97 protein-coding genes, 1 tRNA gene and 2 riboswitches (1 of these 100 running past the window's edge) are annotated in these 115343 nt (G+C 66.0%); of the genes, 35 read left to right on the forward strand and 63 right to left on the reverse strand.

Features of this window, described 5'->3' with window-relative positions; genetic code table 11:
• On the forward strand, positions 1–606 hold a 606-nt coding region (locus tag QPK31_RS10710), incomplete at its 5' end, for an IS1595 family transposase (RefSeq protein WP_290422930.1).
• A 49-nt stretch (positions 607–655) separates the two neighbouring features.
• Here the strand turns inward: QPK31_RS10710 and QPK31_RS10715 are convergent.
• A complete protein-coding gene (locus tag QPK31_RS10715) occupies positions 656–1081 on the reverse strand; it encodes a hypothetical protein (protein WP_290422931.1) in 426 nt (141 codons plus the stop codon).
• A gap of 192 nt (positions 1082–1273) precedes the next feature.
• On the opposite strand from QPK31_RS10715, the gene ompR reads away from it, so the two are divergent.
• The 5 genes from ompR (at position 1274) to QPK31_RS10740 (ending at position 5313) form a co-directional block, all read left to right on the forward strand.
• Positions 1274–2041, forward strand: a complete 768-nt coding sequence (gene ompR, locus QPK31_RS10720) for a two-component system response regulator OmpR (RefSeq protein ID WP_290422932.1) — start codon at positions 1274–1276, stop codon at positions 2039–2041.
• Positions 2042–2076: 35 nt separating this feature from the next.
• A complete protein-coding gene (locus QPK31_RS10725; protein ID WP_290423225.1) occupies positions 2077–3411 on the forward strand; it encodes a sensor histidine kinase in 1335 nt (444 codons plus the stop codon).
• 21 nt (positions 3412–3432) lie between these two features.
• On the forward strand, positions 3433–4395 hold the full coding sequence (locus QPK31_RS10730) for a threo-3-hydroxy-L-aspartate ammonia-lyase (RefSeq protein ID WP_290422933.1): 963 nt from the start codon (positions 3433–3435) through the stop codon (positions 4393–4395).
• On the forward strand, positions 4395–4769 hold the full coding sequence (locus QPK31_RS10735; RefSeq protein ID WP_290422934.1) for a RidA family protein: 375 nt from the start codon (positions 4395–4397) through the stop codon (positions 4767–4769). Before QPK31_RS10730 ends, QPK31_RS10735 begins: the two co-directional genes overlap by 1 nt.
• Before the next feature lie 121 nt (positions 4770–4890).
• Positions 4891–5313, forward strand: coding sequence for a DUF4124 domain-containing protein (locus QPK31_RS10740; RefSeq protein WP_290422935.1), 423 nt, complete (start codon positions 4891–4893; stop codon positions 5311–5313).
• 18 nt (positions 5314–5331) lie between these two features.
• Here QPK31_RS10740 and QPK31_RS10745 read toward each other — a convergent pair whose 3' ends face one another.
• The 4 genes from QPK31_RS10745 to QPK31_RS10760 all read right to left on the reverse strand — a co-directional run bounded on the left by QPK31_RS10745 (position 5332) and on the right by QPK31_RS10760 (position 11213).
• Entirely contained in the window at positions 5332–8232 is a 2901-nt protein-coding gene (locus QPK31_RS10745) for a bifunctional diguanylate cyclase/phosphodiesterase (protein WP_290422936.1), read from the reverse strand.
• Positions 8233–8399: 167 nt separating this feature from the next.
• On the reverse strand, positions 8400–9170 hold the full coding sequence (locus tag QPK31_RS10750) for a hypothetical protein (RefSeq protein ID WP_290422937.1): 771 nt from the start codon (positions 9168–9170) through the stop codon (positions 8400–8402).
• A gap of 180 nt (positions 9171–9350) precedes the next feature.
• Entirely contained in the window at positions 9351–10250 is a 900-nt protein-coding gene (locus QPK31_RS10755) for a PhzF family phenazine biosynthesis protein (protein WP_290422938.1), read from the reverse strand.
• 57 nt (positions 10251–10307) lie between these two features.
• Positions 10308–11213, reverse strand: a complete 906-nt coding sequence (locus QPK31_RS10760) for a pirin family protein (RefSeq protein ID WP_290423226.1) — start codon at positions 11211–11213, stop codon at positions 10308–10310.
• 161 nt (positions 11214–11374) lie between these two features.
• Positions 11375–11560, forward strand: a riboswitch (yybP-ykoY riboswitch).
• A 28-nt stretch (positions 11561–11588) separates the two neighbouring features.
• Between QPK31_RS10760 and mntP the strand changes: the two genes are divergently transcribed.
• Positions 11589–12155 carry a manganese efflux pump MntP gene (gene mntP / locus QPK31_RS10765; protein ID WP_290422939.1) on the forward strand — a complete coding sequence of 189 codons (567 nt, stop codon included), beginning with the start codon at positions 11589–11591 and terminating at the stop codon, positions 12153–12155.
• A gap of 58 nt (positions 12156–12213) precedes the next feature.
• Here mntP and QPK31_RS10770 read toward each other — a convergent pair whose 3' ends face one another.
• Positions 12214–12678 (reverse strand): VOC family protein, encoded by a 465-nt coding sequence (locus tag QPK31_RS10770; RefSeq protein WP_290422940.1) that lies wholly within the window; start codon positions 12676–12678, stop codon positions 12214–12216.
• 136 nt (positions 12679–12814) lie between these two features.
• The gene (locus QPK31_RS10775) at positions 12815–13711 is read right to left on the reverse strand and encodes a LysR family transcriptional regulator (RefSeq protein WP_290422941.1); all 897 of its coding nucleotides are present in this window, start codon (positions 13709–13711) and stop codon (positions 12815–12817) included.
• A gap of 105 nt (positions 13712–13816) precedes the next feature.
• Between QPK31_RS10775 and QPK31_RS10780 the strand changes: the two genes are divergently transcribed.
• Together QPK31_RS10780 and dkgB are read left to right on the forward strand one after the other, a co-directional pair.
• Positions 13817–15022, forward strand: a complete 1206-nt coding sequence (locus QPK31_RS10780; RefSeq protein ID WP_290422942.1) for an MFS transporter — start codon at positions 13817–13819, stop codon at positions 15020–15022.
• A gap of 22 nt (positions 15023–15044) precedes the next feature.
• Entirely contained in the window at positions 15045–15845 is an 801-nt protein-coding gene (gene dkgB, locus QPK31_RS10785) for a 2,5-didehydrogluconate reductase DkgB (RefSeq protein WP_290422943.1), read from the forward strand.
• Positions 15846–15881: 36 nt separating this feature from the next.
• On the opposite strand, the gene QPK31_RS10790 is transcribed toward dkgB, so the two are convergent.
• A complete protein-coding gene (locus QPK31_RS10790) occupies positions 15882–16580 on the reverse strand; it encodes a glutathione S-transferase (protein ID WP_290422944.1) in 699 nt (232 codons plus the stop codon).
• A gap of 260 nt (positions 16581–16840) precedes the next feature.
• On the opposite strand from QPK31_RS10790, the gene QPK31_RS10795 reads away from it, so the two are divergent.
• Both QPK31_RS10795 and QPK31_RS10800 read left to right on the forward strand, forming a co-directional pair.
• Entirely contained in the window at positions 16841–17800 is a 960-nt protein-coding gene (locus tag QPK31_RS10795; RefSeq protein ID WP_290422945.1) for a DUF535 family protein, read from the forward strand.
• A 206-nt stretch (positions 17801–18006) separates the two neighbouring features.
• A riboswitch (TPP riboswitch) is annotated at positions 18007–18105 on the forward strand.
• Between the two features lie 80 nt (positions 18106–18185).
• Positions 18186–20309, forward strand: coding sequence for a TonB-dependent siderophore receptor (locus QPK31_RS10800; RefSeq protein ID WP_290422946.1), 2124 nt, complete (start codon positions 18186–18188; stop codon positions 20307–20309).
• On the opposite strand, the gene QPK31_RS10805 is transcribed toward QPK31_RS10800, so the two are convergent.
• Together QPK31_RS10805 and pnuC are read right to left on the reverse strand one after the other, a co-directional pair.
• Positions 20306–20815 carry an ATP-binding protein gene (locus QPK31_RS10805; RefSeq protein WP_290422947.1) on the reverse strand — a complete coding sequence of 170 codons (510 nt, stop codon included), beginning with the start codon at positions 20813–20815 and terminating at the stop codon, positions 20306–20308. The two genes, QPK31_RS10800 and QPK31_RS10805, sit on opposite strands and share 4 nt — an antisense overlap.
• On the reverse strand, positions 20812–21417 hold the full coding sequence (gene pnuC / locus QPK31_RS10810; RefSeq protein WP_290422948.1) for a nicotinamide riboside transporter PnuC: 606 nt from the start codon (positions 21415–21417) through the stop codon (positions 20812–20814). Before pnuC ends, QPK31_RS10805 begins: the two co-directional genes overlap by 4 nt.
• A gap of 233 nt (positions 21418–21650) precedes the next feature.
• Between pnuC and QPK31_RS10815 the strand changes: the two genes are divergently transcribed.
• From QPK31_RS10815 to QPK31_RS10840, 6 genes are read left to right on the forward strand one after another with little or no spacing between them, the layout of a single operon-like run.
• Positions 21651–22898, forward strand: coding sequence for an efflux RND transporter periplasmic adaptor subunit (locus tag QPK31_RS10815; protein WP_290422949.1), 1248 nt, complete (start codon positions 21651–21653; stop codon positions 22896–22898).
• A gap of 19 nt (positions 22899–22917) precedes the next feature.
• Positions 22918–23580: an ABC transporter ATP-binding protein gene (locus QPK31_RS10820; protein ID WP_290422950.1), complete on the forward strand. Its 663-nt coding sequence runs from the start codon at positions 22918–22920 to the stop codon at positions 23578–23580.
• A 9-nt stretch (positions 23581–23589) separates the two neighbouring features.
• Complete coding sequence (locus tag QPK31_RS10825; RefSeq protein WP_290422951.1) at positions 23590–24837, forward strand: ABC transporter permease; 1248 nt, start codon at positions 23590–23592, stop codon at positions 24835–24837.
• Positions 24837–26036: an ABC transporter permease gene (locus QPK31_RS10830; RefSeq protein WP_290422952.1), complete on the forward strand. Its 1200-nt coding sequence runs from the start codon at positions 24837–24839 to the stop codon at positions 26034–26036. Before QPK31_RS10825 ends, QPK31_RS10830 begins: the two co-directional genes overlap by 1 nt.
• Before the next feature lie 31 nt (positions 26037–26067).
• Complete coding sequence (locus tag QPK31_RS10835) at positions 26068–27459, forward strand: sigma-54 dependent transcriptional regulator (RefSeq protein WP_290422953.1); 1392 nt, start codon at positions 26068–26070, stop codon at positions 27457–27459.
• On the forward strand, positions 27456–28850 hold the full coding sequence (locus tag QPK31_RS10840) for a PAS domain-containing sensor histidine kinase (RefSeq protein ID WP_290422954.1): 1395 nt from the start codon (positions 27456–27458) through the stop codon (positions 28848–28850). The genes QPK31_RS10835 and QPK31_RS10840 overlap by 4 nt, the downstream gene beginning before the upstream one ends.
• 181 nt (positions 28851–29031) lie before the next feature.
• On the opposite strand, the gene QPK31_RS10845 is transcribed toward QPK31_RS10840, so the two are convergent.
• Positions 29032–31167 carry a S46 family peptidase gene (locus tag QPK31_RS10845; RefSeq protein WP_290422955.1) on the reverse strand — a complete coding sequence of 712 codons (2136 nt, stop codon included), beginning with the start codon at positions 31165–31167 and terminating at the stop codon, positions 29032–29034.
• Positions 31168–31345: 178 nt separating this feature from the next.
• On the opposite strand from QPK31_RS10845, the gene QPK31_RS10850 reads away from it, so the two are divergent.
• A complete protein-coding gene (locus QPK31_RS10850; protein WP_290422956.1) occupies positions 31346–32380 on the forward strand; it encodes a bile acid:sodium symporter family protein in 1035 nt (344 codons plus the stop codon).
• Positions 32381–32420: 40 nt separating this feature from the next.
• On the opposite strand, the gene QPK31_RS10855 is transcribed toward QPK31_RS10850, so the two are convergent.
• The gene (locus QPK31_RS10855; RefSeq protein ID WP_290422957.1) at positions 32421–32729 is read right to left on the reverse strand and encodes a hypothetical protein; all 309 of its coding nucleotides are present in this window, start codon (positions 32727–32729) and stop codon (positions 32421–32423) included.
• Between the two features lie 207 nt (positions 32730–32936).
• Here QPK31_RS10855 and QPK31_RS10860 point away from each other — a divergent pair, with 207 nt between their 5' ends.
• Complete coding sequence (locus QPK31_RS10860; RefSeq protein WP_290422958.1) at positions 32937–33518, forward strand: hypothetical protein; 582 nt, start codon at positions 32937–32939, stop codon at positions 33516–33518.
• 18 nt (positions 33519–33536) lie between these two features.
• Here QPK31_RS10860 and QPK31_RS10865 read toward each other — a convergent pair whose 3' ends face one another.
• The 3 genes from QPK31_RS10865 to QPK31_RS10875 form a co-directional block, all read right to left on the reverse strand.
• Positions 33537–34067 carry a dihydrofolate reductase family protein gene (locus tag QPK31_RS10865; RefSeq protein WP_290422959.1) on the reverse strand — a complete coding sequence of 177 codons (531 nt, stop codon included), beginning with the start codon at positions 34065–34067 and terminating at the stop codon, positions 33537–33539.
• Between the two features lie 109 nt (positions 34068–34176).
• Positions 34177–37758, reverse strand: coding sequence for a M1 family aminopeptidase (locus QPK31_RS10870; RefSeq protein ID WP_290422960.1), 3582 nt, complete (start codon positions 37756–37758; stop codon positions 34177–34179).
• A 9-nt stretch (positions 37759–37767) separates the two neighbouring features.
• Positions 37768–38703 (reverse strand): ABC transporter ATP-binding protein, encoded by a 936-nt coding sequence (locus QPK31_RS10875; protein ID WP_290422961.1) that lies wholly within the window; start codon positions 38701–38703, stop codon positions 37768–37770.
• Between the two features lie 265 nt (positions 38704–38968).
• On the opposite strand from QPK31_RS10875, the gene QPK31_RS10880 reads away from it, so the two are divergent.
• The gene (locus QPK31_RS10880) at positions 38969–39835 is read left to right on the forward strand and encodes an SPFH domain-containing protein (protein ID WP_290422962.1); all 867 of its coding nucleotides are present in this window, start codon (positions 38969–38971) and stop codon (positions 39833–39835) included.
• Positions 39836–39861: 26 nt separating this feature from the next.
• Positions 39862–40047 carry a hypothetical protein gene (locus QPK31_RS10885; protein WP_290422963.1) on the forward strand — a complete coding sequence of 62 codons (186 nt, stop codon included), beginning with the start codon at positions 39862–39864 and terminating at the stop codon, positions 40045–40047.
• 89 nt (positions 40048–40136) lie between these two features.
• Here QPK31_RS10885 and QPK31_RS10890 read toward each other — a convergent pair whose 3' ends face one another.
• Both QPK31_RS10890 and QPK31_RS10895 read right to left on the reverse strand, forming a co-directional pair.
• Positions 40137–40979, reverse strand: a complete 843-nt coding sequence (locus tag QPK31_RS10890; protein WP_290422964.1) for an autotransporter domain-containing protein — start codon at positions 40977–40979, stop codon at positions 40137–40139.
• 120 nt (positions 40980–41099) lie between these two features.
• The gene (locus tag QPK31_RS10895) at positions 41100–44138 is read right to left on the reverse strand and encodes a sensor histidine kinase (protein WP_290422965.1); all 3039 of its coding nucleotides are present in this window, start codon (positions 44136–44138) and stop codon (positions 41100–41102) included.
• A 203-nt stretch (positions 44139–44341) separates the two neighbouring features.
• Here QPK31_RS10895 and QPK31_RS10900 point away from each other — a divergent pair, with 203 nt between their 5' ends.
• Positions 44342–45304, forward strand: coding sequence for an SDR family oxidoreductase (locus QPK31_RS10900; protein WP_290422966.1), 963 nt, complete (start codon positions 44342–44344; stop codon positions 45302–45304).
• Between the two features lie 363 nt (positions 45305–45667).
• On the opposite strand, the gene QPK31_RS10905 is transcribed toward QPK31_RS10900, so the two are convergent.
• The 8 genes from QPK31_RS10905 to QPK31_RS10940 all read right to left on the reverse strand — a co-directional run bounded on the left by QPK31_RS10905 (position 45668) and on the right by QPK31_RS10940 (position 60927).
• A complete protein-coding gene (locus tag QPK31_RS10905; RefSeq protein ID WP_290422967.1) occupies positions 45668–47068 on the reverse strand; it encodes an efflux transporter outer membrane subunit in 1401 nt (466 codons plus the stop codon).
• 8 nt (positions 47069–47076) lie between these two features.
• Entirely contained in the window at positions 47077–50382 is a 3306-nt protein-coding gene (locus QPK31_RS10910) for an efflux RND transporter permease subunit (protein WP_290422968.1), read from the reverse strand.
• Positions 50379–53477, reverse strand: a complete 3099-nt coding sequence (locus QPK31_RS10915) for an efflux RND transporter permease subunit (protein WP_290422969.1) — start codon at positions 53475–53477, stop codon at positions 50379–50381. Before QPK31_RS10915 ends, QPK31_RS10910 begins: the two co-directional genes overlap by 4 nt.
• An 88-nt stretch (positions 53478–53565) precedes the next feature.
• Positions 53566–54939, reverse strand: a complete 1374-nt coding sequence (locus QPK31_RS10920) for an efflux RND transporter periplasmic adaptor subunit (RefSeq protein WP_290422970.1) — start codon at positions 54937–54939, stop codon at positions 53566–53568.
• Positions 54940–55207: 268 nt separating this feature from the next.
• Positions 55208–57064, reverse strand: coding sequence for a signal peptide peptidase SppA (gene sppA / locus QPK31_RS10925; RefSeq protein WP_290422971.1), 1857 nt, complete (start codon positions 57062–57064; stop codon positions 55208–55210).
• 53 nt (positions 57065–57117) lie between these two features.
• Positions 57118–58587, reverse strand: coding sequence for a sodium:solute symporter (locus QPK31_RS10930; RefSeq protein ID WP_290422972.1), 1470 nt, complete (start codon positions 58585–58587; stop codon positions 57118–57120).
• A 248-nt stretch (positions 58588–58835) separates the two neighbouring features.
• Positions 58836–59270, reverse strand: coding sequence for a hypothetical protein (locus QPK31_RS10935; RefSeq protein ID WP_290422973.1), 435 nt, complete (start codon positions 59268–59270; stop codon positions 58836–58838).
• 115 nt (positions 59271–59385) lie between these two features.
• Positions 59386–60927 carry an NYN domain-containing protein gene (locus QPK31_RS10940; RefSeq protein WP_290422974.1) on the reverse strand — a complete coding sequence of 514 codons (1542 nt, stop codon included), beginning with the start codon at positions 60925–60927 and terminating at the stop codon, positions 59386–59388.
• A gap of 299 nt (positions 60928–61226) precedes the next feature.
• On the opposite strand from QPK31_RS10940, the gene QPK31_RS10945 reads away from it, so the two are divergent.
• Complete coding sequence (locus QPK31_RS10945) at positions 61227–62879, forward strand: phosphoethanolamine transferase (RefSeq protein WP_290422975.1); 1653 nt, start codon at positions 61227–61229, stop codon at positions 62877–62879.
• Here the strand turns inward: QPK31_RS10945 and QPK31_RS10950 are convergent.
• The gene (locus QPK31_RS10950; protein WP_290422976.1) at positions 62876–63295 is read right to left on the reverse strand and encodes a DUF1810 domain-containing protein; all 420 of its coding nucleotides are present in this window, start codon (positions 63293–63295) and stop codon (positions 62876–62878) included. The genes QPK31_RS10945 and QPK31_RS10950 overlap by 4 nt on opposite strands.
• A gap of 61 nt (positions 63296–63356) precedes the next feature.
• Here QPK31_RS10950 and QPK31_RS10955 point away from each other — a divergent pair, with 61 nt between their 5' ends.
• The 5 genes from QPK31_RS10955 (at position 63357) to QPK31_RS10975 (ending at position 68348) form a co-directional block, all read left to right on the forward strand.
• The gene (locus tag QPK31_RS10955) at positions 63357–63578 is read left to right on the forward strand and encodes a DUF3820 family protein (protein WP_290422977.1); all 222 of its coding nucleotides are present in this window, start codon (positions 63357–63359) and stop codon (positions 63576–63578) included.
• Positions 63579–63676: 98 nt separating this feature from the next.
• Positions 63677–64075 (forward strand): response regulator transcription factor, encoded by a 399-nt coding sequence (locus QPK31_RS10960; RefSeq protein ID WP_290422978.1) that lies wholly within the window; start codon positions 63677–63679, stop codon positions 64073–64075.
• A 57-nt stretch (positions 64076–64132) separates the two neighbouring features.
• Positions 64133–65200, forward strand: a complete 1068-nt coding sequence (locus QPK31_RS26220) for a HEAT repeat domain-containing protein (protein ID WP_290422979.1) — start codon at positions 64133–64135, stop codon at positions 65198–65200.
• Positions 65197–66678, forward strand: coding sequence for a glycosyltransferase family 2 protein (locus QPK31_RS10970; RefSeq protein WP_290422980.1), 1482 nt, complete (start codon positions 65197–65199; stop codon positions 66676–66678). Before QPK31_RS26220 ends, QPK31_RS10970 begins: the two co-directional genes overlap by 4 nt.
• The gene (locus tag QPK31_RS10975) at positions 66675–68348 is read left to right on the forward strand and encodes a hypothetical protein (RefSeq protein ID WP_290422981.1); all 1674 of its coding nucleotides are present in this window, start codon (positions 66675–66677) and stop codon (positions 68346–68348) included. The genes QPK31_RS10970 and QPK31_RS10975 overlap by 4 nt, the downstream gene beginning before the upstream one ends.
• 30 nt (positions 68349–68378) lie before the next feature.
• Here QPK31_RS10975 and QPK31_RS10980 read toward each other — a convergent pair whose 3' ends face one another.
• A complete protein-coding gene (locus tag QPK31_RS10980; RefSeq protein WP_290422982.1) occupies positions 68379–68987 on the reverse strand; it encodes a TetR/AcrR family transcriptional regulator in 609 nt (202 codons plus the stop codon).
• A 73-nt stretch (positions 68988–69060) separates the two neighbouring features.
• Here QPK31_RS10980 and bdcA point away from each other — a divergent pair, with 73 nt between their 5' ends.
• Positions 69061–69774 (forward strand): SDR family oxidoreductase, encoded by a 714-nt coding sequence (gene bdcA, locus QPK31_RS10985; protein WP_290422983.1) that lies wholly within the window; start codon positions 69061–69063, stop codon positions 69772–69774.
• Positions 69775–69813: 39 nt separating this feature from the next.
• Here bdcA and QPK31_RS10990 read toward each other — a convergent pair whose 3' ends face one another.
• On the reverse strand, positions 69814–72123 hold the full coding sequence (locus QPK31_RS10990; protein ID WP_290422984.1) for an ATP-binding protein: 2310 nt from the start codon (positions 72121–72123) through the stop codon (positions 69814–69816).
• Between the two features lie 150 nt (positions 72124–72273).
• Here QPK31_RS10990 and ribA point away from each other — a divergent pair, with 150 nt between their 5' ends.
• The 3 genes from ribA (at position 72274) to QPK31_RS11005 (ending at position 75448) form a co-directional block, all read left to right on the forward strand.
• Positions 72274–72936, forward strand: coding sequence for a GTP cyclohydrolase II (gene ribA / locus QPK31_RS10995; RefSeq protein ID WP_290422985.1), 663 nt, complete (start codon positions 72274–72276; stop codon positions 72934–72936).
• A 113-nt stretch (positions 72937–73049) separates the two neighbouring features.
• The gene (locus QPK31_RS11000) at positions 73050–74480 is read left to right on the forward strand and encodes a serine protease (protein ID WP_290422986.1); all 1431 of its coding nucleotides are present in this window, start codon (positions 73050–73052) and stop codon (positions 74478–74480) included.
• The gene (locus QPK31_RS11005) at positions 74477–75448 is read left to right on the forward strand and encodes an FHA domain-containing protein (RefSeq protein WP_290422987.1); all 972 of its coding nucleotides are present in this window, start codon (positions 74477–74479) and stop codon (positions 75446–75448) included. The genes QPK31_RS11000 and QPK31_RS11005 overlap by 4 nt, the downstream gene beginning before the upstream one ends.
• 94 nt (positions 75449–75542) lie before the next feature.
• On the opposite strand, the gene QPK31_RS11010 is transcribed toward QPK31_RS11005, so the two are convergent.
• From QPK31_RS11010 to QPK31_RS11145, 28 genes are all read right to left on the reverse strand, one after another.
• Entirely contained in the window at positions 75543–76181 is a 639-nt protein-coding gene (locus QPK31_RS11010; protein WP_290422988.1) for a phasin family protein, read from the reverse strand.
• A 247-nt stretch (positions 76182–76428) separates the two neighbouring features.
• A complete protein-coding gene (locus tag QPK31_RS11015) occupies positions 76429–76983 on the reverse strand; it encodes an NADPH-dependent FMN reductase (RefSeq protein WP_290422989.1) in 555 nt (184 codons plus the stop codon).
• Positions 76984–77064: 81 nt separating this feature from the next.
• A complete protein-coding gene (locus QPK31_RS11020; protein WP_290422990.1) occupies positions 77065–77373 on the reverse strand; it encodes a hypothetical protein in 309 nt (102 codons plus the stop codon).
• 17 nt (positions 77374–77390) lie between these two features.
• Positions 77391–78641 carry an MFS transporter gene (locus tag QPK31_RS11025; protein WP_290422991.1) on the reverse strand — a complete coding sequence of 417 codons (1251 nt, stop codon included), beginning with the start codon at positions 78639–78641 and terminating at the stop codon, positions 77391–77393.
• 288 nt (positions 78642–78929) lie between these two features.
• The gene (gene sugE / locus QPK31_RS11030; protein ID WP_290422992.1) at positions 78930–79247 is read right to left on the reverse strand and encodes a quaternary ammonium compound efflux SMR transporter SugE; all 318 of its coding nucleotides are present in this window, start codon (positions 79245–79247) and stop codon (positions 78930–78932) included.
• Positions 79248–79350: 103 nt separating this feature from the next.
• Complete coding sequence (gene ispF / locus QPK31_RS11035; protein WP_229438575.1) at positions 79351–79863, reverse strand: 2-C-methyl-D-erythritol 2,4-cyclodiphosphate synthase; 513 nt, start codon at positions 79861–79863, stop codon at positions 79351–79353.
• 7 nt (positions 79864–79870) lie between these two features.
• Positions 79871–80575, reverse strand: a complete 705-nt coding sequence (ispD, locus tag QPK31_RS11040) for a 2-C-methyl-D-erythritol 4-phosphate cytidylyltransferase (protein ID WP_290422993.1) — start codon at positions 80573–80575, stop codon at positions 79871–79873.
• A complete protein-coding gene (locus QPK31_RS11045; RefSeq protein WP_290422994.1) occupies positions 80572–81264 on the reverse strand; it encodes a hypothetical protein in 693 nt (230 codons plus the stop codon). Before QPK31_RS11045 ends, ispD begins: the two co-directional genes overlap by 4 nt.
• 1 nt (position 81265) lies before the next feature.
• Complete coding sequence (locus tag QPK31_RS11050) at positions 81266–81820, reverse strand: NUDIX domain-containing protein (protein ID WP_290422995.1); 555 nt, start codon at positions 81818–81820, stop codon at positions 81266–81268.
• Between the two features lie 30 nt (positions 81821–81850).
• On the reverse strand, positions 81851–82186 hold the full coding sequence (locus QPK31_RS11055) for a DUF2818 family protein (RefSeq protein ID WP_290422996.1): 336 nt from the start codon (positions 82184–82186) through the stop codon (positions 81851–81853).
• Positions 82187–83689 (reverse strand): NADH-quinone oxidoreductase subunit NuoN, encoded by a 1503-nt coding sequence (nuoN, locus tag QPK31_RS11060; RefSeq protein ID WP_290422997.1) that lies wholly within the window; start codon positions 83687–83689, stop codon positions 82187–82189.
• 15 nt (positions 83690–83704) lie between these two features.
• Positions 83705–85204, reverse strand: coding sequence for an NADH-quinone oxidoreductase subunit M (locus tag QPK31_RS11065; RefSeq protein ID WP_290422998.1), 1500 nt, complete (start codon positions 85202–85204; stop codon positions 83705–83707).
• 22 nt (positions 85205–85226) lie between these two features.
• Positions 85227–87329, reverse strand: a complete 2103-nt coding sequence (gene nuoL, locus QPK31_RS11070; protein ID WP_290422999.1) for an NADH-quinone oxidoreductase subunit L — start codon at positions 87327–87329, stop codon at positions 85227–85229.
• 40 nt (positions 87330–87369) lie between these two features.
• Positions 87370–87678: an NADH-quinone oxidoreductase subunit NuoK gene (nuoK, locus tag QPK31_RS11075; RefSeq protein ID WP_056333562.1), complete on the reverse strand. Its 309-nt coding sequence runs from the start codon at positions 87676–87678 to the stop codon at positions 87370–87372.
• Positions 87675–88361: an NADH-quinone oxidoreductase subunit J gene (locus tag QPK31_RS11080; RefSeq protein WP_290423000.1), complete on the reverse strand. Its 687-nt coding sequence runs from the start codon at positions 88359–88361 to the stop codon at positions 87675–87677. Before QPK31_RS11080 ends, nuoK begins: the two co-directional genes overlap by 4 nt.
• Positions 88362–88384: 23 nt before the next feature.
• The gene (nuoI, locus tag QPK31_RS11085) at positions 88385–88873 is read right to left on the reverse strand and encodes an NADH-quinone oxidoreductase subunit NuoI (protein ID WP_290423001.1); all 489 of its coding nucleotides are present in this window, start codon (positions 88871–88873) and stop codon (positions 88385–88387) included.
• A gap of 14 nt (positions 88874–88887) precedes the next feature.
• Entirely contained in the window at positions 88888–89970 is a 1083-nt protein-coding gene (gene nuoH, locus QPK31_RS11090; RefSeq protein ID WP_290423002.1) for an NADH-quinone oxidoreductase subunit NuoH, read from the reverse strand.
• The gene (gene nuoG / locus QPK31_RS11095; RefSeq protein ID WP_290423003.1) at positions 89970–92306 is read right to left on the reverse strand and encodes an NADH-quinone oxidoreductase subunit NuoG; all 2337 of its coding nucleotides are present in this window, start codon (positions 92304–92306) and stop codon (positions 89970–89972) included. Before nuoG ends, nuoH begins: the two co-directional genes overlap by 1 nt.
• Positions 92307–92327: 21 nt before the next feature.
• Positions 92328–93623, reverse strand: a complete 1296-nt coding sequence (gene nuoF / locus QPK31_RS11100) for an NADH-quinone oxidoreductase subunit NuoF (RefSeq protein ID WP_290423004.1) — start codon at positions 93621–93623, stop codon at positions 92328–92330.
• Entirely contained in the window at positions 93620–94108 is a 489-nt protein-coding gene (nuoE, locus tag QPK31_RS11105) for an NADH-quinone oxidoreductase subunit NuoE (RefSeq protein WP_290423005.1), read from the reverse strand. The genes nuoF and nuoE overlap by 4 nt, the downstream gene beginning before the upstream one ends.
• Before the next feature lie 23 nt (positions 94109–94131).
• Positions 94132–95385 (reverse strand): NADH-quinone oxidoreductase subunit D, encoded by a 1254-nt coding sequence (locus QPK31_RS11110; RefSeq protein WP_290423006.1) that lies wholly within the window; start codon positions 95383–95385, stop codon positions 94132–94134.
• Entirely contained in the window at positions 95385–95978 is a 594-nt protein-coding gene (locus QPK31_RS11115; RefSeq protein WP_290423007.1) for an NADH-quinone oxidoreductase subunit C, read from the reverse strand. The genes QPK31_RS11110 and QPK31_RS11115 overlap by 1 nt, the downstream gene beginning before the upstream one ends.
• A 16-nt stretch (positions 95979–95994) precedes the next feature.
• Positions 95995–96474: an NADH-quinone oxidoreductase subunit B family protein gene (locus tag QPK31_RS11120; protein WP_056333529.1), complete on the reverse strand. Its 480-nt coding sequence runs from the start codon at positions 96472–96474 to the stop codon at positions 95995–95997.
• A gap of 3 nt (positions 96475–96477) precedes the next feature.
• A complete protein-coding gene (locus QPK31_RS11125; RefSeq protein ID WP_229438591.1) occupies positions 96478–96837 on the reverse strand; it encodes an NADH-quinone oxidoreductase subunit A in 360 nt (119 codons plus the stop codon).
• Positions 96838–97011: 174 nt separating this feature from the next.
• Positions 97012–97096, reverse strand: a tRNA-Leu gene (locus tag QPK31_RS11130).
• Positions 97097–97393: 297 nt separating this feature from the next.
• Complete coding sequence (gene secG / locus QPK31_RS11135) at positions 97394–97855, reverse strand: preprotein translocase subunit SecG (protein ID WP_290423008.1); 462 nt, start codon at positions 97853–97855, stop codon at positions 97394–97396.
• Positions 97856–97911: 56 nt separating this feature from the next.
• Positions 97912–98661 (reverse strand): triose-phosphate isomerase, encoded by a 750-nt coding sequence (tpiA, locus tag QPK31_RS11140; protein WP_290423009.1) that lies wholly within the window; start codon positions 98659–98661, stop codon positions 97912–97914.
• 298 nt (positions 98662–98959) lie between these two features.
• Positions 98960–99949 (reverse strand): NAD(P)H-quinone oxidoreductase, encoded by a 990-nt coding sequence (locus QPK31_RS11145; protein ID WP_290423010.1) that lies wholly within the window; start codon positions 99947–99949, stop codon positions 98960–98962.
• Positions 99950–100216: 267 nt separating this feature from the next.
• Between QPK31_RS11145 and QPK31_RS11150 the strand changes: the two genes are divergently transcribed.
• A complete protein-coding gene (locus QPK31_RS11150; protein WP_290423011.1) occupies positions 100217–101572 on the forward strand; it encodes an SGNH/GDSL hydrolase family protein in 1356 nt (451 codons plus the stop codon).
• A 25-nt stretch (positions 101573–101597) separates the two neighbouring features.
• Here the strand turns inward: QPK31_RS11150 and QPK31_RS11155 are convergent, their stop codons facing one another.
• The 3 genes from QPK31_RS11155 to QPK31_RS11165 all read right to left on the reverse strand — a co-directional run bounded on the left by QPK31_RS11155 (position 101598) and on the right by QPK31_RS11165 (position 105373).
• Complete coding sequence (locus QPK31_RS11155) at positions 101598–102152, reverse strand: YcxB family protein (RefSeq protein WP_290423012.1); 555 nt, start codon at positions 102150–102152, stop codon at positions 101598–101600.
• Between the two features lie 1756 nt (positions 102153–103908).
• Positions 103909–104517, reverse strand: coding sequence for a tetratricopeptide repeat protein (locus QPK31_RS11160; RefSeq protein ID WP_290423013.1), 609 nt, complete (start codon positions 104515–104517; stop codon positions 103909–103911).
• An 88-nt stretch (positions 104518–104605) separates the two neighbouring features.
• Complete coding sequence (locus QPK31_RS11165; RefSeq protein WP_290423014.1) at positions 104606–105373, reverse strand: GIN domain-containing protein; 768 nt, start codon at positions 105371–105373, stop codon at positions 104606–104608.
• A gap of 344 nt (positions 105374–105717) precedes the next feature.
• Between QPK31_RS11165 and QPK31_RS11170 the strand changes: the two genes are divergently transcribed.
• Both QPK31_RS11170 and QPK31_RS11175 read left to right on the forward strand, forming a co-directional pair.
• Positions 105718–107115: a pitrilysin family protein gene (locus tag QPK31_RS11170; RefSeq protein WP_290423015.1), complete on the forward strand. Its 1398-nt coding sequence runs from the start codon at positions 105718–105720 to the stop codon at positions 107113–107115.
• An 11-nt stretch (positions 107116–107126) separates the two neighbouring features.
• Complete coding sequence (locus tag QPK31_RS11175; protein WP_290423016.1) at positions 107127–108545, forward strand: pitrilysin family protein; 1419 nt, start codon at positions 107127–107129, stop codon at positions 108543–108545.
• Positions 108546–108694: 149 nt separating this feature from the next.
• Here QPK31_RS11175 and QPK31_RS11180 read toward each other — a convergent pair whose 3' ends face one another.
• From QPK31_RS11180 to QPK31_RS11195, 4 genes are all read right to left on the reverse strand, one after another.
• Positions 108695–110215, reverse strand: coding sequence for a BCCT family transporter (locus tag QPK31_RS11180; RefSeq protein WP_290423017.1), 1521 nt, complete (start codon positions 110213–110215; stop codon positions 108695–108697).
• 127 nt (positions 110216–110342) lie between these two features.
• Positions 110343–111305 (reverse strand): hypothetical protein, encoded by a 963-nt coding sequence (locus tag QPK31_RS11185; RefSeq protein WP_290423018.1) that lies wholly within the window; start codon positions 111303–111305, stop codon positions 110343–110345.
• Between the two features lie 1389 nt (positions 111306–112694).
• Entirely contained in the window at positions 112695–114584 is a 1890-nt protein-coding gene (locus tag QPK31_RS11190) for a response regulator (RefSeq protein WP_290423019.1), read from the reverse strand.
• Positions 114581–115343, reverse strand: the 3' portion of a protein-coding gene (locus QPK31_RS11195; RefSeq protein WP_290423020.1) for a sensor histidine kinase. Its footprint extends 584 nt past the window's final position; the window shows 763 of its 1347 coding nt (coding positions 585–1347); its start codon lies beyond the right edge, outside the window — the gene reads right to left on this strand; it ends in the stop codon at positions 114581–114583. Before QPK31_RS11195 ends, QPK31_RS11190 begins: the two co-directional genes overlap by 4 nt.

Here is a 115343-nt window from a genome sequence, read left to right on the forward strand (position 1 = left end):
GCTTTCCGCTGGCGCCATCGCTTCCTGGATCGGGTGAAAGAGGACCGGCCAGGATGCCTGAACGGTATCGTTGAGGCCGACGAAATGTTCATCCTGGAATCGCAGAAAGGGTCGCGCACGCTCGACCGGCCGGCGCGCAAGCGGGGCGGCGTCGCCAGCAGGCGCGGCATCTCACGCGAGCTCGACTGCATCCTCGTCGCGCGTGACCGCAACAAGCAGACCGTCGATGCCGTCACCGGCCGCGGCCCCTTCAGCAAAGTCCAGCTGGAGCGCCCTCTGCTGCCGTTTTTGGACAAAGACGTGCTGCTCGTGACAGACGCGAACGCGGCTTATCGGGCTTTCGCCCGCGCCCACGGTATCGCGCTCAAGGCCGTGAATGTCAGCGCCGGCGAGCGTGTCCGCCCGCACCCCAACGGCGCCATCCACGTGCAGAACGTAAACGCCTATCACCAGCGTTTGCGCGAGTGGCTGGCGCCCTTCCATGGAGTCGCGTCGCGCTGGCTGCCGAACTACCTGGGCTGGCGCCGGATGCTCGATGGCGGAAAAGTGACTTCTGCCGATCAATTGTTTCGCCTTGCAATCGGGCTCATCCATAGCGAACGGTGACAGCGCCAAACAAAAAGCCGGGCAAGCCCGGCTTTGTTCATGTTGCGCCTCAGCGGCGGCGCGCGTTCGGATAGATATCCGCCCCGGCTTCGTTGATCTGGCGCCGCAGGTCGCGCCGCTCGTCGGGCGTGAGGCGCCCTTCGCGCCGGCTGTCGCGGCCATTCTGTTCCTGCATTTGCTGGCGGCGCTGCTGGTCTTCCATCGCGCGCTGCTGTTCGCGCATCTGGTCGCGCTGCTGATCGTACATGCGTTGCTCGCGCGGCTGGTCGATCTGCGGCGCCGGGAAGCGGTCGCCACGCGCCGAGGGCGGTGGCGGCAGTTGGGCGTCGTCGCGACGGCCATGGCTCTGTGCATGCGCGGCGCCGAGGCCGACGCAGGCGAGCATACAGACGGCGAGACCACGGCGCGCCAAACGGGCGAACCGCTGGCCCTGGGCCAGGGCTGCTGCATTGGTTTTATTGAGCGCGTTTGTCATGGTGTTCCTCTTCCGCGATGCCGGATAAACGGATAAGCTGTATTCGATGGGTCCAGTGTATGTGGAATGCTCTTTGGGTATAAGACCATTTGGGTAAAGTTTGTAACACAATGTAATGCCCCGTACATAACACCCAAATTCAAAGCGCAGAGAAGTTACCATAGCGATACGAATCTGACAAATTGACAGCATATGAATACATCTTCCAACTCGAATCCCGCCACCCCAGTCAGCACCGGCGGCCATAGCGCGAAGATCATGGTGGTCGACGACGACGTGCGCCTGCGCGACCTGCTGCGCCGCTACCTCACCGAACAGGGCTTCCAGGTCGTCACCGCCGAAAGCGCACCGGCCATGAACAAGCTCTGGCTGCGCGAACGCTACGACCTGCTGGTGCTCGACCTGATGCTGCCGGGCGAAGACGGCCTGTCGATCTGCCGCCGCCTGCGCGGCGCCGGCGACCAGACCCCGATCATCATGCTGACCGCCAAGGGCGAAGACGTCGACCGCATCGTCGGCCTGGAAATGGGCGCCGACGACTACCTGCCCAAGCCCTTCAACCCGCGCGAACTGGTGGCCCGCATCGGCGCCGTCCTGCGCCGCAAGGGCCCGGACGAAATCCCGGGCGCGCCGTCGGAAACCCCGCAGACCTTCGAATTCGGCCAGTTCGTGCTCGATCTCGGCACCCGTACGCTGAAGAAGAACGGCGAAACCGTGCCCCTGACCACCGGCGAATTCTCGGTGCTGAAAGTGTTTGCGCGCCATGCGCGCCAGCCGCTCTCGCGCGAGAAGCTGATGGAGTTGGCGCGCGGGCGCGAATACGAAGTCTTCGACCGCTCGCTCGACGTGCAGATCTCGCGCCTGCGCAAGCTGATCGAACCCGATCCATCGAGCCCGCTGTACATCCAGACCGTCTGGGGCCTGGGCTACGTGTTCATCCCTGAAGGACAGCCGCGCTAGTGTTTGCATCGCCCTCCTCGCCGCGTCCCGGGCGCATGCCCTGGACGCGCAGCGGCCTGTTCTGGCGCACCTTCTTCCTGATGTCGCTGCTCACGGCGCTGTCGATGGGCTCGTGGATCGGCATGCTGAACGTGTTCCAGCGCGGGCCGCAGGTCCAGCAGACCGCCGAGCTGGTGGTCTCGGTGGTAACCATCACCAAGGCCGCCCTCACCCACTCGGCGCCGGAGCTGCGCCGCGAGCTGCTGATGGAACTGGTCTCGAACGAAGGCATCCGCATCTTCACGCTGGAAGACTCCGACCAGGTCGACCCGCCGCCGGCGAACGCCCTGATGCCCGACATCGCCGCCGCGGTGCGCGAAAAACTCGGCCAGCAGACCCGCTTTTCGAGCCGCGTGAACGGCATGGCCGGCTTCTGGATCAGCTTCAGCATCGAGGACGACCAGTACTGGCTGATGCTCGAACGCGAACGCCTGGCCGGCCTGACGCGCATCCAGTGGCTGGGCTGGGCCAGCGTGGTGGGCCTGCTCTCGCTGCTCGGCGCGGCGCTCATTTCCAGCCTGATCAACTTGCCGCTGGCGCGCCTGACCGCCGCCACCCGCGCCTTTGCCAAAGGCGAGAAGCCGGCCCCGCTGCCGGAAAAGGGGCCGCAGGAGATCATCGAAGCGAACCGCAGCTTCAACCAGATGGTCGAAGACCTGGCGCAGGTGGAAAAGGACCGCGCCGTGATCCTGGCCGGCATCTCGCACGATTTGCGCACGCCGCTGGCGCGCATGCAGCTCGAAGTCGAGATGGCGCACCTGTCGCAGGAAGCGCGCGAAGGCATGCAGTCGGACATCGCCCAGATGGACGCCATCATCGGCCAGTTCCTCGACTACGCCAAGCCGACCGAAGCCGCGACCTTCGTGGCGGTGGACTTGTCCGGCCTGCTGGCCGACAGCGCCATGCACGCGGCGCGCATGCCCGACGTACGTATCGCCACCGACATCGATGAAGGCATCGTCGTGCTCGGCAACGAGACCGACTTGCGCCGCGTGATTAACAACGTGGTCGAGAACGCGCGCCGCTATGCGCGCACCCCGGATACCGAGCACACCGACATCGATTTCGCCTGCCACGTGCGCACCACGCCGCAGGGCCGGCGCGCCGTGGTGGAGATCGGCGACCGTGGCCCCGGCGTGCCCGAGGACCAGATCAACCAGCTGCTCAAACCCTTCACGCGCCTCGATACGGCGCGCGGCCAGGCGAATGGCGCCGGGCTCGGCCTGGCCATCGTCGAGCGTGTGGTGAGCCGCCACAATGCCGAACTCACGGTGCGCAATCGCGAAGGCGGCGGCCTGCTGGTGCAGCTGGCCCTGCCGCTGGCTTCCTGACGCTTTTTTCTTTTTAATGCCATGACCACATCCCTGCAGTACAGCGACGTCGAACAGGCCGCCGCACGCATCGAAGGTGCCGCCCACCGCACGCCGGTGCTCACCTCGACCACTTTTGATGCGCGCGCGAACGCGAACGTGTTCTTCAAGTGCGAGAATGTTCAGCGCATGGGCGCCTTCAAGTTCCGCGGCGCCTACAATGCCATCGCGCGTTTTACGGACGCGCAGCGCGCGGCCGGCGTGCTGACCTTCTCGTCCGGTAACCACGCCCAGGCCATCGCCCTGTCGGCGCGCCTGGCCGGCATCCGCGCCACCATCATCATGCCGAAGGATGCGCCGGCCCTGAAGGTCCAGGCGACGAAGGAGTACGGCGGCGAAGTGATCTTCTACGACCGCTATACCGAGAACCGCGAAGAAATCGGCCGCCGCCTGGCCGAGGAGCGCGGCATGACCCTGATCCCGCCCTACGACCACCCGGACGTGATCTGCGGCCAGGGCACGGCGGCGAAGGAACTGTTCGAAAACGCCGGCCCGCTCGACGTGCTGCTGGTGCCGCTCGGCGGCGGCGGCCTGCTGGCCGGCAGCGCGCTGGCCGCATCCGGCCTGGCGCCGGATTGCAAGGTGATCGGCGTCGAGCCGGAAGCCGGCAACGATGGCCAGCAATCGCTGCGCAAGGGAGAGATCGTGCACATCGGCGTGCCCGACACGATTGCCGACGGCGCCATGGTCACCCACATCGGCACGCACAACTTCGAGGTCATCCGCCGCCGCGTCGACGACATCGTCACCGTCAGCGATGCCCAGCTGGTGGAAACCATGAAGTTCTTTGCCGAGCGCATGAAGATGGTGGTCGAGCCGACCGGTTGCCTGGGCGCGGCCGCGGCGCTGCACGGCGTCACTCAGGTGGCCGGCAAACGTGTTGGCGTGTTGATCAGCGGCGGCAACGTCGACCTGTCGCGCTTCGCCCAGCTGGTGGGCGCCTGATGGAATTCATCCAGTCGGCCGAGCTGCCGCCGCCGGCCGGGCATTATTCGCAGGCCGTCGCGGCCGGCGGGCTGGTGTTCTTGTCGGGCATCCTGCCGGCGCGCGCGGACGTCGATCCTGCCGTCGCCGGCTTCGAGGCCCAGTGCGCCTCGGTATTCGATCAGTGCGAGAAGGTGCTGCGCGCGGCCGGCTGCGGCTTTGGCGGCGTGGTCCAGTGCACGGCCTACCTCGTGGGAGTCGAGCACTGGCCGGCCTTTAACGCCTGCTACACCGGCGTGTTCGGCGACCACCGGCCGGCGCGCGCCGTGGTGCCGGTGCCGGCCCTGCACCATGGCTTCCTGGTCGAAGTGCAGCTGGTGGCGCAACGGCCCTGATGCCGTATGGCTGGCTTAACTCAGGCGTGGTTTTTTGACAATTAACTACCCAGGGTGAGTCACCTAACAGAAACAGGCGGCCTCGGCCGGGAGAATGGCTCCATCGAACAAGGAGCCAACCATGAAACACCTGGCCACTCTCAGCCTGACCCTGGCGGCCCTGGCCGCCGCCCCCGCCGCCCTGGCGGGATCCGAGATCCTCAAATGCGTCGACGGCGCCGGTAACGTGACCCTCACCGACCAGCCATGCGAAAGCGGCGCGCGCGCCACGCGCATGACCGCTGCAAGCCCCAGCTCCAGCCCCAGCCCGGCCGCCCAGGACGCCGACCCGGCCATCGTGGACGCCACGCCGGCCGCCGACGCGCATCCGATGGCTGTCCAGCGCTTCGCCGCCTCGCCGCGCATGCAGCAACAGCACGACTGGCGCCCGCGTATGCCGCCGCGCGACCGGCCGCTGGCGCGCGACGTCGCCACCCTGAAGGCGGCGCGTGCCCAGTTGCTGCTGAGCGACGCGGACCGCACCCGGCTGGTGACGAGCCGCTGACCTGGCTCTGTCCTGCGCTCAGCCCATGCGCATGAAACCGCGCAGGTCCAGCGCCCCGCCGGCGCCCAGCGTCGGCAGCATCTCCAGCAACTCCGCATCCTCGATGAAGCTGGCCGAGGACGGCGCGCCCAGCATGCGCTCCGGCGCCAGCGAGCGCGACACGGCCCAGCCCTGCACGTAGTCGACGCCGATCTCGGCCAGGGTCTGCACGGTGGCCGCATCCTCGGCCCATTCGGCAATCGTCTTCATGCCGAGGTTCACCGCCAGGTTGACGATGGCCTCGACGATCGCCACATTCGCCGGGTGGGCGTTGATGTTGACGATGAAGTTGCCGTCGATCTTCAGCACGTCGGCCGGCAGTTCCTTCAGGTAGGAGAACGAGGTATAGCCGGCGCCGAAGTCGTCCAGCGCCACCTTCACGCCGAAGTTGCGCACCTGGTCGATGAAGCGGCGCGTGTTGTCGAGGTCGTGCAGGGCCACGCTCTCGGTGATTTCCATGCACAGGCGGCTGGCCACGTGCACGTGGCGCGCCAGGATGTCCAGCGTGTCCTGCACGAAGCGCTCGTCGTTCAGCGAGGCGCCCGACAGGTTCATGCAGACGAAGCGCGTATGCGGCAGCTTTTGCACATTGTCGGCAATCCAGGCCAGCGTACTCGACAGCACCCAGCGGTCGATCACGCCCGCGCGCCCGCACTTCTCGGCCGCGCCGATCAGCGGGCCGGCCGGCATCACATTGCCGTCGGGTCCGCGCATGCGCAGCAGCACCTCGAAGTTCAGCGACTCGTGCGGCGTTTTCAGCGACATGATCGGCTGCATCTCCAGGAACAGGCCGTCGGTCGCGTTCGGCCCCTGCAGTTTCGCCACCAGGTTCAGCTCGGCCTCGCGCTCGTGGAAGGCGCGCGCATTGCGTTCGTACACCACCAGGCCGTCGCTCGACTCCTTGGCTTCGCGGCAGGCGCGGTCGGCGGTCGAGATCGCGTCCTTCATCGGCATGCCCTGCGACACCTCGATCAGGCCGACCGAGCCGCGCACATGGAAGGCCTTGTCGCCCACCCGGTAGGGCGTGCTGCCGATGCGGTCGACGATGCCGCGGCAGATCAGCGAGGCCAGCGGGATCGCCGTGTCCGGCATCACGATCACGAATTCGTCGCCGCCGACGCGGCCGATCTGCTGGCCGCCGGCCAGCATCATCGCCATCCGTTCGCACACCTGCTTCAGCACCTCGTCGCCGGCCGCGTGGCCGAACAGATCGTTGATCAGCTTGAAGCGGTCGAGGTCGATGTAGGCCACCGACAAGGGCTTGCCCGAGGCCAGCGACACGGCGGCCTGTTCGAAGGTTTTCTCGATGCCGCGGCGGTTGAAGACCTTGGTCAGCGGATCGTTGTTGGCCATGAAGCGCAGTTGTTCGGTGGCCTTGGTCTTTTCGGTGATGTCTTCCAGCACACCCTCGATGCGGCCATGCGCCAGGGTCGCGCGCACCAGGAAGCGGCGCTCGCCGTCGCGGTTGGCGATGTCCATCTCGATGTTGGTCTGCAGGTGCACCTGTTCGCGCAGGTGGAACCAGGAATGGTCGTCGAAGAATTGCTGCCACAGGATGCGGCCGGGTCCCGACTTGGCCTCGGATGCGGGCAGCGCGCAATCGAGCATGCGGCACAGGGCCGGATTGGCCGACAGGAAGGCGCCGTACAGGTCGAGCGTGAACAGGCCGACCGGCATCGCCTCGTAGGCATGCTCCAGCTCGGCCTGGACCGCGATCCGCTTCTGGGTCTCGAGGCGCATCTGCTCGGCCACGGCCAGCGCGGCCAGCAGGCTCGACGCCAGCGCGGCGGTGACGCTATTGACCACGCCCAGCATTTCGCGCAGGCCGACGGCGGCGGAAATGACCTCGGCCAGGGTCGACATGAAGGTGACGGCGAACGAGGCCGCGAACCACATCGCTACCCGCGCCTGGGCATTGCGCATGACGCCGAACAGGCCCACCGTCATGAGGGCCAGGCCGGGCGCGACCAGCACCCACATCGCCGGCAAATAAATGCTGAATGGCAGCAGCAAGGCCATCGGCAGCAGGCACAGGCACAGGCCCTGCGCCACCCGCAACGGCACCGCCAGGCGGCTGCGCGCCAGCACTTCGCCGAACAGCTTGAAATACAGGGCCATGGTGGCGATGCCGTACAGCGCCGTGGTAACGGCGCGGCTCGGCGCCAGCCAGGCTTGCGGCAGTTCCTGGCCCAGCCACTGGATGTCCCAGCCGGCCGAAATCGCGCCGACGCGCAGGTTCAGGATCAGCCAGACCGCGAACTGCAGGTAAAGCAATTGACGGTTGATCAGGGCGGTGATCAGGATGAACAGGCTGAGCACGATCATGCCGCCGTCGAGCAGGCCGGACTTGCGGTGGAACTGCTGGATCGACAGGGTCATCTCGCCGGCCGGCCATTGCACGGCGCTGACGCGGGCCGGACCGGTGAAGCGGGCGCGGCAGACGACTTCGGCCGGCATGAACTGGGGCTTGAGCACGAAGCCGGCCTTGGCCGGGCTCAGGGCGCCGCTGGAAGCTTCATGCGAGGCGAAACCCAGGACTTGCTGGGTGGCGCCATCCCAGCAGCGGATGTCGATCGCGTGGCGCGACGGGAATTCGATGACTTGCGGGCCATTGCCCTGGATGTGGGGACGCAGGGCGAACCACAGCGGGGCTTCGGAAAGATGGGTGTCGTAGCGCTCGACCGCGTGGCGGTGGGCGAGCTCGTGCAGGGCAGCCTCGGGGGCCATGCCGGACGCCGGCCCCGTGCCGCGCTCGGCCAGCACGCGCAGCGGCAAGACCACGTCGTCGCGGGCGACATAATGGCTGTTCCAGGACGCCAGCGCCAGGATCGACACCAGCGCTACGCCGATCGGCACCAGGTAGACCGACAGCAGATGCATCACCGCCGTCAACAGCCGGTCGCAATGCGCGGAAAACGAAGGTCGTGCTGGCGTGGAGGGCTGGGGCATAGGCTGGTCGAATCAGGCGGACAAACGCCAGCCTGCTGCCAGCGCGCTTCACCCCCTTAGGATACAGCCTGGGCTAGATGCCGTCATGCAATATTTGGTCAGGCAGCGGCCAGCTGGCCCAGCGGCGCCGAAATCGGCATGTGCGGGGCGGCAGGTGTCGCCTGCGCGCCACGTTGCAGGGAGACCGGACTTGCCACGCCGACATCGATGTCCGGGTGGTGGGTGTGGCGGAAGAACTTCAGCAGCGGGTGCTTGGCCGCCGTCCAGCGCGCTTCGCCGCTGGCGATCTCGAAGGCCATCACGCGGTGCGGCATGTTGCCGGCATGGCGCAGCGGCACCATTTCCTTGTCGCCGAAGACATCGGTGAACATCAGCTGTTCGTAATGACGGTCGACCGGGGCGCGGCCGGCGATGACGGCGTACTCGATGCCGGTCTTCTCGAAGTACTCGAAGAAGGCTTTCACCAGCGCCACCTTGACCATGTGGCCGATGCGGCCCTCGCCCACGCCGAGGCGCTCGACTTCGCCCAGGTTGCGGCCTTGCAGCCACTCCGGCAGCACCACCGATTCCTCGATGTGCAGCGGGTGGTGGATATTCGTGCGGATGCGCGCGGTGCCGAGCGGCGTGCCGTCGAGCTTGTGCTCGGCCAGCAGGACGACGGTGTCTTCTTCGTAGTCGCAGGCTTCCGGCAGCGCCAGCGAGCGGGCGAACTCAGGCACGTGGCGGGCGTAGGCGGCGTGGCGGATGGCAACGGCTTTCTTCAGGCTGTCCTCGTTCTCGACCCGGCGAATCGTGAACGGCAGGCGCTCGGTCGACATTTCCGGGCGGGCAGGAGTTGCGGAGAACATTGCTGGGGTACGCATATCCATGACGGGACATTCCTTGGTGTGAAAGTTGGCTTTGGGCTTTGATGTTGACCATTATCAATCTTTCAAAACAAAGCTAAAGGCTGAGCAGAGGTGCTTTTTGCCTTCAATTCATCGTTCTTGGAACGTACGTGCTAATACCCAGATAACTTACCGCTCAGCAATACTCCTTCATCCCGGTTTTTACAGTGGACGTGCCATACCCGAGACGCGGATCGAGCCGCCCGGCGCGGCGTCGAAACTGGCACGCAGACGCGAGCGCATGCCCATGTCCTCGCCCTGCACCACGTCGATCTGCCCGCCATGCGGCCAATCGATATCGCGCAGGTAGCCGGCCAGGGCCGCGGTGCCGGCGCCGGTGGCCGGGTCTTCGTAGACGCCGCCGGCCGCAAACGGATTACGCGTGTGGAACAGCGTTTCGGATTCGGCCCAGGCCAGCACCACGGTGACGATGCCGAGTTCGCGCATGAAGGCGCGGCCGGCATACAGGTCGTAGCGCATCGCCGCCAGCAGGGCGCGGCTGCGCAGGGCCAGTACCAGGTGGCCGGCGCCGCCATGGGCCAGGGCTGGCGGGATGCGCGGGTCGAGGTCTTCCTGCGTGTAGCCGAACAGGGCCAGGGCGCGTGCGATTGTTGCCTGCGGCGCTGGTGCGCTGCGCGTGGGCGGTGATTGCAGGGCGGCCGAGACCAGGCCGCCCTCGCCGTCCTCGCGCCTGCCTTCGACCGTGATGCGGGCGTCGTTCAGCGCCAGCGCGAACACGCCATCGCCGTTGGCGGCCGCCAGCGCGGCGCCGAGGGCGATGGTGGCGTGGCCGCAGAACGGCACCTCGGCCTCGGGCGAGAAGTAGCGGACGCGGTAGCCGCCCTCCCCCGCCGCAGCGTCCAGTGGCGCGGCGAAAGCGGTTTCCGAATAGCCGATGGCGTGGGCGATGCGCTGCATCTCGGTGTCGGCGGGCAAGGCTGCGCCGATCCAGACGCCGGCCGGATTGCCGCCGTCCAGGCCGTCGGAAAACGCCGCGATGCGCTGGACGCCGGCCACGTCGATATGCCCCTGGTCCTGGGTCGCCGATTCAGAAAATTGCATGATTGACTTGAAAAGAGTGATGGGAGTGCTGCCTTCCTGGCAAGATCGCTGCCTGGGTCAGGGGTAATGTACCGGCTTGCCCAGCGTTTCCGGCAGCGGGATGAACTCGGTTTCGCCCGGCACCTGCGGGAAGGCGCCGTTGCGCCAGTCCTGGCGCGCCTGCTCGATGCGCTCGGCCGAGCTGGCGACGAAATTCCAGGACAGGTAGCGCGGACCGTCCATCGGCTCGCCGCCGAGCAGCATGGCGCGCGTCGCGCCCGGCCCCGCTGCGCGCAGGATGACCTCGGTCTTCGGTTTCAACACCACCAGCTGCCCGGCCTCGAAGACGCCGTCGCGGCCGAGGTCGAGGCTGCCCTCGACGATGTACAGGGCTTGCTCGTAGTACTCGGCCGGCATGGCGATGCGGGCGCCGGCCTGCAGGGTCAGGTCGACGTAGAACATGTCGGAATGGGTGGGCACCGGGGCCTTCCTGCCCCAGTAGCTGCCGGCCACCACGCGCGCACTGACGCCCGTGTCTTCGATGAAGGGCAGTTCATTGACGCCGACGTGGGCAAAGGCGGGGTCGCTTTCTTCCACCGCACGCGGCAGCGCCACCCAGCATTGCAGTCCGAACAGGTCGGAGCCTGCCTGGCGGCGTTCGGCGCCGGTGCGTTCGGAATGGACGATGCCGCGCCCGGCCGTCATCCAGTTGACTTCGCCCGGCTTGATCGGCTGCACGACGCCCAGGCTGTCGCGGTGCATGATCTCGCCGCTGAACAGGTAGGTGACGGTGGCCAGGCAGACGTGCGGGTGCGGACGCACGTCCAGGCCCTGGCCGGGCGTGAACACGTGCGGCCCCATCTGGTCGAGGAAGACGAAGGGGCCGACCATGCGGCGCTGGCGGCTGGGCAGTGCGCGGCGCACCTTGAAGCCGTCGCCGAGGTCGTGCGTGGGCGGGACGATGACGATGTCGATGTCGTGCATGCCGTGGTCGTGGTCTGGGGTGTCCAAGCTGCCTCCTGTGGATGGGTGAATGGCGCGCGCATGGATGCGCCGGTTGCCGCACAGTCTACGCGTTTCGCCATTCTCTTGCGTACATGCCCACCTTCCCGTTGTACTGCTGAGCTAACGCCTCGGTTATAATGCCGGCACCCATTGGGGAGTAGCCTGCTTTCGTCAAGAAAGTTCCCGTATCAACATACTCGGCCAGCATCGACAAGTGCCGTGGTACGGGCAGCCAAGCGCGCGTCATCGATACCACGACGCGCCCTGTCGGTTGGCAAGACCTTTGGCAAGCCTGCGTGCGGAGTTCGGGCCGCGCAGGCCTGCCTTTGCGTTCGCCCGACAGAAAGACCCCCCATGAATGTCGCCGCCACCGCCTCCCTCGCCCTGGCCATGTCCACCGATGCCTTTGCCGCCGCTGTCGGCAAGGGCGCCGCGCTGCAACGTCCGCAACTGCGCGAAGCCTTGCGCACCGGCCTGATCTTCGGCGTGATCGAAGGCCTCACGCCCCTGCTCGGCTGGGTCCTTGGCAACGCCGCCGCGCCGTATGTCCAGGCCTGGGACCACTGGATTGCCTTCGTGCTGCTGGCGGCACTCGGTTTGCGCATGATCCGCGAAGGCTTCAGCGCGCCCGAGCTCGACGAAGAGAAACCCGCGAGCCACGGCTTCTGGCGGCTGGCCATCACCGGCGTGGCGACCAGCATCGACGCCTTGATCGTCGGCGCCGGCCTAGCGTTTATCGACGCCAACATCGCCGTCACGGCAGCAGCGATCGGCTTCGCCACCTTTGTCATGGTGACGATTGGCGTGATGCTGGGCCGCGGCCTTGGCGCCCTGGTCGGCAAGCGCGCCGAAATCATGGGCGGCCTGGTGCTGATCGTGATCGGCAGCGTGATCCTGTACCAGCACACGGCAGGCGCCTGAGCGCAGCGGCAGCCTGATTCGGGGCTGCCGTTCAGGGCACGTCCAGGCCTTCAGGCACTCAGGCGCACATGCTCTTCATCGCCTCCTGGATTTCTTCTTCCGACACGTCGCGGATATGCTGGGACAGCGACCAGCGGTGGCCGAAGGGATCTTCGACCTGGCCGTAGCGGTCGCCCCAGAACTGGTCGGCCAGTTCCATCTTGACCGTGGCGCCGGCGGCCACGGCCTGCTCCCACAGCGCATCGACATTCGGCACCGACAGGTGGATGGTGACGGTCGTCCCCTTCAGGCTCAGCGGGCCAAAGGAGCCGTAGTCGGGAAACTCGTCGGCCAGGAACAGCGCCGAATCGCCGATGCGGATCATCGCATGGCCGACTTTGCCATCGGGCATGAGCGACCGCATGGCTTCGCGGGCGCCGAAGGCCTTTTTGTAGAACTCGATGGCCTCGTTGCAGTTGGCGCAGACCAGGTGCGGGGTGATGGTGTGCATGCCTTCTTCAACCGGTTTGACTTCAGCACTCATGTTGCGCTCCTTTCAGGATAAGCCGATGGTGTGTTTTTATACAGCTGTTCGAGCGTAGCGCCGGCTTGAAGTTCTTGCAACCGTTCCTTGTGCTGCGTTGCGCCAAACGAACGCGGCATCGCCGGCCGTGGACGCGTTAATTGTCCAGCACCGGCGCCAGCTCGCGCGCCAGGAAATCCACCAGCGCCGCCACCCGCGGCGCCAACGCCCCCTGCTTGTAGAACACGGCCCAGACCGGCTGGTCCCAGGCCAGTGCCAGCGCCGGCAGTACCGGCACCAGGCGCCCGGCGGCGATATCGGCGCGGGTCAGGAAGTCCGACAGCGAGGCGATGCCGGCGCCGGCCAGCGCCAGGTGGCGCACCGTTTCGCCGCTCGATGCGGTAACGGCGGGCTCGACCGTATAGCCCTCGGCGCCGTCCCGGGCCAGCGGCCAGGTGTTCAGCGAGGCCGGCTTCGAGAAGCCCAATAGGCGATGCTGGGCCAGCTCGGCCACGTTCGCGGGCGTGCCGTGGCGCGCCAGGTAGCCTGGTGCGGCAAGCACGCGGATGCGGCTGCTGCCGAGGCGGCGCGCGTTCAGGGTCGAGTCCGGCAACTGGCCGATGCGGATCGCCAGGTCGGCGCGTTCCTCGATCAGGTCGACCACGGTTTCGCCGCTGGTCAGTTCCAGCTGCACCAGTGGATAGGCGTCGAGAAAGGCCGGCACCAGCGGCGCCAGCAAATGGTCGAGCGCGGGCGTGGCCGCGTTCACGCGCACCAGGCCCGAAGGCTGGGAGCGGCGCGCGGCCGCCTCGGCTTCGGTGTTGTCGAGGTCGGCCAGGATGGCGCGGGCGCGCTCGAGCAGCCAGGCGCCCTCGTCGGTCAATTGCAGGCGGCGTGTGGTCCGGTGCAGCAGTGTCATGCCCAGGTGATTTTCCAGGCGCGCAATGGTGCGCGAGACACCCGACGGCGTCTGCCCGAGCCGCTCGGCGGCGCCGGAAAACGATCCCGCATCCATGACTGCGGAGAATGCAATCAATGCCTCTACGTCGATCATTCGTGACTCCCAGTCAAAAGTGTATTGTAGGGCAAAGGATTTTTCGCGGGCGACATTCCGTTCAGACTGCAGTCCATCCACAAACAATGGCTACAGGAGAACAATATGCCACTCGCTTTATGGGCGCTCACCCTCAGCGCCTTCGCCATCGGAACGACGGAGTTCGTGATCGTCGGCCTGATCCCCGACGTTGCCGCCAGCCTCGGCGTTTCGCTGCCCTCGGCCGGCCTGCTGGTCAGCCTGTACGCGCTCGGTGTCGCCGTCGGTGCGCCGGTGCTCACCGCGCTCACCGCCCGCGTGCCGCGCAAGCGCCTGCTGATCGGCCTGATGCTGCTGTTCACGGCCGGTAACCTGGTCGCCTCGGTGGCGCCCGGCTATGCGGCCCTGATGGCGGCGCGCGTGCTGACCGGCCTGGCGCACGGCGTCTTCTTCTCGATCGGCTCGACCATCGCCACCAGCCTGGTGCCGAAGGAGAAAGCGGCGCGCGCCATCGCCCTGATGTTCACGGGCCTCACCGTCGCCCTGGTCACCGGCGTGCCGCTCGGCACCTGGATCGGCCAGCAGTTCGGCTGGCAGTCGACCTTCCTGGCCGTCGCCCTGCTCGGCGTGATCGCCATGGTCGGCAGCATGCTGCTGGTGCCGTCTTCCATCGGCGCCGGCAAGCCGGCCGGCCTGGCGGCCCAGTTCGCGGTGCTGAAGAAACCGCGCCTGCTTTTGGTGTATGCCATCACCACGCTCGGCTACGGCGGCTCGTTCACGGCATTTACTTACCTGGCGCCGATCCTGCAGGACGTGGCCGGTTTCGCGGCCTCGAGCGTGGGCCTGGTGATGCTGGTCTACGGCGTGTCGGTCGCTGCCGGAAATATCTGGGGCGGACGCCTGGCCGACCGCAAGGGGCCGGTGCGCGCCTTGCAGATCGTGTTCGCGCTGCTGGCGGCGGTGCTCGCCATGCTGACCTTCACCGCGCCGCATCCGGTGCTGGTGGTGGCCACCGTGCTGGCCTGGGGCGCGGTCGCCTTCGGCAATGTGCCGGGCCTGCAGCTGTACGTGGTGCAGCGCGCCGAACGCGATGCGCCGCAGGCGCTGGACATGGCATCCGGCCTGAACATCGCCGCCTTCAACCTCGGCATCGCGCTCGGCGCCTGGGGCGGCGGGCTGATCGTCGAACACCTGGGCCTGCTGGCAACGCCGCCGATCGGCGCGGCGGTCGTGCTCGGCGCCCTGCTCCTGACCACGCTGGCCGGCCGCCTCGACCGGCGCGATGCCAGCACCGCGGCAGCCCGGCCGCAGCGTTCCGCCGAACTCGTTTAATTTACTGAAAAAGGACATCACCATGAACATGCCGACCATCGGCGCAGGCACCTTCCGCCTGCAAAACCAGCAAGCCATCGACAGCGTCGTCAACGCCCTCGACCTCGGCTACCGCCACATCGACACCGCCCAGATCTACGGCAACGAAGCCGAGGTCGGACTAGCCCTGGCGCACAGCGGCATCGCGCGCGGCGAGGTCTTCGTCACCACCAAGATCTGGACCGAGCACCTCTCGGGCGAAGCCCTGATCCCGAGCCTGGAAGAGAGCCTGCGCAAGCTGCGCCTGGACACGGTCGACCTGACCCTGGTCCACTGGCCTTCGCCCGGCGCCGCCGTCAGCGTGGCCGAATCGATGCGGGCGCTGATGACGGCGCGCGAACGCGGCCTGACACGCGCCATCGGCATCTCGAACTTCACGATCCCGCTGATGCGCGAAGCCATCGATGCGGTTGGGGCGCAGCACATCGCCACCAACCAGGTCGAGCTGCATCCCTACCTGCAGAACCGCGCGGTGGCGGCGTTTGCACGCGAACACGGCATCCACGTCACCGCCTACATGCCGCTCGCCTACGGCAAGGCGATCGACGACCCGGTGATCCGCGCGATTGCCGACCGCGTGCAGGCGACGCCGGCCCAGGTGACGCTGGCCTGGCTGCTGGGCAAAGGCTACGCCGTGATCCCGTCCTCGACCCGGCGCGCCAACCTCGAAAGCAACCTGGCCGCGCATCGGGTGCGCCTGGACGCGGATGACATCGCCGCCATCGATGCGCTGGAGCGCGGCGAGCGCCTGGTCAGCCCGGACTTCGCCCCGGCCTGGGACTAGGTGAGCCTGAGCCGGACTAAGCGAGACTAAGCGAGACTAGGCGTCCAGTTCCGGATAATGCCGGAAGATGCCTTCCTCATTGAACGGAATGCGCCGCTCGGACGACAGGTAGGCGGCGATGCGCGGCCGCTCGGCCACGCGGCGGCGCAAGGCTTCCAGCTGGGGATGCTCGGCCAGCACGCGCGCCGTCGCTTTCGGGAAGGCATAGCGCAAGCCTTCGAGCACCTGGAACAGCGACAGATCCGCATAGGTCACCTCCGGCCCCAGCAGGTAATCCTTGTCGCCCAGCACGCGCGCGAAATAGCCGAGGAACTTGGGGATGCGCGCCGAGGTGAATTCCTGCGAACGGCGCAGGGCCTCGGGTTTCTGGTCCTCGTAATACGCGTTCATGCCGGCCGGGTGGTGGGTATCGTGCACCTCGCTTACCACGTCGGCAATCGTCAGCTGCAGTTGCTGGGTCCAGAAGCGGCCGGCCTCATCCTGCGGCGCCAGGCCGTGACGTTCGCCGAGGAACATCAGGATGGTCGAGGTCTGGCCGATCAGCAGGTCACCGGCGCGCAGGAAGGGCGGCGCGAACGCGGGCGTCGGGCCTTCCTTCATTGCCGCCGTCAACACGTCGACGCCATGCGGCCCGCGCGCCACGTCGGCGTAGTCGACGCCTGCTTCCTCGAGTGCCAGCCGGACGAATTCGCCGCGGCCCTGCAGGCTCGGCCAGTAATACAAATCGTAAGCCATGGTGTTCTCCGTAGGTGAACCGGGAGTATCGAACAAAATCCGGCGGGAGCGCGCGCGGCTCATGTTATTCTTGTAAGAAACATGTCATTACGTTTGACAAGAATCAGAGCCGAAGGAGCAGAAATATGTTCGCGATTTCCAGTCAGAGCGCCGGAAAGATTGCCCCAGAGAATTTATTTCTCTTGAGCAATCTCACCGCCGGCATGGGGCAGCTGAGCCACCATAAGTTTGCCTGACACCGCCACCTACGGAACGCGACCATGATTTTCGCCCACCTCGCCAAGTACTGGACGGCCCACAACGGCCGGCTTTCCCTCCCCTCGCGCCTGAAGTCGGTGCTGCGCAGTGCGCGCGTGCTGCTGTACTGGGGCGACCATGCATCGCTGTGCCAGCTCGACGTCGTGCGCAACTACGTGGCGGCGCCTTCGAACGACGACCTGTTCCATCACCTGAGCCACCGCGACTACCTGGTCAAGGGCTTGTCGGCGCGCCAGCGGGTGCAGTGCGTGCTGTCGCACTACCGTTTCGAGGAAACCAGTTTCAACGCCGCCTACAAGCAGGCGGTGTATGCCGGCGGCGGGCTGGCGCTGTGGCAGATGGAGGCGGCCGGCAGCCAGTTCCTGATCCGCCTGGAAATGGCCTCGCGCATGAATGCCGAGGGCGACCTGACGATTGCCCTGGTCGCCGACGGCAAGGTGCTGCACCGGCTGTCGTTCTCCTGGGTCGACGGCGCGGTGGCCGGCCTGCCGCCGGGGCTGCTGCCCTTCGTCACCCGCAACCAGGGACGCTGGACCGATTCGGGCGTAGCCTTCGAGGCCTTCGAGAACGCCTTTCCCAACAACTCGCCGAGCTTCTTCTGCTTCGCCGCGATGCAGGGCGTGGCCCAGGCCGTGGGCATGGAGCAGGTGGCGGGCGTGAAGTGCACCGCGCATCCGGCCTACGACCCGCTCGATGCCAAGCACTTCGCGAATGCCTACGATGGTTTCTGGAAGATCCTGGGCGGAGTCGAGCTGCCGGGGGACACCTGGCTGATCTCGCTCCCCTTCTACCTCAAGCCGCTGGCCGACATGCCGTCCAAGCACCGCAAACGCGCGGCGCAACGGCGCGAGTACTGGCGCGCGATCGGGGACGCGGCGAAGTCGACCCTGCAGCGGCATTTGCTGCATGCGCGTGCGCACCATGAGCATGCGGCGCCGCTGCGCGAAACCGCCGAGGTGTGAACCTTTTGAACGGCCGATGGAATTTGCTGTTGTAGGGTGGGCACCTGTGCCCACGCGGTCGTACCCTTGAATACCCACCGTTTCACGCGCCGCGTCCGAACACGCGATGAGACAGCGTGGACACAGGTGTCCACCCTACGAAAACCCGCATATCGACGGGCGCCATTCCAGCATTGACAAAAGCGCCATCCTCCGTGCTACACTCGCGCCTTCGCTAGGGGTCCTGGAATTCGCGTTCCGGGTGAGAGATACCCTTCGTACCTGATCTGGATAATGCCAGCGAAGGAAAGCGCAACGCAGTTCCCATCCTCCTTGCCCTTCCCCCACGTTGGCTCCGGCTTTATCAAAAGCGGCGCCGGTGCGCCGCTCGAAACCCGAGCACACAATGAAACCAGTTTTGCAGTATTCCCTCCTCGCCTGCGCCGTGGCCCAGGCGTTCGCCGTTCCGGCCCATGCACAAACGACCGACGCCATCCCCTCGGTCGTCGTCAGCGGCAGCAAGTGGACCGTCAGCGACCGCGCCAGCATCGGCGGCTTCGCCGACATGGCTATCGTCGACACCCCGGTCTCGATCAGCGCCTTCAGCCGCGAGCAGATGCAGGATCTGTCGATCCGCAGCGCAACCGACGCCCTCGCCTACGACGCCTCGGTCGGCGACGCCTACAACGCCGTCGGCTATGCCGAGCAGTTCTCGGTGCGCGGCTTCATGCTGAACCCGAACTCGGGCTACCGCAAGGACGGCATCGTCATTTCCGCCGACACCCAGATCCCGCTGGAGAACAAGGAGCGCCTGGAACTGCTGAAAGGCGTGGCCGGCATGCAGGCCGGCCTGGCGGCGCCGGGCGGCATCCTGAACTTCGTCACCAAGCGCCCGACCAGCAGCGACCTGCGCTCGGTGACGGTCGAAGCGCGCGAGCGCGGCACGCTGTACGGCGCGGTCGACCTGGGCGGCCGCTTCGAGGACAAGCGCTTCGGCTACCGCGTGAACGCCGCCGCCGAGCGCCTGCGTTCCTATGTCGACGGCGCCGACGGCAAGCGCCAGTTCGTATCCGGCGCCTTCGACTGGCAGATCTCGCCGGACGCGCTGCTGCAGCTGGACGCCGACTTCCAGCACAAGGAGCAGGTCACCGCACCGGGTTACCAGCTGATCCGCGGCGTGGAACTGCCGCGCGGCGTGAATCCGAAGACCCTGCTGAACGCCCAGCCCTGGACCAAGCCGGTCGACACCGACAGCGCCAACGTCGGCCTGCGCTTCGACTACCGCCTGAACGCCGACTGGCGCGCCACGGTCACCGCCAACAAGCACTGGTTCAAGCGCGACGACTACACCGCCTTCCCTTACGGCTGCTCGAACGAAGGCGACGGCTACTACCCGGGCTACTGCTCGAATGGCGACTACGACGTGTACGACTACCAGAGCGTGGGCGAGCGCAGGACGCCGTTCGGCGTGCAGGCGCAAGTCCAGGGCCGCTTCGCCACCGGCGCCCTGCGCCACGTGCTCACCGCCGGCATCGGCTACGCCGAGCGCCACAACAGCTGGGGCGACTACGTCTACGACTACGCCGGCTACAGCAACATCTACCAGAACCTGGTCGTCGATCCCGCACCAGGCAACCCGAGCACCGGCCCGGTCAGCGAGCGCTTCACCGAGCGCGAACGTTCCCTCTTCGTGCAGGACATCCTGACGCTGACGCCGGACCTCACCCTGCACGCCGGCCTGCGCTACACCAGGATCGACAGCACGCAAACGCCGGAACTCGCACTCGGCCCGACCTCGAACAAGGACAGCTGGCTGCTGCCGAGCGCGTCGCTGGTCTACGGCATCACGCCGCGCTGGAACGTGTACGGCACCGTGGCCTACGGCCTGCAATCGGGCGGCGTGGCGGAGATGGAAACCACCAACCAGAACCAGGACCTGGGCCCGAACCGCTCGAAGCAGTTCGAACTCGGCACCAAGGGCAACTTCGGCGACGTGGCCTTGAGCGCCGCGCTGTTCCAGATCAGCACCGGCCTGGAATACGTGAACGCGGCGAACACTTTTGTCCGCAACGGCAAGCAGATGCACCGCGGCTTTGAACTCGCGGCCCAGCGCGGCAGCGGCGCCCTGACCTACGGCGCCACCCTGATGGCGCTGCGGGCAAAGCAGCAGGACACCGGCAACGCCCTCTACGACGGCAAACGCGTGACCAACGTGCCGGAGCTGAAGACCACGCTGTGGGCCGACTACGCGCTGCCGATGGTGCCCGGCCTGAAGCTCAGCGGCCAGTGGCAATACGCGGGCAAGAAGTCCTTCGATCCGCAGAACACGGTGTATGTGCCGGGCTACCACGTGTTCGGCCTGGGCGCGGCCTATGGCATGAAGATGGGCGCGACGAACGTCACGCTGCGTGCGCGCGTCGACAATTTGTTCGACAAGTTCTACTGGCGCGACGTCACCCAGCAACTGGGCGGCTACCTGCTGCCGGGCGTGCCGCGCACCTTCCGCGTGTCGGCGCAGTTCGACTTCTAAAGCGCGGCCAGCGCTTCCTCCACCCGCCGCAGTCGCTGCGGCAGGTCACCCTGCACCAGCAGGTAAGGGATGCCCCTTTCCTGCAACTCCGCCAGCACCATACGGTGCACCAGGTCGCGCACTTCCTCCGATTCGCGCTGCAGGCCGTCCGGCATCCAGGGTGTGTCGGTGGCCGTCACCAGCGTCAGCGCGTAGTCGTGGCTGCGCGCCAGTTCCGCCAGCCGGTCATCGACACGGCCCCAGTAGACGCGGCTGTACAAGGCCGTCATCAGCGGTGTGGTGTCGCAGAACAGGACATCGCGTGCCTGCAAGGCCGCCGCATCCTCGCGCGCACGCTGGGTGCGGGCAATGCCGAACTGGTCGTCCTCGAAAGGCACGCGGCCCATCGTGTCGACGAATTCGCGCAGGTATTCCGGCACCCACACAGTGCGGTAGCGCCGCGCCAGCGCCTCGCACAGGGTCGACTTGCCCGAGGACTCGGCGCCGAGAATCGCAATACGCTTCATCGGTCCGCCCCTGCCTTGACCTGCGCAATGTTGCTCCAGGCACGCAGCCCGCGCGCCGCCAGCAGCACGAAGACCGCGTACAGCACCGCCGTCACGTGCAGGTCCTTGAACAGGTAGAGGCCGACGTACAGCACGTCGACCACGATCCAGATGACCCAGTTCTCGACTTTTTTACGCGCCAGCAGCAGCTGGCCGACCAGGCTGCCGGCGGTAAGGAAAGCATCCATGCGCGGCACGTCGGTGTTCGTATACGTCTTCAGGAACCACGACAACGCCAGGAAGCCGAGCGCCCAGCCGGCCAGCGCCCAGGCCCAGCCGGCGCAGCGCAAACGGGTGACCACCAGGCGCGTCTCCCCTGTTCCGCGCAGCCACTGATACCAGCCCCACACCGAGGCGGCGATGAACACCAGCTGCAAGCCGCTGTCGCCGTACAGGCGGGCGTCGAAGAACACCACCGCATACGTGGCCGACGAGGTGATCGAGAACAGCCAGGCCCAGTGGTTCTGGCGCACGTTGAGGAGCACGGTCGTCACTGCCAGGGCAAACGAGATCAGTTCGAGGGGCGTGGTCGGGAAGCCGAAGATCGCAAGGGTATCGTTCATTGAGGCAGTCGGGCGAAGGCACAGCGGATACGGAGCATGTTCGAAGCGGCGCGAACGAAGGCCGCCAGGGTTCTGCAACAGCTAAGCAGGCGATTATGGGAGCTGATGGGGGAATGCGCAAGGCTGAGTGTCCGAATCCGGACACCGGTGTTCGCAGCCGGTCAGCCCGGGTCCTGGCAAGCGGCGCCGCACGGGGCAAGACCTGCTGGCACGGCCCTTGCAATAAGGAGGCCATGGACCAAGCCCTCGACCCCGTCTTCCTCCGCCGCCGCAAGCATATCCGCCTGGCCGCCGGCGCCCTGCTCTTCATCGCCCTGGTGGCCGCCTGCTGGGGCATCAACCGCCTGCTGCGTCCGAGCGTGGCCGCGTCCGACATCGTGGTCTCCACCGTGCGCAAGGGCGACGTCGCCAGCACCGTCAACGCGTCCGGCGTCGTGATCCCGGTGCACGAGGAAGTGGTGGCCAGCCCTGCCGCCAGCCGCGTGTTCAGGGTCCACGCCAAGCCGGGCCAGCAAGTAAAGGCCGGCGAGCTGCTGCTCGAACTCGACGACCGCGACGTGCGCCTCGCGCTCGACGCCTTGCAGGAGCAGCTGGCGCAGCAGGAAAACCGCATCAACCTGCTGAAGCTGGAGCTGGACCAGAAGCACAAGACGCTCGCCAGCAGCATCGAACTGCTGGAGCTCGACCTGCTGTCGGCGCGCGCGCGCCAGGAGCGCAACCAGAAGCTGCGCCAGAGCGGCCTGGTGTCGGGCGAAGACCTGCTGGCCTCGGAACTGAACGTCAAGCGCACCGAGATCCAGCTGCGCCAGCAGCGCGAGCAGATTGCCGACAGCCGCCGCGCCACCGCCGGCAGCATCGACGCCGCCAACCTGCAAAAGGCGATCCTGACCAAGCAGATCGCCCAGCAGGAGCGCCTGCTGGCCCAGACCCGCGTGAGCGCGCCGTTTGCCGGCATGCTGACCACGCTGGTGCAGGAAGAAGGCGCCAGCGTGGCCGCCGGCCAGCTGCTGGCGCGCGTGTCGGAGATGAACAACTACCGGGTCGAGGCGGCGCTGTCCGACTTCCATGCGCGCCTGCTGACACCAAGCCAGAAGGTGCGCGTGGAGCAGAACGGCGAGATCCTCGCCGGCCGCGTGCACACCATCCTGCCCGAGATCCAGAACGGCACCGTCAAGCTGCTGGTCGACCTGGAGCAGCCGCACAACCCGCTGCTGCGCAACAAGATGCGCGTCGACGTGAATATCGTCACCGAACAAAAGACCGGCGCCCTGGTGCTCGACGCCGGCGCCGCCTTCAACGGCAGCGGGCCGCAGCCGGCATTCGCGGTGCGCGACGGCGTGGCGCGCAAGACCACGCTGCAGCTGGGCGGCGGCGACGGCAAGCTGGTCGAGGTGCTGTCCGGCGCGCGGCCGGGCGAGCGCTTCATCGTTTCCGACACCAAGGCCTTTGCGAATCTCGACAGCATCCGCATCACCAACTGAATCCAAACGAGGGAAAAACATGATCCGACTGAACAAGGTCAGCAAGACCTACCGCACCGACAAGGTGGAAACCCTGGCCGTGAAGGACGTCGACCTGCACGTGAAGAAAGGCGAGTTCGTCGCCATGATGGGCCCCAGCGGCTGCGGCAAGAGCACCCTGCTGAACCTGATCGGCCTGCTCGACCGCCCCGGCGAGGGCAGCATCGAGGTCGAGGGCATTCCGATCACGCGCTACCGCGACAAGCAGGTGGCCAAGCTGCGCAACAGCACCTTCGGCTTCATTTTCCAGAGCTTCCACCTGATCCCCGACCTGCGCGTGATCGACAACGTCGAGCTGCCGCTGCTGTACCGCAGCATGGCGGCCGGGGAACGGCGCCGCCTGGCGCAAGAAGCGCTGGAAAAGGTGGGGCTGGGCGCACGCATAGACCACTTCCCGAACCAGCTCTCGGGCGGCCAGCAGCAGCGCGTGGCGATCGCGCGCGCGATCGTCGGCCGGCCGCAGGTACTGCTGGCCGACGAGCCGACCGGTAACCTCGACAGCAAGATGGGCGCCGAGGTGATGGACATCCTGCTGAAATTGAACAGCGAAGGCACCACGGTGGTCATGGTCACCCACGACGAACACGAGGCGCGCCGCACCAGCCGCATCGTGCGCGTGTTCGACGGCCAGCTGGTCGCCTGAGGAGAAGCCATGCTCCGCAACTACCTGCTCACCGCATGGAAAGTCTTCATGCGCCGCAAGCTCTTCACCGCGATCAACCTGCTGTGCATCGTGCTCACCCTGGTGGTACTGATGGTGGTCGCCTCGCTGCTGGAAACCGCCTTCCGCCCATCCGGCGTGGAGGGCAAGAGCGAGCGCTTCCTGCAGATCATGCTGATGCGCATGGACAGCCCCGACGGCAATAGCGTCAGCACCACGCCGCTCGGCTACAAGCTGATCGACAAATTCCTCAAGCCCATGCCCGGCGTCGAGCGCGTCGCCGCCGCCACCCTGCCCTCCCCGACCTCGGTCTACCAGGGCGAGCGCGTGAGCGAACTGCAGATGCGCCGCGTCGACGCCGACTACTGGAAGATCCTCGATTTCCCCGTGCTCGCCGGACGCCTGCCGACCGCCGCCGACGACGCCGCGGGCCGCATGGTCGCCGTCCTGAATGCCACGACCGCCAAGCGCCTGTTCCCGGGCCTGCCCGCGGCTGCGGTCGGCCAGCACATCGACGTCGGCGGCCAGAACTTCGAGGTCGTGGGCGTGGTCGCGGATGCGATGCACGTGAACGCGTTTGCCGACATCTGGGCGCCGATCAGCACCTTCGCTTCCTCGGACTACCGCAACCAGCTGACCGGCATGTTCGTCGCCCTGATCCTGGCCGAGAGCAGTGCCGACCTGCCACGCATCCGGCGCCAGGTGGAGAGCATCGCCAGGACCGTGGTGCACGACGATCCGAAGAAATGGGCGAAGACCCGCTTCTGGGCCGACAGCAAACTCGATTTGTTTGCGCGCTTGACGGTGGGCGGCAGCGAGACCTTCGATTCCGGCGCCGGCCTGCTGCTCACCCTGATCGTCGTGGCGATGCTGGTCTTCATGCTGCTGCCGGCCCTGAACCTGGTCAACCTGAACACGGGCCGCATCATGGAGCGGCGAGTCGAGATCGGCGTGCGCAAGGCCTTCGGCGCCACCAGTTCGCAGCTGGCGCTCCAGCTGGTGGTGGAAAACGTGCTGCTCTGCCTGGCCGGCGGGCTGATCGCGCTGGCCGTCACCGCCGGCGTGCTGGCCTGGCTCGAAACTATCCAGCTGGTCGACTACATGCAGTACAGCCTGAACCTGGCCGTGTTCGGCTGGGGCATGCTGATCGCCACCATCTTCGGCCTCGTCTCCGGCGTGCTGCCCGCCTGGAAGATGTCGCGCCTCGATCCCGTCCACGCCCTGAAGGGAGCCGTTTGATGTTCCGCCATTTGCTGAAACTGACCTGGAAGCGCAAGTCCAGGAACCTGATGCTGAGCCTCGAGATCCTGCTTGCCTTTGCCATCGTGTTCGGGGTCGCCGCCTTCGGCGCGCGCTATGCCCAGCTGTACCGGATGCCGCTCGGCTTCGATGCGGCCGATGTCTGGTCGGTGACGATCCAGGCCGGCGACAACGGCAAGCAGCATTTCGATGCCGGCGTCTACGACAACCTGCGCCGCGGCCTGCTCGAACTGCCGGAAGTCAGCGGCGTGGCCTTTGCCGCTTTCGAGCCGTATGCGATGTCCACCTATACTTCCGACATGCGGCGCGGCGGCAAGGACCCGCAAGTGCACACCGAACTGATCGAGGTCGACGACGGGCTGGCCGGCGTACTCGGCATCCGGCTGGCCGAGGGCCGCTGGTTCTCCGAGCTCGACAACGGCAGCGCCGCGCGCACGGTGGTCATCAACCGCCGCATGGCCGAAGCCATGTTCCCCGGCCAGCGCGCGGTGGGCCAGCAGTTCATCGATGGCGAAGGCGGCAAGCCTGGAGTGAGCTACAAGGTGGTCGGCGTGGTGGACGAATTCCGCGCCAAGGGCGAATTCGAGGCGCCAGTCAACTTCGCCTTCCTGCGCTTCGAGGCCGGCAAGAACGACGGCGACATCCGCACCATCGTGCTGCAGGTGAAGCCCGGCACCACGCGCGATTTCGAGAAGCGCCTGAACCGCCGCCTGAAACTGATCCGCAACGACTGGGCCTTCCAGATCACGCCGCTGTCCACGCTGCGCAAGAACATGCTGCACACCCGCGCCACGCCGCTGGTGCTGGTGTCGGTGATCGCCGCCTTCATGCTGGTGATGGTTGCCTTCGGCCTGTTCGGCGCGCTGTGGCAGAACACCACCGCGCGCATTCCCGAGATCGGCCTGCGCCGCGCCATCGGCGCCAGCGCCGCGGGCATCTACCGCCAGATCGTGCTCGAACAATTCATGCTCAGTTCGATTGCGATTGCGCTCGGCCTGGCCCTCCTGGTGCAGCTGCCGCTTACCGGCGTGCTGGGAGAAAGCCTGAACTGGACGGTCTTCGCGGCGGCGGCAGTGCTGTCGATGGGGGTCATCTATCTGCTATCCTTGCTGTGCGCCCTGTACCCGGGCTGGCGCGCCAGCCGCCTGAGCCCGACCGAAGCGCTGCACTACGAGTAACAAAAAAAAGCGACAAGAGAGACAATCCAAGATGGAAGCATCACACAAGCCGCGCGTCCTGGTCGTCGACGACGATGGCGCGGTCCAGGTCTCGCTGGCCCTGCTGCTGAAGCAATCCGGTTTCGACGCCGCCTGCTGCAGCGGGCCGGACGAAGCCCTGGCCCTGCTGGCACGCGAACCGTTCGACCTCGTTTTACAGGACATGAACTTCTCGCTGCAGACCAGCGGCGCCGAAGGCCTGGCCCTGCTCGACGCCATCCGCCAGCGCCATCCCCAGCTGCCGGTGCTGCTGATGACGGCCTGGGGTTCGATCGCGCTGGCCGTCAACGGCATCAAGGCCGGCGCCGCCAACTTCTTCACCAAGCCCTGGGACAACGCCCAGCTGGTGGAGCTGGTGCGCGCCACCCTGGAGCTGGCCGGTTCGCCTGCCGGCGGCCCGACGCGCGCGGCGCTCGACAGCGGCTTCGATTTTTCCGCCATCGTCGGCGAGCACCCGAAACTGCTGCGCGTGCTGGCCACGGTCGGCCAGGTGGCGCGCACGCGGGCGCCGGTGTTGATCCTCGGCGAAAGCGGCACCGGCAAGGAGCTGGTGGCCGACGCCATCCACCGCAACAGCGCGCGCGTAAGCGAACCTGTCGTCAAGATCAACATGGGCGCGATCACGCCGACCCTATTCGAAAGCGAGATGTTCGGCCACGTGCGCGGCGCATTCACCGATGCGCGCAGCGATCGCAAGGGCCACATCGCGGCGGCCGAAGGCGGCACCCTGTTCCTGGACGAGATCGGGGAACTGAACCGCGGCGACCAGGTGAAGCTGCTGCGCGTGCTGCAGGACGGGCGCTACCAGCCGGTCGGCGCCAGCCGCAGCGAACAGGCCGACGTGCGCGTGGTCTCGGCCACCAACCGCGAACTGGCCGAACTGGTGGCCGCCGGCGACTTCCGCGAAGACCTGTTCTACCGCCTGAACCTGATCACGATCCGCCTGCCGCCGCTGCGCGAACGGCGCAGCGACATCCCGCTGCTGGCGCGGCACATCGCGGCATCGGTGGCGGAGAGCTACGGCCTGGGCGAGGTGAGCCTGAGCGCCAGCGCGCTCGACTGGCTGGGCGCCCAGCCCTGGCCCGGCAACATCCGCCAGCTCAAGCAGACGCTGGAACGCACCCTGCTCCTGGCCGGCAAGGCCCAGTTGACGGGCGCCGACTTCGCGGCCGGCCAGCACGACGACGCGGGCAGCAGCCTGCGCCTCGGCGTGGACGGCATGACGCTGGAACAGGTGGAGCGCCACATGATCGAGCAGGCGCTCGACCAGCACGGCGGCAACATCACGCGCGTGGCCAGGGTCCTGGGCCTGTCGCGCACGGCGTTGTACCGGCGCCTGGAGCGCCACGGCCTGGCCGAACCCGGCCAGGGACACGAGGAATGACGCTGCGCCTGCGCCTGGGCGCCTACCTGCTGGCCTTGCACCTGCTGCTGTTCGGCGCCGCGGCCCTGCTGCTGATCGACCGCCCAGCCCTGTTCGTCCTGGCCGAGGCGCTGCTGCTGGGCAGCCTGGTGCTGGGCTTCGCCCTGGTGCGGCGCGCACTCGAACCCCTCGGCTACACGCGCCGCTTCCACGACCTGCTGCAGGACGGGCACTACGCGAACCGCCTGTCGGCCCCAGCCTCGCGCGAACTGGAAGAGCTGGTCGGGATGTTCAACACCATGCTGGCGGCCCTGCACCGCGAACGCCTGGCCGCCGGCGAGCAGCAGGGTTTCCTCGACCGCCTGCTGGAAGCGACGCCGGGCGCGGTGCTGGTCTTCGATTTCGACGGCGCGGTCAGCCTGGTGAATGCCAGCGCCCTGCGGCTACTCGGCATCGAGCTGCCGCAGGGCCGTGCGCTGGCGGCGTGGCTGTCGGGCGAAGCGCCGCTGGCGCGCGGCCTGGATGCACGGGCGCGCGAACGCAGCCTGGACCTGATCGCCCAGCTCGACGCCCTGCCCCTGGGCGACAGCCGCCTGCTCACCGACCTGGAGGGCCGCCGCTACCGTGCACAGCGCGGCCAGTTCTACGACCGCGGCTTTGCGCGCCACTTCCTGATGGTCGAGGAATTGACGGCGGAGCTGGAAGACTCGGAGCGCGCCACCTACGCCAAGCTGGTGCGGGTGCTGGCGCACGAGGTGAACAACACGGTGGCCGCCACGCGCTCGGTGCTCGATTCCCTGCTGTTCTACCGCAGCCAGCTGCTGGACGCGGATGCCGCCGATTTCGCCACCGCCATCGAGGCGGTCAAGCGGCGCAATGTGAGCCTGGGCGAGTTCATCGACCGCTTTACGCGCGTGGTCAAGATGCCGGCGCCCGAATTGCGCGAAGTCGCCGTCAAGGAGATGGTCGACGACATCCTGTGGCTGAACCGCGAAGCCTGCGCCAGCCGTGCCATCCGCCTGGGGTGGCGCCGTTGCGATACCGTGCCTGCGGTGGCGCTCGATGCCCATCTGATGGAAGGCGCGCTGCTGAATGTCGTGAAGAATGCGATCGAGGCGGTGGCGGCAAGGCAGGCGGCGGGGGTGCCGGGTGGGCATGTCGATCTGTCGCTGGAACGCGATGGCGATGACATTGTGCTGGCGGTGTGCGACTCGGCCGACCTGCTGGGCGAGGTGCCGCCGCGGCAGCTGTTCACGCCCTTCTTCAGCACCAAGCAGGGCGGCCAGGGGATCGGGCTGATGTTCGTGCGCGAGGTCTTGACGCGGCACGGGTTTGCCTACGCGCTGGCCTCGACAGGCACCGGCGAGACACGGTTCGAGATCCGTTTCCCCGTTGCGGCCACTGGAATGTGATACGTAGGGTGGGCGCCCCTGTGCCCACGCGTGACGCCTGCACTATGTTTGCGTAATCGAGCTGCGTCTGCTCATCGTTCACGCGTGGGCACGGGGCGCCCACCCTACGTTGCCGCTGCCGCGTAAGAAAAAACCGCGGCGGGATCGCTCCGGCCGCGGTTCTTGAACGATCAACCCTGGTTTATTTTTTTGGGTACTTGATCGTCATTTCCTTCAACAGGTTATCCGCCCCGTCGACTTCCTTCATCACCCACAGCATGTAGCGGATATCGACGTGGATCGCGCGCGTGATCGCGGTGTCGAAGTACCAGTCCTTGGTGATCGACTCGTAAGTCGAATCAAAGTTCAGGCCCACCAGCTCGCCGCGCTTGTTCATCACCGCCGAACCCGAATTGCCGCCGGTGGTGTCGGCGCTCGACAGGAAGTTGACCGGCACGGTGTTCAGCACCGGGTCCTTGAACACGCCGTAACGCTTGGCTTTCACGGCCTCGGTCAGCTTGGCCGGCACCAGGAACGGGTCCTTGTCGGTCTGCTTCTCGACGATGCCCTCGACGGTCGTGAACGGACCCTTCACCAGGCCGTCGCGCGGCGAATACGGCGACACGGTGCCGAAGGTCACGCGCAGCGTCGAATTCGCGTCCGGGTAGACCGGCTTGCCCTGCGACTTCTTCCAGTCGATCACGGCCGCCATGTACTGCGGGATGGTGCGGTCCAGGTTGCCGTCGATGTCCTTGCGCTCGTCGTCGAGCTTGCCGGCGACGTCGGCCAGGCGCACGGCCAGCCCGATGAACGGGTCGTTCGACTTGCGGAAGGCGTCGACGTCCTTGCCGATCCAGGCCAGGCGCTTGCTGGTGTCGGCCAGCTCGGTGCTCTTGTAGTAGGCATCCAGGCTGTCGGCCTTCGGCAGCAGCGCATCCAGGCCTTGCGGACGCAGCTTGGCGTCGATCTTCGCGTAACGCTGCAGACCGGCGGCCCAGCGGGCCTGGTCGACATTCGTGACGAAGGACTGTTCCAGGCGGGTCAGGCGCGCCTTGATGAAGGACAGGTCGCGTTCCTGGTAGCCGCTTTCGCGCTGGGCGTCCGGCTTCTGGCGTTCCTGGGCCAGGCGGTACAGGGTGCGTGCGCTTTTGAGCAGGTCGCTGTGGGTCGCTTCCGCATACGCCGCTTCCTGGCGCGACAGCGCCATGTCGGCCGCGATCACCGCGTCCAGCTGGCCGAGCAGGTTCGATGCGCTGCCGTTCTTGCCGTACCAGGCGCGGAACTCGGCATCCTGCACGTCCTTGATGGCGGCGATGTCCTTGCGCGCAAAGCCGTCGAGCAGGCCTTGCGTTTTCTTGAGCACGTTGTTCAGGCTCTTGGCGACGCTGGCGTAGCGCACGTCCCAGGCGGCGTTGCCGCGGGTAGCGGCGGCGATCACGTCGAGGTCGGCGGTGATGGTCGCGACTTTCGCCGGGTAATCGACGTCGCGCGCGAAGCGGATCTCCGACGGCAGCTTGTAGCGGCTGGTGCGGCCCGGGTAGCCGGCCAGCAGGATCGGATCGCCGTTCTTCAGGCCTTCGGCGGAGACAACCAGGAAGTCCTTCGACTTGTAGGGCACGTTATCCGGCGACGGGTCGGCCGGACGGCCATCCTTGCCCACATACGCGCGCAGGAAGGAGAAATCGCCGGTCTGGCGCGGCCACTCGTAATTGTCGATGTCGCCGCCGAAGTTGCCGATCTTGTCCGACGGCGCGTACACCAGGCGCACGTCGCGGATCATCAGCTGCTTGATGCGGTAGTACTCGAGGCCGCGGTGGAAGGCCGGCACCGAGCAGCGGTAAGCCTTGTCGCTCTCGCACTCGGCGATCAGGGCCTTGATGCGTGAAGAGATGGTTTCGCTGCGCTGGCGGCCGCTCATGCCGGCATCCAGGCCCTTTAACACGCGGTCGGTCACGTTCTCGACCTTCTCGGTCACGTAGACCAGCGAGTTCGGACCGCCCGGCAGTTCTTCGGCACGGGTCCTGGCCAGGAAGCCGTCGACGATGTAGTTCTTTTCCGGGGTCGAGTTGCGCTGGATGGCGCCGTAGCCGCAGTGGTGGTTGGTGACCACCAGGCCGTCCGGCGACACGAAGGAAGCCGAGCAGCCGCCCAGCGAGACGATGGCGCTCATCGGATGCTTCGACAAATCGGCCAGTTTTTCGGCCGGCATCGTGATGCCGATGCGTTTCAGTTCGGATTTCAGCTGCGGCAGCTGGTGCGGTTGCCACTGGCCTTCGTCGGCGACGGCGTGTGCCGCGACGCCAAGCAGGGCGACCGGCAGGACGATGGATTTGAACAAGGTAAGTCCCCGGAGGAGTAAAAACAAGCGGCGAGTATAGCTTGCCTGCCGGGGTGGCGAAAACGGTTTTTTGGCGTCCATACGGGCTTCCCGCCGAAGAGATCGACTTGCACGCCTCATCCGCAATCTGGCTAGAATAGACGTTTGGCCCGCCGGGCCGGCATCACGAAAGACCGACATGGGACGCATCAAGACCCTTCTTTCCTCCACCGCGCACAAGCTCGCGATCGAACCGTACACCGTCGCCCTGCTCGGCATGGTCGTCCTGGCCAGCGTCCTGCCGGCCAGCGGCCAGGTCGCCGATGTACTCGGCAATGTCACCACCTTCGCCATCGGCCTGCTGTTCTTCCTGCACGGCGCCAAGCTCTCGCGCGACGCGATTGTCGCCGGCCTGCTGCACTGGCGCCTGCACCTGCTGGTGCTGGCCTCGACCTTCGTCATGTTCCCGCTGATGGGCCTGGCCATCAAGCCGCTGGCCCTCGGCCTGCTGACGCCCGACCTCTACCTCGGCATCCTGTTCCTGTGCGTGCTGCCCTCGACGGTGCAATCGTCGATCGCGTTCACCGCCATGGCGCGCGGGAACGTGGCGGCGGCCGTGTGCAGCGCCTCGGCGTCGAACTTCCTCGGCATCTTTTTGACGCCGCTGCTGGTGGGCGCGCTGATCGTGCAGGGCGCCGGCGACGCCGGCTTCGGCTGGCCGCAGGTGCTGAGCATCGTCGAACAGCTGCTGCTGCCCTTCCTCGCCGGCCAGCTGCTGCGTCCCTGGATCGGCGCCTTCATCGACCGCCACAAGCCGGTGTTGCGTTATGTCGACCAGGGCTCGATCCTGCTGGTGGTGTATACCGCGTTTTCGGAATCGGTGACCGAAGGCCTGTGGCAGCACGTCTCCGGCGCTACGCTGGCCGCCCTGCTCGGCATCTGCGCCCTGATGCTGGCGATCGCCCTCGGCCTGGCCACCTGGACCAGCCGCCGCCTCGGCTTTTCGAAGGAAGACGAGATCACCATCGTGTTCTGCGGCTCGAAGAAAAGCCTGGCTACTGGCGTGCCGATGGCCAAGGTGCTGTTCGCGCCGTCGGCGCTGGGGATGATCATCCTGCCGGTGATGCTGTTCCACCAGATCCAGCTGATGGTGTGCGCGGTGCTGGCGCAGCGCTGGGCGCGGCGGAAGGAGAAAGTGGCCGTCGCGACGGCGGACGGGAGCCAGCGGGTCTAACTTGCGCAGAGCCGGCGCCGGCTGGTTTGCGCGCGCTGAACTACGTGCGATATCCGGCGCCGCAATGGATGCACACGAAGCGCCGTTCGCGCGCCACGCTTACCACCACGCCGGCCCAACCCGGCGCACGCGACTGCCCCAGCGACGCCGGGTGCGGCGCCCGGAAGCCTTGCACCGTCGGGTGCTTTTTGCAGGCCGGACACCGGTGCCGCAAGGCCAGTAGCACGTGCACCAGTCCTGCCAGCAGGAACGCGCCCCAGGCCAGCTTCACCGCGCCCTCGAGCCCAGGAACACCCATTGTTGCGAGCGCCCAGAGCGATGCACTCAAGGCGAGGAAAAACCAGGTCACCAGGACGCTCCTTGCGTCGGCACGGATCAATCGGGTTTGCGGGTAAACGGGCAGAGGCGGGTGCATGCTTTGTCGAAGGTTTTCCTGTTCAAGCGTCGATGGGTAAAAGCCGGTAAGCGAGTGCCACACGCTTTCCGTTCGTGCGTCGGCAATCGGGCTGGCCCAGTATAGTCGAGAACAAATTGATATCGACAAGAAAGGCTACCCGTGCGTCAGCATCTATACCTGGGCATACTCGCGCTCTTGGGCGCATGTTCGAAGGAAGCGCCGCCCGCCGCACCCGCCGGCAACGCCACATCGGCCACCGCGCCTGCCGCTACCGAAGCGACGCAGGAAGCGCCACGCGCAGCGACGCCCGCGCCGGCAACCCTGAGCGCCGCAGGCATCGGCTCGATCCGCTTCGGCATGACACTGGAACAGGCGCAACAAGCCGCCGGCGGCAAGGCCACGCTGCCGGAACCGTTCGACCCGGCCTGCAGCATGGTGCGCTTCGCTACCCTGCCCAAGTTGCGCTTCATGGTCGAAAACGATGTCGTCACGCGTGCCGACGCCGAGCCCGGGGTCGAGAATGCCGTGGGCATACCTTTCGGCGCCACATTGGCGGACATCCGCGCCAGCCATCCGGAAGCGCAGATCACGCCGCACAAGTACGACGAGAACGGCCACTACATCACCTTCCCGAGCGCCGATGGCCGCTCCGCCATCATCCTGGAAGAAACCGGCGGCAAGGTGACGAAGATGCGCGCCGGCCTGCAGCCGGCGGTCGCCTACGTCGAAACCTGCGGCTAAGCCACCGGACGGCCGTCGTCAGGCCGGTACGTAGACCAGCCTGAGCACATCCTCGTCCACCCGCTCGTTGGCCACCAAACGCAGCGGCGGCCGCGGACCGGCGAAGTACGGCGTGCCCTGCCCCAGTACGACCGGGTGCAGGTAAATCCGATACTCGTCGATCAAGCCGAGTTCCGTGAGGCTGCGGGCCAGGTCGGGACCGGCGACTTCGATCTCGCCGTCGCGCTCGGCCTTCAGCCGGCGGATCGCGCCTTCGAGATCGTTCCCGACCAGCGCGGCATGCGGGCCGACGGACTGCAGGGAACGCGAGACCACCCATTTCGGCTGCTTGCGCCAGGCCGCGGCAAAGGCCTGACGGTCGGCATCCCATTCGGGATGATCGTCGTCCCAGTAGCGCATGATCTCGTAGATCCGGCGGCCGTAAATGCTGCCCGCCTGCCCCCGGGCCTCGTCGATGAAATGCCGGAACAGCCGCGGACTGGGCGCAAAGCGCATGTGGTCCACGTAGCCGTCGAGCGATTGGTTCATTCCGAATACGAGCTTGGCCATTCCTCACTCCTTGCCGGTTGCCGATGCGATCGGTCGATCTTGTGCCACGCCAGGCCGACTACAGCCGAGGCCGTGTCCGAATGTCAGACCTGACCCCGGCTGTTGAATCTCAGTCGATGCTGACCTCCTTGCGATTATCGCGCGACACGCGGTCGATCATCTTGTTGTACGGGTCGACGCCGACGTCGAAAGGCTGTTCCTTGACGGTCACGGTCACCACCGGATTCTCGCCGGAGAGCACACGTTTTTCCAGCAGCAGCACCTTCTCGTCCGCTTCCTTGGCGCCCTTGGCGCGGGCGAAGACGCCGATTTCCACCGGCTCGTCGTAGGCGCGGGCGGTTTCCTTGCCCTTGCCGTCGGCTTCCATCTTCGCCAGGTGCAGCTTCATCGTCACGTCCCACTGGCCGTCGCTGCGCTTCTTCGCGCTGGCTTCGACCACGCGGTTATCGTAGAAGACGATCTTCTCGAACAAGTCGGCGATCAGCGCATGCTTGGACGGCGGCGCTTCGGCGCGAATGTAATCGAGCAGTTCGGCGGAGGTGGTGAACGGCGACTCCTGGTAGCCCTTGTCCTGCAGGAAGCGCTTCAGGGCGCGGTTCAGGGCTTCCTCGCCGATCTCGTCGCGCAGGCGGTAGAACACCAGGCTGCCCTTGCGGTAGTGGATGTAGTCCTGGTTTTCCACGCGCACCAGCGGCAGCTCCTCGATGCGCTCGCCGCCGCGCGAACTCAGGTAGCGGTCGAGTTCGTAGCGCAGGAAGCGGCGCATCTGGTGGCGGCCGTATTCCTTTTCCATCACCATCAGCGCCGAGTACTGCGACAGCGATTCGATCAGCATGCTCGCGCCCTGCACGTTCGCGGCCGTGACCTGGTGGCCCCACCACTGGTGCGCCATCTCGTGGGCCGTCACGTAGAACACGTAGTCCAGGTCTTCCTTGTCGCGCAGGTCGGCGATGAAGCCGATCGATTCCGAGAACGGAATCGTGTTCGCGAACGACTGGGCGAAGCTGCTGTAGTTCGGGAACTCCAGGATGCGCACCTGCTTGTGCTGGTAAGGCGTGAACTGGGTCGTGAAGTAGTCCAGCGCCTTGCGGGTACCGGTGATCATGCGGTCGACGTTGTAGGCGTGCTTGCGGTCGTAGTAGATCTCGATCGGGATGCCCTTCCAGTCGCCCTTCTTCACCTGCCAGTCGGCCGACAGGTAGGCGAAGAACGGCATCATCTTCTGGTCCATCTTGTACTGGTAGTAGTTGCGGCCGTTTTCCTTCCACGACTTCTGCAGGTAGCCCGGCGCCAGCGCGATCTGGCTGCCGCTGGTCGAGACCGTGGTCTCGAAGTTGATCCAGTCGGCATCGGCCCCGAACATCGAGTTCGCGCGCGCGGTCTTGTCTTCCAGCTTGGCCATGCGCTCCGGCTCGCCCAGGCCGCGCTTGCGGCGTTCGTTACGGTCGGTCAGTTCGAAGTCCGGCTGGTAGCCGATCAGCGGGAAGAAGGCGCGGTTATTGAAGAAGGTGCCGTTCAGGTTGATGGTATCGGCCGCGCCGCCGTTGCTGAAGCCCGGACGGCGCACGTCGACCGTGAAGTCCAGCGGCAGGCGTCCGCCCGGCGGCAGGGCCTGGGCCAGCCGGATGATCCGGAAACCGAAGGTCTTGTCGTCCAGTTCGACCTTGTGCGCGGGCAGCCCCGACAAGGTGGTGGTCACGTCGGCATTCGTTTGCAGGCGCAGGGTGTCGAGCGGCTGGCTCGTCTTGTTCTCGAGGACGTAGTGGCCGCGGATTTCGACACGTCGCTGTTCCGGGTAGATGTCGACGGCGGCGCGCACGTCGACCATCTTCGCGTGCGGCAGGTCCTTGTACTTGCGGTAGGCCTTTTCGTAGGCGGCCTGCTTGTCCATCGCCACGTCGCCGGCCTCGTAGCGCGCCAGGGTGTTCGTGTTGTGGAAGATCCAGGCGCCGACGCCGGCATAGGCGATGGCGCAGGCGGCCAGCGCCACGCCCGACGCGCCCTTCAGGCGGCGGCCGGCCGTGCGCACGCGGCTGCGCCAGTCGAGCGACAGGCCGCGTACCCAGAAGGCCTGGGCCACGATCAGCGCACCCACGACGAACAGGCTCCAGTACAGCACGAACCAGGCCCAGCCCGTGAGGAAGTGGCCGTAGCCGTTCATGTCCGAATACGGCGTGCGCGGCAGGCCGGCGATGTTGTACAGGTTGTGGTCCAGGTGCATGACGCCGGCGACGATCTGCGACACCATCAGCAGGATCATCAGGCCATAGCCGATGAACTTGTTATTGGTGACCACCTGCAGCACGATGGCGATCAAGCCCATGAGGATGAAGGGAACGCCTGCGATCAGCATGCCCTTCATGTACAGCCCCAGCTCGACCGGCGCCCCGCCCCGGACCAGCTGGATCGCGATCGCGGCCAGGATGCCGGTGAACAGGAAGGTCAGCACGACGCCGACCAGCGCCAGGCTCTTGGCCACCAGCGGCGCCCAGTTCGGCACCGGCATGGCGTCGTTCACGTCGGCGATCTTGACCTGGCGTTCCTTGAAGATCAGCTCGCCCGCATAGAAGGTCACGATGATGAGCAGCAGGAAGGTGAAGCTGCTGTTGAGCATCTCGAGCATCATGTGCGTCATCGGATAGACGTCGGTGCCGAAGATCTGGCCCAGCTGCGAGGTGCTGCCGACCAGGTTCAGCACGCCGAGCAGCAGCATGACCAGGAAAGGCACGCTCCTGAAGACGGCGCTGGCGTCGAAGGTGAAGATATGCCAGCACTGGGTCCAGCGCGTGGCCGACGTGAAGCGCGGCATGATGCGCGGCAGCGCGATGTGGCTTGCCACCGCTGCGGTCGGGGCTGGCGCCTTGGCCTTGCCGAACAGGCGCTTGCCGGTGCCCGCGCGCTGCGGCTTGAACAGCAGCAGCGTCAGGCCAAACAGGCCCAGCGCCACGCCGGCCCAGAGCGCGCGGTTGGCCAGGATGTAGCCGGCGAAGTCGGGCAGGCCGGCGTTCGCGTCGGCGGTGGAGAAGTAGCGGGTGGCGCGGCTCAGGGCGCGCACGCCGAAGGGGTCGGTCAGGACGGCGATCCACTCGTTGTCGATGTTCGAGGTGAAGCTGCCGGCCACCACCCACAGCACGAAGAAGGCCAGCACGCCCACGTACACCATCAGGATCGAGCGCGTGGTCGAGGCCAGCAGCATCAGCAGGGCGCCGATGAAGAACAGGTTCGGCACCACGATGACGCCGAGCGACCACAGATAGGCGCCGCCCGCGAAAGGACCGACGCGCTCGGCGTCGACCCAGGGCATCAGCGGGCCGAGCATCATGCCGGCGATGACGATGGCGAAGATGAACAGGCAGGCCACCAGGCCGGCGATGAAGCGCCCGGCCAGGTAGTCGTGCTTTTTCATCGGGGTGGCGAACAGCATGTCGGAGATGCCGACTTCGCTGTCGCGCAGCACGGTGCCGGCGATGAAGATGGTCACCACGAACATCGAGATCAGGCTGAACACGCTCAGCAGCTGGGCGATGACCAGCGGCGCGTTGCGGTTGACGTTGCCGATGGCGCCGCCGACCTGAATGGCGTCGGTGGTGGTGGCGCCGAAGGCGAGTGCGCCGAACAGGAAGGCGCACACCCACAGCAGCGGCTGGCGCAATTGCGTGCCCAGCTCGAACTTGAAGAATTCCCGTAACATGCCCGCTCCTTATGCCATGACAGGTGCAGTGGCTGCCGCATTGGCTGACGCCCCCGCGGCTTGCGCCCCGGCGGCGCGGCCGGCGTTGCGGATCTGGAGGAAGTACACGTCTTCCAGGTCCGGCTCGACGTTGGTGAAGCCGTCGTCCGGCTGCGACTCGGCATACACGTTGATCTGCGGGCGGCCGGCGACCAGGCGGGTCGACAGCACGTTGAAGCGCTCTTGGTATTCGGCCAGCGCTTCCTGGCTGACGGTGCGGCGCCAGACGCGGTTCCTGAGGGTGTCGATCGCGGCCTGCGGCTCGCCCTGCAGCAGCACGGTGCCCTTGGCGATCATCGCCATGCGCGGGCACAAATCGGTCACGTCCTCGACGATGTGGGTGGAGAGGATGACCACCACCTGTTCGCCGATCTTGGCCAGCAGGTTCAGGAAGCGGTTGCGCTCGTCGGGGTCGAGGCCGGCGGTGGGCTCGTCGACGATCACCAGGCGCGGCGCGCCGAGCAGGGCCTGGGCGATGCCGAAGCGCTGGCGCATGCCGCCCGAATAGGTGCCGAGGGCGCGCTTGCGTGCTTCCCACAGGTTGGTTTGCTGGAGCAGCGCCTCGACCGCCTCCTTGCGCTCGCCCTTCTTCGTCAGCCCCTTCAGCACGGCGAAGTGGTTCAGCAGCTTCTCGGCGCTGACCTTCGGGTACACGCCGAAGTCCTGCGGCAGGTAGCCGAGCTGGCGCAGCAGCCCTTCCTTGTCGCGCAGGACGTCGAGACCGTTGAAGTGGATGCTGCCGCTGTCGGGGTCCTGCAGCGTGGCGATGGTGCGCATCAGCGAGGACTTGCCGGCGCCGTTCGGACCGAGCAGGCCGAACATCCCGTGCGGAATCTCGAGGCTGACATCGTTGATGGCCTTGACGCCATTCGCATAGGTCTTGTTGAGCTGCTTGATCGATAACATCGGCTGTTTCTCCAGGTAGTTTTGTCGTTCGATGCCCTGCCGCGCCGGCGCGCAGCGAGGAATTGTATGTGTTGTTCGATAATGTATCGTTAATGAATTGCAATGTCCGGCGAATGTGACCAACTGCACAAAAGCGCGACTGAACGACAAAAAACGCGGAATATGCATGACGGGGCGGGCTGGCCGGCCGCACAAGATATTTCTTGACGAAAAGGAAAAGAGATCCTAAAGTGATATCACTTTTAGATCACTTCGGAGACCCGACATGTCCACGCACAAACGGCAGGAAACCCCGCTTTCGTCGATGAACGGCTACATGGCCTTTGCTGGCGCCCTGCTTGCCATCGTGGCCGGCGGCGTACTCGTGCGCGCGGTGGGGCCGGTCGGCATCCTGCTGGTGGTGGTGGGCGTCATCGTGCTGGCCGGGCTGTACATGCTGCAGCCGAACGAGAGCGCCGTGCTGACGCTGTTCGGCCGCTACGTCGGCACCGACCGCAGCGAAGGCCTGCGCTGGGCCTTCCCGCTGTACCGCAAGCACAAGCTGAGCGTGCGTGCGCGTAACCTGAACATCCCGACCCTGAAGGTCAACGACAAGCGCGGCAACCCGGTCGAGATCGCGGCCGCCGTGGTCTGGCGCGTGCGCGACACGGCGCAGGCGATGTTCGAGGTCGACAGCTACGAGCGCTACGTGGCGGTGCAGGCGGAAGCGGCGCTGCGCCACCTGGCTTCGCAATACGCCTACGACGAGGGCGAGGACCTGGCGGCGGGCGAGATGACGCTGCGCGGCGGCGCGTCCGAGGTGGCGCTGGCGCTGCGCACGGAACTGACCGAGCGTTTCGAGGCGGCGGGTGTGGAGACGGTGGACGCCAAGCTGACCCACCTGGCGTATGCGCCGGAGATCGCGCAGGTCATGCTGCGCCGCCAGCAGGCGCAGGCGATCATCAGCGCACGCGCCCAGATCGTGCGCGGTGCGGTCGGCATGGTGGAAGAAGCCTTGCGCGGGCTGGCCGAGCGCGACATCGTCGAACTCGACACCGAGCGCAAGGCATCGATGGTCAGCAACCTGCTGGTGGTGCTGTGTTCCGACCGCGAAACCCAGCCGATCGTGAACACCGGCACCCTGTACCAATAAGGCCCAGGGCAAGTAAAGGCAAGCCGATGGCAAGTCCCGGAAAGAAGTCCTACCCGCTGCGCATCGATCCCGCCCTCTGGGAGCAGCTGCAGCGGCTGGCCGCCAACGACCTGCGCAGCGTGAACGCGGAAATCGAGTTCCTGCTGCGCGAGGCGCTGGCGCGGCGCGGCATCCGCGTCACGCCGCCCGTGCAGCAGGATGACGGCGAATAAAAGCCGGGGTCAGGTCTGACATTCAGACACGAGCTCTGCCGTTAGGCAGCTGAGCTCGTGTCCGTTTGTCAGACCTGACCCCCGCTGTTTCAGAAGCGGACCTTGACGAAGGCGGACGGGCCGGTCAGCTTCAGGTCGAGGTCGGCGGTGCGTTCGCCGTTGCGGTGCAGGTCGATCTTCTGGATGCCGTAGTCGGCGACCAGGCTGACGTTCTTCGCAAAGGCGTATTCGACGCCGGCCGAGCCGTTGTACACGTGGCCCTCGACCGAACCGCCGTTCTTCTTGATGCCGCCGGCCTCGGCGAACAGGCGCACCTTGTCGTTCAGGGCGTGGCGCCACGACAGTTCGACGGTCGGCGCCCAGACGTTGTCGCTGGCCGAGCCCGAACCGCTCCAGGTGTAGTTTTCCACCGGCGCCGCGGCGCTCACGTTGGCATCGCCCGAGCCCGAGATCTTGGCGCGCAGATAGGCGGCGCCCAGGCCGACGCCGAAGGCGTTCTTTTCCTTACCGAACCAGTATTTGTAGGCCAGGCGCGCCATCTCCACGCGCAGCTTGGCGTTCGCCGTGATGGTGCCGCTGACCGGACGGCCCTCGTACTCGGTGTCGCCGTCGACGGTGGCGCCGTAGCCTTTGCTGAAGCGGAAGTAGTCGAACGAGAGGCCGTGGCTGTCGCCGAACAGCAGCTCGGCTTTCGCGCGCGGCAGGGTCTCGTGGCCGATCTTTTCGTCCGGCGTGTCGACGCGGCCGTAGCGGGTGTCGCCGCCCAGGTGGATCTTCGGATCGGCGTAGAAGGCGCCGACCGACAGGCTCATGCGGTCGAGCGCGGGCGACTGCTGGGCCTGCGCCATGCCGCTCGCGGCGGCGGCGAACAGGATGGCGGCTTTCAGGGTGCTCAGGGATGGACGGGCGGCACGCGTGGCGAGGCGGGACATGGAATTCTCCGATGAATAAAGTGTTGTACAGGAAATGCCCGCCAGACCATGTCTTGACGCGGCAGTACTTTATTATCGCTAATGTCATAACAACAACGCGCACGATTGCTGACCTTGGGGTCAGTAGAGGGCGACGCTGTCCGGCCCCTCGCGTTCCCCGCGCTCCGCTGCCGCCAGCGGCAGCTGCAGCCGCAATTCGGTGCCCTGCCCCGCGCCGGCGACGATGTCGAGGCGGCCGCCTGCCAGCAGCGCGCGCTCGTGCATGCCGGTCAGGCCCCAATGACCCGGCTTCCCGGCCTTCGTCACATCGCCGTCGATCCCGATACCGTCATCGCGCACGACCAGCGTGAGCTGCCGGGCAGCCTGGCCCAGCACCATCCCGACATGCCGGGCGGCGCCATGGCGGCAGGCGTTGCGCAGGGCTTCCTCCGCGATCCGGGCGCAGGTTTCGGCGAGTTCGCCATCCACATGGGGCGGCTCGCCCTCCACCGTGAAGGCGATCTCCTGCTTGTATTCGGCGCCGATGCGTGCCGCCAGGCCGGCCAGCATGGGCGCCAGGTCGACGCCGGTCCTGTCTCCCGCCCTGAGACCGTGCACCCGGTCGCGCGCCTCGGCGACCAGGCCCCGTGCCCGCGCCAGGGCGGCGTCCAGTCTTGCGCGCAAGGCCTCCTGCGCCGTCGACTGCGCCGCCGCGTCGAAGATGAAGATCAGCCCCTGCACGCCCTGCAGCAGCGTATCGTGCAGCTCGCGGGCGATGCGCTCGCGCTCGGCCTGGCGCGTACGCTCGATCGCCAGCAGGCGGCGTGCCTGCACATGCAGGCGATAGCGGTACAGTCCCCACAGCAGGGCCGCGGCCAGCAAGGCGCAGGCGGCCCGGAACCAGGCCGTCTGGGTCAGACTGGGCGTGACCTGCACCGACAGCGGATCGCTCTGCGGCCCTGCCACCCCGTCGCCGTTCAGCGCCTGCGCAACGAAGCGGTAGCTGCCGGGCGGCAGGCCGGTGTAGGTCGCTTCGGTATCGGCGCCGGCCTGCTGCCAGTCGCGGTCGTATCCTTCGAGGCGGTAGCGGTAGCGGATCCGTTCCGGCATCGACAGCGCCGGCGACGCAAACGCAAAGCTCATGCGGCCGGGCGCCGGCGGCAGCACCAGCGACGGCCCGGCATCGTGCACCTTGCCGTCGACGGCGACGCGCAACAGGCTGGTCTTGTGCGGCTTCGGATCGGGCGCGATGTGCGCCGGATCGAGCCAGGACACGCCGGCCGCCGTCGACATCCAGATGCGCCCGTCCGCCGCGCGCGCCATCGTGCCCACGTTGAGGATCCCGGAGCGGTCGCGCAAGCCGTCGCGCTCGTCGAAGATGCGCGCCCGGCCGGCGGCGTCGAGGCGGACGACGCCCGCCGCGCCGTTCAGCCACAAGCCGCCCGGCCCGGCCACGGCGCCGCTCAAGCCGCCGAGGGCCTGCGCCGGCCTGGCTGCGACCGGCCGGAAGCGCGTGCCGTCGAAACGCGCCAGGCCATCGGCGCCGCCGGCCAGCACGCTGCCGCCGTATTCGGTCAGCAGCGCCACCTTGCCGACCTCGAGCCCCTGCTCCTTGCCGAAGCTGCGCGTGCGCTCGCCGTCGAGCACGACGACCTGGTTGTCGATGTAGCCGAACCAGACGCGCCCGCGGCTGTCGGCGAGCATCGACAAGGGCGTCTTTTCTCCCTGCCGCGGCAGCATGGCCGGCCGTTCCCACCTGCCGTCGCGGTAACGCCAGGCGCCGCCGCCGATCGCGGACATCCACACGCTGCCATCGGCGCCCTGGGCCAGCGCATGGATCTTGCCGATCGGGCTGAACCTGGGCGGCAGCCTTACCTCTTCGAGCACGCGCAGGCCGTCGGCGCTGCGCCGGGTCAGCCCGGCCAGGCCGCCGATCCACAGGTCCCCGCGCAAGCCCGGCGCCAGGACGTCCCCGACCGTTCCCGGCAGCCGCTCCATGGCGCGATCGTGCCGGAGCCGCCACGCCCGTTCGCCATCGGTCGCCACCACGCCCGTCCCTGGCGCGGGCGCCAGGTTGGCCCTGCTCTCGATTGCGCCCTTCACCTGCACGATATTGGTTGCCCGGAAGCGGTCGATACCGGCGTTGGTGCCGACCCAGATATTTCCGTCGCCGTCCTCGAACAGGCAATGGATGGTGCGTCCGGACAGCCCTTGCGCGGTGCCGAAGGATTCGGCGCCGGGCGCATGGTACCGGCCGGGCAATGCGGCCGCACGCGCCGGGTCGGCAATCCGGTTCAGGCTGCGGTCGTCGTCGTACCACAAGGCGCCGGAGCGGTCGACCAGCATGCTGCCGGTGACCGGGCCACGCTGCCGCGCGATCCACGGGTGGTCGAGGCGCTCGTAGTCCTGCAGGCGGTCGACGATGCGGATGCCGCGTTTTTCGAGCAGGAAGAGCGGGCCGGCGCTGCCATCGGCGTTGCGGCGCTGCAGGAAGGGCTGGCGCATATCGAGCTTGCCGACCGGGCCGGTGAAGCGCTGCGCACCCGGTTCGCGCAGGAACAGGCCCAGTTCGCTGAGCACCGCGACGGTGCCGTCGGCCGCGACGAACACCGAGGACGCCTTGCGCGCGCCGAAGCCCTGCTCCTTGCCAATGCGCTTCCAGGCATACCCGTCGAACCAGGCCAGGCCGTCCAGCCCGGCGGCCCACAAGCCGGGACCGTCGACGGCGAAACCCCAGATCGATCCATGCGGCAGGCCATCGTCGGCGCTCCAGTTGCGTACCGCGCCATCGCGCAGGTGGCTGATGCCGCCGGTGCGCCAGCCTATCCACAGGCCGCCGCCGGGATCGGCCTGCAGGGTGTACACGTCGGTGTCGGGAAAGCGCTGCGCAAACGCCGGACGCACCTGTTCGAAGCGCTTGCCGTCGAAGCGGAACAGTCCGCGCGGGGTGCCGAGCCACAGCCAGCCGTCGGCGGTCTGGGCGAATGCCGATACCCGCTCCGGCGCGCCGTTGCGCTCGGTCCAGGCGGTGTGCTCGCGCTGCGCCAGCGTGCGCGCCAGGTCCGCCGCGCCGGCCGCCTGCGCCGCCGCCAGCAGGCACCACAGGAAGACGAGCAGCAAGACAGGCAGGCAGCGTTGGGTACGGCGCTGGCGGATCGGTAGCGGCGGAGAAATCGGCATGGGAAGCGATGGAACGGTTGGACGGCTGTCGGGCTGTAAAGATGATACCAGCTGGGCTGCAGCGGTCTCCAGCGGCAGCGGCCGGGCAAGCCGTGCGCTGCGCGGCGCGCAATCGAGGCACCATGCCCAGTTACGAGCTCATCCCACCATGCCTGCGCGCCAGCGGGAGCGGCATACAGGCATTCCACCAAAGGACGGATACGATGAAACAGAAGAATCTCCGCGTCGTCATCACCGGCGCATCGAGCGGCATCGGCGCCGCCACCGCGATCGCTTTCGCCAGGCAGGGCGCGCGCCTGGTGCTCGGCGCACGCGGCAAGGCGGGCCTGGAAGACATCGCCTGGCGCTGCCGCGAAGCCGGCGGCATGGTCGAGACCGGGGTGGTCGACGTCACCGACGCCGCCGCCGTCGGCCGCTTCGCCGCCAAGGCGCACGACACCCTGGGCGAGATCGACCTCTGGTTCAGCGACGTCGGCATCGGCGTGGTCGGCAAGTACCACGACGTCCCGCTCGACGACCACCGGCGCGTGGTCGAGACCAACCTGCTCAGCCACATGCACGACGCACACGCCGTGCTGCCGATCTTCCGGCGCCAGGGCCACGGCATCTGGGTCAACATGATCTCGGCCGGCGGCTTCATCGCTTCGCCGTATGCGGCGGCCTACTCGGCCAGCAAGTTCGGCCTGCGCGGCTTCAGCGAAGCCTTGCGCGGCGAGCTGCGCGACCAGCCCCGCATCCACATCTGCGACGTGTACCCGACCTTCGTCGACACGCCCGGCTTCGAGCATGCGGGCAATTACACGGGTGCGCGCCTGTCCTACCCGCCCGGCGTGCTGGACCCGGAAACCGTGGCCGATGCGGTCGTCAAGCTGGCCAGCAAGCCGCGCGCCACCACCGTGATCGGCGCGCCGGCGTCGATGCTGAAGCTGGGCGAACTGGCGTCGCCGGCCACGACCTCGCTGATGGGCCGCTTCCTCGATGCGTGGAGCCGCCGTGCCGACCGCACCGGGAATACCACCGGCAGCATGTACAAGCCGCCGCGCAGCGCGGACGGCATCCGCAGCCACGGACTGCGGCCGCAGCCGCAGGGGCACGCGAAGCTGGCCTTGGGCGCGGCGCTGGTGGCGGCCGTGGTCGGGGTGCAGCTGGCGCGGCGGCGGTCCTGAGCTAGGCTCTTGTCGAAGCGCCCGTGCCTGCCGCTGGCGGCAGGGGCGCAGGTTCGGCCTTGCTGTCTACCACCAGCACGCCTGTCTGCGGTTTGCTTGCCTGCTTCTGCTGCACGACCTGCACCGCGACGGCGCGTCCGTCGACGACGGGTTTCGGGTGGCGAAAATTGAACACGGCATGCCTTGGGGTTGAGTGAATGTCAACGCAAAGGTAGTCATGATGCTCGGCTTTTCAAGGTTTTGCTTTTGTAGGGTGGGCTCTTGAGCCCACGCGGTGCAGGGTATGCATTGCGCTACGGTGTGCATAGGCACGACAGCGTGGGCTCGAGAGCCCACCCTACGAAAGGCAAAACGCCGCAGCCCTTAGGGCTGATCGCCCACCTGCCACCCGCCACCCAGCGCCTGGATCAGCGACACCGCCACGGTCTGGCGATCCGCCTGCACCTGCAGCAGCGAGCGGCGCGCGTTCAGCGCCGTCACCTGGGCCTGCACCACTTCCGTATAGCTCACCTGCCCCGCCTTGTACTGGTTCAGGATCTGCTGCTCGACCAGATTGGCCGCTTCGGCGGCTTCGCGCCGCAGTTGCTGCTGCTGGGCCAGCACGCGCGTGGCCGTCAACTGGTCCTCGACGTCGGCGAATGCCGTCAACACGGTCTGGCGGTAGCGCGCCACGGCGGCCTGCTGGCGCGCCTCGGCACTTGCCACGGCGGCGCGGGTGGCGCCCGCATTGAAGATGCTTTGCGCCGCCGACAGGCCGAAGGACCAGGCCGCGCTCGACGCCGAGAACAGGTCCCCTACGCGACTGCCCACCGTGCCGCCGGACGCTGACAGGCCGATGTTCGGGAAGTAGGCGGCGCGTGCGATGCCGATGTCGGCATTCGCGGCGGCGACGTCGCGTTCGGCGGCGGCGATGTCCGGACGGCGCTGCAGCAGCGTCGACGGCACGCCGACCGGCACGTCCGGCACCTTCACACGCCAGTCCGGCAGCGGCGCCAGCGTGAAGTCGGCCGGCGCCTTGCCGAGCAGGATCGCGATCGCGTGCTCGGCCTGGGCGCGCTGGCGCACCAGGGTCAGTTCGTCGTTGCGGGCATTCGCCAGCTGGGTCTGGGCCTGCAGCACATCGGTGCGCGCGACGATGCCGACATTGAAGCGGTTCTGGGTGATCTGCAGCACGCGCTCGTAGCCGGCAATCGTGTCCGCCAGCAGTGCGCGCGTGGCATCGAGCTCGCGCACGGTGAAGTAGTTGGCGGCCAGTTCGCCTTGGGCCGAGAGGCGCGCGCTGGCCAGGTCCGCCGCCGTCGCTTCGGCGCTGGCCTGGGCCCCCGTTACGCCGGCACGCAGGCGGCCCCAGACGTCGGGCTCCCAGCTGCCGCCCAGGTTCAGGCGGTACGCATTGTCCGCGCCCTGTCCGCGCACGCCGGAACGGTCGCCGCTCAGGCTCAGGTTCAGCGAGGGGAACAACGCCGCGCGCTGCTGCGCCACCAGGGCGCGCGCCTGCGCGTAATTCGCCACCGCCACCGCCACGTTCTGGTTCGAGACCTCGACTCCGGCCGCCAGTTCGTTCAGGACCGGGTCGTCGAACAGCTGCCACCACGGCCCGCGTTCGAGCGTATCCGCTGGCGCGGCCGGCACCCAGCCGGCCAGTTCCTTGAAGGCCGCCGGTTCCGGCACGCTCGGACGTTCGTAGGCGGGGCCGACGCTGCAAGCAGCCAGGCTGGCGGCGAACATCAACAGGGACAGGCGGAGGAGCTTCGGTTCACGCATAGAGTTACTCATTTCGATGGGGTCGGGACGGCATCTTCTTCTTCGAGCGGATGGCGGGTCAGCTCGCGTTCTTCGGGGGTGCGGCGGCGCAGCTTGTCCATCAGGACGTAGACCACCGGCGTGGTCAGGAGCGTCAGCAGCTGGCTGGCGATCAGGCCGCCGATGATGGCGATGCCGAGCGGCTGGCGCAATTCCGAACCTTCACCGAAGCCGATCGCCAGCGGCAGCGCGCCCAGCGCCGCGGCCAGGGTCGTCATCAGGATCGGGCGGAAGCGCAGCAGGCAGGCTTCGCGCACGGCTTCCACCGCGTTCAGGCCGCGCGCGCGCTCGGCTTCGAGCGCGAAGTCGATGATCAGGATCGCGTTCTTTTTCACGATGCCGATCAGCAGGAAGACGCCGATCAGGGCGATGATGGAAAACTCCATGTTGAACAGCAGCAGCGCCAGCACCGCGCCCACGCCGGCCGACGGCAGGGTCGACAGCACGGTCACCGGGTGCACCAGGCTTTCGTACAGGATGCCGAGCACGATGTAGATGACCACGATCGCCGCCAAAATCAGGAGCGGCTGTTCCTTGTTCGACTCTTGCGCCGCGCGCGCCGTGCCCTCGAAGCTGCCGCGCACGTTGGACGGCATGGCGATGTCGGCTTCGGCCTGGCGCACTGCCGCCTGGCCGTCGGCCAGATTGAAACCTTCGGCCAGGTTGAACGAGACGGTGGTCGCCAGTTCGCCGTCCTGGTGGTTCACCGAAGTCGGCGTCGCGCTTTCGGCGAAGCTGGCGATGGCCGACAGCGGCACCATGTTGGCGGCCGTGCTGGACAGGGCCGAGCCGCTGGACGCATCGCGCGTGGCGGTGAGGCTGGAAGCCGGCGTCGGCGTGCCGTTGGCGCTGATGGCGCCGGTGGCCGAGACACCGGAGCCGGTCGAGATCGATGCGGCCGATGCCGTCGACGTACCACTGCTGCTGCCGGTTCCGGTCGCCCGCGCCGGCACGTACACATCCTTCAACGCCTCCGGCGACTGCGCATACTTCTGCGCCACGCCCATGATCACATGGTACTGGTTCAGCTCATCGTAGATGTTCGCCACCTGGCGCTGGCCGAAGTTGTTGTACAGGGCATTGTCGACGTCGCGCGTGCTGATGCCCAGGCGCGCGGCGCTCTCCTTGTCGATCGTGACGTACATCTCGACGCCGTTCTCGGCCTGGTCGGTGTCCACGTCCACCAATGCCTTCTGGGCCTTCATGGCGTCGGCCAGCTTGGCCGCCCACACCTTCAGGTCGCTGCTGCTGTCGCTTTTCAGCGTGTACTGGTAAGTCGAGTTCGACGACCGCCCGCCCATGCGCAAGTCCTGCACCGGGTTCAGGAACAGCGACACGCCGGTGACTTTCGCCAGTTGCGGGCGCAGGCGCGCGATCACGGCCTGGCCCTTCACGTCGCGCTTGGACGCCGGCTTCAGGTTGATGAACATGAAGCCGCCCCCTGCCCTGCCGCCGCCGGTGAAGCCGACCACCGTGTCCACGGCCGGATCGCGCTTGATGATGTTCACCAGCTGGCGCATCTTGGCCTGCATCGCCTGGAAGGAAATGCTCTGGTCGGCGCGGATGCCGCCGTTGATCTGGCCCGTGTCCTGCTGCGGGAAGAAGCCCTTCGGCGCCGCCGCGAACAAATACACGTTCAGGGCCACGACAAAGGCAAGGATCAGCATCACCAGGCCGCGGCTGGCCAGTGCCCAGTCGAGCGCATGTTCGTAGGTCTTCAGCAGGCGGTTGAAGCCATTCTCCGACCAGCGCGCCAGGCGGCCGGGCGGACGCTCGATGGTATGGCCCTTCTTGAGCAGCCAGGCGCACATCATCGGCGTGGTGGTCAGCGAGATCACCAGCGAGATCATCACCGCGCTTGATAAGGTCACGGCGAATTCGCGGAACAGGCGGCCCACCTGCCCGCCCATGAACAGCAGCGGAATGAAGACCGCCACCAGCGACAGGCTGATCGACAGCACCGTGAAGCCGACCTCGCGCGCGCCCAGCAGCGCCGCCTGCATGCGGTCCATCCCCTTTTCGATGTGGCGCGCGGTGTTTTCCAGCACCACGATGGCGTCGTCGACCACGAAGCCGGTGGCCACCGTGAGCGCCATCAGCGACAGGTTGTTGAGCGAAAAGCCCAGCATCCACATGACGCCGAAGGTGCCGAGCAGCGAGACCACGGTGGCCACCGCCGGGATCACGGTGGCGCGCACGCTGCGCAGGAACACGCTCACCACCAGCACCACCAGCAGGATCGAAATGAGCAGGGTGAACTCGATCTCGTGCAGCGAGGAGCGGATCGAATTCGTACGGTCCGAGGCCACCTGCAGCGTGATGTCGCCCGGCAGCTGGGCCTGCAGCGTCGGCAGCAGGTCGCGCACGCCGTCCACGGTTTCGATCACGTTGGCCGCCGGTTGGCGCGTGATCAGCACGATCACCGCCGGTTCGCCGTTGAACAGGCCGAGGGTGTTGATGTTTTCCGGGCCGTCGATGACGTCGGCAACGTCGGAAAGGCGCACCGCCGCCTCGTTGCGCCAGGCGACCACCAGATCGCGGTAGTCGGCGGCGCTGCGGCCATTCGTCGGCGTGTCGGCCTGCGAATAGATCTGCAGGCGGTTGCCGCTGCCCTCGATGGCGCCTTTCGGGCGGTTCGGGTTGCTGGCCTGGATGGCGGCGCGCACGTCTTCGGCCGACACGCCCAGCTTGTTGAGCGCGTAGGGATTGAGTTCCACGCGCACGGCCGGCAGCGAGCCGCCGCCGATCTCGACTTCGCCCACGCCCGGTACCTGGGCCAGGCGCTGCTGGATGATGTTCGAGACCGCGTCGTAGATCTGGCCGGGGCTGCGCGTCTTCGAGGTGAGCGCCAGGATGATCACCGGCGCGTCCGACGGGTTCACCTTGCGGTAGGTCGGGTTGCTGCGCAGGGTAGACGGCAGGTCGGCACGCGAGGCGCTGATCGCGGCCTGCACTTCGCGCGCGGCCGAGTCGATCTTGCGGTTCAGTTCGAACTGCAGGTTGATGCGGGTCGAGCCGTTGCCCGAGTTCGAGGTCATCTCGTTGACGCCGGCGATCACGCCGAGGCGCCGTTCGAGCGGCGTGGCGACGCTGCTGGCCATGGTCTCCGGGCTGGCGCCAGGCAAGGACGCCGACACCGAGATGGCCGGGAAGTCGACCTGCGGCAGCGGCGACACCGGCAGCACGAAGAAGGCGGCAATCCCCGCCAGCGCCAGGCCGAGCGTCAGGAGGACGGTCGCGATCGGGCGCTGGACGAAGGGCTTCGACAAATTCATGCGCCGACCTCTTTCGGCTTGGCCGGGGCTTTACCCGACCAGCGGCGCGCGGTGCGATCGAACGCCAGGTAGATCACAGGCGTCGTGAACAGCGTGAGCAGCTGGCTGACGATCAGGCCGCCGAAGATGGCCAGGCCCAGCGGCCTGCGCAGCTCGGCGCCCTCGCCCCAGCCGAACATCAGCGGCACGGCGGCGAACAGCGCGGCCAGGGTCGTCATCAGGATCGGGCGGAAGCGCAGCAGCGCCGCCTGGCGGATGGCGTCGACCGGCGACTTGCCCTGATCGCGCTCGGCCTCGATGGCGAAGTCGATCATCATGATCGCGTTCTTTTTCACGATGCCGATCAGGAGGATGATGCCGATGATGCCGATCACGCCCAAACCTTGTCCCGTGACCCACAGCGCCAGCAGCGCGCCGACGCCGGCCGACGGCAGGGTCGAGAGGATGGTCAGCGGGTGGATGTAGCTCTCGTACAGCACGCCCAGCACGATGTAGACGCAGACCACCGCCGCCAGGATCAGCCAGAGCTGGTTCGACAGCGATTTTTCGTAAGCGCCGGAAGCGCCGAGGAAGGTCAGCGTCACCGCCGGCGGCAGCTTGATCGCGTCGGCCGCGGTGCGGATCGCATCCACCGCCTGGCCCAGCGAGGCGCCATTCGCGGTGTCGAAGCCGATGGTGGTGGCCGGGTACTGCGCCACGTGGGTCACCTGCAGCGGCGCTTCCTCCTCGCGGATGGTGGCCACGGCCGACAGCGGCGTCGGCTCGCCGGAACCGGTGCGCAGTTGCAGGCGCCCCAGGCTGGCCAGCGACATCGCCTCGTCCTGCTGGGCTTCCAGGATCACGCGGTACTGGTTGGTTTCGGTGAAGATGGTCGAGACGATGCGCTGGCCGTAGGCGCTGTACAGGGCGTCGTCGATGGCCGACGCCGTGATGTTCAGGCGCGAGGCGGTGTCGCGGTCGATGTGGACCACGGCGGCCGCTCCCATGGCGCCGGCATCGGTGGTGACGTTGCGCAGCTGCTTCTGCTTGCCCATCTTCGCCACCAGCTTGCGCGCCCACTCGGTGACGGTGGCGTTGTCGGCGCCCTCCAGCGACACGCGGTACTGGGTCGGGCCGCTCTCGGCGTCGATGGTGAGATCCTGGGTCGGCTGCAGGTAGAGCGTGAGGCCGGCCACGTTGGCCACGCGGTTCTTCAGGCGCGTCATGATCTCGTCGATGTCGCCGTCACGGTCGCGCTTCAGGTTGATCAGCATGGTGCCGGCGTGCAGCATGGTGTTGTTGGCGGCGTCGACGCCGACGTTCGAGGCCAGCGATTCGACGGCCGGATCGGCCAGGATCTCTTTCGCCGCGGCCTGCTGCATCTCGGCCATGCGCGCATACGAGATCGCCAGGCGCGCTTCCACGCGCGCCTGCAGCTGGCCCGTGTCCTGGATCGGGAACAGGCCTTTCGGGATCACCACCCACAGCAGCGCGGTGAGCGCCAGCGTGGCCAGCGCCACAATGAGCGTTAAGCCCTGGCGTGCCAGCACCCACTCCAAACCGCGGTCGTACTTGGCGATCACGCGATCGAAGAAGGCCTGGGTTTTCACGGCGAACCTGCTCGGCTTTTCTTCTTCATGGCTGCGCAGCCAGCGCGCCGACATCATCGGCACCAGGGTCAGCGACACCACGCCGGAAATCAGGATGGTGATGGCGAGTGTCACCGCGAATTCGCGGAACAGGCGGCCGACCACGTCGCCCATGAACAGCAGCGGGATCAGCACGGCGATCAGCGACACCGTCAGCGAGATGATGGTAAAGCCGATCTGGGCCGCGCCCTTGATGGCGGCGGCCATCGGCTTTTCGCCTTCTTCGATGTAGCGCGCGATGTTCTCGATCATGACGATCGCATCGTCGACCACGAAGCCGGTGGCGATCGTCAGCGCCATCAGCGACAGATTATTCAGGCTATACCCGAGCAAATACATCACGCCGAAGGAACCGATCAGCGAGATCGGCACGGCCAGGCTGGCGATCACCGTGGCGCGGATGCTGTGCAGGAAGGCGAAGATCACCAGCACCACCAGCACCACGGCCAGCAGCAGCTCGATCTGCACGTGCTCGACCGAGGCGCGGATGCCGGTGGTGCGGTCGCTCAGCACGTCCAGGCGCAGCGATGCCGGCAGGCCGGCCTGCAGCTCGGGCAGGCGTTCCTTGATGGCGTCCACCGTTGCGATGACGTTGGCGCCGGGCTGGCGCTGCACGTTCAGGATGATCGCCGGTTTCAGGTTGGCCCAGGCGCCGAGGCGCACGTTTTCCGCGCTGTCGACGACTTGCGCCACGTTTTCCAGGCGTACCGGCGCGCCGTTGCGGTAGGCGACGATCAGGTTCTTGTAATCGGGGACGGTGACCAGCTGGTCGTTGGCGTTGATGGCGTAGGCGCGCGAAGGACCATCGAAGCTGCCCTTGGCGCTGTTGGCGTTGGCCGCCGTGATCGCGGTGCGCAGCGAGTCCAGGCCCAGGCCATAGGAAGCGAGCGCCTCGGTATCGGCCTGGATGCGCACGGCAGGACGCTGGCCGCCCGACAGCGACACCAGGCCCACGCCCGAGACCTGGCTGATCTTCAGCGCCAGGCGGGTGTTGACCAAATTCTGCACTTCGGTCAGCGGGATGGTGTCGGAAGTGATCGCCAGGGTCAGCACCGGCGCGTCGGCCGGATTGACCTTGGCGTAGACCGGCGGCGCCGGCAAATCGGCCGGCAGCAGCGAGCCGCCGGCATTGATCGCGGCCTGCACTTCCTGCTCGGCCACGTCCAGCGTCTGGCCGAGGCCGAACTGCAGCGTGATCACCGAGACGCCGGCGGCGCTGGTCGAACTCATGCGGCTCAAGCCCGACATCTGGCCGAACTGGCGCTCCAGCGGCGCGGTGACGGTGCGCGACATGACCTCGGGACTGGCGCCCGGGTACAGGGTCTGCACCTGGATGGTCGGGAAGTCGACCTGCGGCAGCGCCGACAGGGGCAGGAATTTATAGCCGACCAGGCCGGCCAGCACGATCGCCAGCATCAGGAGGGCCGTGGCGACCGGGCGGCGGATGAATGGGCCGGATGGACTCATGGTGCTACCTCGTATGCATCACGCACCGCGCGAACGCCAACGTGCGCTGAACGCGTGGACGGGAAACCCGTCCACCCTACGGAAATCCTCATTGCGCGCTTCCTTCACGCTGGCGGCGTGGGCGCTCGCCCTGCGCACCTTGCGCACCTTGCGTACCGCGCTGGCCCTGGGCGCCCTTCGGACGCTCGCCAGGCAGCGTCACCTTGGCGCCATCCTTCAGGCGGTCGGCGCCTTCGGTGATCACGCGCTCGCCCGGCTTCAGGCCTTCGAGCACCTGGATTTTGTCGACGGTTGCCTGGCCGCGCTTCACGGTGCGCATCGCCACCGTTTTGGTCCCCTCGTTCAGCACGAACACGAAGTCGCCATTCGCGCCGTGGCGCAACGCGTTCACCGGCACCACCACCGCGTTCTCGATGGTGCGCACCTGCAGGCGCAGGTTCACGAACTGGCTCGGGAACAGCTTGTTGTCCTTGTTCTCGAAACGGGCCTTGGCGCGCACGGTACCGGTCTGCACATCCACCTGGTTGTCGAGCGCGGCGAAGCGGCCCTGGGCCAGCTCGTTGGTGCGGGTGCGGTCCAGCGCCACGGCCGGCAGCGTCGCATTCGCCACGATGCGGCTCTGCAGCTCGGGCACGCCGTCCTGCGGCACCGCGAATTCGACGTCGATCGGCGAGAACTGGGTGATCACGGCGATGCCGTTGGCGTCGCCGCTGCCGACCAGGTTACCGATGTCCACGGTGCGCAGGCCGACACGGCCGGCGATCGGCGCCTTCACCTGCGTGTAGCTGAGGTTTAGGCGCGCCTGGTTTTCGGCGGCGCGGTCGGTGGTGATGGTGCCTTCGAGCTGCTTGACCAGCGCGGCCTGGGTATCGACTTCCTGGCGCGCGATCGAGTCCTGTTCCAGCAGGGTGCGGTAGCGCGACAGGGTCAGGCGCGCGCTTTCCAGCTGGGCTTCGTCGCGCTGGCGCTGGCCGGTGGCCTGCAGCAGCGCGATCTCGAAGGTGCGCGGGTCGATCGTGGCCAGCACCTGGCCGGCGCGCACGACTTGGCCTTCGGTGAAGTTGATCTTTTGCAGGACGCCCGAGACTTGCGGCCGCACCGTGGCCACCGCTGCCGGCACCACCGTGCCCAGGGCCTCCAGCGTGACCGGCAGATCGACCTGCTCGGCAGTGGCGACGCCGACCGTGGTGGCCGGTCCGCCGCGTCCCCCGCCCGGACCGCCCGGCCCGCGCGCGCCTGCGCCGCCCGGCGCCCCGCCCTGCCGTGCGCCAGCCGCGCCGGGACCGCCCGCGCCTTCCGGCGTGCGATGCGTCAGGTACCAGGCCAGGGCGCCCAGGGCGACCATGGCCAGGATGGCGACAATGCTGCCGACGAGGCGGCTGCGCCGCGGACGTGGCTGAGGCTGGGGCTGGGGCTGGGGCTGAGTGAGAGCTGGCTTGTTGGGCGAGACGGGAGAATCCATGCTGTTCCTTGTTGTACTGGCTGCTGACAAACGCACAATATAGTCAGCTTGGAATGTAGCATGGAGCGCCGCAACTTAATGTTTCGTAACGTACATAGAACAGTGTCCAGAATCCTGTTGCGCAGTACCTGGCACGGCGGTCTTTACACCGTTTAACACCATAGGACGAAAGAAGTGTACAGATGAACGAAAACGGGCGCTGGAATCGCCAGCGCCCGTCCCGGGAATTTGTAACAGCGCTTACAAACTTGCTACATCGCTCAAGGCATCAAGGCAGTTCGCACAGGCAGTGCGTGACCGCGGCGAACGGCTTCTTGCCATCGGCCAGTTCGTTCAGCCAGCCCAGGTCTTTCGCCACGCCGGCCACCGCGCCCGCCGGCACGGCGTCCGGCAGCATGCCCAGCTTGACCTGGATGTTGACGGCGGTCTGCGCCGAGGCGCCCATCATCTCCAGGAAGCGCTCGAACTTCGTGCCAGGACGCTCGACGTACGAAACGCGGAAGTCGTCGCCCAGCTTGGCGCGCTTGGCGGCCGAGCGCAGGGCGTCGCCGTAGCTGCCCAGGGTGTCGACCAGGCCGCGTTCCTTGGCCTGGGCGCCGGTCCAGACGCGGCCCTGCCCCACTTCGTCGATCTTCGCGGCGCTGGTCTTGCGCGCCACGGCGGCCTTGGTGGTGAACTCTTTATAGACGTTGTTGATGCTGTACTGGATCAGCTGGGTGAAGCGCGGGTCCATCGGGCGCAGCGGATTGTAGGCGTCGGCCAGCCAGGTGGTGGTGTAGCCGCCGGTGCGCACGCCCAGCTTGTCGGCCACCTTGTCGGCGGTCGGCAGGATCGCGAACACGCCGATCGAACCGGTGATGGTGGCCGGGTCGGCGATGACTTCGTCGGCCGCCATCGAGATCCAGTAGCCGCCGGATGCGGCGACGTTGCCCATCGAGACCACGACCGGCTTGCCGGCCGCGCGCGTCAGCTCCAGCTCGCGCCGGATCAGTTCCGAGGCGTAGGCGCTGCCGCCAGGCGAATCGACGCGCAGCACCACGGCCTTCACCTGGTCGTCCTCGCGCGCCTGGCGGATCTGGTTGGCGGTGGAGATGCCGCCGACCACGCCCGGGCCGCCATGGCCGTCGACGATCTCGCCTTCGGCCACGATCACGCCGACAGCGTCACCCAGCACCGGGCGCGGATTGCGGCCCAGGTAGTCATTGAACGAGACCTGGCGGAAGGAGTCGATCGAACTGTCGAAGGCGCCGCGCTTGATCATCATGGCGCGCACTTCGTCCTTGGTCTTGATGCCGTCCACCAGCTTCTGGTTCAGGGCCACCTGGGCGGCGCTGCCGCCGGCCGCTTCCATCAATTGCGGCAGCTGGTCGATGCCGCGTGCGACCGAACCGGCCGCCAGCTTGCGGTTCTTCTCGACGGCGGCGGTGTAGTTGTTCCACAGGTCGCCGTACAGATAGGTGTCGGCTTCCAGCGCCGCCTGCGACGGTGCATTCGAGATGTACGGCTCGGCCGCGCTCTTGTAGGTGCCGACCTTGATCAGGTTGACCGTCACGCCCAGTTTGTCGAGGGCGTCGCGGTAGTAGTTGCGGTGGCGGCCGAAGCCCTCGATCATCACCATGCCCATCGGGTGCACGTAGACCTCGTTGGCGTGCGAGGCCAGCAGGTAGCGCTTCTGGTCGTACATCCCGCCCCAGGCCACCACGCGCTTGCCGGCCGCCTTGACGCGGTCGATGGCGGCGCCGATTTCGCGCAGCTGGGCCAGGCCGCCGCCGTCCATCTCGTCGAGCAGCAGCACCACGCTGGTGATGTTGTCGTCCTTGGCGGCCGCGTCGAGCACGGTCAGCAGGTCGCGCAGCTGGATGGTGCGGCGGGTTTCGCCGCCGACGTTCGCCAGCAGGGCGTCGCCGAAGCTGCCGCTGTTCTGCTCGGCCAGGTCGCCGCGCAGCTCCAGCACCAGCGCCGTCTTGGCGACCAACGGCTTGGCGCCGCCGCTGAAGATGGCGATCAACAGCAGGACCACGATCAGCAGGAAGAACATGTTCAGCACGAACCGGCGCGTGGCGTCGAGGCCGCGCCAGAGCATGCCGATACCGCGGCGCAGGGAAGACAGGGGCTTGAAAGACATCGGAACTCCGCTAGTAGGGTTGGACGTGATGCAATTGGCTATGCTTTGGAACGCTAGGCCGCCAGCGCCGTCTTGTTCATCGTCTCTTTTTGCGAGATCGCGAACAAACCGGCGAATACGAGTATGCCATTCAGGATCAACAGTTCAAGGCCCAGGCGATAATTGCCCAGTAGATACTGTTGATAGTGCTCAAGTAGCGCGCAAAGAATCGGTGCACCGATCGTCACGTAGGGAACGAGGCGGTCGGTCAGCGTGCGGCGCGTGAGCATGCCGAAGGCGAACAGCCCGAGCAGCGGGCCATAGGTATAGGCCGCCAGCTTCAGGATGATCACGATCATGCTCGGCTCGTCGATCCACTTGAAACCCATCACCAGCACCAGGAACAGCGCGGCGAAGCCGAGGTGGACGTGGCGGCGCAGCTGTTCCTGCTTCTCGACGCTCAGGTCGGGGCGGCGCTTGATGCCGAGGATGTCGATGCAGAAGGTCGAGGTCAATGCGGTAATCGCCCCGTCGGCGCTCGGGAACAGGGCCGAGACCAGCGCGATCAGGAAGATGATCTGCACCGCTGCCGGCAAGTGCCCCATCACCACGGCCGGGAAGATCTTGTCGCCGCCGGCCAGCACGCCGACGGTGGGCGCGTACAAATACAGCAGGCCGCCCAGGAACAGGAAGCTCGACAGCACGACCACCAGCACCGCGGTCAGGCTCAGCAGGTTCTTTTGCGAGTCCCTCAGGGTTTTCACGGAAATTGTTTTCTGCATCATTTCCTGGTCCATGCCGGTCATGGTCAGCACGATGAAGATGCCGGCGACGATCTGCTTCAGCCAGAAGTTGGGGCTGTCGAAATCGGTGGTGAAGATGCGCGCCAGGCCTTGCGACTGCATCGCGTCCAGGCTTTGCGTCACCGACATGCCCATCTGGTCGAGCAGGAACCAGACGCAGGCGAACAGGCCGAACAGCATGCAGGTGGTCTGCAGGGTGTCGGTCCAGACGATGGTCTTCACGCCGCCCTGGTAGGTGTACATCAGGATCATGCCGAGGATCACCAGCGTGGTCAGCCAGAACGGAATGCCCAGGCTGTCGAGGATGATGGCTTGCAGGATGTTCACCACCAGATACAGTCGCGCGGTCGAACCCAGCAGGCGCGAGATGATGAAGAAGCCCGCTCCGCTCTGGTAGGCGCGGCGGCCCAGGCGTACGTCCAGATAATGATAAATTGACGTGAGTTTCAGGCGGTAATAGAGCGGGAGCAGGATGTAGGCGACGGCGATGTAGCCGATCACATAGCCGATCAGGATCTGGCCATAGCCGAAGGCATCCTTGCCGACCGCGCCCGGCACGCTGATGAAGGTGGCGCCGGACAGCGTGGTGCCGACCATGCCGAAGGCGACCAGCATCCAGTTGCTGCTTTTGTTACCGATGAAGAAGCTGTCGTTGTTGGCGTTGCGGGAGGTCGCCCAGGCGACGCCGAGCAGGAGCGCGAAGTAGCCGATCAGGATGCAGAACAGTAGAGCCGGTGACATGTAAATCCGAGGTGTTGTCGTTTCGCCCAGCAATATACACCCAGAACAGTCGGCCGGTCACCCTGGAATTGATGGTCGTTTTCGGGCCGCGGCGGTCGATCACCGGTTTTTCGTAGGGTGGGCTCTCGAGTCCACCTGGTACCGCGCGCGATTGATCGATCAGCTCGCAACGATCGATGCCGCGTGCATGCAAATGGTGATACCGCGTGGGCAGAAGTGCCCCGCGCGGCGCGGCCCACCCTACGTCATCACGCCTCTTCGCCCTCGACCCGCTCGAACGGCCCGATACACGCCTCCATCGACTCGTCCGTACACATCAGGAACAAGCCGCCCGAGGGATGGAAGCGCACGAAATTGGTCGCCTGCGCGCCGACCTTCATGATCTCGCCGGAACAATCCTTCTTGCCGTTGTCCTTCACGATGCGGTCTTCGAGTTTGTAGAAGCCCTTTTCGCTGGGCTTGTCGGGAATGCGGTATTCGCTTTCCGACACTTCCTCGGCGCTGGTGACGAGCGTAGTGCCGTCGCCGCGGAAGCGGTAGGTTTCGGAGCAGCGCAGGGAAGGCAGCGAGAGCTTCCAGATGCCGAGGATGGGGTGGGATGGCGCCGGCGCGGGCGGCGCGCTGGATGCAACAGGGGCGGCGGCAAGAAGAAGGAGCGTCGACAATCCGGCAAGGACACGCATGGCATTTCACCTCGTGCGAACAGGTTGGACCGCAGCACGCGCGCCGGGTTGCCCCGGCGGCGTGGACCGTGCTGTGGCCGCGCCCTGCCCTGCGCCCGTCGGCGCCGGCCCGGACTCAGGCGCCTTCGGCCTTCGGCTTGGCCGGACGGCGGCTGCGCGCGGCCGGCTTGCGGGCCGGGGCCTTGTGCGCGGGCTTGGCCGACTTCTTGCGCGCGGGCTTGGCGCTGTCGGCCGCCCCCTCGCCCGCCTCCGCTTCCACAGCATGGTCTTCATTCTCGCCGATCGCGCGATTTGCTGCTTCCGGCAAGAGTGCGCCCAGTGCTTCGGCGGCGGCGCCTTCGGCTGGAGGCAGGTCGGCAGGCGCTGGAGCGGCATCCTGGGCGACGCCGACCGGCGCCAGTTCGGCTGCGGCGGCATCGCCTTCGGCGCCGGCAGCGGCCTTTTTGGCGGCCGGCTTGCGCGGCGTGCGGCGGCGTTCCTTGAGCGGCTTGGCGGGGGCTTCCTCGGCAACCGGCGCGGCTTCGGCTTCGGCTTCGGGTGCGGCAGCGACAGCTTCCGCAGCAGCATCGGCCGCGGCCTCGGCGGCAAGCGGTTCGGCCGACGCGGCCTCAGGCCATGCCTGCGCGCCCGCTTCCAGCTGGCCGAGTTCGTCCGGGGTCACGGCCACCACAGGCACCTCGTTGCGCGACGAACCCTTGCGGCCACGGCCGCCACGGCGGCGGCCTTCGCCACGGGTTTCTTCCGCTGCCGGGGCAGGTGCCGATGCAAGTGTCTCGCCGGCCTGCGCGGACAGGTCGAGCGCCGCCGCTTCGGCCGCAGGCGCCGCTTCCGCCGGTGCAGCCGCGCTGCTGCGGTAGACATAGGTCCCCGACTTTTCGTCGCGGCCGAATTCGAACAGGCCGCGCATCTGGGCTTCTTCCAGCAGGTTGCCGAAGGTGCGGAAACCGTAATACACCTCGGAAAATTCCGGACGGCGGCGCTTCAGGGTGTCCTTCAGCAGCGAAGCCCAGATCTTGCCGGTGTCGCCGCGTTCGGACACCAGGGCGTCGAAGGTCTCGACCACCATTTCCAGGGCCTGCGTCTTGCGCGCCTCGAGTTCTTCCTTGCGCTTGTCGTCGCTCGGGCGCTTCGATTGCGGCTGGGCCTTGCGTTCGTCACGTTTTGCAGCGGCGCGGCGCACTTCGCGCACCAGGTCGTCGTAGAAGATGAATTCGTCGCAGTTGGCCACCAGCAGGTCGGAGGTCGACTGCTTCACGCCCACGCCGATCACCTGCTTGGCGTTTTCGCGCAGTTTCGAGACCAGCGGCGAAAAGTCGGAGTCGCCGCTGATGATGACGAAGGTGTTCACGTGCGACTTGGTGTAGCAGAGGTCGAGGGCGTCGACCACCAGGCGAATGTCGGCCGAATTCTTGCCGGACTGGCGCACGTGCGGGATCTCGATCAGCTCGAAGTTCGCTTCGTGCATGGTCGACTTGAAGCCCTTGTAGCGGTCCCAGTCGCAATAGGCTTTCTTGACCACGATGCTGCCCTTCAGGAGCAGGCGCTCGAGGACAGGCTTGATATCGAATTTCTCGTAGTTCGCATCGCGCACGCCGAGAGCGACGTTCTCGAAGTCGCAGAACACGGCCATGCTGATGTTGTCGGAAGATGAAGCCATGAATTGTTGATTTCTAAAAATTAATGATTAGCTTCGCGGATTATACGCACAACAAGCCCGCTTTCCGCACGCATGTCAAACCAGCCGCGTCCGCAAATATTTTCCGGGGTTTAACGAAAATTTCACATCCATCCCGCTACACTCGCCGTCGAGCAGGAATTCCACTCGTCATACAACCTTCGATCCGAGTCCGCATGAACCAGCCGCAGTACCTCGTCCGCCCTCCCGCCGTCGCCGCCAGCCGCACGCAATCGTGCCTGCGCATGCCGGCCTGATCCCGCCTTCGCGCTGCCACCACCATGCCGTTCCGCGTCGATGAACGCGCCTCGCGCGCGCCCCTGCCCCTGCGCCTGCGCCAGGCCTTGTCCCTGGTCCTGCCCCTGCTGCTGCCCTTCCTGGCCGTGCTGGCCGCGATCAACGCCGGCCACGCCGGCACCCGCGCACTGCAAATGCTGGTGCTGGCCCTGCCGGGCCTGTTCTGGCTCTGGTGGCCGATGCGCACCGCGGGCCGGCGCCGGCTCCAGGGCTGGCTCTGCCTGCTCATGGGCCTGGCCTTCGTGCTCGACGGCGCCGTCCGCGCCTTCCTGCTCTCGACCTACGATGCCTTGCCGGACAGCGCGATGGTGCTGAGCGCCGTGGCCAACACCACGCGCGCCGAATCGCAGGAGTTCGCCAGCATGTACTGGCGCGACATGCTCGAATGGTCGCTGTTCGCCCTGCTCTGTGCAGGCGTGCTGGCCTGGGGCATGCGTCTCTGGTGGCGCAAGCCGCCGCGCCTGCCCGAGCCGCGCGGCTGGCGCATCGCGCTGGCGGTCCCGGTGCTGGCCCTGATCCTGGGTTCGCTGGTGAGCAGCCCCTGGCGCCGCCACCATCCGGCGCTGTTCTGGCCGCACTGGGTCCAGGCCATCGGCGACCTGCACCACCAGTGGGGCGAGCTGGAAGGCCAGCGCCAGCGCCTGCTGGCGGCGGCGCGGCGCCTGGCGCCGACCCTGGCCGAGGACAGCCCGGACACCCTGGTGCTGGTCATCAGCGAAAGCCTGAACCGCAACAACATGAGCAGCTACGGCTACGCCCGCCCGACCTCGCCGAAGCTGTTCGCGCGCCAGCGCGAGCTGGGCGAGCGCATGGAAGTGTTCCGCCATGCGTGGTCGGTGAACGCCACCACCGTGCCGGCCCTGCGCAACTTCTTCTACTTCGGCACGCCCGAGACCAAGGAGCGCGGGCACCTGCTGGCGCTGGCGCGCGCGGCCGGCTACCGCACCTGGTGGATCACCAACCAGGACGACCTCGCCATCGAGCAGGAACATGCGCGCCTGGCCAACACCGTCGAGGCATTGAACCGCAAGCCGGGACGCGGCGCCGAAGCGCTCGACGAACACGTGCTGCCGGTGCTGCGCAGCGCGCTGGCGGACCCGGCGCCGCGCAAGCTGATCGTGATCCACATGCTGGGCCTGCACCCGAACTACGCGTCGCGCCACCCGGCCAGCGTCCAGCCCTTCCTCGACGCCGCCGACGGCGTCGATGCCCGCCTGCGCCACGACGGCCGCCCGGCCTGGCTGCGCGCCAAGCGCAACGAGTACGACTCCGCGCTGCGCTACCACGACCAGACCGTGGCGGCCACGCTCGACCTGAGCCGCCACGCGCCGGGCAGGCAGACCTGGGTCTACCTGTCGGACCACGGCCAGGAAGTCGGCCACACGACCGACCGCGCCGGCCATAGCCCGAGCACGCCCGACGGCTACCGGATTCCGCTGATGGTGTGGAGCTCCTACCAGGACACGGCGCCGGGATCGGCCCTGAGCCTGCCGGTGCGCGGCGACTGGCTGGCCTACAGCCTCACCAACCTGCTCGGCATCGAGTGGAAAGGCGACCTGCCGGGCCAGGACGTGTTCGACCCGCGCTACCGCTGGCAGCCGCCGCGGCTGCCGGTGCGGATCGACTTCAACTCTTAAACGCGCGCCATCGTCGCCGGATCGGCTTCGCCATCGAAGAAGATGTCGAGGCAGGTCTGGAACACGGCTTCGTCGGGCGCGACGTCGGCGAACAGCGTCATCGAGGAATGGAACTTGCGGTCGTCCGGGCTGCCGAAGATCGCGCCGATCTCGCGGTCGGCATGGGTGGCGACCAGGCGCGCGCATTCGCGCAGGCGCGGCCCCAGCACCGGGTGGGCCAGGTAGGCGGCGGCTTCGTCTTCCGAGCCGATCGCATACCTGCGCGTCATCTCGCTGCTGCCCAGCCCCTCGATCTGCGGGAAGATGAACCACATCCAATGCGTGTGCTTGTGGCCGGTGCGCAGTTCGGCCAGCACGTCGGAATAGACCGGGTCTTGCGCGGCAACGAAACGGTCGAGGTTGAAATCGGTATCCATGGCAGTCTCCCAGTAGTTTTAATGCTACATCTTCTGAAAGATTTGCTAAAGTCCCGCCACGATGAAACCCGAACACCTGTCCGTGCTGCTGACCCGCGAGATGCCCTACGGTAAATACGAAGGCCGCAAGATCGCCGACCTGCCCGGCCACTACCTCGGCTGGTTCGCGCGCGAGGGCTTTCCGCGCGGCGAACTGGGCGAACTGCTGGCCCTGATGTACGAGCTCGACCATAACGACCTGCGCGGGCTGCTCGATCCGCTGCGCCAGGGCCGGCGCACCTGACCTATAGTCATGCGCTAGCGTCAGGCCCGGCTCAGGCGTGTACCGACACCGTACGCGCTTCGTTATAATTGCTCCTGCTTAATGCTTTCCGAAACCGTATGCAGACCGACATCTCCAGCGCCAACGCCAGCATCCTCGTCGTCGAGGACGACGAACACATTTCCCAGGTCCTGCGCTTCATGCTGGAACGCCAGGGTTACCAGGTCACCCACATGGCCGACGGCCGCGCCGCCAGCGACCATATCGCCGCCAACGGCCCGCCGGGCCTGGTGCTGCTCGACGTGATGCTGCCCTATGTCGACGGCTTCGAGATCGTGGCCCTGATCCGCGCCCAGGCGGCCTGGCGCGAAGTGCCGGTGCTGATGCTGACCGCGAAGAACACCGAGCGCGATACCGTGCGCGCCCTCGATGCCGGCGCCAACGACTTCGTCATCAAGCCCTTCCAGCCCCAGGAACTGCTGGCGCGCGTGCGCCGCTTCCTGCGGCCCGCCGCCTGACGCCGCTGCCGCCAGCGACCAGCGACCAGCGACCAGCGACCAGCATCCTCGAACGACGTGCAGGCCTCCTTCCTCACTCCAACCGGCAACGAAGACATCTTCATCACCGCGGCGATCTGGACCGGCCTGGCCGCCCTGCTCCTGACGCTGCTGCTCGGCCTGCAGATCATCGCCATGCGCATCGGCCTTCGCCGCCGCCAGCGCGGCGAAGCGCGCGCGCTGGCGCGCTGGCGCCCGGTGCTGAACGCCGCCATCGTCGGCGAGATCCCCGACACCCTGCCGCCGCTGCGCCACGGCGAGCGCCTGCCCTTCCTGCGCCTGTGGGCGCACCTGCAAGGCTCGCTGCGCGGCGAAGCCAACGAGGCCCTGAACGAAGTGGCGCGCCGTGCCGGCATCGACGTCTATGCGCGCTCGCTGCTGGCGCGCGGCGCCCGCCCGGCGCGCCTGCTGGCCGTGCTGGTGCTGGGCCACCTGCACGACCGTCAGGCCTGGCTGCCCCTGATGCGCCTGGCCGAGTCGCCGGACAACACCTTTTCGCTGACCGCCCTGTGGGCGCTGGTGCGCATCGATCCGCGCGCGGCCGCCGACTACATGGTCCCGTTGTTCATCCACCGTGAAGACTGGGCGCTGTCGCTGGCTGCCGGCATCCTGCAGCAGGCGGGCGAGCCGGCCGGCGCCGCGCTGGCGCGCTACCTGCCGCAGCTCGACGCCGACCAGCTACCGCGCGCCCTGCGCATCGCCGAAGCCCTGCACGTGACCCTGCCGGCGGGCCTGCTGGGGAGCGCCCTGCGCAGCGACGCCATGCCGGTGGTGATCGCCGCCCTGCGCAGCGTGCGCACGCCCGAGACCATCGCCGACGTGCGCGCGCTGCTGGCGCACGAGGACTGGCAGGTACGGGTGCAGGCGGCGCGCGCCCTCGGCCGCATCGGCGAACGCGCCGACGCCGAGCGCCTGGTGGCCCTGCTCGGCGACGCCCAGTGGTGGGTGCGCTACCGCGCGGCCCAGGCGCTGCTCGAATTGCCGGCGCTGTCCGGCGCCGACCTCGCCGCCCTGCATGCCTCGCTCACCGACCGCTTCGCGGCCGACATGCTGGCCCAGGCGATGGCGGAAAGCGGGGCGGCATGAATACCGACAGCCTGCTGGTCGCCTTTGTCACCTGGTTCGTGCTGGCCTTTTTCGTGCTTCTCAACGGCGGCTACCTGCTATTGAACCTGTTTTCGCTGCGCGCCCTGTACCGTCGAGGCCAGGAAGAATTCATCGGCGAACTGCCGCGCGCTTATTCCGGCCTGGAGCCGCCGGTCAGCATCCTGGTGCCCGCGTATAACGAGGAAGCGACGATCGCCGCCTCGATCCGTTCGATGCTGCAGCTGACCTATTCGGAGTTCGAGATCATCGTCATCAACGACGGCTCGAAGGACGGCACGCTGGAGGTCTTGAAGCGCGAATTCGCCCTGCTGCCCTTCCCCGAAGCCTACCGGCGCCAGATCGCCACCAAGGAGGTGCGCCAGATCTACCGCTCGACGCGCTACCCGAACGTGCGCGTGATCGACAAGGTCAACGGCGGCAAGGCCGACTCGCTGAACGCCGGCATCAACGCCTCGCGCTACCCGCTGTTCTGCGGCGTCGACGCCGACTCGGTGCTGCAGCGCGACAGCCTGGCAAAAGTCACCGAGCCTTTCCTGCGCGACCCGACGGTGGTGGCCACCGGCGGCACCGTGCGCGTGGCCAACGGCTGCGAGATCAGCGGCGGTTTCCTCACGCGCGTGGGCTTGCCGCGCAGCCCGCTGGCGCTGTTCCAGGTGGTCGAATACCTGCGCGCCTTCCTGTTCGGGCGGCTCGGGTGGTCGGCGCTGAACGGCATGCTGATCATCTCCGGCGCCTTCGGCATCTTCCGCAAGGATGCGGTGGTGCTGGCCGGTGGCTACCGCCCCGATACCATCGGCGAAGACATGGAGCTCGTGGTGCGCATGCACCGCACCCTGCGCGCCGCGCGCCAGCCCTACCGCATCGAATTCGTGCCCGACCCGGTGTGCTGGACCGAAGCGCCGGAAGACCTGGCCACGCTGAAGAACCAGCGCGTGCGCTGGCAGCGCGGCCTGGCCGAAAGCCTGAACGCCAACTGGGGCCTGCTGTTTTCGCGCAACGGCGGCATCCCGGGCTGGGTCGCCTTTCCCTTCATGCTGTTCTTCGAGTGGCTGGGACCGGTAATCGAACTGGGCGGCTACCTCTACATGTTCTATGCCTTCCTTACCGGGCTGATCTCCTGGGAAGCCTTTGGCGCCTTCCTGTTCGTGGCGCTGGGGCTGGGCATCCTGCTCTCGGCCTCGGGGCTGATGCTGGAAGAGATGTCCTTCCACCTTTACCCGCGCGGCAAGCAGCTGATGCTGCTCGGGCTGATGGTGGTGCTGGAGAACCTGGGCTACCGCCAGCTGAACACCTGGTGGCGGCTGATCGGGCTGTGGCGCTGGCTGCTGCAGAAGGAAGCCAGCTGGGGCGCGATGAAGCGCAAGGGTGTCGAGACCGACGTGCGTGTCGCCCCCGGTGTGGCGCCGCCGTCGCCGGGCGAATCGTCCTCCGGCCGGCCGCCGGGCAGCGCGCCATGAAACCCGCCTTCGCCGCCGCGCTGCTCCTGATGACCTCTTCCGCACAGGCGGCCTGGCTGCAGGTCTGCCCCGCCAGCTCAGCGCCTGCCGGTGCGCCGCGTGCCGCGCTGCCGGGGCCGGGCGAGATGGTGGTCGTGGCCAGCGCCAGTGCCGCGCTGCCCGGCTGCCGCGCGCTGCCCCTCGGCGTCGATATGAGCCAGGTCGAGGCCCTGTACCCGCTGGCGCCGCAGGACAAGCCGGCGCGCACCATCCTGCTCTATGGCCCGCTTGACGGCAAGCGCTTCGCGCCGGGCAGCCACGACCTGCCGCAGCCGGATCCGGCCGGCGCCACGCCACGCCGCGAACCGATGCCGCTGCGGACCAATTTGCTGCCGGATGCGCGTGTGCGCACCTTCGGGGTCGAGGAGCGCGTCGCCATCGCGCATGCGAACGGCAAGCTGCGCATCGTGTGCCGTGCCGGTAGCCGTGCCGCAGGCGTGCTGCTGGACGGCGCCTGGTACATGCCGCTGGCGTCAAGCTCGCTCGGCGCCGACTATGCGGCCAGCGGCGCCTTTTCGGTGCAGGTGGCCGACGCCGCCTCGGCGGCGCGCGAGTCTTCGCATGCGGTTGGCGAACTGGGCGTGTCGTCATCACGCCGCAGCACCGCCCTGCCCCTGCCTGCGCAGCTGGACCGGCACGGCTGGCGCCAGTTCGTCATTCTCTGTCCGCAGGAAGCGGCGACGCTGGAGCTGGACAGCCTGCGCCTGGAACCGGCCGCCGCCAAGGCTGCGCCGCGCAGCACCTGGATCTGGGACCGCAGCGAATGGATGGAGCGCGGCGACGCCTTGCTGGCCTGGGCCAGACGCGAAGCCATCGGCGAACTGTTCATCGTCGTCACGCTCGATGGACCGAAGGTGCGCAATCCCGCCCAGCTGCGCGCCTTCGTGCGCAAGGCGCATGCGGCCGGAATCGCGGTCACCTCCGTCGAGGGCGATCCGCACATGGTACTGGCAAACCACCGCGCCGCCACCGCCGACCGCGCGCGTGCCTTTGCCGCCTACAACCGCGCGGCCGCGCCGGAAGAACGCCTGCGTGCGATGCAGTTCGACGTCGAGCCTTACCTGCTGCCGGACGCCGTGCTGGCGCCGGCGGACCGCGACCGCGCATACATGGCGATGGCGCGCGCCTTGCGCGAGGCGGCCGGCGACATGGCGATCGACTACGTCGTGCCGTTCTGGTGGTGGGACAAGACCGAACTGCTCGACGGGCTGGCCAAGGTGGCCGATGGCCTCGCGGTGATGGATTACCGCACCGCGCCGGACCAGATCTACGGCTTCGCCGCGCCTTTCCTCGACTGGTCGGCGCAGCATGGCAAGCGCGTGCACATCGCGCTGGAAGCCGGCCGCGTCGCGCCCGAGCGCCAGCGCCGTTACGTGCGCGCCGATGCGAACGAGGCCGGCGACTTGCTGCTGGCGCAGGCGGGCGAGGTGCCGGTGCTGGTGCTATTGCGCCAACCGGTGACGCGCGCGAATGCGCCCTTGTACCGTTTCAGCAGCGAGCGTACGCTGGATGGCAGCGCCACCAGCTTCCACGGGAACAAGACGGCGCTGCGCAGACTGCTGCCGGAACTCGAACGCGACCTTGGCGCCTGGCCGGGGTTTGCGGGGATTGCGCTGCACGGCTGGCGCTGAAAACACCAGCCGGCGCACTGGCCGGCCACATCAATCCGTGCCCGACGATCCGGCCGGAAGCACCTGCGCGATCGCCATGCCGGCCAGCTGCGCAGTCGCCAGCAGCCGTTCCAGGCTTTGGCCATGGCGGGCACTGGCGGAAAGACCGGCCATCGTGGTGCTGACGAAGTCCGCCAACCGGTCGGCATCCTCGGGACGGCGTTCGGCGATGGCGTGTCGGATCACGTCTTGCGCGGCAACGTGGAAACCGCTGGCGGCAGTGCGCGCCTCCGCATCGTTACAACGCGTCCCCTCCAGCACCATGCAGCCGGTGGCGGCGGCATCGGCCGCATACATCCGGGCAGCCTGCACCAGGATTTCTCCAAGCGAAACCGCCAGCGGGCGATCGGCCTGCAGTATCCGCACCAAGGGAACGGCGCCGGTGACGGCGTAACGATCGAGCACCCGCGCGTACAGCGCGCTCTTGCTGCCGAACGCGGCATAGAAGCTGGGCGGCTTGATGCCGAGCGCCGCAGTCAGGTCGGCGACGCTCACCGCGTCGTAGCCCTTTTCGTGGAACAGGCGCTGGGCAGTAGCCAGCGCCTCGTCCAGGTCGAACTGGCGCGGCCGGCCACGGGGGGATGCAATATTTGTAGTCATGATTACAGAAATACCTTGACAGCGGTGACGAGGCATATTGTATCATCCACTACATTAATCGAAAGGAGCGATCATGGTGGACTTCACGAATAAATCGGTGTTGGTGCTGGGTGGCAGCCGTGGGATTGGCGCGGCGATCGTGCGGCGATTCGCCGCCGATGGCGCCAAGGTGGCATTCACCTACGCGGGGTCGGCCGACGCGGCGCAGCGCCTTGCCGGCGAAACCGGCAGCACCGCGTTCATGACCGACAGCGCCGACCGCGATGCGGTCATCGAACGGGTGCGCGCGAGCGGTCCGCTGGATATCCTGGTGGTCAATTCCGGCATTGCGATCTTTGGCGATGCGCTGGAGCAGGATCCGGATGCGGTCGACCGCCTGTTCCGTATCAATGTCCACGCGCCCTACCACGCTGCGGTGGAAGCGGCGCGGCAGATGCCCGCAGGCGGGCGCATCATCGTGATCGGCTCGGTGAACGGCGACCGCATGCCCTTGCCCGGCATGGCCTCGTATGCGCTGAGCAAGTCCGCGCTGCAAGGCCTGGCGCGCGGACTGGCGCGCGATTTCGGGCCGCGCGGCATCACCATCAACGTCGTGCAGCCCGGACCGATCGATACGGACGCCAATCCGGCAGACGGCCCGATGAAGGACCTGATGCACAGCTTCATGGCGATCAAGCGCCACGGCCGTGCCGACGAGGTGGCGGGCATGGTCGCCTGGCTCGCCGGGCCGGAAGCGGGCTTCGTGACCGGGGCGATGCACACGATCGATGGCGCGTTCGGCGCCTGAGCGGCCACACGGTAGCGGACCAAGGACCTGGTGCAGGCGCTAGCCCTGCACCAGCGGCAAATCCACCATGAAGGTCGTCCCCTTCCCCGCCTCTGTCTCGAACCCGATCCGCCCCCCATGTTCCTCCACCAGGCTCTTGGTGATACTCAGGCCCAACCCGGTCCCCCCCTTCTGCCGCGTATCCGCCCCATCGGCCTGCGCGAAGCGCTGGAACACCCGCGCCTGGAACTCCGCCGGAATCCCCGCCCCCTGGTCGCGCACCGCCAGCCTGGCCCACTCCCCGTGCTCGGCCAGCACCAGCGTCACCGTTCCATCGCGCGGCGAGAACTTCACGGCATTCGACAGCAAATTGGTCAGCACCTGCACCAGCCGGTCACGGTCGATGGCGGCAGCGAGGTCGCGCGCCGGTTCGCTGCATTCCAGCGCCAGCCGCACGCCATGCTGCCCGGCATAGCCCTGCATCGAATCGAGCGCGTGTTCGGCTACCGGCAGCAGCAGTTGCGGGCGCCGTTCGAAGTGCATGCCGCCGGCTTCGATCTTCTGCAGGTCGAGCACGTCGTTGACCATCCGCACCAGGCGCTCGCTGCTCTCGTTGGCCAGGTTCACCAGTTGCGCCACGTCGGGCGGCAGTTCGCCGGCCATGCCTTCGGCCAGCATCGACAGCGAGGCGCGGATCGAGGTCAGCGGCGTGCGCAGCTCGTGCGAGACGGTGGCGACGAATTCGCTCTTCATGCGCTCGACCTTCTTGCGCCCCGAGATATCGTGCAGGAACACGGCGAAGAAGACGCCGTCGCTGCCGCCGGCCAGGGCCGCCGTCATCTCGATCGGGAACTCGATGCCCTGGCGGTTGATCATGAGGCGTTCGACGCGCCGCTCCAGTAGCACGCTGTGCCCGGTGGCGCGGTATTGCTCGATGGCGCGCACGGTGCTCGCGCGAAAGCGCTGCGGCACGATCAGTTCGGCCATCGGCCAGCCCAGCACCTCGCTGCGCTTCCAGCCGAACATGCGCTCGGCGGCGCTGTTCCAGTCGGTGACCAGGCCGCGCAAATCGACGCCGAGGAAGGCATCCTGCGCCGCCTCGACGATCGCGCCCACGCGCTGCTCGCTGGCCTGCACCGCCACCAGCGCCCGCTCCAGTTCGGCCGTGCGTGCCTCGACCCGCGCTTCCAGGGTCGCGTTCAGGCCTTGCAGTTCAGCGCGCCCCTGCACCAGGTCGCTCACCAGGGCATTCAGGGTCTCGGACAGGCGTTCGACCTCGACATAGGTGCTGTTGCTGCTGTCGAGCCGGACACTGTCGCCGCGCCGGATGCGGCCGGCCTCGCGCACCAGCTGCCCGAGCGGGCGCGTGATGTAGCGTGCCACCAGTACGCCCACCACCGACACCAGCAGCGCCAGCGCGATGCCACTCCACAGCGCGCGCTCGCGCAGGCGCAAGGCCGGGGCGTAGGCGTCGCTCACGGTCTGGCGCACCAGCACGGTCCAGCCCAGGCCGGGATAGGTTTCGAAACCCTTGCTGCGCGCGTAGCCGACCAGCCAGGAATGGCCGTCCGGCCAGCGCTCGACCAGGAAGCCGCTGTCTTGCCGCTGCGCCGCCTGGAAGCTCGGCAGGTCGACCGTCTGGCCTTGCAGCTCCTTCGGCCCGAGCAGGACCACGCCGGCGCTGCTGACAATCAAGGCCTCGACGCGGCCGCCGCGCGCGGCGAGCGGCGCCATCACCGAGCGCTCGACCGCGCGCGCCCATTGCCAGGACAAATGGGCGCCGAGCACACCGATCGTCTTGCCGTCGCTGTCGCGGTAGGGAAAGGCGACGTCGACGAAGCGGCGCGGTTCGCCATTCTGCTGCGGCAGGATGCGCGCCAGCAGCACGGCTTCGTGCACGTCGCCGACGTTCACGCCGCGCAGGGCGTTGCGGAACCAGGGCCGCTGCGACACGTCCGCCCCTTCGAGCAGGCCGCGCCCGGCCACTTGCACGCGGCCATCGGCGCCGGCCATGCCGATCCAGTCGTAGAAGCCATAGGTGTCCTGAATAGCGTCGAGTACGGCGCGGCGATCGGCGGGGGTGGCGTTGCCGGGCGCCAGGTCGCGGCGCTGGGCCAGCAGGCGCACTTCGCGGTAGCGCTCGAACATGCCGCGGTCGAGCTTGTCGGCGGTTTGCAGCGAGAGTTCGCGCAGGCCGTGGCCGATGCTGGTTTCCACTTGTCCGGTGGCGGCGATGTCGACCACTTCCACCAGCAGCAGGGTCAGGACGATCGACAGCAGCGAAAAGGCCAGTGCCAGCCAGGTGCCGAGCGAGCGGCGCCGGCTGGTGGGCCGGCGAACTGCCGGAATATCGTTCGTTGCTCGGTCCATAAACGCTCAATGTTGACTGTATCGCAAGCGTAACACGGCGCATGCGCGGACGGCGACAGCTGGTGAGGCCGTGCCGGGGCCGTCTGCCGCACGGGAAGACGGGAAATCTTTTATACTTACCGGTTACAGCCATTCGCACCAAGACCAGCAATGTCCAACCAAGCTCAGCCTGCTACTCCCGCCGCCACCGAACCCTTGCTCGATTACGTCACGTCCTGCGCCCTGCCCACGCCCTGGGCCCAGTTCACGCTGCACGCCTTTGTCGAGCATTCCACGGGCAAGGAACACCTGGTGATGGCCCTCGGCGACATCGGCAACGGCGAGCCGGTGCTGGCGCGCGTGCATTCGGAATGCCTGACCGGCGACGTGCTGTTCTCGCAGCGCTGCGACTGCGGCGCCCAGCTCGAAGGCGCCCTTAAGCGCATCGCCGCCGAAGGCCGCGGCGCCCTGCTCTACCTGCGTCAGGAAGGCCGCGGCATCGGCCTGGTGAACAAGATCCGCGCCTACCGCCTGCAGGAAGCCGGCGCCGATACGGTCGAGGCGAACCTGCAGCTGGGCTTCCACGCCGACGCGCGCAACTACGAGTTGTGCCGTCCGATGCTGGAACAGTTCGGCATCAAGCAGGTCAAACTAATGACCAACAACCCGCGCAAGATCGACGCCCTGACCCGCCTGGGTATCGACGTCACCGAGCGCGTGCCGCTGCTGGTGAACCGCAACGCCTTCAACAACAGCTACCTGAACACCAAGCAGGCCAAGCTCGGCCACATGATGACGCCGGCCGAAACCGTGGCGGAAGACGGCGAACTCTGAGACGTTTCGTTCTGCGTGCTTGCTGATCTGGTGGCAGAATAGGTTCACCCTAGCCACCATTCGATGCGCGTGGGCAGCGGCCCGGTGACCGGCTGTTGCGCGCGCCAACCGCCATGCGACGCGCCGCCAGCTTGTTCTTGCTGTTGTGCCTGAGCACCTCCCTCGCCGCATCCGGCGACCGGCCCCTTGCGCCCCTGAGAAAGACCACCGTCCAGCCCGCTGCCAAGCCCGATGCGCCGCCATTGGTCACGCCTCCGGCCACGCCGCCAGCAGCCACGCCGCCAGCCCCCGGCCCCGGAGAAACCGACACCACCACCACCCTGCCCCAGCCCTCCTCGGCGGCCCAGGAACTGTATTCCTCGGCGCAAAGCGACCTGCTGCAGATCCGCATGCTGCTCAGGAATGGCCGCACCCAGTCCACTGTCGGCTCGGGTTTCCTGGTCGGCGAATCGAACCTGGTGCTGACCAATTACCACGTGGTCTCCCAGATGGCGCTCGACCCGGCCGTCTACACCGGGGAATATGTCGACACCGACGGCAAGCGCGGCCCCATCGAATTGCTCGCGGTCGATGTCTTGCACGACCTGGCCGTGGTGCGCGTGAATCGCCAGGGAAGCGGCGTGTTCATCGTGCCGGAAAAGCCGGTGAAATTGACCCAAGGCCAGCCGCTGTATTCGCTCGGCAATCCGCTCGACCTCGGCTTCGCCATTTCCGAGGGCGCCTATAACGGCGTGGTCAGCCGCAGCTTCTATGACCAGCTGATTTTCAGCGGGCCGATCAATTCCGGCATGAGCGGCGGGCCGAGCGTTACCGCCGGCGGCACCGTGGCCGGGATCAATGTGTCGAAGCGGCGCGACGGCGAGGCGGTCAGCTTCCTGGTGCCGGTGAAGTACGCGCAGGATTTGCTGCGCACCGTCGAGCTGCAAGGCGCGCCGCCGAAGGACTTCAATCCCTTGATCGCGGCCCAGCTGCTGGCGCACCAGCGCGCGATGGTGGCGCGCCTGCTCGATACGCCGCTGTCGATCAAGAACATGGGGCCCTACCGGGTGCCGGTACGCGAATCGGGTCAGGTGCGCTGCTGGGGCCGCTCTAACGTGAAGGCCGAGACCTCCTACAGTGCCGACACCATGAGCTGCGCCATGGAATCGGCCATCTACGTCTCCGACACCCAGCAGACCGGACACGTGTCGATGACCCACCAGTACCTGCGCTCGCCCTCCCTGCACCCGCTGCGCTTCGCGGCCCTGGCCAGCAGCCAGTTCCGCATCGACCGCTTGGGCAGCACGCGCGACACTCGCTTGACCGGACCGCTGTGCAGCGAGCGCTTCGTGCATTCGAACACCCTGCCGCTGCGCGCCGTCACCTGCGTGCGCGCCTACCGCAAGTTTCCCGGCTTGTACAACTTCACCCTGCTGACGGCCAGCACCGACAATCCGCAGGCCAGCTTGCAGAGCCGGCTCGACGTCGCTGGCGTGTCCTATGACAACGGCATGCGCGTCACGCGCGCTTTCCTGAATGCGCTCGGGCGCAACCGGGAACTATGACGGGCCCGTGGTTCATCGAAACCCTGGCGCGCAACGGCGACGTGCTGCACCGCCACCGCGTCGACACGCTGCCGATCCGCATCGGGCGCGGCTACGACAACGACGCCATCCTCGACGATGCCTACGTGGCGCCGCGCCACGCGCAGGTCGAGCTTGACGCCGACGGCGGCCTGCTGCTGCGCGACCTCGGCACCCGCAATGGCATCGTGCACAAGCGCAAGCGTGTCGCCACCCTGGCCTTGCGCGGCGACACCGTGGTGCGCCTCGGACACACCAGCCTGCGCGTGCGCGCGGCGGACTTCGCGGTGGCGGCGGAAGCCCTGGACCGCACCAAGCACGGCTGGGAGGGCATCCTGCCCGGGCTGGCCGGCACGGCGCTGATCGCGCTGGTGGCTTTGTTCACGATGTGGCTGGCGGACACCCAGCCTTTCCGGCTGTTCCGCTATCTGGCGGCGCTGGCCTACGGCATCGGCGCCGGGCTGGTCTGGGCCGGGCTGTGGGCACTCGGCAACCGCCTGTTCGGGCGCCATGCACGCCTGGGACGCCACCTGTTCATCTTCGGCTGCGGCGTGGCGGTGCTGATGGCCTTCCGGCTGCTCTCCAGCGCGGTCGGCTACGCCTGGTCGATCGAGGTGTTCACGCGCTATGGCTCGCACGTGGCGATCATGCTGGTGGCGGGCATGGTCTGGTTCCACCTGACGACGGTGGCGCCGCGGCCGCGCAAGCGCTTCACCGCGATCTGCGCGCTGCTGGCGCTGCTCGGCTCGGGGCTGGTACTCATCAGCAACGAAGGGCGCAACGGCAGGCTGGCCGACGAACTCTACATGTCGGTGCTGCTGCCACCCGACATGCGCGCCACGCCCGACGCCTCGATCGATGCCTTCATGGACGACGTGGCGGCGATGAAGGCCGAGCTGGACCGGGAGCGGGCCGAGGACGAGCGCGAGAAGGACAACGACGGCAACTGAAGGGCCGGCGTTGCCGTCGCATTGGCCAGTCCTGCGGCCGGGCTTACCTGGTGGGTTCGAGAACCCACCCTACCGATACCAGGTCACCTGTGCATCAGGCGCTATGCGCGCCCCTGCCTGCCTGCGAGCCCGCAGGGCTGCCGTCGCTGCGGCCGATGCTGCCGCTTTGCCCGCCCTGTACGTAGGTACCGCCATTACCTTGCGCGGACTGCGATGGCGAAGACGACTGCGACTGGCCGGCGCTGCGCGGCGCGGCCTGGCCATTGCCGGTATAGCCCGAACGCACGAACGGGTCGGTGAAGCGCTCCACGGTTTCCTGCGACTTGCGCAGGCCGCGTTCGGTTTCTTCGCTTGCCGTGCGCGACACTTCGTCGGCCAGGGCGCGGGCGGTGCGCGAGGTGTTTTGCACGTGCTGCTCGGTCACGCGCGCCAGTTCGACCTGGGCATCGGCTGCAAGGCGCGAGATGTGCTGCTGGTAGGCGCGCAGTTTTTCGCTGGTCGGCTGGGCACGCGCGGCGGCAGCGCTGATGACTTCGCTCTGGCGTTCGGCCGTGATCAGTTGCTGGCTGGCGATGGCGCTTTCTTCGAGCATGGTTTGCACAAGCTGGATGTTCAGGTCGCACATCTGCTGGAAGGACTGGAAGAAGGATTTCGACACGTCGTTCAGGAAAGCGGTTTGCGCGTCCAGGTGGGTGCGTACTGCAGGGTGAACCGATTGGGAAAATGGATACATTCTTCGCCTCGTAAGATGTGGTTGTAGGTAATGTTCCGCACCGCCCGTCAAGGCAGGCGCGGTGCAGCCGTGCAGAGCGGAGCGGCCTTCCCGGCTGGCGGGAGACCGTCTGTCACACGGAGCTACAAGGCTAGGGCAGCACCGGCCCGCGCGTTTGCGACCGGTCAAAAGTGCGCGGCTGAGGAAAAGAAGGAAAAACGCCGGCACGAGGCCGGCGATTCAGAACGAGGTAAAGCTTGCGCAAGGCTCAGGCGCTATGCTTTTCCACCCAGCCGGCAAAGGTGTCGACGAAGGTCTGCAGGAAGTCGCGCAGCGAATCGTCGGTCAGCTGGTCGCCTTCGAACTTGGTGGCGATGCCGCCGAGATAGGCTTCCGGCGCCGGCATGGCCGGCATGTTCAGGAAAGGCAGCATCTGGCGCAAATGGTGGTTGGCGCCGAAGCCGCCCAGCGCGCCCGGCGACTGGCTGACGATGGCGCAGGGCTTGTTGGCCCAGGCCGCCTTGCCGTAAGGGCGCGAGCCAACGTCGATGGCGTTCTTCAGTGCGCCCGGCACCGAGCGGTTGTATTCGGGCGTGATGAAGAGCACGCCGTCGGCGGCGCGGATCTGCTCGCGGAAGGTCGTGAAGGCTTGCGGCGGCGTCTCGGTGTCGTCGTCCTGGTTGTACATCGGCAGGTCGCGGATCTCGACGATCTCCATGTCGAGCTTGCCTTGTGCGAGGCCGATCATGGTTTTCGCGATCTTGCCGCTGAACGAGTCCTTGCGCAGGCTGCCCACCACGATTGCGATTTTCTTGGTTGCCATTTACTCCCCTTTCTTTTTCGTTTGCAAAGTCCCGATGGTAAACATTTTTGCACCGGGATGTGCGTAGCGACGAATCCGGGGTCAGATGCGTCCGCGGCGGAAGGCGGCAAGAAACTTTTTCGCTTTCGCAGCACTCAGCACCTGCACCGGATCGCCATGCCAGGCATACAGGAAAGGCTCGCCGCCGAGGCGGTCGGTGAGCTTGGCTTGCAGCAGAAAACGCGTGCCGGCTGGATACTGTTCAGGGTCGCTCATGGCGCGCGCGCATTGCACCCGCATCGACGGCGCGAACGCTTGCCCCGGCATGGGGCGGATCCGCAGCTTGCCGCTGCGCGGATCAGGCACCGAATGCACGGCCACTTCGCGGTAGGCCCAGGTATCGCGCGCCATGGGTTAAGCCTCCACCTTCACGCCTTGGCCGCGGGCAGCATGCCGGCGCGCACCACCGGCGCTTCGCGGATCGGCAGGTTGATCAGGGCCGCGGCCAGCGCCAGGGCAATGTCGGCGTACCACATCCAGCTGAAGTCGCCGAAACGCACGAATGCCAGCCCGCCCAGCCAGGCGCCGAAGAAGCCGCCGATCTGGTGCGACAGCAGGGTCAGGCCGAACAATGTCGCCAGGTAGCGCGTGCCGAACAGTTTGCCGACCAGGCCGGCGGTCGGCGGCACCGTGGCCAGCCAGGTGAAGCCGAGGGCGGCAGCGAAGATGTAGAAGGTCAATGCGGTCTTCGGCACGAGCAGGTAGATGCCGATGATGACTGCACGGCTGAAATACATCAGGGCCAGCAGATTCTTCATGCGGTAGCGCGTCGACAAGGCGCCGGCAGTCAGGCTGCCGGCAATGTTGAACAGGCCGATCAGGCCGAGCGCGGTGCCGGCCACGCCGACCGGCAGGCCGCACAGCGCCACCTCGCCCGGCAGGTGGGTGACGAGGAAGGCGATGTGGAAGCCGCAGGTAAAGAAGCCGGCGTGCAGGAACAGGTAGCTGCGGTCGCGCATGGCCTGGCGCAGTTGTTCGGTGAGGCCGATGCCGACGATCGGTGCCGCGCCGGCTGCTGCCACGCTCGGCGTCGGGGCGCGCTTCCCGCGCAGCGGCCAGGCCAGCGGAATGGTCAGCAAGGTGGTGGCGGCCATGGTAAGCATGGCGAGGATCCAGCCGGGGCCGGCGATCAGCACCTGCATCAAGGGCGCGAACACGAACTGCCCAAAGGAGCCGCCGGCATTGATGAAGCCGGATGCGAAGGGCCGGCGCGCTGCGGGCAGGCGCTGGGCGGTGGCGCCGATCAGGATCGAGAAGCTGCCTGCGCCGGCGCCCGCTGCGGACAGGATGCCGAGGGTCATGAGCAAGCCCCATTCGCTGCTGACGAAAGGCGTGGCGGCCAGGCCGGCGGCGAGCAAGATCGCGCCGAGGACGATCACGCGCGCGGGGCCGTATTTGTCGGCCACGGCGCCGAACACGGGTTGCGAGGCGCCCCACATGAACTGGCCGATGGCCATGGCGAAGCTGATGCTGGCGATGCCGAGGCCGGTGGCCGTGTTGATCGGCGAGAGGAACAGGCCGGTGGTCAGGCGCGCGCCCATGGTGATCATGAGGATGGCGCTGGCGGCCAGGATCAGCGCCCAGGCGGCGCGGGGGGACATCTCGGTGGTCGTTGTCATTGTTTTCCCCGGAATGGACGCGTTGGACACGCGTGGGTCAGGGATGGGATTTTAGCAACGATGCGGTGGGTTTGCAGGGGGGGTGGCAGTTTTCGCCGTTCGTTTGGCGGATGTGATGGCAATCGCGTTAGGGTTTTTTAAAGTACGACCGCGTGGACACAGGTGTCCACCCTACAAAATCGGGTAGGGTGGGTTCTCGAACCCATCACGCAACGCATGCGCGTCGAGGTTTCGTAGGGTGGACTCCCGAGTCCACGCGGTACGGCGCAGGCAGGTCGAGATGCCAGTCTAATCCGCCGACATCTTCATCAACACCAGCCCCGAGACGATCAACAGCGCAGCAATAATCCGCGTCGGATTGACATGCTCACCGAGCACAACGATTCCGACGAAAAACGCCCCCACCGCCCCGATCCCGGTCCAGATCGTGTACGCCGTCCCCAGCGGAATCGAGCGCATCGCAAACGACAGCAAGCCGAAGCTGGCCGCCATCATGACGATGGTAACAATGGAAGGCAGCAGCCGCGTGAACCCTTCCGACTGCTTCATCGAATACGCCCAGACAACCTCGAACACACCCGCAACGAACAACATGATCCAAGCCATACGGCTCTCCTTGAAGAGCCGGGCCGTCCCGGTCGTGTTTCCCGATGTGGGCGAGGTCGTCCTCGTGAAGAATGGGAGGGCGGCGCCTGGCCGCCCGTGAAACTTATGCCGCTGCGCGAATCAGCATGGCCACCGCTTCCGCCGCCATGCCCTCTTCCCGTCCGAGATACCCCAGCTTCTCGTTGGTCTTGGCCTTGATGTTCACCTGCTGCGGCGACACGCCCAGGTCTTCGGCGATGCGCGAGACCATTTGCGGGATGTGCGGCGCCATCTTCGGCTGTTGCGCAATGATGGTGGCGTCGACGTTGCCGATGGTGTAGCCGGTCGCCACCACGCGCGTCGCCGCTTCGCGCAGCAAGGTGCGCGAATCGGCCCCGGCGAACATCGGGTCCGTATCCGGGAAGTGCTTGCCGATGTCGCCCAGCGCGGCGGCACCGAGCAGCGCGTCGATGATCGCGTGCAGCAGCACGTCGGCATCGGAGTGGCCGAACAGGCCGAGACGGTGCGGGATGGTGACGCCGCCGACGATCAATTTACGGCCTTCAACCAGGCGGTGGCAGTCGTAGCCGGTGCCGATGCGAAACGGTGGAGTGGGGTTATAAGATGCAAGTGCCATGGTTCGATTACAGGAATGCGGGTTGGGTCGTTGCCAGGTACATCTCGGCAATGCGGATATCGCCGGGCAGCGTGACTTTCAAATTGCGCGGGTCGCCCTCGACCAGTTTCGGCGACAGGCCCAGCGCTTCGACAGCCGAGGCGTCGTCGGTGATCTGCTTCATGTCACGCGCAGCGGACAAGGCGTCGCGCAGCAGCTTGTAGCGGAACATCTGCGGCGTCTGCGCCAGCCACATGCCTTCGCGCGAGACGGTGCCGACCTCGCCGGCGATGCAGCGCTTGACGGTATCGACCACCGGCAGCGCGAGCACGCCGCCGACCGGGTGTTCGCCGGTATGGGTAATCAGTTTTTCGATCAGCGCTTCGTCCAGGCCGGGACGCGCGGCATCGTGCACCAGCACCCAGTCGTTTTCGCGCAGGGTGCCATTCAGTGCGGCCAGGCCGTTTTGCACGGATTCGGCGCGTGTTGCACCGCCGCATCGGAGCACGGTCACGCCGTGGCTGGGCACGATGCTGTCGATGACAGGGTCGTCCGGGCTGACCACGACATAGGTGTGCGCGATCAGTTCGCTGAACAGGAAAGCGTCGATGGCGTGGCGCAGCATCGGCTTGCCGCCGATTTTCAGGTATTGCTTCGGTCCGCTTGCGGCCATGCGCGCCCCGACGCCGGCGGCGGGGATCAAAGCGAAGTAACGTGGAGCCAAGGAATTCATGTGTTGTTTTTTCGTTTTGCCGGTCTAATAAGAGACTGTACCTCACCTGCACAAACTTTGCCGAGTCGCGCGTATTCCTGCGGAGTATCAATTGCTGCCTGTAAGGCCTCGACTTTCGCCATTTCGTTCTTGATGTAATTCATCCAGCCGGTATCGATTTCGCGCTGCAACAAATTCCGGGCCTGGCCGGCCGGCGCGTACAGCGGTTTGCCCGCGAAACGCTTCTCGAGTGCCGCCCGCACCACCTTTTCGGCGCGCGGCAGGAAATCCATGTAGGTGTTCAGGTGGCGCATCTCGTGCGCCAGGATTTCCTTGTACGCGCAGGTACCGGGCGCAAACTCGCGGCCCACATAGACGATGATCGGCAGGTAAGTCAGGTTGACTTCGAGACGCGGCGCAACGCATTCGTAGCCGGTGGCGGGATCGGACAGCATGCGCCCGGTTGCGGCGATCGTGACCTGCGACTCGGCGCGCGTCAGCCCGAGCACATAGGTGCCTGGCGCGCGCTTGCCTTTCAGGCGCGTGAGGCCGTGGAAGGAATAGGAGTGATCGACACGGTAGCCGTTCTGGCGCAGCGTGAACACCGAGACAGCCTGTCCGATGGTGTCCTCGCATTTCGCCTGGAAGGGCGTGCGCGCGCTCGCAGGGGCCAGCACGAACAGCGAGGCCAGCGCGAGCGCCCATTTCATCTCAGGCCGGGTTCCAGGTCCCGTTGACGATTTTCTCGAGCCAGAAGGCACCGATGATGGTCTTCACGTCGGTGATCTCGCCGCTTTTGACCATCGCCATCAATTCCGGCACGGTGACGGTGAACATTTCCAGGAATTCGCCTTCATCGAGTTTCTGTTCGCCGACCGTGAGGCCGCGCGCCAGGAACAGTTCCAGGTGCTCGTCGGAATAGGCGATGGCATTGTGGATGGTGCAGACAAAGCGCCAGTCGCTGGCCGTGTAGCCGGTTTCCTCTTCCAGCTCGCGCTGGGCGCAGGCCAGGTGTTCCTCGCCGAGGTCGATCTTCCCAGCCGGGAACTCGATGAAGACGCGGTCGTTCGGATAGCGGAACTGGCGTTCGAGCAGCACGCGGCCATCGTCGAACAGGGGCAGGATACAGACGGCGCCGGGATGGCGGATGTACTCGCGGTGGGTGACTTTCCCGTCAGGGAGTTGAATACGGTCGCGCGAGACTTTCAGGAACTTGCCGTCGTAGGCGACTTCGCCGTCGAGGCGAGTTTCTTTCAGCGAATCCATTGGACTCCCAGGGTGAGACGACGTTGACGATCAGCGGCGCTTGCGCAGGTAACGTAGTACAAATCCTGGAAACGCCAGCACGAGGAACAGGCAGCCGGTGATGGCGTAGAACTCCCACCCCTGGGCAAACACGTTGCCGATGGTGGATTCGAGCAGCCAGGCCAGTGCGCCGACGATGAAGTATAAGACAAGCAGCTCGAGCAGGCGCACGAAGAAGGTTTTCGTGCGCGCCTGCCCGGCTTGAAGGGAAGCCTTCCCGGAAGAAGGCAGAGGGATGCATCCGAACAGGCGCTCGTTCGCGAACGGGAGGTTGGCGGCGGCCAGAGCCACCGCCACCACCAACCAGCCGGCCAGCGAAACGTCCAATCAGGCCGCCAGGGTTGCGCGGATCGCCTGCAGGCAGGTGCCCAGCAGTGCGCCCGGGACCACGCCCAGGACCAGGATCGCGATGCCGTTGATCGACAGCGCCACACGCATGTCGGCCGGGGTGGCGATCGGGCTGGTGTCGGCGGCTTCGTCGAACCACATGGTCTTGACGACGCGCAGGTAGTAGAAGGCGCCGATCAGCGAGAACAGCACGGCCACGACGGCCAGCCAGATCATGCCGGTGTTGGCGACTGCCTGCAGCACGGCCCACTTGGCCATGAAGCCCATCATCGGCGGCACGCCGGCCAGCGAGAACATCAGGACGGTCATGACGATCGCGAACCATGGGCTGCGGCGGCCCAGGCCCTTGAAGTCGGCGATCTGCTCGGCTTCGAAGCCCGAACGCGCCAGCATCATGATCAGGCCGAAGCTGCCCAGGGTGGTCAGGACATAGGTAATGGAGGAATACATGGCGGCGCTGTAGGCGGTCGGCATGTTGCTGGCGTCGCCACCGACCACGCCGGCCATCATGGCCAGCAGGACGTAGCCCATCTGCGCGATCGACGAGTAGGCCAGCAGGCGCTTGATGTTGGTCTGGGCGATCGCGGTCAGGTTACCGATGGCCAGCGACAGCACGGCCAGGACCATCAGCATCTGCTGCCAGTCGGCGGCCATGCTCGGCAGACCTTCGACCAGCACGCGCATCAGCATGGCGAATGCGGCCAGCTTCGGTGCGCCACCCAGCAGCAGGGTGACGGCGGTCGGTGCGCCCTGGTAGACGTCCGGCGCCCACATGTGGAACGGCACCGCGCCCAGCTTGAAGGCCATGCCGGCCACCACGAACACCAGGCCGAAGACAAGGATGGTGCTGTTTGCGCCGCTTGCTGCGCGGGCGGCGATCTGGTTGACGTCCAGCGAACCGGTGGCGCCGTAGATCATCGAGATACCGTAGAGCAGGAAGCCCGAGGCCAGGGCGCCGAGGATGAAGTACTTCATCGCCGCTTCGGTCGAGGTCGCGTGATCGCGGCGCAGCGCCACCAGGGCGTACAGCGACAGCGACATCAGTTCCAGGCCCAGGTAGATCGACAGCATGCTGTTACCCGAGATCATGATCATCTGGCCCAGCATGGCGAACAGCGCGAGCACGTAGAACTCGCCGCCCAGGTTACCCGAGAGCATGCCGCGCTCGGTGGCGTACTGGCGCGAATAGATCAGCGTGATGCCGACGGCCAGGTAAGTGAATAGCTTGAGCAGGTTCGACATCGGGTCCGACACGTACATGTGGTTGAACGTGTAGACGGTGGCGCCGCTGTTGAAGTCGGCCCAGCTGAACACCGCGCAGCCGACCAGGGTCAGCAGCGACAGGTAGTAGGTCACGTTGCGGCGCGACCCCTTCAGGTACATATCGATCAGCAGGATCGCGGAAGCCGCGATCAAGAGGAAGATTTCGGCATACACCGGCACCAGGTTGGTGTCGGTCGCCGCTAGCAATGTGTTGTTCATCTCGTTCATATCGATTTATTGAGGCAGCTGTGGCAGCTTGCTCACGGACACGTGTTGCAGGAGGTCTGCGACCGAAGTCTGCAGGGTGTCGGCGATCGGCGCCGGGTACAGGCCCATGTACAGCGTGGCAATCGCCAGCACTGCCAGGATCGCGAACTCGCGCTTGTTCAGGTCAACCAGTTCGGCCACGTGCTTGTTGCCGATCGGGCCGAAGACCACGCGCTTGACCATCCACAGCGAGTAGGCGGCGCCCAGGATCAGGGCGGTGCCAGCAGCCAGGCCGGTCCAGAAGTTGAACTGCACGGCGGCCAGGATGACCATGAATTCGCCGATGAAGCCCGAGGTGGCCGGCAGGCCGGCATTCGCCATCGAGAACAGCACGGCAAAGGCGGCGAACTTCGGCATCGTGTTGACGACACCGCCGTAGTCGGCGATTTCACGCGAGTGCATGCGGTCGTACAGCACGCCGATGCAGAGGAACATCGCGCCCGACACGAAGCCGTGCGAGATCGCCTGCATGATACCGCCCTGCACGCCCATCTCGTTGAAGATGAAGAAGCCCAGGGTAACAAAACCCATGTGCGCGATCGACGAGTAGGCGACCAGTTTCTTCATGTCCTTCTGGACCATGGCGACCAGGCCGATGTAGATCACGGCGATCAGCGACAGCACGATCACGACCGGGGCCAGGTAGTGCGAGGCGTCCGGGGCGATCGGCAGCGAGAACCGCAGGAAACCGTAGGCGCCGAGTTTGAGCATGATCGCGGCCAGCACCACGGAACCGCCGGTCGGCGCTTCCACGTGGGCGTCCGGCAGCCAGGTGTGCACCGGCCACATCGGCACCTTCACGGCGAAGGCCATGAAGAAGGCGATGAAGATCAGGATCTGTTCCTTCATGCCCAGGATCTGGGTATGCCATTTCTGGATCTCGAAGGTACCCGAGACGTTGTACAGGTAGATGATCGCGATCAGGGTCAGCAGCGAGCCGAAGAAGGTGTACAGGAAGAACTTGAAGGCTGCGTACACGCGGTTCGGGCCGCCGAAGACGCCGATGATGATGAACATCGGGATCAGGGTCGCTTCGAAGAAGAAGTAGAACAGCACGCCGTCCAGGGCCGCGAAGACGCCGATCATCAGGCCCGACAGCAGCAGGAAGGAGCCCATGTACTGGGCCACGCGCTCTTCGATGACTTCCCAGGCCGCCGCCACCACGATGATGGTGATGAAGGCGGTCAGCGGGATGAACCACATCGACAGGCCGTCGACACCCAGACGGTAGAAGATGTTGAAGCGCTCGATCCACGGCGCCACTTCAGTGAACTGCATGCCGTGGGCGGCGTTGTCGAAGTTGGTGATCAGCGGGATCGTCGGCAGCAGGCTGACGACGGCGCCGACCAGCGACAGCACGCGCACGAAACCGCGGTTGCTGTCGCGGCCCACGGCCAGCACGAGCAGGCCGAACAGGATCGGGAGCCAGATTGCAAGGCTCAGGTAATGAGAGGAGTTCTGCATCATTTGTCTTTTTCTTTGCCTGTGATTAGCGCCAGAACGGGAAGAAGTACAGCAGGGTCGCAGCGATACCCGCAATCATCACGAACGCGTAGTGGTAGATGTAGCCGGTCTGGCCCTTGCGGGTCAGCAGCGCGAACCAGCTGACCGCCTTGGCCGAACCGTTGACGACCAGGCCATCGATCAGCGCGCGGTCGCCCACTTTCCACAGGCCGCCGCCGATGGCGCGTGCGCCGCCGGCAAACACTGCCTGGTTGAACTTGTCCATGTAGTACTTGTTGTCCAGCAGCGTGTGCAGCGGCTTGAACTTGGCGTAGAACCAGGCCGGGACGCGCGGGTTGATCATGTAGCAGTAGTAGGCCACGACCACGCCTGCCAGTGCCAGCCAGAACGGTGCAGTGGTCAAGCCGTGGATCGCCATGCCGACGGCGCCATGGAATTCCTCGCGCAGGGTTTCCATCGCGGTGTGGTTTTCGCCGACGAAGATCACGTCCTTGAAGAAGTCGCCGTGCAGCATCGGGCCGATCGCCAGGTAACCGATGATGACCGAAGGGATCGCCAGCAGGATCAGCGGCAGGGTCACGACCCATGGCGACTCGTGCGGCTTCTGGCCCGGGGCCAGGCCGTGGTGGCCGTGGTCTTCTTCCTCATGGTGCGCGTCCGAATCGTGCTCGGCGTGCGGGTCGGCGTGGCCATGGCCAGCGGCGACAGCCTGCTTGTGATCATCGTGGTGATCATGGGCGTGAGCCTTGCCAAAGCGCTCTTCCCCGTGGAACACCAGGAAGTACATGCGGAACGAGTAGAAGGCGGTCACGAAGACGCCGGCCAGCACCGCGAAGTAGGCGAAGCCCGCACCCGGGATGTTCGAGGCGTGCACCGCTTCGATGATCGAGTCCTTCGAGTAGAAACCGGCGAAGAACGGGGTGCCGATCAGGGCCAGCGAGCCCAGCAGCGAGGTGATCCAGGTGATCGGCATGTACTTGCGCAGGCCGCCCATGTTGCGCATGTCCTGGTCGTGGTGCATGCCGATGATGACCGAACCCGCGCCGAGGAACAGCAGCGCCTTGAAGAAGGCGTGGGTCATCAGGTGGAACACGGCGACGGAATATGCCGAAGCGCCCAGGGCGACGGTCATGTAGCCCAGCTGCGACAGGGTCGAGTAAGCGACCACGCGCTTGATGTCGTTCTGGATGATGCCCAGGAAGCCCATGAACAGTGCGGTAATCGCGCCGATCACGATGATGAAGGAGAGCGCACCGTCCGACAGCTCGAACAGCGGCGACATGCGCGACACCATGAAGATGCCGGCGGTAACCATGGTCGCGGCGTGGATCAGTGCCGAGATCGGGGTCGGGCCTTCCATCGAGTCTGGCAGCCAGACGTGCAGCGGGAACTGCGCCGATTTACCCATCGCGCCGATGAACAGGCAGATGCAGGCGGCGGTCAGCAGCGGCCAGCCGATGCCGGGGACCGTCAGGCCGGCCAGGCGATCCGCTTGCGCGAAGACGTCGGTGTACTGCATCGAGCCCGACGCGGCCAGCAGCAGGCCGATACCGAGGATGAAGCCGAAGTCGCCCACGCGGTTGACCAGGAAGGCCTTCATGTTGGCGAAGATCGCGGTCGGACGGGTGTACCAGAAGCCGATCAGCAGATACGACACCAGGCCCACCGCTTCCCAGCCGAAGAACAGCTGCAGGAAGTTGTTCGACATGACCAGCATCAGCATGGCGAAGGTGAACAGCGAGATGTACGAGAAGAAGCGGTTGTAGCCTTCGTCCTCGGCCATGTAGCCGATGGTGTAGATGTGGACCATCAGCGAGACCGAGGTGACCACGCACATCATCATCGCCGACAGCGTGTCGATCTGGAAGCCGACCGCCAGCTTGACGGTGCCGACCGTCATCCAGGTGTAGATATCCTGGTTGAAGCTGGCGCCGTCGAGCACGGCCATCAGGGTCTGCACCGAAATGATCAGCGCGATCAGGACGCCCAGGATGGTCGCCGTGTGGGAGACCTTGCGGCCGACCACGTTACCAAGAAACTTGGTACCGAGCAGGCCGGCGATCGCCGAGCCCGCCAGCGGCGCCAGAGGCACCGCCAGTAACATTGAGGAAGAGAGTTGCCCCGCCATGTTGAACCTTAATCGTTATTAATTATCAGCCGAGACCGGATCAGCCCTTGAGGCTGTCGAGGTCTTCCACATTGATCGTGTCCAGGTTACGGAACAGGACCACCAGGATCGCCAGGCCGATCGCCGATTCGGCGGCCGCGACGGTCAGGATGAAGAACACGAAGATCTGCCCTGCCGCGTCGCCCAGGTAATGCGAGAAGGCGATGAAGTTCAGGTTCACGGCCAGCAGCATCAGTTCGATGGCCATCAGCAGGATGATGATGTTCTTCCGGTTCAGGAAAATACCGACGATCGAGATCGCGAACAGGATCGCGCCCAGGACCAGGTAGTGTGCAAGCGATAAAGTCACGGGTTTTGCTCCTTGTTCTGCGCTGCAGCTGCATTCGCGGCAGCAGCGGCGGCGGCCACGTTGGCTTCGTCGATGGCGCGCTGGTTCACCGCTTCCATCTTGACGATGCGCAGGCGGTCGTTACGTTTCACGCGCACGGCGGCGCCCGGGTCGATGGCCTTGCTGTCCTTGCGCTTGCGCAGGGTCAGGGCGACGGCGGCGATGATCGCCACCAGCAGCACCACGGCGGCGATTTCGAAGCCGTAGATGTAGCGGGTGTAGATCAGCAGGCCCAGCTCGCGGGTGCCGCCCAGGTTCAGGGCCGCCGCTTCGCTGCTCAGGCCGACGGTGTTGAAGCCGTTCCACAGCACCAGTGCCATTTCCAGCACGATGAAGGCGCCGATGCCGAGGGCCATTGGAAGATAGCCCCAGAAGCCTTCGCGCATGCGGTTGACGTTAATGTCGAGCATCATGACGACGAACAGGAACAGCACCATGACAGCGCCGACATACACCAGCACCAGCACGATGGCGAGGAATTCGGCCTTCAGCAGCAGCCAGATGCCGGCCGCGTTGAAGAAGGCCAGCACCAGGAACAGCGCGGCGTGGACCGGGTTCTTCGAGGTGACGACGAGCAGCGAGGACACGACCATGACGGCCGCGAACACGTAGAACAGGATGGTTGGAAAAATCGTGGTATCCATGACTGACGGGGACCTTTTTCTTGTTAACGGTACTTCGCGTCAGCCGCGCGGGCGGCAGCGATGTCGGCTTCGTAACGGTCGCCCACGGCCAGCAGCATCTCTTTGGTGTAGTAGAGATCGCCACGCTTTTCGCCGTGGTATTCCAGCACGTGGGTCTCGACGATCGAGTCGACCGGGCAGGACTCTTCGCAGAAGCCGCAGAAGATGCACTTGGTCAGGTCGATGTCGTAGCGCGTGGTGCGGCGGGTGCCGTCCTCGCGCTGCGCCGATTCGATCGTGATGGCCATGGCCGGGCACACCGCTTCGCACAGCTTGCAGGCGATGCAGCGCTCTTCCCCGTTCGGGTAGCGGCGCAGCGCGTGCAGGCCGCGGAAGCGGTTCGACATCGGCGTCTTTTCTTCCGGGTACTGCACCGTGATCTTGCGCGACAAGGCGTAGCGCCCCGTCAGGGCCAGGCCCTTGAAGAGCTCGGTCAGCATCAGGCTGCCGAGGATTTCTTTAATTCGGTTCATGTGAATACGCTCTCTTACTTCCAGATGTTCCAGGACGTCTGCATGACGCCGGCAACCAGCACCAGCCAGACCAGCGTGATAGGGATGAATACTTTCCAGCCCAAGCGCATGATCTGGTCATAGCGGTAGCGCGGGAAGGTGCCGCGCACCCAGACCATGGCCGAGACCATCAGGAACATCTTCAGGAACAGCCAGAAGAAGCCGCCGAAGGCGCCGCCGAATTCCAGGAAGCCGAACGGTGCGCTCCAGCCGCCCAGGAACATGATCGAGGCCAGGGTGCCGATCAGGATCATGTTGGCGTATTCGGCCAGCATGAACATCGCGTAGGACATGCCCGAGTACTCCACCATGTGGCCGGCCACGATTTCCGATTCGCCTTCGACGACGTCGAACGGGTGGCGGTTACATTCGGCCAGGCCGGAAATGAAGTAGATGAAGAACAGCGGCAGCAGCGGCAGCCAGTTCCACGACAGGAAGTTCAGGCCGTGCGAAGCGGCCATGCCGACCTGCTGGCTCTGGACGATGTCGGTGAAGTTCAGCGAACCGGTCACCATCAGCACCACGACCATCACGAAGCCCATCGGGATTTCGTAGGAAATCATCTGGGCCGAGGCGCGCATCGCGCCCATGAAGGCGTACTTCGAGTTCGACGACCAGCCGGCGATGATGATGCCGTAGACTTCGATCGAGGTGATCGCCAGCAGCAGCAGCAAACCGGCATTCACGTTCGCCAGCGCCGCGTCCGGGCCGAAAGGCACGACCGCCCAGGCGGCCAGGGCCGGCATGATGGTCATGATCGGGCCCAGCACGAACAGCTTGGTGGTCGCCTTTGCAGGAATGACGATTTCCTTCAGCAGCAGCTTGACCGCGTCGGCGATCGGCTGCAGCAGGCCACCGGGACCCACGCGGTTCGGGCCGAGGCGGATCTGGATCCAGCCGATCAGCTTGCGTTCCCACAAGGTGGCGTAGGCAACCAGGCCCATCAGCGGCAGCAGGACGCACAGGATCTTGATCAGGGTCCAGAACAGCGGCCAGGCTTGGCCCAGCAGCGCATCGCCGCCGTTATAAAAACTATCGATAAAACCGGGCGTTGCCATTACTTGCCCTCCCCTGCTTTTTCTACGTTGATGGTGCCGAACATGGCGCCGAGGCTGGCGACGGCCGGGTGGGCAGCGGCAACGCGCACGACGTTCGCCGGCAGGCGGGCGTCGATGTCGGCGACCAGGATGGCGGAGCCATTGCCCTGGGTGACTTTCACGGTATCGCCGGCTTTCACGCCCAGCTGTTCAGCCAGTTGCGACGGCAGACGCACCAGCGGTGCATTCGCATCGGCCGTGCGCAGCAGCGGTTCCGAACGGCGCGCGATGGCGTCGGCGAAATAGATCGGCACGTCGGCGAGTCGCTGCAGCGAACCGCTCTCTTCCGAACGAGCAGCTGCCGACGGGGCCAGCTTGGCCACGTTGTTCAGCTTGTCGGAATGATCGGTCACGCCTTTGCCCAGCGCTTCGTCGCGGATCGCTTCGGCGGTCTCGTACTCGAAGCCTTGCAGGCCCAGCAGGTTACCGATCACGCGCAGCACTTTCCAGGCCGGACGGGTTTCACCCAGCGGCTTGACGGTGCCGTTGAAGCTCTGTGCGCGGCCTTCGCAGTTCACGAAGGTGCCGGCGGTCTCGCTGAACGGCGAGATCGGCAGCAGCACGTCGGCGTAGTCCATGCCGTGCTTGAACGGCGACATGGCAACGACCATCTCGGCGCCCTTCAGCGCGGCCAGGGCTTGCTGCGGGTTGGCCGCATCGAGTTCCGGTTCCGCGTTAAGCAGCACATAAGCTTTCTTCGGTACGCTGAACAAATCGGTGTTCGTGGTCGCGCCAACCAGGTGGCCGCCGACCGTGTTCGCCGCTTCGACGAAGTAGCCGAACTTGGCGCCGGTGGCGTCCGCGATCCACTGCGCGGCGGCGTGAATCTTCGAGGCTTCAGGATGGTGCAGGACCGAGTTACCCAGCAGCACAGCACCAGCGACGTCGGCGTCGATGGCAACCAGCGAAGCAGCGATGGCTTTGGCGGCGTCGCCCGCTTGCACGTTCTCGAAGCCGGCAGGCGCGGCGGTCTCTTTCGACGCGGCGATGGCCGAGACGATTTCGCTCAGTGCGGCCAGCCAGTCGGTCGGCGCGGCGATGATCTTGTTGGCGGTCGGGATCAGGTTGTCCTCGTCCGAACCGTGCAGGATAGCCAGCTTGGCGCCGCCCTTCACTGCCTGGCGCAGGCGGGTCGCGACCAGCGGGTGATCCTTGCGCAGGAAGGAGCCGATCACGAACGCGCGCTTCAGGTTCGACAGTTCGGCGATCGGCATGCCCAGCCAAGGCGTGACGGCGCCGTCCAGGGCGAAGTCGCTCTGGCGCAGGCGGAAGTCGATGGCGTTCACGCCGAAGCCGCGCATGGCCTTGTTCAGCAGGTACAGCTCTTCCACGGTCGAGTGGGCGGTGGCAACAGCGGCGATGCTGTCGGCGCCGTGCTCGTGGCGGATGTTACGGATGCCGTGGGCCACGTATTCGAGCGCGGTCTTCCAGTCGGTTTCGATCCACTGGCCGCCCTGCTTGATCATCGGGTTGATCAGGCGGTCGGCGTTGTCCAGGGCTTCGTACGAGAAGCGGTCCTTGTCGGACAGCCAGCATTCGTTGATGTTTTCGTTTTCCAGCGGCAGCACGCGCATCACCTTGCCGCCCTTGACCTGGACGATCAGGTTGGTGCCGAGCGAGTCGTGCGGCGACACCGACTTGCGGCGTTGCAGTTCCCACGGACGTGCCGAGTAGCGGAAAGGCTTCGAGGTCAGCGCGCCGACCGGGCACAGGTCGATCATGTTGCCCGAGACTTCGGAATCAACCGTCTTGCCGACGAAGGTCGTGATTTCCGAGTGCTCGCCGCGGCCCAGCATGCCGAACTCCATGACGCCGGCCACTTCCTGGCCGAAGCGCACGCAACGGGTGCACTGGATGCAGCGCGACATCTCTTCCATCGAGATCAGCGGGCCGGCTTCCTTCGGCGTGACGACGCGCTTTTCTTCGTTGTAGCGCGATTCGCCCTTGCCGTAGCCGACCGCCAAGTCCTGCAACTGGCATTCGCCGCCCTGGTCGCAGATCGGGCAATCCAGCGGGTGGTTAATCAGCAGGAATTCCATGACCGACTTCTGCGCGGCCACGGCCTTGTCGCTGTGCGAACGCACCACCATGCCCGGCGAAACCGGCGTGGCGCAAGCCGGCATCGGCTTCGGCGCTTTTTCCACTTCGACCAGGCACATGCGGCAGTTCGCTGCGATCGACAATTTCTTGTGATAGCAGAAGTGCGGAATGTAGGTCCCGAGTTTGTTTGCGGCGTCCATCACCATGGAACCTGGTGCGACTTCGACTTTTTTGCCGTCTAATTCAATTTCAACCATTTGATCGTTACCTGACCTGGCTTAAAGGTACTCGGGCACGCAGCATTGCTTGTGCTCGATGTGATGAATGAATTCCTCACGGAAGTTCTTGATCATGGCTTCCACCGGCATGGCTGCCGCTTCGCCCAGGGCGCAAATCGTGCGGCCCTTGATGTTGAACGCCACGTTGTTCAGGAGTTCGATGTCTTCCGGACGGCCTTGTCCGTTTTCGATACGGTGCACCATGCGGTACAGCCAGCCGGTGCCTTCGCGGCACGGCGTGCACTGGCCGCAGGACTCTTCGTAGTAGAAGTACGAGAGGCGCAGCAGCGACTTGACCATGCAGCGCGTCTCGTCCATGACGATCACGGCGCCCGAACCCAGCATCGAGCCGGCTTTCGCGATCGAGTCGTAGTCCATGTTGGTTTCCATCATGACTTCGCCGCGGATCACGGGAGCCGAGGAACCGCCTGGAATCACGGCCTTGATCTTCTTGCCGCCGCGCATACCGCCGGCCAGCTCGAGCAGGGTCGCGAACGGCGTGCCCAGCGGGATCTCGTAGTTGCCCGGACGCTCGACGTCGCCCGAGATCGAGAAGATCTTGGTGCCGCCGTTGTTCGGCTTGCCCATGCCCATGTAGGCTTCCGGACCGACGTTGAAGATGAACGGCACCGCAGCAAAAGTCTCGGTGTTGTTGATCGTGGTCGGCTTGCCGTACAGGCCGAACGAGGCCGGGAAAGGCGGCTTGAAGCGCGGCTGGCCCTTCTTGCCTTCCAGCGACTCCAGCAGTGCGGTTTCTTCGCCGCAGATGTAGGCACCGTAGCCGTGCGCGGCGTGCAGCTGGAAGCTGAACGCCGAACCCATGATGTTATCGCCCAGGAAGCCGGCGGCGCGCGCCTCTTCCAGCGCCTCTTCGAAGCGCAGGTATTCCTGGAAGATCTCGCCGTGGATATAGTTGTAGCCCACGGTAATGCCCATCGCGTAGGCGCCGATGGCCATGCCTTCGATCAGCGCATGCGGGTTGTAGCGGATGATGTCGCGGTCCTTGAACGTGCCCGGCTCGCCCTCGTCCGTATTGCAAACCAGGTATTTCTGGCCAGGGAACTGGCGCGGCATGAAGCTCCACTTCAGGCCGGTCGGGAAACCGGCGCCGCCGCGGCCGCGCAGGCCCGAGGCCTTCAGGTCGGCAATGACCTGTTCCTGGGTGATGCCGCCTTCGAGGATCTTGCGCAGGGCCGAGTAGCCGCCGCGCTTGACGTAGTCTTCCAGGTGCCAGTTCTCGCCGTTCAGATCCTTCAGGATCAGCGGGTTGATGTGACGGTCGTGCAGGCTGGTCATTGCTTCGCTTCCTTCAGTTCATCCACCAGGGCGTCGATCTTGTCGTTGCTCATGAACGAGCACATGCGGTGGTTATTCACCAGCATCACCGGCGCATCGCCGCAGGCGCCCATGCACTCGCCTTCCAGCAGGGTGAACTGGCCGTCGTCGGTGGTGCTGCGGAAATCCACGCCGAGCTTTTGCTTCAGGTGGTGCGCGGCGCGCTCGCCGCCCGACAGGGCGCACGGCAGGTTGGTGCACACGGTGATCTTGTGCTTGCCGACCGGGCGGGTGTTGTACATGTTGTAGAAGGTCGCCACTTCCTGCACGGCGATCGCCGGCATGCCGATGTAGTCGGCGATTTCCTGCATGGTTTCGGGCGACAGCCAGCCCAGTTCGACCTGGGCGTGCGCCAGCGCGGCCATCACGGCCGATTGACGCTGGTCGGCCGGGTACTTGCCCAGCTCGCGGTCGATTTTTTTATAGCACTGCTCGGATAACAACATAATCTCTTCTGCCTTTCGGACTTTTATCGGTCAATGGAGCCGAAAACGATGTCCTGGGTACCGATGATCGTGACGGCGTCGGCGATCATGTGGCCACGGGCCATCTCGTCCAGGCTCTGCAAGTGGGCATAGTCGGGGGTGCGGATCTTCAGGCGGTAAGGCTTGTTGGCGCCGTCGGATACGATGTAGATGCCGAACTCGCCCTTCGGGTGCTCGACCGCGGCATAGGCCTCGCCCGGCGGGACGTGGAAGCCTTCGGTGAACAGCTTGAAGTGGTGGATCAGCGATTCCATGTTCGACTTCATCTCTTCGCGCGCCGGCGGCACCACCTTGTGGTTGTCGACCATGACCGGACCCGGGTTCACGCGCAGCCAGGCGATGCACTGCTTGATGATGCGGTTGGCCTGGCGCATTTCTTCCACGCGCACCAGGTAGCGGTCGTAGGAGTCGCCGTTGGTGCCGACCGGGACGTCGAACTCGAGCTTGTCGTAGACGGCGTAGGGCTGGGTCTTGCGCAGGTCCCAGGCCACACCGGAGCCGCGCAGCATGGCGCCGGTGAAGCCCATTGCCTTGGCCGCTTCCGGCGACACGACGCCGATGCCGACCGTGCGCTGCTTCCAGATACGGTTATCGGTCAGCAGGGTCTCGTATTCGTCCACATAACCGTCGAAGCGCTTCGTAAAGGCTTCGATGAAGTCGAGCACCGAACCCTGGCGGTCTTCGTTCAGCTGGGCGATCGCCTTCTTCGAGCGGATGATCGACTCTTTATGCTGCGGCATGGTGTCCGGCAGGTCGCGGTAGACGCCACCCGGGCGGTAGTAGGCCGCGTGCATGCGCGCGCCCGACACCGCCTCGTAGACGTCGAACAGGTCTTCGCGGTCGCGGAAGGCGTACAGGAAGGGGCCCATGGCGCCGATGTCGAGCGCGTGCGCGCCGAGCCACATCAGGTGGTTCAGCAGGCGGGTGATTTCGTCGAACATCACGCGGATGTATTGCGCGCGGATCGGCGCTTCGATGCCCAGCAGCTTTTCCACTGCCAGTACGTAGCCGTGTTCGTTGCACATCATCGACACGTAGTCGAGGCGGTCCATGTAAGGCACGGACTGCAGGTAGGTGCGGGTTTCCGCCAGCTTCTCGGTGCCGCGGTGCAGCAGGCCGATGTGCGGGTCGGCGCGCTGGATCACTTCGCCGTCCAGCTCCAGCACCAGGCGCAGCACGCCGTGCGCTGCCGGGTGCTGCGGACCAAAGTTCAAGGTGTAGTTCTTAAGCTCAGCCATTATTTCATCCCGTAGGTTTCTTCGCGGATCACGCGCGGGATGTTCTCACGCGGCTCGATCGTCACGGGTTGGTAGATCACGCGCTTCTGCTCGGGGTCGTAGCGCATTTCGACGTAGCCCGAGATCGGGAAGTCCTTGCGGAACGGGTGGCCGATGAAGCCATAGTCGGTCAGGATGCGGCGCAGGTCGCCGTGACCGTCGAACAGGATGCCATACAGGTCGAACGCTTCGCGCTCGTACCAGTTGGCGGCACGCCAGATGCCGGTCACGGATTCGACCAGCGGCATCTCGTCGTCCGGGCAGAACACGCGCACGCGCACGCGCCAGTTATGCTCGATCGACAGCAGGTGGGAAGTGACCGCGTAGCGCAGGCCATCCCAGGTGCCTTCCCCATATTGGGAATAATCGACGCCGCACAGGTCGATCAGCTCTTCGAATTTCAGCGACGGATCGTCGCGCAGGGTCTGCATCGCGGCCAGGTAGTTGGCGGCCTTGACCACCACGGTCACTTCGCCGAGCGCAGCGGAAATGGCAGCGCCCTCGCCCAGTGCTTTTTCCAGGGCGAGTTGGAGGACTTCGAGTTTTGTCGTCATGGTGAATCCGGCTGGTTTAACGCGCGATGGTGTTGGTGCGCTTGATCTTGTTCTGCAGCTGCATGATGCCGTACAGCAGTGCTTCAGCCGTCGGAGGACAGCCCGGCACATACACGTCCACCGGCACGATACGATCGCAGCCGCGCACCACCGAGTACGAATAGTGGTAGTAGCCGCCGCCGTTGGCGCAGGAACCCATCGAGATCACCCAGCGCGGTTCGGCCATCTGGTCGTAGACCTTGCGCAGCGCCGGCGCCATCTTGTTGCACAGCGTGCCGGCCACGATCATCACGTCGGACTGACGCGGCGAGGGGCGGAACACGATGCCGAAACGGTCGAGGTCGTAGCGGGCGGCGCCCACGTGCATCATCTCGACCGCGCAGCAGGCCAGGCCGAACGTCATCGGGAACATCGATCCCGTGCGTGCCCAGTTGATCAGCTTATCGGCTGTGGTGGTAATGAAACCTTCGTTTAGAACGCCTTCATGAATAGCCATGGCTTATTCCCAATCAAGGGCACCTTTCTTCCAGATGTACCAGAAACCAACCACGAATTCGGCGATGAACACCATCATCGTGATGAAACCGGTCCAACCCAGCTCGCGCATCGAGACGCCCCATGGGAAGAAGAATGCCGTTTCCAGATCAAACAAAATAAACAGGATCGCCACCAGGTAGTAGCGAACGTCGAACTTCATGCGGGCATCTTCAAAGGCTTCGAAGCCGCATTCGTATGGGGAGAGTTTGGCCGCGTCGGGACGATTCGGTCCGAGCAGATAGCCGAGCACCTGGGGAGCAACGCCGACACCGACGCCAACCAGGATAAAGAGAAGAACGGGGAAGTAATTTTCGAGGTTCACGATGGAGCCTATTTGAACGATCGGTTAGTAAAACCACTGCATTGGATGCAGCGCCGTATCGCGCAATCCTGGCCTCGTGCCTGCCACCAGGACCGTACGACTGATCCTCGTAAAAAAGCCAGCTCAGGCTGGAGAGCGGTTGCTCATCGCCCTTGCTGGCTTTCTTTAATATCTTGGTGCCGACGGCGAGACTCGAACTCGCACAGCTTGCGCCACTACCCCCTCAAGATAGCGTGTCTACCAATTTCACCACGTCGGCTGGAGACCAGTATTATACCCTGCCTTAACACCTTCTTTCAATGCACAAATTGAGGTGTCTCAAGGAAAAGTAAGCTTTTTCTCAAACTTTCTATAGGATCAAGCCGATGCGCGATCCTAGCAGCTTGGAGAAACCGATGGCGCGCCTATCGAACGCCATCGCGCATACTGGGGAACTGCTGTAAAACATTTCTGTAGGGTGGAAGGCTTCGCCTTCCACGCGTTCAACGAACGCTCGCGCCCTACATGCGCCTGACGGCTGCCACCCTGTCGGGCGCGCCGCCGCATGAATCTATAATTACTGCTGGGACGCCGGAGCAGCCGGCGCCGGGGTTGCCGGCGCGGTCGTTGCCGGAACCGCTGGCGCGGTGGTTGTCGGTGCGGCCGGCACGCCGGCGGTCGGCGCCGGGGCTTCAGCCGGGGTGGCATTGGTGGCCGGCACGTTCGCGCCAGGCGCCGCAGGCACGCCGTTGGTCTGGGTATTCGCGCGCTCCATCACGCCGCCGCTCGTCGAAGCGACACGGTTGTTGCCCATCGAGGCCAGGCCCAGGGTCGACGCGAAGAAGATCGCAGCGGCAACGGCGGTCGACTTCGACAGGAAGTTCGACGAACCGCTGGCGCCGAACAGGCTGCCCGAGGCGCCCGAACCGAAAGCGGCACCCATGTCGGCGCCCTTACCGTGCTGCAGCAGCACCAGGCCGATGATGACCAGCGCAGAAATCACCTGCACGACAACTACGAGATTGAACAACACGTTCATTACAGTTCCATTCCAAGTTTATTAACTACGTTGCAAATTCTATTCGGGCGCCGGCTTCAGGCCGCGGCGCCGATGATCGCCAGGAAGTCGGCCGCCTTCAGGGCCGCGCCGCCGATCAGGCCGCCGTCGATGTCTTCCTGCGCCATCAACTCGACCGCATTGTCCGGCTTCATGCTGCCGCCGTACAGGATGGCGACGCATTCCGCCGCTTCGCTGTTGCATTCACGCAATTGCGCGCGCAATTGGGCGTGGACTTCCTGCGCCATTTCCGGGGTGGCCGTCTTCCCGGTACCGATGGCCCATACGGGTTCGTAGGCGACCACGATACGCGCCACGCTGTCGGCGTCAAGGACTTCCAGCACGGCCGACAATTGTTCGGCAACTACAACATTTGTTTGACCGGCTTCGCGCTGGGCAAGCGTTTCGCCCACGCAGACGATCGGGGTGATGCCGGCGTTCAGCGCCGCCAGCGCCTTCTGCGCCACCACCTCGTTCGTCTCGCCATGGTAGGCGCGGCGCTCCGAGTGGCCGACGATGGCGTACTGGCAGCCGAAATCGACCAGCATCGAGGCTGCGACTTCGCCGGTGTAGGCGCCGCTGACATGCTGCGATACATCCTGGGCGCCCCAGGCCAGCGGGCTGCCGGTGAGCGTGTCGACGCATTGCTGCAGATAGGGAGCGGGGACACAGACGGCGCACGTGGCCTGTGCATTGTCCAGGCTAGCGACAATACCGGCCAGCAGCGACGCATTCGCCGCGCGGCTGCCGTTCATCTTCCAGTTACCTACGACGAGTTTGGGACGCATATTACCCCACAGTCAAATAACCCGCTATTCTAGCCGCCGTTCAGGGGGTGGTCAAACAATGGCTGAGCGAGAGTGTTAAAAACGTGGCAATGGAATTTTGTTCGTGGGTTGCGTTGTTCGTTGAACGCTTGGACGGGAAACCCGTCCACCCTACTGACTTTCGTTGAACGCTAGCTTTCGTTGAACGCGTGGGCACGGGGCGCCCACCCTACATATGCAGCGGCTATGGGCTTCGAATACGTAGGGTGGGCGCCCCGTGCCCACGCGTTTCACGCTTCGATCAACCGCACCGCCCGACTCAAACCACCTGCAACACGATCTTCCCAACGTGCGTGCTCGACTCCATGAGCGCATGCGCCTCGGCTGCCTGCTCCAGTGGGAAGGTCTTGTAGATCACCGGCTTGATCTTCCCCGCCGCAAACAACGGCCATACCTGCTCGCGCAGCTGCTGCGCAATCGCGCCCTTGAACGCCACCGGCCGCGGCCGCAGCGTCGAACCGCTGATCGACAGCCTGCGGCGCAACACCTGCCCCAGGTCGACGTTCGCCTTCGCCCCACCCAGCAGCGCGATCAGCGCGATCCGTCCATCGTCGGCCAGGCAATCGATCTCGCGCGCCACGTAGTCGCCCGCCACCATGTCGAGCACCACATCCACGCCCTTCCCGTCCGTCAACGACTTGACGACCTCGACGAAATCCTCGCTCCGATAATTGATCCCGCGTTCGGCGCCAAGTTCCTCGCAGGCGCGGCATTTGTCGTCGCTGCCGGCGGTGGCGAACACGCGGTGCCCCATTGCAGTCGCCAGCTGGATCGCCGTCACGCCGATGCCCGAGGTGCCGCCCTGCACCAGCAGGGTCTCGCCTTCCTTCAGGCCGGCACGGTCGAAGACGTTGGTCCAGACCGTGAAGAAGGTTTCCGGCAGCGACGCCGCCTCGACCGCGCTCAAGCCCTCCGGCAGCGGCAGGCATTGCGCCAGCGGCGCCGCGCAGTACTCGGCATAGCCGCCGCCCTGCACCAGTGCGCAGACCATGTCGCCCTTCTGGAAGCCGCTGTTGCTGAGCTCATCGAGGTCGCCATCGACGATCTCGCCCGCCACTTCCAGGCCCGGCAAATCGGAGGCGCCGGGCGGCACCGGGTAGTGGCCCATGCGCTGCAGGACGTCGGGACGGTTGATGCCGGCCGCGTGCACGCGGATCAGGACCTCGCCCGCTTTCAGCTCCGGCTGCGGCCGCTCACACAGTTGCAATACCTCAGGTTTGCCCGGTTGGGTGATTTCGATTGCGCGCATTCCCGCCTCCATTAAGAAAACGGCAATTGTACGCCAGCCCTTGCGCACGCGTTGGCGACCCAAAGTGTTGCTCGCAGGCGAATGTATTTCTTATTTGCGTGCTCAAGCGCAAACAAATTCTTCAATGCATGAGCTTTTGACGGAACTTTTAAGCTGGCACAACGAACTCGTCCGTAGGCATCTTGTCCGACCCCATGCGCGCCGCATAGATTGGAAACCCGAGCTCAGCCAGACGGGCCGTTTCCACTAATCAAAAGGAGCACGATCATGCAAGTGATGCCGACTGCCCTGTTCAATCTGATGCGCCGCAAACAGCCGGCGCTTCCCCGCCCCATTCCAACGCGGCGTTCGCGTGTCGGCCTTGTGCTGGCCGGCGCCGCCCTCGCCGCCATCCTGGCCCTGCCCGGGGCAGGCGCCAACGCCCAGGGCTGGAACAACGAGCGCTGGACCGGCACCTGGGGCACCGCCCCGGCCGGCCCGCCGGCGCCCGCCAGCCTGCAAACCTTCACCGACCAGACCCTGCGCCTGATCGTCCACACCAGCATCGGCGGCAACCGTGTGCGCATCCGCGTCTCGAACGAGTTCGGCGCCGTACCGCTGCGCATCGGCGCCGCCCGGATCGGCGTGCGCGCCAGCGGCTCCGACGTCGCGCCCGGCACCGACCGCGTGCTCACCTTCAGCGGCCGCTCCTCCATCGTGGTCCCGCCCGGCGCGCCGGTGCTGTCCGACCCGGTCGAGCTGAACGTGCCGGCCCTCGCCGACCTCGCTGTCAGCCTGTACCTGCCCGGCACGGTGGACGCAACGACCATCCACAACACCGGCCTGCAGACCAACTACGTCTCGCTGCCGGGCGACTTCACGGCTTCCGCCACCCTGCCGGTGCAGCGCACGATCACGGCCTGGCCCTTCCTCACCGAAGTCGACGTCGACAGCGTCGGCCCGAGCATCGTGACCCTGGGCGACTCGATCACCGACGGCACCCGCAGCACAGTCGACACCAACAACCGCTGGCCCGACTGGCTGGCACGGCGCCTGCAGACCGTGCGCGACCCGGTGCTGGGTATCAATGGGCGCCTGGGCGTGGTGAACCGCGGCATCAGCGGCAACCGCCTGCTGGGCGATTCGCCGAACACCCTGGCCGGGAGCAGCATCCAGGAGCGTTTCGACCGCGACGTGCTGGCCACCGCCGGCGTGCGCTACATGACCCTGCTCATCGGCATCAACGACATCGGCAACAGCTCGGCCACCAATCCGGTGACAGCGGACGACCTGATCGCCGGCTACCGCCAGGTGGTCGCGCGCGCGCATGCGAAAGGCATCGCCATCTTCGGCGCCACGCTCACGCCCTTCGAAGGCGCGGGCTATTACTCGCCCGAGAAGGAGGTCGTGCGCCAGGCGGTGAACAACTGGATCCGCTCCAGCGACGAGTTCGACGGCGTGATCGACTTCGACCAGGCCACGCGCGACCCGGCACATCCGACGCGCTTCCTGGCGGCCTACGACAGCGGGGATCACCTGCATCCGAACGACCTCGGGTACCAGGCGATGGGGAATGCGGTGTCGTTGACCTTGTTCCGGTCGCTGGGGGTGGCGGCCAAGCCGGCAACAGGACTGGAGAAATAGGTGGCAGACGCCGGCCGGATTCCGTTCAGGACCGGCTTTCCGGCTTGGTGTTCCCTGCCCCGCCATCGGTCTCCGGCACCAGCCTGGCCTGGCGCCAGGCCCCCTCGGCGTAGTCGCAAAAGGCCTTGAATTCTTGTTCCGAATCAAAGGCGCGGCGTGGCACAGGATAGGCAGCACAATAGGTAACCTGGACGACCAAGCAACGGGGTAATGCAACAACCCTGGGAATGCCTGTCCACCGGTAGCTGGAATCGTTGACGTCGGTTATCTCCCGAAATTCGGTGGGCGACAGGCTGATGTCATGCCGGCCGAGTATTCCCTTGTTCTCAAGGGGAGACATAAGCACGTAGATGGCGTTGATGGCCAGTGCGACGAGCATGCCCGCGGCTGCGCCAAGCAAGGCGACGAAAGCGGCGATGCCAATGCTGCCCATTGAGAACGACTCCGCTTTCGCTAGTGTCATGATGAAAAAGAAGATCCACATAGCCAGCATGAAATACAGGTTGGCGCGCAGCCTGAACAGCAGTTGCCATTGAAGTGCAATCAGGTCGAAGCGGGTGAGATGCACAGTGATCTTCAAGTGTGGCCTCGTCTTTCGATGGAATGGTGTCGATGCGGTTGGAGAAGGAGGCTCAGCTTACCAGTTGTAGACTTGGGGACAATGCGCGGATTATCACGCCCGGCAGGATAGGAGGCTGGAGTGATGGGGTAGGTAGCGCCTGCATCGTCGCGCAATCGCAAGATAGGCTACGATGCCGCACGATTTGCACGCGAAACCACACGACCAGGGCACGAAATCCCGCGATTTCATGACGCAAACACACGATCACTCCACGAATTTGGACGATACGACGTGTGAATCTCTAACTGACAGTACCGCCATCGCCATGATCGCTTGAAAGCGTAGGTAAATCGGAGACGTTTCGCAGTCTTATCGTGTGAATGCGTGTTCTTTGTACGCGTTTTGGATTCCTTACCGTGCCATATCGTTCCTTAACGTGTGAAAGCGAGCGAATCATGGCTTCCCCCTGCTTCTGCGATGCCAGTACCGACACCGCTGAAGTTGCACCAGCAACTGATGCTTGCGTTGATCCAATCTGGATTCACGCAAGAAATCTGGGAATCGGCGCCGCTGCGATCCCACGCCAGGTAATACAGATCAATGACGATCCATTGTCGTATTAGACCTTCAACCACACGAGCGGCGGTGTTAGTTTAAAGTCGCCATTGCCCGTTCGCAGCTCATCAAACTGCGTGCTGCTTTCGTTCAGCAAGCTCATTTAGAACAAATTGTTATTCACAGAGCCTGCTTGAGAACAGTTCTCACCTCCCGTCGAGTCACTGCACCGTTCTTGGGCTACTGGAATATTTTCTACTGTAGTCGAGGTCGGAAGCGCAGCGGTCGACTTCTGCTCTTCGCTCGCACTCTTTGTTCCAACGGCACCTAAAGCGTCCGTGGATTCCGTCGCATCCTGAGCCCGCTGCGCCGTATCCTGAGCTGCTGGCAATGTCGAGTCGGTGGGCGAGGTCACATGCGGAACCGAGGTATCCTGCTCCGATGGCTTTGTCTCACTCTTGTTATTCCCGAAGAAAATAACGCCAGCGATAACGAGGATAATCAGACCAAACAAGCCACCGCCACTTACGGTCTCAACTTCCTTGCTTCCGCAACTAGGGCATTTTAGCGAACGACTTCTTCCTCTTGGGTACCAAGTGTCGCCACAAGACTTACATCGGTTTTTCGGATTCTTTGTGCCTGCCATCTCTGCGCTCCACTCGATAGGAATCTTTAGATTAGCAGTTGACGAGACGAAAAAATGCTCACATTGTCACAAAGGCCACATCATCGGATAAAACCTGTTTCGATGTACTGTAAGGACACAGCTAATCTCGGCTACCCGCCTTTTGCGAGAACGTCGAATAAGAACGTCGCCAATGAGAGACAGCTAGGAAACGAACGCCGCAAAGGTATTCACGCCCTGGCGTAAGTGATCACGAGTACTTCTTTGCTTTCATGAGACGTAATGTGCCGCAGAGCCACCCCATCTGGATACTGTCGGATGAGCCGCCAGATGCCTGGCAAACCGGAAGACTTCATCGATCATGCATTAACATGCAAGTCCTGTAGACAAACCGGTCATCAGGAACTTCGCAACAATCAGACGCGGCAAGCGCGGCCAATCGACTGCGTCATCCCATGCGCGGCAGTAGGATCGTCAAGCCACCCTCGGCAATGATGACCATTCGACCTGCACTAGCGATCGCACCCGGCACCCCGGCGCCTGGAGTAAGATGAACGTATTGCACTTCGAATCGCCCCAGGTGAGTGGCGACCATCACCCACCACCCGTCTTCGACTGCGCCGGCAAACTCGTCCCCACCTTCCAGGTCCGCGATAGCGCCTGCGCCTCCTCGATCTGCTCCTGCGTCATCCCCTTGGCCATGGCGGTGCGCTGGTTCGCCGCGTTCTGGTTGCCGCTCGCCGCCGCGAGATTCATCAGCATGTAGGCGATCACCGGATCGCCCGGCACGCCGGCCACGTGGTAGCGGTACATCAGCCCGAGCGCATGCTGGGCTTCCGCATGCCCCTGCTCGGCGGCCTTGCGGAACCAGGTGACGGCATGCTTCTGGTCCTGCGGCACGGCATTGCCGGTGTAGTACATGGCGCCGACCACGTACTGGGCGTCGGCCTTGCCCTGCTGGGCCGCCTTCAGGTGCCAGCCGAAGGCGGTCTTGTAGTCGCGCGCGACGCCGCGGCCCATGTAGTACATCAGGCCCAGCAAATGCTGGGCATCGGGATTGCCGGCGCGCGCCAGCGGAGCGATCTCCTTCATCGCCACCGCGTAGTTGCGCGCATTGTAGGCACTCGCCCCCTCGGGAAAGCCCGCCTGCGCCGCCCCGTGCAGGCCGAGCGCAAGCAGGATCGCTACGGTAAATTTTTTCATTGTCTCGTGCGTGGAACCGGTCTCTTCGCCAACTTCGTTGTCCTCGCGACGGCCAGCCGTCGCCGCTGCCGTCCTGCCATCCTGCCAGTCACCGCCAGCTGACCTTGCCCAGCCCGTCGACGCTCACCTTGCGATTGAGCGGCTTGCCGTAGACTGTGACCGAGCCCAGGCCCGACAGGTTCAGGTTCGCGCTGCCGTTCACGGTGACCGTGGCATTGCCCAGGCCCGACAAGTCCAGCGACACGTTCTCGAGCGCGAACTGGCGCGCGTCCAGGCCGCCCAGGCCGCTCAGCTCGGCCTTCAGCGACTTGGCCTGCCCTGCCAGCGTGACGTGGCCGGCGCCGTGCAGGTCGAGCTCGATGCGTTCGCTCTGGGTGCCGGCCAGCTTCATGCTGCCGACGCCGCCCAGGCTGGCGCGAATGAAGCGGTAGTTGACGTTGACGTTCATGGCGCCGGCGCCGTCCAGCGCGAGTTCCAGTTCGTCGCCCGTGAAGCCGCTGATCTCGGTGCTGCCCAGGCCTTCGGAGCTGACTTCGCGCAGGCGCGGCAGCACCAGTTCGGCGCGCACCGGGTCCTGCACCAGGCGCAGTCCGCGCACGCCGCCGCCGCCGATGTTGATGGTGTCGCCGCTTTGCTGCACCGTCAGCCGCGCCAGCCAGCGCGGGTCGCCGCTCAGGACCAGCATGCCCGCGCTGCCCTGGCGGATGCGCAGGTCGACCGCGCCGTCGAGCTGGACGCGCACCACGCGGGTGTCGACGCTGCGCGTTTCCGACGCCGTCTCGGGCGCGGCGCTGGCCAGGCGCACCAGCGCCAGCAGGCCAAAGGCCGTCAGGCCGACTTTCAACAACTTGTGCATGCACATCTCCGTATTCGATTCGTGTTTTCGGCAGCGCGGCCCGTCAATACGGGCCTCACGTTACCAGCAAGCCTCGCCCACTTCCAGCAAAACTTTTCAGCCTGACAATCTGGCGGGACTGACAATGTATGCACTATAGCCCGGCTTCCCTCGGCGCTCTCCCGGAATGCGACAGACTGCGCGATATGCGGACAGAACGCAGAAAACGGCAGGTTTTTCCGCTGACATACATATGCAATAAATTACTTTTTGGCATGACGCTGCGTTAATATAAATTGTTCCGCACGTCCGTCGTGCGGTTGTTTTGTTTTTGTTTCAGTCATCCTTTGAGGTCATCAATGCGCATGCGCCAAATTCCCGTCCTGCTGGCCGGGCTCGGCTTGTCGGTGTCCGCCTTCGCGGCCAACAGCGACAAGTGGGACCTGCCGGTCCATGTGAAAAAACTCGACAACGGCATGACCGTGGTCGTCTCCGAAGACCACAGCTCGCCGACCGTCGGCGTCTCGGTCGTGTACCACGTCGGCATGCGCCTGGAGCCGAAGAACCGCACCGGTTTCGCCCACCTGTTCGAACACCTGATGTTCCAGGGCACGCCCAACGCCCCGAAAGGCGTGTTCGACAAGACCATCACCGGCGGCGGCGGCCGCAACAACGGCTCGACCCGTCCCGACTTCACCAACTACATCGAGACCGCGCCGGTGTCCTCGCTCGAGCCCATCCTGTGGCTGGAAGCGGACCGCATGAAGACCCTCGACTTCAACGAAAAGACGCTGAAGAACCAGCAGGACGTGGTCAAGGAAGAGATCCGCGTGAACGTGAAGAACCAGCCTTACGGCGGCTTCATGTGGATCGACATCAGCCAGCACGCCTTCCAGAAATGGGAGAACAACCACGACGGCTACGGCAGCTTCCAGGACCTGGAAGGCGCCAGCCTCGACGACGTGCGCGCCTTCCACCGCGACTACTACGGCCCGAACAACGCCGTGCTGGCGATCTCCGGCGACGTGACGCCGGCCCAGGGCTTCGCGCTGGCGCAGAAATACTTCGGCAGCATCGCCGCGCGTCCGACGCCGAAGAGCGGCGACTTCACCGAGCCGATGAATGTGGTCGAGAAGCGCGTCGAGCAGACCGACGCCCTGGCCCAGGTGCCGGCAATCGCCGCCGCCTGGAAGATCCCGGAACGCGGCAGCCGCGACCAGGCGCCGATGGCGGTGCTGGCCGAACTGCTGGCCGGCGGCGACGCCTCGCGCCTGTACCAGGGCCTGGTGAAGGGCCGCGAAATCGCGCTGAACGTCGATTCGCTGTTCGGCCTGGTCGACCCGTGGACCTACGACGGCCCGACCCTGCTGACCGTGTTCGCGCTCTACAAGCCGACCAGCAATGCCGATGCGGTACTCGCCGCCATCGACGAGGAAGTGGCGAAGATCGCGAAAGACGGCGCCGACGAAGCGACCCTGAAACGCGTCAAGACCCGCATGCTGGCCGACTGGAACAACTCGCTCGAGTCCTTCATCAACCGCGCCGACACCCTGGCCAAGCTGCAGACCCTGTGGGGCGACGCGAACGTCGTCAACAAGATCCCCGGCTGGATCGAAGGCGTGACCTCCGACGACCTGAAACGCGTTGCCGCCACCTACCTGGTGAAGAACAACCGCACCGTCATTGACCGCAAGCCCGTCGCGAAAGCCGCGGCGCCTGCACCAGCTCCAGCGCCTGCCCCGGCAGCTGGCGCCACGAAATAAGGAGCGCATCGATGAAAAAACTGATGCTGACACTGGCCGTCACGATGGCCTTTACCCCGCTGGCCTTTGCCGCGGACGCCCCGGCTGCGGCGAAGTCGACCCCGATGCCGGCCTACGGCAAGGACAAGCCGATCCCGACGCCGAAGATCGTCAAGAAAACGCTCGCCAACGGCATGACCGTCTGGGTCGTGCCGCGCGACGGCCTGCCGCGCGTCGACTTCGTGCTCGCCGTGCGCGGCGCCGGCTATGCCGCCGACGACAAGGCCCACCCGGGATTCGCCAGCCTGCTGGCCGGCATGCTCAACGAAGGCACGGCCAAGCGCGACTCGCGCGCCATCGCCGAAGCGGCCCAAGGCCTGGGCGGCTCGGTGGCAGCCAGCCCGGCCAACGACGGTATCCTGGTCTCGGCGAACGCCCTCACCTCGCAAGCGGCCGACATGATGTCGCTGCTGGCCGAAGTGACCCGCGTGCCCTCCTTCCCGGCCAAGGAAGTCGACCTGGCCAAGGCGAACGCCCTGCAAGCCCTGCGCGTGTCGGAAACCACGCCGCGCTTCCGCGCCGAGCGCGCCATCAACGAGGCGATCTACGGCAACCACCCGTATGGCCACACCGAGCCGACCGCCGAGGCCATCACCTCGGTGACCCAGGACATGCTGCGCGCCGAACATGCGAAGCGCTTCCGTCCGGACCGCGCGCTGCTGGTGATCACCGGCCGCGTCAGCGAAGCCGAGGCCATGAAGATGGCGCAGGCCGCGTTCGGCGACTGGAAGGCGCAAGGCCCGGCCCTGGCCGAGGCCGCACCGGCCCCGGCCAACGCCAAGCCGGCGCGCATCCTGCTGCAGCGCGGCGGCAGCGTGCAGTCGACCATCCGTGTCGGCGCGCCCGGCATCGCCGCCAGCGCGGCCGACCAGGTGCCGCTGCGCCTGGCCAGCACCATCCTCGGCGGCGGCTTCTCGAGCCGCGTGAACATCAACCTGCGCGAGGAAAAGGGTTATACCTACGGCGCCTCGGCCGGCGCGCGCATGAGCCGCGCGGGCGGCGCCATCATCGGCGGCGCCGACGTGCGCAACGAAGTCACCGGTGCGGCCCTGCTTGAGTACTTCAACGAGTACAAGCGCATCGGCACCGACCTGGTACCGGCCGCCGAAATGACGATGAACAAGCGTTATGTCGCCGGCGGCTACTTGATCAGCAACCAGCTGCAGCGCGCCGTGGCCGGCACCCTGGCCCAGAACTGGCTGGTCGGCCTGCCGCCGGAATTCCTCGGCCAGTACGTGCCGCTGATCGAAAAAGTCACCCCGGCCCAGGTGCGCGACGTGTCGAAGAAATACTTCGCGCCGGAGAAGCAGGCGATCGTGGTGGTGGGCGATCCGGCGGCGGTGGGCGAACAGCTGAAGCAATTCGGCGAGTTCACCGTGACCGACCGATAAGGACAGGTTTGTCCGTTTCGAACGCCCGCCTCGTGCGGGCGTTCTTATTGTGGGGTGTGATCGGCGTAGGGTGGGTTCTCGAACCCACCATTCCGCCATATGCACACCACCAAATAATCGATGCCGAATGGTGGGTTCAAGAACCCACCCTACTCCTTCGCCGCCCACTCCCTCACCTTCTTGCGCAACAGCTTCTCCTTGCGCTCCAGCTGGCGCTGGTCGTGCTGCATCGTGCGCCACAGCGACCACACCATCAGCACGATCACCAGCGCGAACGGCAGCGCGAACACGATGGTCGCGGTCTGCACTCCTTTCAGCCCGCCAGCCAGCAGCATGCTGATCGCGATCCCCGCCACCAGCACGCCCCACACGATCTTCACGCGCGGCGCCGGGTTCGGATTGCCGCCCGAGCTCATCATGCCGAGCACCAGCACCGCCGAGTCGCCCGAGGTCACAAAAAATACCAGCACCAGCACGGTCGCCACCACCGACATCACGGTGCCGAAGGGCAGCGCGTCGAACAGGGTGAACAGCGCGGTCGAGGCATCGAGCTTCACCGCTTCGCTCAGGGGCACGTGCTGCCAGATCTCCATGAACAGCGCGGTGCCGCCGAAAATCGAGAACCACACGAAGCCGGCCAGCGACGGCGCCAGCACGGTGCCGATGATGAATTCGCGGATGGTGCGCCCGCGCGACACGCGCGCGATGAACAGCCCGACGAACGGCGACCACGCGATCCACCAGGCCCAGTAGAAGACGGTCCAGGCGCCGACCCAGTTACTGTCGCGGAAAGGCGTAGCGCGCAGGCTCATGCGCACCAGTTCGCTCAGGTAGCTGCCGAGCGTGGTGCCGAAGGTGTCGACGATGGCCACCGTCGGGCCGACCAGGAACACGGCCAGCGCCAGCAGCGCCGCCAGTCCCATGTTGAAGTTCGACAGGTACTTGATACCGCGGTCGACGCCGCTCACGGCCGAGGTCACGAACAGCACGGTGGTGACGACGATGATCGCCACCTGCGACAGCGGCGTGGCCGCGATGCCGAACACCGCCGACAGGCCGCTGTTGATCTGCAGCGCACCCATGCCGAGCGAGGCAGCCACGCCGAAGGCGGTGGCCACCGTGGCCAGCCCGTTGAAGGCGCCGGCGAAACGGCGCAGCGGCGCCCAGGGCAGCGCGCGGATCGATTCGCTGATCAGCGCGGCGCGGCCGTGGCGGTACTGGAAATAGGCGATCGCCAGCGCCACGATGCTGTACACCGCCCACGGGTGCAGGCCCCAGTGGAAGAAGGCGTAGCGCATCGCCGCCCCCGCCGCCTCGGGCGTGGCGGCCGTCAGGCCCGGCGGCGCCGTCGTGAAGTGCGAGATCGGCTCGGCCACGCCCCAGAACACCAGGCCGATGCCCATGCCGGCGGCGAACAGCATCGAGAACCAGGTGGCGTTCGAGAACTCGGGCTCCTCGTCGTCGTCGCCCAGCTTCAGGTTGCCGTAGCGGCTGAAGGCAAGGAAGCCAGCGAACAGCACCAGGCCGAGCACCAGCCACAGGTAGAACCAGCCGAAATTGCGCGTGATGGAGGCCAGCAGCAGGTCGAACAAGGCCGCCATGCTGGCCGGGGACAGGATACCCCAGAGGACGATGAGGAAGATGAAACCGGTTGTGAGGATTAACTGCATGCAGGGTATTTGGCAGCGAAGCCTTGACAGAAGATCATCACATCCTACGCGTTTTGTGTGTCACTGTCAGTTGCGGCGCTTCAGGCGTGCGCCCCCTGCGGCGCGCTCGCCTGCCCTCTCGCGGTCGTCAATGGCGCAGCGAAATGCCCGGTTTGCGCCGCAGCGCGCTCAGCACCTCGCGCACCGGCAGGTGCCAGTTCAGCTCCGTGTTGGTGTGGTGCCAGGCGTTGCGCGGCCGGTACTCGACGCTGATGTCGATATTCGAATTCATCGCCCCGAACCAGTCGACGTCGCCCATCACGTCGATGATGTTGCGGTAGCGCGGCGGCATGGCGATGGCCGCCGAGATCGTGACGATGGCCAGGTCGCCGAGTGCGTCGTCCTGGTGCTCGTCGCGCAGCGCGTACAGCGCTTCCGAGATCACCAGGTTGCCTTTCGAGTGCCCGGTCAGCAGGCCGAAGTGGAAACGGCGGTCGGTCAGCAGCTGGCACAGGGTGCGCGTGTCGAGGCTGGCGCGCGCCGGGCTCATCGGCTCGGACGGCCAGCTGATCTCGAACTTGTTGCCGCGCGCCAGATCGTCGATCTGCTCGACCATGTGGCGCATGCGGTTCAGCGTGCCGAACCAGAACCAGCCGCCCGCCGCCTCGGTCAGCATGTCGGCCAGGCCGTAGCCCGACACCAGCGCCGCCACCGGCTCGCCAAAGGCATCGGCCACGTTGCGCGCAAAGGCCGCCGTGCCGAGCGCCGAACTGCCGACCCCGGCCACCGCCAGGATGCGCGTGTGGATGCCGCCATTCCTGGCGAAGTCCTCGATGTCGGGACAGATGCGCAGCATGCCGTCGCCGGACGGCGGCACGATCAGCAGCGCGCCTTCGCGCGCCAGCCAGGGCGCCACCGAGGCCGCCTCGGCGGGCGTCACCACGCCGATATCGTAGAAGATCGCATCGAGCACGGCGTTGCGCCGCCGGTAGCCCTCGAGTGCCGCCTCGCGCAGCGGCGCCTTCGCCTGCACCACTTCGGCCGCGGTATTGCGTTTCAACTGGACGGACGCCAGCACCAGCGGCGTGCTGTTCCTGTTTGGCTGTGCCATGACCGACCTCCCATCGGGCATGCGGACCGCACGCGATGCGCGGCCCTACCCGCGTAAGAGAGCATGTGCGGCGCAAAGTTCACCGTTGGGGCGGCATGTGCGGCCTGCCGGTTTGCGTAAACCTACAGTATCGACCGTACGGTGGGCACTCTGTGCCCACGCGGAACGACGCGTCACGTTGGCTTCGTTGGAGCCGCGGTGCCTTCATCGAGACACAGTGTTTCGAGGCAGACCAGAACATTCAAACATAGCCAACGATATGCATCGTTCCGCGTGGGCACGGGGTGCCCACCGTACGGTCACGGCCGCAGGCCGGAGACGATTCAATCACGGCCGCAGGCCGGAGACGATTCAATCACGGCCGCAGGCCGGAGACGATTCAATCACGGCCGCAGGCCGGAGACGATTCAATCACGGCCGCAGGCCGGAGACGATTCAATCACGGCCGCAGGCCGGAGACGATTCAATCACGGCCGCAGGCCGGAGACGATTCAATCACGGCCGCAGGCCGGAGACGATTCAATCACGGCCGCAGGCCGGAGACGATTCAATCACGGCCGCAGGCCGGAGACGATTCAATCACGGCCGCAGGCCGGAGACGATTCAATCACGGCCGCAGGCCGGAGACGATTCAATCACGGCCGCAGGCCGGAGACGATTCAATCACGGCCGCAGGCCGGAGACGATTCAATCACGGCCGCAGGCCGGAGACGATTCAATCACGGCCGCAGGCCGGAGACGATTCAATCACGGCCGCAGGCCGGAGACGATTCAATCACGGCCGCAGGCCGGAGACGATTCAATCACGGCCGCAGGCCGGAGACGATTCAATCACGGCCGCAGGCCGGAGACGATTCAATCACGGCCGCAGGCCGGAGACGATTCAATCACGGCCGCAGGCCGGAGACGATTCAATCACGGCCGCAGGCCGGAGACGATTCAATCACGGCCGCAGGCCGGAGACGATTCAATCACGGCCGCAGGCCGGAGACGATTCAATCACGGCCGCAGGCCGGAGACGATTCAATCACGGCCGCAGGCCGGAGACGATTCAATCACGGCCGCAGGCCGGAGACGATTCAATCACGGCCGCAGGCCGGAGACGATTCAATCACGGCCGCAGGCCGGAGACGATTCAATCACGGCCGCAGGCCGGAGACGATTCAATCACGGCCGCAGGCCGGAGACGATTCAATCACGGCCGCAGGCCGGAGACGATTCAATCACGGCCGCAGGCCGGAGGCGATTCGGTCACGGCTGCAGACCGGAGACGATTCAATCACGGCCGCAGGCCGGAGGCGATTCGGTTACGGCCGCAGGCCGGAGACGATTCGATCACGCCCGCAGGCCGGAAGCGATCCCCCACGGCGCAAGCCGATGGCGATCGCGTTACCCGCGCAGCGCCTTTTCCAGATCATCGAGCTCGGCCGGTTTGACCAAATGCGCATCGAACCCCGCCTCCTGCGCCTTCTTCCGGTCCTCGGGCGAGCCATAGCCGGTGTGCGCCACCAGCCGCGTATGCTTCAGCTCCGGATGCGCCTTGATCATGCGCGCCAGCTCGTAGCCGTCGGCGCCGGGCAGGCCGATGTCGAGCACCATCACCTGCGGCCGGTGTTCCAGCGCCAGCGGCACGATCTGACTGGCGTCGTAGGTGGTCCAGGCCTGGTGGCCCATCTCGGCCAGCAGGAAGCCCATCATCTCCATGGCGTCGATGTTGTCGTCCACCAGCAGCACGCGCAGGCCACCGGCCGGCGCCGCTGCTTCTTCCTGGGCCGCCTGGTCGGCCGCGGCGCCGGTCACGCGCAGCACCGGCAGCTCCACCGTGAACGTGGAACCCATGCCGATGCCGGGACTCTCGGCGCGCAGGGTGCCGCCATGCATCTCGAGCAAACGCGAGACCAGCGACAGGCCGATGCCGAGCCCTTCCGGCGCACGGTCCGGCGGCACCGCCGCCTGGGCGAACATGCCGAAGATGCGCGGCAGGCTGTCGGCGTCGATGCCGATGCCGTTGTCGATCACGGCGATGCGCACATGGTCGCCGTCGACCTTCACTTCCAGGCGGATGCGGCCGCCCTTGGGCGTGAACTTGGCGGCGTTGTGCAGCAGGTTGCCCATCGACTGCGCCAGGCGCACCGGGTCGCCCGCCACCCACACCTGCCCGTCGGGCTGCTGCACCTCCAGGTGGTGCTCGCGCGCCGCGATCAGCGGCCCGGCCGTTTCGATGGCCTGGGCAACCACCGCACCGAGGTTGACTTCCTCGCGGCGCAGCACGATCTTGCCTTCCGAGATGCGGGCGACGTCGAGCAGATCGTCGACCAGATGGGCGAGATGATCGACCTGGCGCAGGATGACTTCGCGCGCGCGCGCCTGGCGGTCCGGGGCGTTTTCGCCGGCGATGCCGAGCAGTGCGGCTGCGTTGCGGATCGGGCTCAGGGGATTGCGCAGCTCGTGCGCCAGCGTCGCCAGGAACTGGTTTTTATTCGCGTCGGCCGCGCGCAGCAGCGCTTCCATCTCCTTGCGCGCGCTGATGTCGCTGGTGACGCGCGCCACGCGGTAGACCTCGCCGCGCGCGTTACGCACCGCGAACACGCGGTCGCGCACCCAGCGCGTGGCGCCGTCCGGCAGCACCAGGCGGAATTCGTCGTCGTAGTACGGCTGCGTCGCCAGCGCCGCCCAGCGCCCCGCCAGGCGCGCGCGGTCTTCGGCGTGCACGGCTTCCAGCCAGCTGCCATGCTTGTTGCGCAGCGACTCGGTGCTGCGCCCGAAGATGGTGGCATAGGCCGGGCTCACATAGGCCAGCACGCCATCCGGCGCCGAGAACATCCAGAACACGTCTTCGATGTTGTCGGTCAGCTGGCGAAATCGCTCCTCGCTCTCGCGCAGCTCGTCCTGGGTCTGGCGCATGCGCAGCAGCGCATTCACGTTGGCGATCAGCTCGTCGGCCTCGATCGGCGCGGCCAGGTAGTTGTCGGCGCCGCCTTCCAGGCCGCGGATCTTGTCGGCGCGGCCGGTCAGCGCGGCCGAGGTCTGCAGCACCAGCACGCAGTTGGTGTCGGGGTCGGACTTGATGCGGCGGCAGACTTCGATGCCGTTGATGTCGGGGAGCTTGACGTCGAGCAGCACCAGCGCCGGGTCTTCTTCGCGCACCATCGCCAGCGCGTCGGTACCGTTGGCCGCTTCCATGACGCGGAAGCCCGCGCTTTGCAGGATGCGGGTCTTGGCGTAGCGGGCGCCGTCGTTGTCGTCGACGTTGAGGATGAGTGTCTGGTTCGCGGTCATGATTCGGTGTCGTCTGCGCCGCCGGTCAGCGCGGCAGGAAAGCGGCGCGGCAGCGTGAGGGTGAAGGTCGAGCCGACGCCGGTCCGGCTGACCACGTCGACGCGCCCGCCGAGCAGGTCGGCCAGGCGCCGGCACAGCGGCAGGCCGAGGCCGGTGCCCTTGATGCGGCGCTGCAGCGGGTGCTCGACCTGGGCGAATTCTTCGAAAATCAGTTGCAGGTGGTCGGGCGCGATGCCGATGCCGGTGTCGGTCACGGCAAACACGATCTCGTCGCTGGCCGCTTCGTCCGAAGCGCTGACGCGCACCGAGCCCTGCTCGGTGAACTTCAGCGCGTTCGAGATGAAGTTGCGCAGGATCTGGGAAATCTTGCCTTCGTCGGACTCGAAGGCATCGAGCACGCCGCCGTTGTCGAACACCAGTTCCACGTGCTCGGAGGTCACCAGCGGTCGCAGCATGCCCTTCAGTGCGCGGAACAGGTTTTCCACGACCACCGGCGCCAGCTGGGTCTCGACCTTGCCGGCCTCGATCTTGGCCAGGTCGAGCAAGTCGTTCACCAGTTCCGACAAGTCGGTGGCGGCGGTTTCGATGAAGCGCACCTGCCGCTCCTGCTCCGGCGTCAGGTCGCCGTCCATGCGGTCGAGCAGGAGCTTCGAGAGCGCGCGGATCGAGGACAGCGGCGTGCGCAGTTCGTGGCTGGTGTTCGACAGGAAGCGCGACTTCATTTCGTCGGCCTTGCGCAGGCGCTCGGCCTTGTCCTCG

The organism is Massilia sp. YIM B02769 (genome assembly GCF_030411995.1).
Lineage (GTDB): Bacteria > Pseudomonadota > Gammaproteobacteria > Burkholderiales > Burkholderiaceae_D > Telluria.

Excerpts from the sequence above, each read along its gene's own strand:
- bdcA (WP_290422983.1), top strand. The coding sequence starts at position 69,061 with ATGGTGGACTTCACGAATAAATCGGTGTTGGTGCTGGGTGGCAGCCGT.
- QPK31_RS10990 (WP_290422984.1), bottom strand. The coding sequence starts at position 72,123 with ATGGACCGAGCAACGAACGATATTCCGGCAGTTCGCCGGCCCACCAGC.
- QPK31_RS10900 (WP_290422966.1), top strand. The coding sequence starts at position 44,342 with ATGAAACAGAAGAATCTCCGCGTCGTCATCACCGGCGCATCGAGCGGC.
- QPK31_RS11110 (WP_290423006.1), bottom strand. The coding sequence starts at position 95,385 with ATGGCTGAGCTTAAGAACTACACCTTGAACTTTGGTCCGCAGCACCCG.
- nuoG (WP_290423003.1), bottom strand. The coding sequence starts at position 92,306 with ATGGTTGAAATTGAATTAGACGGCAAAAAAGTCGAAGTCGCACCAGGT.
- QPK31_RS10975 (WP_290422981.1), top strand. The coding sequence starts at position 66,675 with ATGAAACCCGCCTTCGCCGCCGCGCTGCTCCTGATGACCTCTTCCGCA.
- QPK31_RS10795 (WP_290422945.1), top strand. The coding sequence starts at position 16,841 with ATGATTTTCGCCCACCTCGCCAAGTACTGGACGGCCCACAACGGCCGG.
- QPK31_RS11000 (WP_290422986.1), top strand. The coding sequence starts at position 73,050 with ATGCGACGCGCCGCCAGCTTGTTCTTGCTGTTGTGCCTGAGCACCTCC.
- dkgB (WP_290422943.1), top strand. The coding sequence starts at position 15,045 with ATGAACATGCCGACCATCGGCGCAGGCACCTTCCGCCTGCAAAACCAG.
- QPK31_RS10920 (WP_290422970.1), bottom strand. The coding sequence starts at position 54,939 with ATGGATTCTCCCGTCTCGCCCAACAAGCCAGCTCTCACTCAGCCCCAG.
- ispF (WP_229438575.1), bottom strand. The coding sequence starts at position 79,863 with ATGGCACTTGCATCTTATAACCCCACTCCACCGTTTCGCATCGGCACC.
- QPK31_RS10945 (WP_290422975.1), top strand. The coding sequence starts at position 61,227 with ATGCCGTTCCGCGTCGATGAACGCGCCTCGCGCGCGCCCCTGCCCCTG.
- QPK31_RS11050 (WP_290422995.1), bottom strand. The coding sequence starts at position 81,820 with ATGGATTCGCTGAAAGAAACTCGCCTCGACGGCGAAGTCGCCTACGAC.
- ribA (WP_290422985.1), top strand. The coding sequence starts at position 72,274 with ATGTCCAACCAAGCTCAGCCTGCTACTCCCGCCGCCACCGAACCCTTG.
- QPK31_RS10915 (WP_290422969.1), bottom strand. The coding sequence starts at position 53,477 with ATGAGTCCATCCGGCCCATTCATCCGCCGCCCGGTCGCCACGGCCCTC.
- QPK31_RS10885 (WP_290422963.1), top strand. The coding sequence starts at position 39,862 with ATGGCAAGTCCCGGAAAGAAGTCCTACCCGCTGCGCATCGATCCCGCC.
- QPK31_RS10970 (WP_290422980.1), top strand. The coding sequence starts at position 65,197 with ATGAATACCGACAGCCTGCTGGTCGCCTTTGTCACCTGGTTCGTGCTG.
- nuoL (WP_290422999.1), bottom strand. The coding sequence starts at position 87,329 with ATGGCGGGGCAACTCTCTTCCTCAATGTTACTGGCGGTGCCTCTGGCG.
- QPK31_RS11150 (WP_290423011.1), top strand. The coding sequence starts at position 100,217 with ATGCAAGTGATGCCGACTGCCCTGTTCAATCTGATGCGCCGCAAACAG.
- QPK31_RS10895 (WP_290422965.1), bottom strand. The coding sequence starts at position 44,138 with ATGCCGATTTCTCCGCCGCTACCGATCCGCCAGCGCCGTACCCAACGC.
- QPK31_RS10730 (WP_290422933.1), top strand. The coding sequence starts at position 3,433 with ATGACCACATCCCTGCAGTACAGCGACGTCGAACAGGCCGCCGCACGC.
- QPK31_RS11180 (WP_290423017.1), bottom strand. The coding sequence starts at position 110,215 with ATGCAGTTAATCCTCACAACCGGTTTCATCTTCCTCATCGTCCTCTGG.
- QPK31_RS10875 (WP_290422961.1), bottom strand. The coding sequence starts at position 38,703 with ATGTTATCGATCAAGCAGCTCAACAAGACCTATGCGAATGGCGTCAAG.
- QPK31_RS11015 (WP_290422989.1), bottom strand. The coding sequence starts at position 76,983 with ATGGCAACCAAGAAAATCGCAATCGTGGTGGGCAGCCTGCGCAAGGAC.
- QPK31_RS11185 (WP_290423018.1), bottom strand. The coding sequence starts at position 111,305 with ATGGCACAGCCAAACAGGAACAGCACGCCGCTGGTGCTGGCGTCCGTC.
- QPK31_RS11020 (WP_290422990.1), bottom strand. The coding sequence starts at position 77,373 with ATGGCGCGCGATACCTGGGCCTACCGCGAAGTGGCCGTGCATTCGGTG.
- QPK31_RS11045 (WP_290422994.1), bottom strand. The coding sequence starts at position 81,264 with ATGAAATGGGCGCTCGCGCTGGCCTCGCTGTTCGTGCTGGCCCCTGCG.
- QPK31_RS11190 (WP_290423019.1), bottom strand. The coding sequence starts at position 114,584 with ATGACCGCGAACCAGACACTCATCCTCAACGTCGACGACAACGACGGC.
- QPK31_RS11080 (WP_290423000.1), bottom strand. The coding sequence starts at position 88,361 with ATGGATACCACGATTTTTCCAACCATCCTGTTCTACGTGTTCGCGGCC.
- QPK31_RS11010 (WP_290422988.1), bottom strand. The coding sequence starts at position 76,181 with ATGTATCCATTTTCCCAATCGGTTCACCCTGCAGTACGCACCCACCTG.
- QPK31_RS10910 (WP_290422968.1), bottom strand. The coding sequence starts at position 50,382 with ATGAATTTGTCGAAGCCCTTCGTCCAGCGCCCGATCGCGACCGTCCTC.
- QPK31_RS10890 (WP_290422964.1), bottom strand. The coding sequence starts at position 40,979 with ATGTCCCGCCTCGCCACGCGTGCCGCCCGTCCATCCCTGAGCACCCTG.
- QPK31_RS10755 (WP_290422938.1), bottom strand. The coding sequence starts at position 10,250 with ATGCAATTTTCTGAATCGGCGACCCAGGACCAGGGGCATATCGACGTG.
- QPK31_RS11115 (WP_290423007.1), bottom strand. The coding sequence starts at position 95,978 with ATGACGACAAAACTCGAAGTCCTCCAACTCGCCCTGGAAAAAGCACTG.
- QPK31_RS10725 (WP_290423225.1), top strand. The coding sequence starts at position 2,077 with ATGCCCTGGACGCGCAGCGGCCTGTTCTGGCGCACCTTCTTCCTGATG.
- QPK31_RS10850 (WP_290422956.1), top strand. The coding sequence starts at position 31,346 with ATGGGACGCATCAAGACCCTTCTTTCCTCCACCGCGCACAAGCTCGCG.
- nuoI (WP_290423001.1), bottom strand. The coding sequence starts at position 88,873 with ATGAACCGAATTAAAGAAATCCTCGGCAGCCTGATGCTGACCGAGCTC.
- QPK31_RS10790 (WP_290422944.1), bottom strand. The coding sequence starts at position 16,580 with ATGGCTTACGATTTGTATTACTGGCCGAGCCTGCAGGGCCGCGGCGAA.
- QPK31_RS11025 (WP_290422991.1), bottom strand. The coding sequence starts at position 78,641 with ATGACAACGACCACCGAGATGTCCCCCCGCGCCGCCTGGGCGCTGATC.
- nuoH (WP_290423002.1), bottom strand. The coding sequence starts at position 89,970 with ATGGCAACGCCCGGTTTTATCGATAGTTTTTATAACGGCGGCGATGCG.
- QPK31_RS10750 (WP_290422937.1), bottom strand. The coding sequence starts at position 9,170 with ATGGATATGCGTACCCCAGCAATGTTCTCCGCAACTCCTGCCCGCCCG.
- QPK31_RS11160 (WP_290423013.1), bottom strand. The coding sequence starts at position 104,517 with ATGAAAAAATTTACCGTAGCGATCCTGCTTGCGCTCGGCCTGCACGGG.
- QPK31_RS10980 (WP_290422982.1), bottom strand. The coding sequence starts at position 68,987 with ATGACTACAAATATTGCATCCCCCCGTGGCCGGCCGCGCCAGTTCGAC.
- QPK31_RS10960 (WP_290422978.1), top strand. The coding sequence starts at position 63,677 with ATGCAGACCGACATCTCCAGCGCCAACGCCAGCATCCTCGTCGTCGAG.
- sugE (WP_290422992.1), bottom strand. The coding sequence starts at position 79,247 with ATGGCTTGGATCATGTTGTTCGTTGCGGGTGTGTTCGAGGTTGTCTGG.
- QPK31_RS10775 (WP_290422941.1), bottom strand. The coding sequence starts at position 13,711 with ATGATCGACGTAGAGGCATTGATTGCATTCTCCGCAGTCATGGATGCG.
- QPK31_RS10740 (WP_290422935.1), top strand. The coding sequence starts at position 4,891 with ATGAAACACCTGGCCACTCTCAGCCTGACCCTGGCGGCCCTGGCCGCC.
- QPK31_RS10735 (WP_290422934.1), top strand. The coding sequence starts at position 4,395 with ATGGAATTCATCCAGTCGGCCGAGCTGCCGCCGCCGGCCGGGCATTAT.
- QPK31_RS10950 (WP_290422976.1), bottom strand. The coding sequence starts at position 63,295 with ATGGATACCGATTTCAACCTCGACCGTTTCGTTGCCGCGCAAGACCCG.
- QPK31_RS10820 (WP_290422950.1), top strand. The coding sequence starts at position 22,918 with ATGATCCGACTGAACAAGGTCAGCAAGACCTACCGCACCGACAAGGTG.
- QPK31_RS11175 (WP_290423016.1), top strand. The coding sequence starts at position 107,127 with ATGAAAAAACTGATGCTGACACTGGCCGTCACGATGGCCTTTACCCCG.
- QPK31_RS10840 (WP_290422954.1), top strand. The coding sequence starts at position 27,456 with ATGACGCTGCGCCTGCGCCTGGGCGCCTACCTGCTGGCCTTGCACCTG.
- QPK31_RS10745 (WP_290422936.1), bottom strand. The coding sequence starts at position 8,232 with ATGCATCTGCTGTCGGTCTACCTGGTGCCGATCGGCGTAGCGCTGGTG.
- QPK31_RS10830 (WP_290422952.1), top strand. The coding sequence starts at position 24,837 with ATGTTCCGCCATTTGCTGAAACTGACCTGGAAGCGCAAGTCCAGGAAC.
- ispD (WP_290422993.1), bottom strand. The coding sequence starts at position 80,575 with ATGAATTCCTTGGCTCCACGTTACTTCGCTTTGATCCCCGCCGCCGGC.
- tpiA (WP_290423009.1), bottom strand. The coding sequence starts at position 98,661 with ATGCGTCCCAAACTCGTCGTAGGTAACTGGAAGATGAACGGCAGCCGC.
- QPK31_RS10880 (WP_290422962.1), top strand. The coding sequence starts at position 38,969 with ATGTCCACGCACAAACGGCAGGAAACCCCGCTTTCGTCGATGAACGGC.
- QPK31_RS10865 (WP_290422959.1), bottom strand. The coding sequence starts at position 34,067 with ATGGCCAAGCTCGTATTCGGAATGAACCAATCGCTCGACGGCTACGTG.
- QPK31_RS11165 (WP_290423014.1), bottom strand. The coding sequence starts at position 105,373 with ATGCACAAGTTGTTGAAAGTCGGCCTGACGGCCTTTGGCCTGCTGGCG.
- QPK31_RS10940 (WP_290422974.1), bottom strand. The coding sequence starts at position 60,927 with ATGGCTTCATCTTCCGACAACATCAGCATGGCCGTGTTCTGCGACTTC.
- nuoF (WP_290423004.1), bottom strand. The coding sequence starts at position 93,623 with ATGACCAGCCTGCACGACCGTCACATCAACCCGCTGATCCTGAAGGAT.
- QPK31_RS11145 (WP_290423010.1), bottom strand. The coding sequence starts at position 99,949 with ATGCGCGCAATCGAAATCACCCAACCGGGCAAACCTGAGGTATTGCAA.
- QPK31_RS11120 (WP_056333529.1), bottom strand. The coding sequence starts at position 96,474 with ATGGCTATTCATGAAGGCGTTCTAAACGAAGGTTTCATTACCACCACA.
- QPK31_RS10815 (WP_290422949.1), top strand. The coding sequence starts at position 21,651 with ATGGACCAAGCCCTCGACCCCGTCTTCCTCCGCCGCCGCAAGCATATC.
- QPK31_RS10870 (WP_290422960.1), bottom strand. The coding sequence starts at position 37,758 with ATGTTACGGGAATTCTTCAAGTTCGAGCTGGGCACGCAATTGCGCCAG.
- QPK31_RS10760 (WP_290423226.1), bottom strand. The coding sequence starts at position 11,213 with ATGCACGACATCGACATCGTCATCGTCCCGCCCACGCACGACCTCGGC.
- pnuC (WP_290422948.1), bottom strand. The coding sequence starts at position 21,417 with ATGAACGATACCCTTGCGATCTTCGGCTTCCCGACCACGCCCCTCGAA.
- QPK31_RS11170 (WP_290423015.1), top strand. The coding sequence starts at position 105,718 with ATGCGCCAAATTCCCGTCCTGCTGGCCGGGCTCGGCTTGTCGGTGTCC.
- QPK31_RS10955 (WP_290422977.1), top strand. The coding sequence starts at position 63,357 with ATGAAACCCGAACACCTGTCCGTGCTGCTGACCCGCGAGATGCCCTAC.
- QPK31_RS10935 (WP_290422973.1), bottom strand. The coding sequence starts at position 59,270 with ATGCGTGTCCTTGCCGGATTGTCGACGCTCCTTCTTCTTGCCGCCGCC.
- QPK31_RS10905 (WP_290422967.1), bottom strand. The coding sequence starts at position 47,068 with ATGCGTGAACCGAAGCTCCTCCGCCTGTCCCTGTTGATGTTCGCCGCC.
- QPK31_RS10835 (WP_290422953.1), top strand. The coding sequence starts at position 26,068 with ATGGAAGCATCACACAAGCCGCGCGTCCTGGTCGTCGACGACGATGGC.
- nuoE (WP_290423005.1), bottom strand. The coding sequence starts at position 94,108 with ATGTTGTTATCCGAGCAGTGCTATAAAAAAATCGACCGCGAGCTGGGC.
- ompR (WP_290422932.1), top strand. The coding sequence starts at position 1,274 with ATGAATACATCTTCCAACTCGAATCCCGCCACCCCAGTCAGCACCGGC.
- QPK31_RS10800 (WP_290422946.1), top strand. The coding sequence starts at position 18,186 with ATGAAACCAGTTTTGCAGTATTCCCTCCTCGCCTGCGCCGTGGCCCAG.
- QPK31_RS11065 (WP_290422998.1), bottom strand. The coding sequence starts at position 85,204 with ATGATGCAGAACTCCTCTCATTACCTGAGCCTTGCAATCTGGCTCCCG.
- QPK31_RS11005 (WP_290422987.1), top strand. The coding sequence starts at position 74,477 with ATGACGGGCCCGTGGTTCATCGAAACCCTGGCGCGCAACGGCGACGTG.
- sppA (WP_290422971.1), bottom strand. The coding sequence starts at position 57,064 with ATGTCTTTCAAGCCCCTGTCTTCCCTGCGCCGCGGTATCGGCATGCTC.
- nuoN (WP_290422997.1), bottom strand. The coding sequence starts at position 83,689 with ATGAACAACACATTGCTAGCGGCGACCGACACCAACCTGGTGCCGGTG.
- QPK31_RS10805 (WP_290422947.1), bottom strand. The coding sequence starts at position 20,815 with ATGAAGCGTATTGCGATTCTCGGCGCCGAGTCCTCGGGCAAGTCGACC.
- QPK31_RS10780 (WP_290422942.1), top strand. The coding sequence starts at position 13,817 with ATGCCACTCGCTTTATGGGCGCTCACCCTCAGCGCCTTCGCCATCGGA.
- QPK31_RS10715 (WP_290422931.1), bottom strand. The coding sequence starts at position 1,081 with ATGACAAACGCGCTCAATAAAACCAATGCAGCAGCCCTGGCCCAGGGC.
- QPK31_RS10770 (WP_290422940.1), bottom strand. The coding sequence starts at position 12,678 with ATGAGTGCTGAAGTCAAACCGGTTGAAGAAGGCATGCACACCATCACC.
- mntP (WP_290422939.1), top strand. The coding sequence starts at position 11,589 with ATGAATGTCGCCGCCACCGCCTCCCTCGCCCTGGCCATGTCCACCGAT.
- secG (WP_290423008.1), bottom strand. The coding sequence starts at position 97,855 with ATGAACGTGTTGTTCAATCTCGTAGTTGTCGTGCAGGTGATTTCTGCG.
- QPK31_RS10825 (WP_290422951.1), top strand. The coding sequence starts at position 23,590 with ATGCTCCGCAACTACCTGCTCACCGCATGGAAAGTCTTCATGCGCCGC.
- QPK31_RS10930 (WP_290422972.1), bottom strand. The coding sequence starts at position 58,587 with ATGTCACCGGCTCTACTGTTCTGCATCCTGATCGGCTACTTCGCGCTC.